Genomic DNA, 112914 nt, shown 5'->3' with positions numbered 1-112914 from the left:
CCCCACGGGCCGGGTGCTGAGCAAGGAGGAGCTGACGCGGACGGTCGCCTGGGCCCGCGAGCACGGCGTGCTGATCTTCTCCGACGAGTGCTACATCGAGCTGGGCTGGGAGGCCGACCCGGTCTCCGTACTCCACCCGGACGTGTGCGGCGGCTCGTACGAGGGGATCGTGTCCGTCCACTCCCTCTCCAAGCGCTCCAACCTCGCCGGCTACCGTGCCGCCTTCCTCGCCGGTGACCCGGCGGTCCTCGGCCCGCTCCTGCAGATCCGCAAGCACGGCGGCATGATGACCTCGGCGCCCACCCAGGCGGCGGTCGTGGCCGCGCTGGGCGACGACACGCATGTCCGCGAGCAGCGCGAACGGTACGTGGCCCGTCGTACGGCCCTGCGCGAGGCCCTGGTGCGGCACGGCTTCCGGATCGAGCACAGCGAGGCCAGTCTCTACCTGTGGGCCACCCGGGACGAGTCCTGCTGGGACACCGTCGCCCACCTCGCCGGGCTGGGCATCCTGGTGGCGCCGGGCGACTTCTACGGCACGGCGGGCGAGTCGTTCGTCCGCGTGGCCCTGACGGCGACCGACGAGCGGGTGGCGGCGGCGGTCGCCCGCCTGTAGCCGACCCGCACACCGACAGCCGTACGACGGAGGGGCCCGGGGAAGATCCCCGGGCCCCTCCGCCATCACCTGGTCACCGCTGCTCGGGTCAGCCCAGCGGCAGGCCCTGCAGGGGCAGCTGACCGGCGCCCGGCAGGCCCTTCGTGGGCAGCGCGTCCGTCGGCAGGCCGCCCTTCGTGGCCGTCTGCGCGGTGTCGCCGAGGATGGCACCGGCGTCGCCCGCCGCTCCACCGGCCGTCTTCTGCGCGGCGGGCGTGGCCTTCTTGGCGACCTGGCCGCCGGTCGCGCCGGCCGTCGGCACGGACTTCTTGACCGCGTCGCCGCCGGTCTGGCCCGCCAGCCCGGAGACGTTCTGAGCCGCGCCGTCGACGGTGTTGCCGACGTTCGCCCCGTCCAGGGCGGTCAGACCGCCGAGGTTCGGGGTGGCGGGCAGCCCGGCGGGCGCCGCGCTGGCGGCGCCGGCCGCACCGACCCCGGCTGCCGCTCCCGCTGCGACGAGCAGCGCTGCACGGGCGATCCGGCGGGTCAGGGGGAGGGACATGATGCTCCTGAGTGTCGGTTGACTGTTGATCGTCCGGACTCGGACGCAGTGACTACCGCTCGAAGGCCCCTGAAGTTGCGGCGCCCCAATGTAAAGAGTTGGCAATGCGTCGCATTATCGCCTGCGGACAAAAACGGGCAAAGGTCACCCGGTCCGAAAGTCGGGTGAATCCTTGTGACGGGTTGCAGCCCTTTGTTCGCAAGGGTTTTGACGGACGGTGCGCGGATGGGGGAGTGACTCGGCGAAAAGCCGCCCGGACTTCGGTCGGGACCCGCCAGGAGTAACCCTCCCGAGTGACGTCCCGTACTCCTGCCCGTACTACTCGGCGGTGACGATCCGGACCGCGTCCGTGCCCTGCTTCGTGGCCTTCGCCGTCCCGACCGGGCGCCACTCGCTGTCGGTGTTGCCGGCCGTCCAGCGGCGCCCCGCGTAGGTGACGTTCTCGATGTGCAGCGCGGAGGAGTTGGCCACCGCCCAGTGCGCCAGCTGCCAGCCGCGCTGACGGACCGTCGTCCCGGCGGCCGTGTCGGTGTCCGCGGGCACGGGAAGCGTCACGGTCCGGCGGGTGGCGGACGTCGTGGGGGAGGGCGAGGGGGTGGCGGGGGCCTTGAGGGCCACTGTGGCGCCGGCCGCGGTGAGCACCTCACGGCCGAAGTCCCGTACGAGCGCTGCCCGTACGGCGTCCGGGCCGCCGGTCGGGGTGGTGGCCGGGCGGCCCTCGCAGGTCAGGGTGGCCGCCGCGCGCCCGGTCAGGGCCGCCGCCAGCAGCGTGGCGTCCTGCTCGTGCTTCGCGTACGCCTGCGGATAGCCGCTGCGCTGCACGCGCTGCGCGGCCTCGGTGAGGGGGAGGTGCGCATAGCCGGAGACCTTGACGAGGTGGTCGTAGAACTCGCCCGCCGCATAGGCCGGGTCCTGGATCTCCTTCGCCGTGCCCCAGCCCTGCGAGGGCCGTTGCTGGAACAGGCCCAGTGAATCCCGGTCGCCATGGGTGATGTTGCGCAGCCCCGACTCCTGGAGGGCGGTCGCCAGCGCGATGGCCACGGCCCGTTCGGGCAGCCCGCGCGCGGTACCGACCGCGGTGATCGTCGCCGCGTTGACCGCCTGCTCGGGCGTGAACTCGTACGAGGCTCCGGCGCCGCCCGCCGAGACGACCTCGCAGGCCGGGTCCCCGGTGCCGCCGGTGACGTACTGCACCGCGAGATAACCCGCGACGGCGAGCAGGACCAGGAAGGACGCCCCGCGACGGAGGAGGCGGCCACGACGCGTCTTGGTGGGGGACGACTCCGGCATCCGTACAAGGTACTGGAGAGTAGGGAGTGCGGCCTGCGTGTCGGGTGAGGAGAGGGGTCGGAAGAGGGTGAGGGGACGGTGTGCGGTGGCCTGGCCGGGCGGCGCGTTAGGGTCGTCGGCATGGCCGATACCCCGCTTGACCTCACGCTGGACGCCGCTCGCCTGACCGCGTGGCTCGTCGACTTCCCCTCGGAGAGCGGCAGCGAGAAACCGCTCGCGGACGCGATCGAGGCGGCTCTGCGTGGACTGCCGCACCTCACGGTCGAGCGGTACGGCAACAACGTCGTCGCCCGGACGAATCTGGGCCGTGCGCAGCGCGTGATCCTGGCCGGTCACATCGACACGGTCCCGATCGCCGACAACGTGCCGTCGCGGCTGGACGACGACGGGGTCCTGTGGGGCTGCGGCACCTGCGACATGAAGTCGGGGGTCGCGGTGCAGCTGCGGATCGCGGCCACGGTGCCGGAACCGAACAGGGACCTGACCTTCGTCTTCTACGACCAGGAAGAGGTCGCGTCCGACCTGAACGGCCTCAAGCACGTGGCCGAGGCGCACCCGGAGTGGCTGGAGGGCGACTTCGCGGTGCTGCTGGAGCCGTCCGACGGGCAGGTGGAGGGCGGCTGCCAGGGCACGCTGAGGGTCCTGCTGAGGACGACGGGCGAGCGGGCCCACTCGGCGCGCAGCTGGATGGGCTCCAACGCGATCCACGCGGCGGCCCCGATCCTCGCCAAACTGGCCTCGTACGAGCCGCGTTACCCGGTGATCGACGGCCTGGAGTACCGGGAGGGCCTCAACGCGGTCCGTATCGGGGGCGGAGTGGCGGGCAACGTCATCCCCGACGAGTGCGTGGTGACGGTCAACTTCCGCTACGCGCCCGACCGTTCGGAGGCCGAGGCCCTCGCGCACGTACGGGAGGTGTTCGCGGACTGCGGAGTGACCGAGTTCGTCGTCGACGACCACAGCGGCGCCGCCCTCCCCGGCCTCTCCCACCCCGCGGCGGCGGCCTTCATCGAGGCGGTGGGCGGCACCCCGCAGCCCAAGTACGGCTGGACGGACGTGTCGCGCTTCAGCGCGCTCGGCATCCCAGCGGTCAACTACGGCCCGGGAAACCCGCACTTGGCGCACAAGCGGGACGAACGGGTGGAAACCGGGAAGATTCTCTCGGGCGAGGAACGGCTGCGGGTCTGGCTGACGTCATGACCCGGCAGGGGGACGCGGCGCCGCTCCAGAGCGGACATGCTCACGTCCCCCGTCCGTAACCGGCGGAGATCTACGCTGAGGTGGAACGACAGTAGGTGGAGAAAGGGAGCGGCCATGAGCAACGGCAACCCCGAGGACAGGAAGCAGCCACCGGAGGAGCAGCGGCTCGGACCGGTGCTGCGCCGGCGCGAGCAGGTCCAGGCGAGCACCACCGACCAGCGTCTCCTCGACGCGGGCGGCCCCTCCGACTGGGTCCACACGGACCCCTGGCGGGTGCTGCGCATCCAGTCGGAGTTCATCGAGGGCTTCGGCACACTGGCCGAACTCCCGGCCGCGATCAGTGTGTTCGGCTCGGCGCGGACGAAGGCGGACTCACCGGAGTACGAGGCGGGCGTCCGCCTCGGCCGGGGGCTGGTGGAAGCAGGGTTCGCGGTGATCACGGGTGGCGGCCCGGGCGCGATGGAGGCGGCGAACAAGGGGGCGTGCGAGGCGAAGGGCGTCTCGGTGGGGCTGGGCATCGAGCTGCCCTTCGAACAGGGGCTCAACCCCTACGTCGACATCGGCCTGAACTTCCGCTACTTCTTCGTCCGCAAGATGATGTTCGTGAAGTACGCGCAGGGCTTCGTGGTCCTGCCCGGCGGGCTCGGAACCCTGGACGAACTCTTCGAGGCGCTCACCCTCGTCCAGACGCAGAAGGTCACGCGCTTCCCGATCGTCCTCTTCGGCAGCGAGTACTGGGGCGGCCTGATCGACTGGCTGAGGAACACACTGATCGCCCAGGGCAAGGCGTCGGAGAAGGACCTGATGCTGTTCCACGTCACGGACGACGTGGACGAGGCGGTGGCGTTGGTGTCGAAGGAGGCGGGACGCTGAACGCTGGGCTTGAGCGGACGGGTCCTCGCCGTTCCTGGGGGCCTGCCGCCCCCAGACCCCCGCTTCGGCCCTGAAGGGGCCTCGTCCTCAAACGCCGGACGGGCTGGGTATTTCAGCCTCTCCGGCGTTTGAGGAGCGGGGGTTCGGGGGCAGCGCCCCCGAGGACGGGACGGGAAAGGGCGGCGGGGGCGAAGAACTCCTACGCCAGTCCTCGCCGCGCCACCGCCGGGGGACGGTGACCCGCGATCGACGTCACCATGTCCAGGACCTGCCGCGTCTCCGCGACCTCGTGGACGCGGTACACCCGCGCCCCCAGCCACATCGACACCGCCGTCGTCGCCAGCGTCCCCACCAGCCGTTCCTTCACCGGCCGATCAAGCGTCTCGCCCACGAAGTCCTTGTTGGACAGCGACACCAGTACCGGCCACCCCGTCTCCACCATTTCCCCCAGCCGCCGCGTCGCCTCCAGGCTGTGCCGCGTGTTCTTCCCGAAGTCGTGCCCGGGATCGATCAGCACCGACTCCCTCGGCACCCCCAGCGCGACCGCCCGCTCGGCCAGCCCGACGGTCACCCGCAGGATGTCGGCCATGACGTCCTCGTACGCCACCCGGTGCGGACGCGTCCGGGGCTCCGCACCGCCCGCGTGCGTGCACACCAGCCCCACTCCGTACCGCCCCGCGACCTCCGCGAGCCGCGGATCGACGCCGCCCCACGCGTCGTTCAGCAGATCCGCGCCGGCCTCGCAGACGGCCTCGCCCACATCGGCCCGCCAGGTGTCCACGCTGATGATCACGTCGGGGAAACGGCGCCGCACCTCCGCCACGAAGCCGACCGTCCGCCGCGCCTCCTCCGCCGCCGTCACCTCTTCGCCCGGACCCGCCTTCACCCCGCCGACGTCGATGATGGCGGCACCCTCCGACACCGCCTGCTCCACGCGTGCGAGCGCCGGCTCGTCGCGGAAGGTGGCTCCCTGGTCGTAGAAGGAGTCCGGGGTCCGGTTCACGATCGCCATGATCACCGGCTCGTGCGTGTCGAACTCACGCCTGCCCAGCCTGAGCATCCGCTGTGACCTCACCGTGTGCGTCTCCCAGTACGTTCCTGTGCCCGGCCCGGCAATCAGCCCTGTATTCGGCCGCCTGCGACCATAACTGCCAGACTCGCATGGCACGATCGGACCCTGCCGCAATCGGCACAGGCACTTCCCGATCAACCAGATCAACCCGATCAACCAGATCAACCTGATCAACCCGATCCGTCCGAATCCCGTGGGGACCCAGCGATGTTGATGTTCTTGTTCCTGGTCGTCGCGCTCGCCGTCGTGGTCACCGCGGTGACGCTGGCCGTGGTGGGCGGCGGCGAGAGCGCCGTTCTGCCGGAGGTCGCGCCCGAGCGGCTCCAGGACCTGCTGCCGCCCGACCGCCCGGTGGGCCGCGACGACGTCGAGTCCCTCCGGTTCCCGGTCGCGGCCCGCGGCTACCGCATGTCGGACGTCGACGACGCGCTCACCCGCCTCGGCGCCGAACTCGCCGAGCGGGACGCCCGTATCACCGACCTGGAGTCCGCGCTGGCCGGCGCCCAGGCCGCGCCGCGGGTCAGCATGGACAAGCCGGTCGAGGGGCACGAGCAGTGAGCGACGACGTCGGCGTGGCCCTGGCCGGCCCCGACGGCGCGCTGCGCTGCCCCTGGGCGCTGTCCACGGAGGACTACGTGGCGTACCACGACGAGGAGTGGGGGCGCCCGGTCCACGGCGACGACGCGCTCTTCGAGCGACTCTCTCTGGAAGCCTTCCAGTCCGGCCTCTCCTGGATCACCATCCTGCGCCGCCGGGCGGGCTTCCGTACCGCCTTCGCCGACTTCAAGATCTCGTCCGTCGCGGTGTTCACGGACGCCGACCGCGAACGGCTTCTCGCCGACGCCGGCATCATCCGCAACCGCGCGAAGGTCGACGCGACGATCGCCAACGCGCGCGTGCTGGCCGAGTGGGCCCCGGGAGAACTGGACGAGCTGATCTGGTCCCACGCCCCGGACGCGGCCTCCCGGCCGGTCCCGCGGACCCTGGCCGACGTACCCGCGGTCACCGATGCGTCGACCGCCCTGTCCAAGGCCCTGAAGAGGCGCGGGCTGCGTTTCGTGGGCCCCACGACCGCGTACGCGCTGATGCAGGCGTGCGGACTGGTGGACGACCACTTGGAGACGTGCGTGGCGAGAAGCGCCCCGTGAGGGACGCTTCCGACGGCGCTCCCGCCCCGGACTAACGGCCCAGGTACTTCGGCTTCTCCTTGTTGACGAACGCCTGTACCGCGATCGCGTGGTCCTCCGACGCGCCCGCGCGTGCCTGGAGTTCGTCCTCCTTCTCCAGGGTCTGGGCCAGGGAGTGGGTGAACCCGTAGGCCACGGCCTCCTTGAGGGCCGCGTACGCCACCGTGGGGCCGTCCGCCAGGGCCCGTGCCGTCTTCTCGGCCTCGGCCCGCAGCTCCGCCGAAGGGACGACCCGGTTGGCGATGCCCAGCTCGTACGCCTCCTGCGCCTTGATGCTGCGCGGGAACAGGAGGAGGTCGGCGGCGCGGCCGGGACCCACCACGCGCGGGAGCGTCCAGGAGACGCCCGAGTCGGCGGTCAGCGCCACACCGGCGAACGAGGTGTTGAACGCCGCCGTGTCCGCGACGACCCGGTAGTCCGCGGCGAGCGCGAAGCCGAAGCCGGCCCCGGCGGCGACGCCGTTCACGCCCGCCACCACCGGCTTGGGCATGCCCGTCAGCGCCCGCACGATGGGGTTGTAGTGGTCGCGGACCGTCGTCATGGTGTGGCCCGTGCCGGCCTCGCGGTCGGCGGCCAGGAGCCCGATGTGCTCCTTGAGGTCCTGGCCCACGCAGAACGCCCGGTCACCGGCGGCGGTCAGCAGTACGGCCCGTACGGCGTCGTCGGTGGCCGCCTCCTGGACCGCGTCGCGGAGCGCGACCTTGGTCGCGATGCTCAGCGCGTTCATCGCCTCCGGGCGGTTCAGCGTGATCGTCGCCAGCCCGTCGTGCACCTCGTAGAGCACGGTGTCCGCCATGGGGGTCCCCTCCGGTGTCGCGGCTGCGTCGTCCTGCGTACTGATCGGTACGTAGTCGTCCCATGACAGCATGGCGGAGATCACGCCCGGAGGAGGGGGCCGGTCATGTGACCTGCGTCAAAGAATTCCGGTTCGGCCGTGGTCGGCCGAGAGTGCGCGCGGCGGCGAAGTATCGCAGTCACATCGCCGAATTGAGTGGTTTTGATCGCGCGCGTTGCCCAAGCGATGCCGACTGATGTTGGTCATAGGGTCCTGAGATGCGGGATAATGGCTGGGAAGCAATGTGTTCGATGCCGGTGACGTGCCTCTCATGAGGGGAAGCGCGTGCCCTCCTAAGGGGCCGTCGGCGACGATGAGCTGGTTTCAGGAAGGGGAACGAGCATGGCGGCCATGAAGCCGCGGACGGGCGATGGCCCGCTCGAGGTGACAAAGGAGGGGCGGGGCATTGTCATGCGCGTTCCGCTCGAAGGCGGCGGTCGACTCGTCGTCGAGCTGACCCCTGACGAGGCCGACGCGCTGGGCGATGCCCTCAAGAAGGTCGTCGGCTGACGCGCGGACGCGTCCATACCCTTTCAGCTGCCCCGGCACCGTGAACATACGGTGCCGGGGCACTGTTTTGCTTCCGTTGTGCCGTCGGATCTGCCGCCTGTACGCCGCGGGCCGCAGGGCTCAGCGCTTGACCGCGCACAGCAGGCCGTCGCCCACGGGCAGCAGGGACGGCACCAGTTCCTGGCTCTCGCGCACCGCGCGCAGCAGCTCCCGCAGCCGTATGACCTCGGTGGGCTGGGGGCCCGAATCGACGGTCCTGCCGTTGGCGAAGACGCCCTCGAAAACCACCACGCCACCCGTACGGAGCAGACGCAACGATTCAGCTAGGTAGTCCAGGCACTCCAGCCGGTCGCCGTCGCAGAAGACGAGGTCGTAGCCCGCGTCCGCGAGGCGGGGCAGCACGTCCAGGGCGCGGCCGGGGATGAAACGGGCGCGGTTGCTGGCGAAGCCGGACGCCCGGAAGGCCTGGCGGGCGAACTGCTGGTGGTCCGGCTCGGGGTCGACCGTCGTCAGGACCCCGTCCGGGCGCATGCCGTGCAGGAGATACATCCCCGAGACGCCCGTCCCGGTCCCGATCTCCGCAACCGACTTCGCGTCCACCGAGGCGGCCAGCAGCCGTAGCGCGGCGCCCGTGCTGGGCGCCACTGAGCGCAGCCCTGCCTCGCGTGCCCGGTCACGGGCCCAGCGCAGTGCTTCGTCCTCGGCGACAAAGGCGTCGGCGAACGCCCAGCTCGTCTGCCGGTTGCCGGTAATGACCCTCTCCTGTCCCCGCGGTTGCCTGGGCGTGACTGTATCCGCTGCGCCCGGGAACCCGCAGATGGGACCAGTCGTTTAGAGGGGTGCGGGACGAGGTGGTGCAGGCAGGGCGGACTACATGGGGGATCAGTGGATCAGCGGATGATGCGCTACACAGAGCAGACAGCGCGCACGGTGGGCGTGGAGAACTCGGTACAGGTGCTGGAGCGGCCGTGGGAGCCGGAACAGCGCACATCAATTTCTCAGAAAACCGCTTATCCGGAGCTAACGGGCGACGTGGCTATGGTAGGGGCTCCACTGGACACCACCAGAGCCGACAGGGGAGGTGCGGCTGCGCCTGTGGATCGGGGAGGAGCGCTCCGGCGCCTTCTCGGATCAGCGGGTAGGCCGAGATCCGTGAACAACACTGCTGCTGACCCCAGCCACGCCGCTGACCGGACCCAGACCGCGACCTTCTCCACCGACGCGGACGGGCAGGCGTGGACTCCGCCCTCGTGGGAGGAGATCGTCAGCACGCACAGCGGCCGCGTCTACCGCCTGGCATACCGCCTGACGGGCAACCAGCACGACGCCGAGGACCTCACACAGGAGGTCTTCGTCCGCGTCTTCCGCTCGCTGTCGACGTACACGCCCGGCACCTTCGAGGGCTGGCTGCACCGCATCACCACCAACCTCTTCCTGGACATGGTCCGCCGCAAGCAGCGCATCCGCTTCGACGCCCTCGGCGACGACGCGGCCGAGCGCCTGCCCAGCCGCGAGCCGTCCCCGCAACAGGTCTTCAACGACGCGCACTTCGACGCGGACGTGCAGCAGGCGCTGGACACGCTGGCGCCGGAGTTCCGCGCCGCCGTCGTCCTGTGCGACATCGAGGGACTGTCGTACGAGGAGATCGCCGCGACTCTCGGCGTGAAGCTCGGCACCGTCCGCTCCCGTATCCACCGAGGCCGCTCCCAGCTCCGCAAGGCCCTCGCGCACCGCTCTCCGGAGGCCCGTGCCGAGCGCCGTTTCGCGGTGCCACGGGTGGCCGCGCTGGGAGGAGGGGGCGCGACCGCGTGAGTGCATCACGGCCGTACTCTGCCGAGCGTCGTCTCGCCGAGCAGCATCTGGGAGACCGGCTCTCCGCCCTCGTGGACGGAGAACTCGGTCATGAGACGCGTGAGCGCGTCCTGGCGCACCTGGCCACCTGCGCGAAGTGCAGGGCCGAGGCCGACGCACAGCGCCGTCTGAAGAACGTCTTCGCGGAGGTGGCCCCGCCACCTCCCTCCGAGAGCTTTCTGGCCCGCCTCCAGGGCCTGCCCGGAGGAGGTGATGCCGACTCCGGCGGCTCCCCGCTGGGCGGGGGAGGATTTACCGACGGGCTCTCCGGATTCCCCGGAAGCCCGGGAATCGGCTCAGGAGTCTTCGGGGTGAAGGGGGAGGGGTTCGGATACGTTCCCGCCCGGCCGCACACCTCCGTACTCCCGTCCGCTCCCGGCCGGGGATTCCGTATCCACGACGTCGGACGTCACTATGCCGACCGGTCGTCCTCGCGCAGCCTGCGGTTCGCGTTCGTCGCCGCCGGTGCGGTGTCGCTGGCCGCGATCGCGCTGGGCGGGGTGTCGACGGGTGTTCCCGGTGACACGACGGACGCCCGGGGCACCTCCGGGGGCAGCAATGTGACGCCGATGCGCCCGCAGGGCGGTGGGACCTCGACGGCTCCGGACAGCCAGCGGCGCCGGTCGGTCGGTCCGCTGTTCTCGCAGGGGCTGGGACAGGGCACGTTCGGGCGGTCGCCGGTGGCGCCGACGGAGACGTCCGCGCCACTGCTGCCCGGCATCCCGGCTCCGTCCTCCGCGGGCCGGGAGCGGGAGGCCATGCATCAGCTGACCACGCCGGTCGTGGCCGCCGCGGCGGTGCTGTCCCCGCTCATACGCCCGTTGGCCGCCCCGGAGGTCGCCCTGACCTCCTGGTCGACGGCGCCCGAGACGGCGGTCCGGGGCCTGCTCACGGCACCGGCGTCCGACGCGTCTCCCACACCGTCCCCGTCCACGTCGGACACCGTCCGCTGACCCCACGAACCTGGTTGAATCCGAGGTGCGGACCGCGCATCGGCGGTCCGCACAACAGCGGTCGGCGGAGCGGTGGTTCGCGGCGACAGCGGCCCTCGGTCACCGCCGACGAGCCGTCGGTCGGGCCAGGTGTGGGGAGATCATGGACGAGGGGAAACCCGCGAAGGCCAACTGGTGGAGCCGGCCGAGCGGGGAATCGGCGCCCGGCCAGGAGGCTCCGGCCTCCGCCCCGGTTCCCGGTGAGGGAGCGTCCGGGGCGGGCTCGGCCGGAACTGACGCCGGGGGCGACTTCGAGTTGGAGCAGCCCCGGGTGGTGCCCGGCCGGGCAGAGGGCGGTGTCGCAGGGGACCCCGGCGACGGCGGGGACTTCGAGCTGGCGCTACCCGTAGCGGTTCCCGAGCCCGTGCCCGCCGTCGAGGCGGATCCCGAACCCCCGCACGACCCCGATCCCCACAGCACCCCGCCGTACGGCCATCCCGGCCCCTGGGCGCCCGCTCCGCCGGTCCAGCACCCCGCGGTGACCTCCGCGCACGGCACGGCCGTACCGGAGCCCCTGACGCCCACCGACGACCCCTGGCACCGCTACGACCCCTGGGCCCCCGTAGCCCCCTCCCCCCTCCAGCAGAACGGAGCCGTCCCCGTCGACGGCCGACCGGGCCCGCGCAGGCGCGGGCTGATCGTCGGGGCCGTACTGCTCGCGCTGCTCTCCGGCGGCATCGGTGGAGCCGCCGGGTCCTATCTGGAACGCCATGACGGGGACGGCGACCGCGTTCAGCTGTCGCAGGCCGGGAGGGACGAGTCCGTCGGGCGGGCCCCGGACAGTGTGGCCGGGATCGCCGCGCGGGCGCTGCCCAGCGTGGTGACGCTCCATGTGCGCGGCGGCGGCGCGGAGGGCACCGGAACCGGGTTCGTGCTCGACGGCCGGGGACACATCCTCACCAACAACCACGTCGTCGAGGCCGCCGGTGCCGACGGCAGGGTGACGGTGACGTTCAGCGGCGGCGAGAGTGCCGAGGCCGAGGTCGTCGGACGGGACAGCGGATACGACCTCGCCGTCGTCAGGGTGAGCGGGGTCGACGGGCTCCGGCCCATAGTCCTCGGGAACTCCGACAACGTGGCGGTCGGCGATCCCGTCGTCGCCATCGGGGCCCCCTTCGACCTCGCCAACACCGTCACCTCCGGCATCATCAGCGCAAAGGAACGACCCATCACCGCCGGAGGCGAGAGCGGGGACGGGAGCGACGTGTCGTACGTCGACGCGCTCCAGACCGACGCGTCCATCAACCCGGGCAACTCCGGCGGGCCGCTGCTCGACGCCGGGGCCAGGGTCGTCGGGATCAACTCCGCGATCCGCTCCGCCGACGGCGGCCCGGGGCTGGACGGCACGCAGGCCGGTTCGATCGGGCTCGGGTTCGCCATCCCCATCAACCAGGGCAAGCGCGTCGCCGAGGAACTGATCAACACCGGCAGGGCGACCCACCCCGTCATCGGCGTCGTCCTCGACATGGACTACACCGGCGACGGCGCCCGGGTGGGCACGCGGGGCAACGACGGCGGGCCCCCGGTGACCAAGGACGGCCCCGGTGACCGGGCGGGCCTGCGGGCCGGCGACATCATCACCGGGGTCGACGGACGGCGCGTCCACTCCGGCGAGGAACTGATCGTCAGGATCCGCGCCCACCGCCCCGGCGACCGACTGGAACTGTCCCTGCTGCGCGGCGGCGGGCAGCGGACGATCTCCCTCGTGCTCGGCTCCTCCGGCGGCAACTGACAGAAACGTCACAGGTGGCGGGCCCCTACGGGCTTCCACTAGGCAAACATCGCGGAAAACCGGTCGCGTACACCCACTCTTGGTCCCCCGGACGGTACCGGTGGGACGGGATCGCCGGGTACCGTGGATCCGGCCCGGACCACGGAAGACCGCGAAGACCGCACGGACCACCGAGGGCCGAGGACCGAGGACATCGCAAGGAGCTTCAGGTGTTCAATGACGTAGGACCGCTCGAACTGGTGACGCTCGTGCTCCTCGCCGTGCTCGTCTTCGGTCCGGAGAAGCTTCCGAAGATGATCCAGGACGTCACGCGCACCATCCGCAAGATCCGGGAGTTCTCGGAGGGCGCGAAGGAAGACATCCGCTCGGAGCTGGGTCCCGAGTTCAAGGACTTCGAGTTCGAGGACCTGAACCCCAAGACGTTCATCCGCAAGCACCTGGACAGCGACGAACTGGGGCTCAAGGAGATCCGCAACGGCTTCGACCTGAAGAAGGAGATGGCCGAGGTCACGGACGCGGTTCACGGCCGCGAGTCGGACACGTCGTCCTCGTCGTCGTCTTCCTCCTCGTCCGGCACGTCGGGTTCCGCCGGTGGCACCGTCGACATGACGAAGAAGCCCGAGCCGGACGAGCGCCCGCCCTTCGACGCGGACGCCACCTGACCGTCATAGGCCCGCGCGTGACGTGATTCATACTCCGACCGGGCCCCGGACGGCCCGATCCGGACGTCCGGGCGGCCTACGCGCCGGGCGCTTTCCCTGCTGCTCGGAGCGGTGTGGCTATGCTGCCGAGTTGTTGTGGGACTGGACGAGTACGCCCGAAGGGGGGCGGGCCGCTCCGGGCCGACGAGAACGAGGAGGCGTCCGGGTACATGGAGACGACAAGTCGGGTGGGCGCGCAGGCGCCGGCCGCGGAGGGCGGACAACAGGTCCCCTCCGCCCGGCGCACGGTCGACGGCTATCTGCTGGCGCCCTTCCCCTGGTACGGCCTCGACGAGGCCTTCACGGGAGCGCGCTGGCTGATGCAGGTGGGTACGGCGGCCGACGGCGCCGTCGAGCACGGTTCGATCGGGCACGGCGACGAACCCTCCGTACGGCACGAGGCCATGGGGGAGGACAAGGAGCGGTTCGCGGTGGTCGTCACCGTGGCCGCCAACCCCGTACGGCGCAGTGCGGACGGCACGGGGCTGCTGGAGGCCACCTCGGTCTCGTCGGCGGCCTGGCTGGCCGGGGTGGGGCTGCTGTCCTTCACCTGGCCCGGCCAGATGGACCACACCCTCCGCGACGACTGGCTCGACCAGCAGACGGAGACGGCGTGGGTCCTCGCGGACGATCTCGGCGGCGACGAATGGTCCACCCTCTCCCTCCCGGTCGACGGGGTGCCTACGCCCTTCCACTACCGGGAGTCCGAGTTCGGGTGGGTCCTCGCCGGGTCGACCCAGGAGGGCGTCCACGTGGGCGCCTACGGGCGCGGGATGAGCGCGTACGGGCTGGGCTTCGCCGTGATCAAGGATATTGGCGTGTACGCGTAGTCGGCGGTACGTGGCTGGGGGCGCCCTCTCGGAAGAGGGCGCCCCCAGCCACGTGCACGGAGTGCACGGAAGAGATCAGGACCCGGGGAGGATCAGAACTTGTTCCTCGGGGTGATTCCCAGCGACATGCCCGAGAGGCCGCGCTGCCTGCCGCCCAGTTTGCCCGCGATCGCGCGCAGTGCCGAACCCGCCGGGGAGTCCGGGTCCGTCAGGACGACCGGCCTGCCGTCGTCGCCGCCCTCGCGCAGGCGGACGTCGATCGGGATGGAGCCGAGGACCGCCACCGTCGCGCCGGTCGTCCTCGTGAGGCCGTCCGCGACGCTCTGGCCGCCGCCCGTGCCGAAGACGTCGACCATCTCCCCGCAGTGCGGGCAGGGCAGGCCGGCCATGTTCTCGACCACGCCGACGATCTTCTGGTGGGTCTGCACGGCGATGGCGCCCGCCCGCTCGGCCACTTCCGCCGCCGCCTGCTGAGGCGTCGTCACGACCAGGATCTCCGCGTTCGGGACCAGCTGGGCCACCGAGATCGCGATGTCGCCCGTGCCCGGCGGGAGGTCCAGCAGGAGGACGTCCAGGTCGCCCCAGAAGACGTCCGCCAGGAACTGCTGGAGGGCCCTGTGGAGCATCGGGCCGCGCCAGACGACCGGGGCGTTGCCCGGGGTGAACATGCCGATGGAGATGACCTTCACACCGTGCGCGGACGGCGGCATGATCATGTTCTCGACCTGGGTCGGACGGCCCTCGACGCCCAGCATGCGCGGCACGCTGTGGCCGTAGATGTCGGCGTCGACCACGCCCACCTTGAGGCCGTCGGCCGCCATCGCCGCCGCCAGGTTGACGGTCACCGACGACTTGCCGACACCGCCCTTGCCGGACGCGACCGCGTACACGCGCGTGAGGGAGCCCGGTTTGGCGAAGGGGACCTCGCGGTCGGCCTGGCCGCCGCGCAGGGCGGACGCCAGCTCCTTGCGCTGGTTGTCGCTCATGACGTCCAGCTCCACGTCGACGCGGGTGACGCCCTCGACCCGCGAGACCGCCTCCGTCACGTTCTTCGTGATCGTGTCGCGCATCGGGCAGCCGGAGACCGTCAGGTACACGGCGACCGCGACCACCCCGTCCGCGCCGATCTCCACCGACTTCACCATCCCCAGTTCGGTGATGGGTCGCTGGATCTCGGGGTCGTTCACCGTCGCCAGTGCTTCACGCACCGCGTCTTCCGTAGCCATGACCCCGATGGTACGGGGCCGCACACGACCACCGGAAAGCCCGTCACCGGTCTTCTGCGTCACGCACCCGCGGCCGTTCTGCCGGGAATCTGGCAGGTTTGTCGGAGTGGTGCCCGTCCTCGTACCGCTCCGCGCGCCGCTCCTCCAGCTCCTTGACCAGGTCCTGGAGCTCGGAGCGGATCCAGTCCCGGGTCGCGACCTCGCCGAGTCCGGCGCGCAGCGAGGCGACCTCGCGGGTCAGGTACTCGGTGTCGGCGATCGACCGCTCGTTCTGTTTGCGGTCCTGTTCGAGGTTGACCTTGTCGCGGTCGTCCTGCCGGTTCTGCGCGAGCAGGATCAGCGGGGCCGCGTAGGAGGCCTGGAGCGACAGCATGAACGTCAGGAAGATGAACGGGTAGTGGTCGAAGCGCAGGTCCTGCGGCGCGCTCACGTTCCACACCACCCACACGACGATGACGACCGTCATCCAGACGATGAACCGCCCGGTGCCGAGGAACCGCGCGATCCGTTCGGACAGCCGTCCGAACGCCTCCGGGTCGTACTCGGGCAGCAGCCGACGCCTGGGAGCGCGCGGCTGATCGAGGCGCACCCGGGGACGGGAGGCCGCCGTGGAGCCACCGGCCGCGCGCTCGCGGGTGCCGGGCTCACGCTCAGGAGTCATGGTCACCCGCTCTCTCGGACTCGCTCTCGTCATCGATGTCGCCGTCGCCGTCGGTTGCGTTCTCGGCGAGGTGGAACTCCGTCTCCCGCCAGTCCTCGGGCAGCATGTGGTCGAGCACGTCGTCCACGGTCACCGCGCCGAGCAGCGACCCGCTCTCGTCGACCACGGGCGCCGCCACCATGTCGTACGTCGCGAAGAAACCGGCGACGACCGGCAGTTCGGCGTCCGGGCGGAGCGGCTGCAGGTCGTCGTCGACGAGCGAGCCGACCAGCGTGTACGGCGGGTCGCGCAGCAGCCGCTGGAAGTGGACGGCGCCCAGGTACTTGCCCGTCGGCGTCTCGTCCGGCGGCCGGCACACGTACACCTGGGCGGCGAGCGCGGGGGAGAGGTCGGGGTTGCGGACCCGGGCCAGCGCGTCGGCGACGGTCGCGTCGGGGCGCAGCACGATCGGCTCGGTCGTCATCAGACCGCCGGCCGTGTCCTCCCGGTACGCCATCAGCCGGCGCATGTCGGCCGCGTCGGAGGGCTGCATCAGGCTCAGCAGCCGCTCCTTGTCGTCCTCGGGCAGCTCACCGAGCAGGTCGGCGGCGTCGTCCGGGTCCATCGCCTCCAGGACGTCGGCGGCGCGCTCCTCCTTGAGCTTGCCGAGGATCTCGATCTGGTCGTCCTCCGGCAACTCCTCGAGCACGTCGGCCAGCCGGTCGTCGTCCAGGGCGGCGGCGACCTCCGCGCGCCGCTTGGGGGAGAGATGGTGCAGGACGTTCGCGAGGTCGGCGGGGCGCAGCTGTTCGAAGGTGGCGAGAAGGCTCTCGGCGCCCTGTCCGTCCTCCTCCAGGGAGAAGCCGGTGACGGCGGACCAGTCGACGGTCAGCGTCTCGCCGGTGTTGCGCCGGAAGGCACCGCCGCGGCCCTTCTTCCGTACGAAGACCCGCTCGATCTCCCAGTCGCGGCGGGCCGGCAGCTGTCGTACCGCCACATCCAGGACGGTGACCTCCTCGCCGGTCTCGCCGAGGGTGACGCGCCGGTCGAGGAGTTCGCCGAGGACGAGCCGCTCGGTGGGGCGCTGCTCGAAGCGCCGGACGTTCAGCACGCCCGTCGTGATGACCTGGCCGGACTCGATGCCGGTGACGCGGGTCATGGGCATGAAGACGCGGCGCCGGGTGGTGAGTTCGACGACGAGGCCGAGCAGCCGGGGCGGACGGTTGCCGACACGCAGCATCGCGATGAGGTCGCGCACGCGGCCCACCTGGTCGCCGTTCGGGTCGAAGACGGCCATACCGGCGAGGTGCGAGACGAAGACACGGGATGAGCCTGCCGCCATGCCACGCCTCCTGGTTCGGTGTGCGCTGCGAGAAGCGCGTCGGATTGCTTCCGGGGGTTCCGAATTGCCTGCTCGGGTGCGCTTCAGGCTAGCCCGTCCGGTTCGGCCGCGCCTTGGTGGGGGGTCCGGACGGACTGGCTCCACCGGGGGCCGACGGCACCGGTACGCTGCCGTCCACACCCCTCAGGACACACTCGTACGAGAGGCAGCCCCACCTGTGTCTGCGATTCCCCGTGGCCGTACCCGCAGCGCCGGACTGGTGAGCGCGATGTGCGCACTGCTCGTGACGGGGACAGGGCTGACGGGATGCGGCGCCGACCCGGACGAGGGCACCAACGGGGTCGGCAAGCTGCCCGCCGACACCATCCAGACGAAGACCCGTACGGCGGCCGGGTCCGCCGACGCCGTACGTCTCTCCGGGACCGTGGTGACCAGCGGGACCACGTACACCCTCGACATGAGCCTCAAGGACGACGGCGGCACCGGTTCGGTCACCGCGAAGGGGTCGACGTTCCGGCTGCTGCGGGTCGGGGAGCACCTGTTCCTGAAGGCCGACGCCGGGTTCTGGAGCCACGAGGACGGCGGCAAGGGCAAGGGCGGCGAGTCGGACACGGCAGCCGCAGCGAAGCTCGGGGGCCTCTTCGTGAAGGTGCCGACGGGTGACCCCTCGTACAAGAAGTTCAGCGGCTTCACCGACAAGGACGTGCTCCTCGACGGCCTGCTCACCCTGCACGGCAGCCTCGCCAGGGACGGCCACCACAAGCAGTCGGGCGTCCGCACGATCCGCATCACCGGCGACAAGGGTGCCGGCGGCACCCTGGACGTGTCCCTGGAGGGAGCCCCGTACCCCCTGCGTCTGGTCCGCGCGGGCGGCGCGGGCACGCTGCTGCTGAGCGACTGGGGCAAGGACTTCCCCCTGAAGGAGCCGGCGAAGAACGAGACGGTCGACTACGGCCAGCAACTACCGACCTCCTGAGGGGGCGGAGCCCCTCTCAGGGGCGCGGGGCTGTGCCGGATCTGCGGCTCCGCCGCGGGGCGCGACCAGCCCCCACCGGCCCGCAGCAAACCAACTACCTACCCCGTGGAGTGCTTCCGCTTTCTGAACAGCAGCCGAGGCAACCCCGCCGGGATCGGCTCCCTGGTAGTCGCTGACGTAGGCAACGGCGGCGCGGCCAACGACCCCTCCGGCAGAGGGCGCGAGCCCCCCGCGCGCGGCACCAACCGCACAACCCGGCATTCACGTGCCCACCGTTCCGGCATCGCCTCACCGTCCGGCGCGTTCAACCGCTTCCCCTTCAGCTCGGCGACCGCGGCCTCCCACTCCGGGGAGTGCGGGGCCAGCTCCACGACCGTCGCCGGCCAGGTGACGAGCCGCCCGCCCTTGTCCTTGCTGCGGACGGTGACCTCCGCGTCGGCCCCCTCGGTCAGGCCGGGCAACGGCTGCTCACCGGGCCCGTCGCCGACCAGGACGGCCGCTCCCTCGTGCCAGACGTGCCACATCGCCCGGGCCGGGACGCCATGGCCCGCCACGTGCTGCGCGGGCACGCCGTTGCCCTTGACCCAGATGAGCCCGGACTTCTTGGTGGCCTCCTCGACGAGGGCCCGGTCGAGCAGCGTGTCAGTCATGGGCAGAAGGGTAGCGATGCCGTCCGCCGCCCGGCGCCGTCAGAGCCAGCCGTTGCGCTTCAGTGTGCGGTGGATGCCCACGCACATGCCCACCATGGCCGTCATGACCACGGGGTAGCCGAACTTCCAGTGCAGCTCCGGCATGTAGTCGAAGTTCATGCCGTAGACGCCGCACACCATCGTCGGTACGGCGATGATCGCCGCCCAGGACGTGATCTTCCGCATGTCCTCGTTCTGCGCGACGGACGCCTGGGCGAGGTTGGCCTGGAGGATCGAGTTGAGCAGCTCGTCGAAGCCGATCACCTGCTCCTGGACCCGGGCGAGGTGGTCGGCGACGTCGCGGAAGTACTTCTGGATGTCGGGGTCGATCAGCCGCATCGGGCGCTCGCTCAGCAGCTGCATGGGCCGCAGGAGCGGCGACACGGCCCGCTTGAACTCCAGGACCTCGCGCTTGAGCTGGTAGATCCGGCCGGCGTCCGTACCGCGCGGGGTGCCCTTGCGGCCCGGCGAGAACACCTCCGTCTCGACCTCGTCGATGTCGTCCTGCATGGCGTCCGCGACCGCGACATAGCCGTCGACGACGTGGTCGGCGATGGCGTGCAGCACGGCGGAGGGGCCCTTGGCGAGCAGCTCGGGGTCGTCCTGGAGGCGGTGGCGCAGCGCCCGCAGGGAGCCCTGGCCGCCGTGCCGGACGGTGATGAAGAAGTCCCGCCCGGTGAAGCACATCACCTCGCCGGTCTCCACGACCTCGCTGTTCGCGGTGAGTTCGGTGTGGTCGACGTAGTGGATGGTCTTGAAGACGGTGAAGAGCGTGTCGTCGTACCGCTCCAGCTTGGGCCGCTGGTGGGCCTGGATGGCGTCCTCCACGGCGAGCGGGTGGAGCCCGAACTCGCTGGCGATACCGGAGAACTCACCCTCCGTCGGCTCGTGCAGCCCGATCCACACGAAGCCGCCGTCGCGGCGCACCTTGCGCATCGCCTCGTGCGGGGTCAGGGCCTTCGGCGTCTCGACCCGGGCGCCGTCACGGTAGACGGCGCAGTCGACGACGGCGGAGGGCGTCGAGGGGTCGCGGGTGGTGTCGTAGCTGCTGCCGTCCTTGCGCAGGGAGGGACGGGACGGGCGGACGGCGGCACGCAGGTTGTTGATCATCGACATTGGCAGGTTCCTTCGCTACAGGCAACGAAAGACCGCCGACAACGGTTGGAACTACCCGGAATGGGGACGTCCTGACTGAGGATGTTTGGCACGTCCACAAAGCGGGGAGCACCGCACCGTCGCGGTGGTGAGCTTCGCTACTGATTCAGAACTGACGCAGATCACATGGATCAGGCAAAACGAAACCAAGTGCTCTTCCGCGATGACGCGAATGCGAGAGGTGACAGCCAGCCGGAGAAGCCGGAAGCGACTACATCAGCGGGCGGAAGAGCGGGTGCTACTGCACGGATGACTTCGATCCATTGCAGCCCCACCTCCTCCGGCCGGTCCCTCGTGAGGGACGATCCATTCCCCTTCAAGGGGAGCCCCCTAGGGGGAACTTCAGCGGTGCGGGGACTCGATCGCTACGCTTCTGACGCTCTCTGCGCGCTGCCCCGAACCCGGCCTAGAGTAACAGCCGACCGAACTGTCAAGGTGCGCGTTTGCCCGCAACTGACGAGTTCTATGCTCGGCGCATGTCTGATGTTCTTCCTCTGGTCGAGGCCCGGCTGCGTACGACGCTGGGCGAACCGGACGCGCGCGCCGCGGTCACCTTCCTCGGCACGGACCGCGTCGAGGTGCTGCGCTTCCCCGGCCGGGACCAGGACGGGGAGATCGTCCGCTACGCCACCCTCGGCATGTCCGCGCTGCCGATGGCGGACCCGACCGCGGTGCTCGCCGACCCGGTGAAGGGCCCGCGCGCCGAGCTGGTCATCTCGGTCCGGGCCAGCCTCGCCGACACCGACAAGGTACTGCGCCCGCTCGCGGTCCTCGCCGCGTCCCCGCAGGTCGAGGGTGTGATCGTGGCCCCCGGTGCCTCGCTCGACGTCGGTGAGCCGCTGTGGCCCGGTGCGCCCTTCACCTCGGTCCTGGTCGCGGAGCCGGGTGGCCTGGTCGAGGACCTGGAGCTCGACGAGCCCCTGGACCCGGTGCGCTTCCTGCCCCTGCTCCCGATGACCGCGAACGAGGCCGCCTGGAAGCGCGTCCACGGCGCCCAGGCCCTCCAGGAACGCTGGCTCACGAACGGGACGGACCTACGGGACCCCGCCCGCAGATCCGTCCCGCTGGACTGACCCCCGTACCCGACACCGGAGTGACCGATGTCACCAACGGGCGCCTGTCGAGCGCCAGTTGGACAGTCCCCGGTCTCTAGCTCGCGAAGACAGCGACGCTGTCCTCGGTCGCGTGCCGGGTCTCCAGCTCCTCGGCCATGGGGGTCCCCCCGCTCGAGCGAAGCCGAGAGTGGGGGAGGGTGAGGGACTTCCGCCGTACGACCACCACCACCGCGCCGAGCACAGCCGTGACCGCCGCGACCACGAACGGCATGTGGATGTCGCTCCACTCCTCGATCTTCGGCGCGAAGTACGGGGCCGCGGCTGCCGCGAACCAGCGCACGAAGTTGTAGCCGGCGCTCGCCACCGGGCGCGGCGCGTCCGAGACGCCCAGTGCCAGCTCGGTGTAGACCGTGTTGTTCACGCCGATGAACGCGCCGGACAGGATCGTGCAGACGACGGCGGTGGTGTGGCTGCCGTAGCCGAGGACCAGGACGTCGACCGCGAGCAGCACCAGCGAGCCGCCGAGCACGGTCAGCGAGCCGAACCGCCGCTGAAGGCGCGGTGCCACCAGCACCGAGGAGACGGCCAGCAGCAGACCCCATGCGAAGAACACGGCCCCGGACTTGTAGGGCGTCATGTCGAGCACGAACGGGGTGAAGGCCAGCACGGTGAAGAACGTGTAGTTGTAGAAGAAGGACGAGACCGCGGCGGAGGCCAGGCCACCATGGCCGAGCGCCTTGATCGGGTCGAGCAGCGAGGTCTTCCGGGCCGGCTTCGGCTGGTCCTTCAGGAACACCGTGATGCAGAGGAAACCGACGGCCATCAGGAACGCGGTGCCGAAGAAGGGGTAGCGCCAGCTGGCGTTGCCGAGCAGCGCGCCCAGCAGGGGACCGCACGCCATGCCCAGGCCCAGGGCGGACTCGTACAGCAGGATCGCCGCCGCGCTGCCGCCGGCCGCCGCCCCGACGATGACCGCGAGGGCCGTCGAGACGAAGAGCGCGTTGCCGAGGCCCCAGCCGGCCCGGAAGCCGACCAGTTCGGCGACCGAGCCCGAGGTGCCGGCCAGGCCCGCGAAGACCACGACGAACGCGAGGCCGAGCAGCAGGGTCTTCTTGCCGCCGATGCGGCTGGAGACGAAGCCGGTCACCAGCATCGCCACGGCGGTGATCAGGAAGTACGACGTGAAGAGCAGGGAGACCTGGCCGGCCGTGGCGTCCAGGCCCTTGGCGATGGACGGGAGGATCGGGTCGACGAGTCCGATGCCCATGAAGGCGACGACGGACGCGCCGGCGGTCGCCCAGACGGCCTTCGGCTGCCGCAGGAGTCCGCCGGCTCCCGCGTCGAAGGGATCCGCTTCGGCGGGGCCTCCCGTGCTTCCCGCCGCTGTGGTCGTTGCGCTGCTGTGCATGCCTGCTCCTTCACGACTCGCGGGCCCGACCCGCGGAGAGGTCGTTGGTGTATGAACATAGTAAGTTAGCTCGGCTAATTAATGCAAGCTACATCTAATTCGGCTGGTGGAAAGGGTGGAAACCTGTCACTCCGGACGGGTGATCGTCCTTGACGGGAGGGAGGACGGGGAGGACCGTGGGGCTTTATGAGGGGCGAACCCAGTTGCCCGAAGTGTGGTGGCCGGGTCAGGGCTCCCGGACTCTTTGCCGACTCCTGGCAGTGTGATCTGCACGGGACGGTGCATCCGCTGCAGCCCGTGATCCCGCCCAGCGTCGAGGCCCTCGATGTCGTGGTGCACCGCACGCAGGTACCGGTGTGGATGCCGTGGCCGCTGCCTGTCGGCTGGCTGTTCACGGGCGTGGGCTGCGCGGGCGACGACCGTAGCGGCGGCCGTGCGACGGCGGTCGCCTGTACGGGGCCCGGTCCGCTCGGGGGCATGGGTGAGCTGATCCTGGTCGCCGAGGAACTCGGCGTCGGCCTCGGTGCGCGGTACGCGGGCATCGACGGGCCCGACCCGGGGCCCTATATGAACGTCGAGAAGCCCGCCGAGGCGAAGGTGCTGGCGGCGGGGCGGCCCACTCCGTTGTGGCATGTCGCGGGTGGGCCCGACGACCGTGCGGTGTTCGCGGGTGAGGCGCTCGGGCTGTGGTTGTGGGCGGTGGTGTGGCCCGAGCAGTCCGGGTTGCTGATGTACGACGAGCTGGTGCTCACGGATCTGCGGGATGCGGGGGCCGAGCTGGAGTTGGTGCCGTGCGGGGCGTTGTCGCCCCGGTTGCTCCAGCCGTAGCGCTCTGCCGGGTTGCGGGTGCGTGGTGCGTTGTCGTGTGCGGGTCGGTGGAGGGCTGGTGGTGCAGGTCACTACGCCCCTTTTGGGGGCGCGGCGGTAAGGGGCGTTTAGAAGGTTCGGGTGTGACGGGCGTACCTGGAGGCCCGTTATGCTGGGCGCGTCTCGTTCGTCCCCGTCGTCGCCTGGAGTCCGTACCGTGCGCATCGATCTGCACTGCCACTCCACCGCCTCCGACGGCACGGACACACCCGCCGAGCTGGTGCGCAACGCCGCTGCGGCCGGGCTCGACGTCGTCGCGCTGACCGATCACGACACGACCCGTGGGTACGCCGAGGCGATCGCCGCGTTGCCCGCCGGGCTCACGCTGGTCACCGGGGCCGAGCTGTCCTGCCGGCTCGACGGGATCAGCATGCACATGTTGGCCTACCTGTTCGACCCCGAGGAGCCTGAGCTGTTCGCCGAGCGCGAGCTGGTGCGGGACGACCGGGTGCCGCGGGCCCAGGCGATGGTGGTCAAGCTCCAGGGGCTGGGGGTGCCGATCACCTGGGAGCAGGTCGCGCGGATCGCCGGTGACGGATCCGTGGGCCGGCCCCATGTCGCCACCGCGCTGGTCGAGCTGGGCGTCGTACCGACCGTGAACGACGCCTTCACCGGCGACTGGCTGGCCGACGGCGCCCGCGCCTACGTACCGAAGCACGAGACCGACCCCTTCGAGGCGCTGCGGCTGATCAAGGGGGCCGGCGGGGTGGCCGTGTTCGCGCACCCGGCCGCGAGCAAGCGGGGGAGGACGGTTCCCGAGTCCGCGATCGCGGAGCTGGCCGCCGCCGGCCTCGACGGCATCGAGGTCGACCACATGGACCACGAACCGGCGACCCGGGCGCGTCTGCGCGGCCTCGCGGCGGAGCTGGGGCTGCTGGGCACCGGCTCCTCCGACTACCACGGCAGCCGCAAGACCTGTGTGCTCGGGGAGTACACGACGGATCCCGAGGTGTACGGCGAGATCACGCGCCGGGCCACCGGGGCGTTCCCGGTGCCGGGGACCGGCGGAGTCTGAGGCCGCACGCAGGCCCCTCCCCGCTCACCCTCCTCCGTATCTACGCAAGGCTCGCTCACCCATGTTCGACGTCGCCGTGTTCGGTTCGCTCTTTCTCACCCTCTTCGTGATCATGGATCCCCCCGGGATCACCCCGATCTTCCTCGCGCTCACCGCCGGTCGCCCCGCTCGCGTCCAGAAGCGGATGGCGTTCCAGGCTGTCTGTGTGGCCGGTGGCGTGATCACCGTGTTCGGGCTGCTCGGACACCAGATCCTGGACTATCTGCACGTCTCCGTGCCCGCCCTGATGATCGCCGGCGGGCTGCTGCTCCTGCTGATCGCCCTCGACCTGCTCACCGGCAAGACGGACGAGCCCAAGCAGACCAAGGACGTGAACGTCGCCCTCGTACCGCTCGGCATGCCCCTGCTCGCCGGGCCCGGTGCGATCGTGTCGGTCATCCTGGCCGTGCAGAAGGCGGACGGCGTGGCCATGCAGGTGTCGGTGTGGGCGGCGATCCTGGCCGTCCACGTCGTGCTGTGGGTGGTCATGCGGTACTCGCTGCTGATCATCCGCGTCATCAAGGACGGCGGCGTGGTCCTGGTGACCCGGCTCGCGGGGATGATGCTGTCCGCCATCGCCGTGCAGCAGATCATCAACGGCGTCACCCAGGTGATCCAGCAGAGCTGACGGCCGTGGCCCATAAGCAGAACCCCCGTACGGCGTCGATGCCGTACGGGGGTTCCGAAGTCTGCTCGTCGTGGGCGAGCGTCGTCCGCGCGTTATGAGGCCGAGGTGTCGGCCGGGCGGATCCAGAGACGCTGCCCTATCGAGGCTGCTTGCTGCACGATCCGGTTGACGGAGGCGGCGTCCACGACCGTACTGTCCACGGGGGTCCCGTCGACGTCGTCAAGACGCATGATTTCGAAGCGCATCGGCTTCTCCCTTCGTCTGGTCATCCTCCTGAGGAGAACTACTTGGTTACGTACCAGTCAACTACCCGCGTGTTACGAACATTCCCTACGCTAAGGAAATTTTTCGAACGTCTAACTACCGCCCGGTAAACGTCGACGTGCGGAAGGGGGCGCAGGAGACTGACCGGGACCGGTTGTGTTCGAAGCGTGACCGCCGAGACAATGGAGGTATATGAACAACGACGACCACGCGGAGCTGAGCGCCCGCCTCGACCGCACGAACGAACTGCTCCACCGCATGCTCACCGAGGTGGCGAAGACACCCTCGACACATGCGATCTTCGTCGACGCGGGATATCTGTACGCGGCGGCGGGACGGCTCGTCGCCGGAACCGAAGACCGCCGCTCCTACGAGCTGGACGCGGAAGGTCTCATCGAAGCGCTCATCGACAAGGCGCGCACCATCTTCGCGGACAGCCGGCTGCTACGGGTCTACTGGTACGACGGTGCCCGGCGCCGCATCCACACCATCGAGCAGCAGTCGATCGCGGAACTCCCCGATGTGAAGGTTCGCCTGGGCAATCTCAACGCCAACAACCAGCAGAAGGGCGTCGACTCCCTGATCCGTACCGACCTGGAGTCGCTTGCCCGGCATCGCGCGATCAGTGACGCCGCGCTCATCGGCGGCGACGAGGACCTGGTGTCGGCGGTCGAGGCCGCGCAGGGGTACGGGGCACGCGTCCATCTGTGGGGCATCGAGGCGCCCGAGGGCCGCAACCAGGCCGAGCCCCTGCTCTGGGAGGTCGACAGCCAGCGCACGTTCGACCTCGACTTCTTCAAGCCGTACGTCGCCCGGCGCACGGCCACGTCCTACGAGTCGTCGTCGGGGACGCGCCCCACGCGCGAGGCCGTGCGGTTCGTGGGCGCGCAGGTCGCGGCGAAGTGGCTGGCCGCGCGGGGGCGCGAGGCGCTGGTCGAGCTGCTGCCCGGGCATCCGTATCTGCCCGGGTCCGTCGACCAGGACCTGCTGGTGGAGGCGGAGGGGCTGCTCCAGTACTCGCTGCGCGGCCAGGCCGAGCTGCGGCGGGCGCTGCGGGACGGCTTCTGGGAGCACCTGCAGACACAGTACTGAACAGATCGGTGCGCGAGTCAGTACGCGAGGGTGTCCCAGAAGTCGGCCAGGGCGCGGGCGGTCTCCAGCGGGCGGTCCGTGTTGGGGGAGTGCTCGGCTCCCGCGATGAGGGTCCGGTGCGCGTGCAGTCGTACGGCCATGTCGTCGAGGAGCGGGATGGCCCAGGTGCCGTCCTCCACGCCGGACAGTACGTGGAAGGGCAGCGGTGCGGCGGCGAGTTCCGCGACGCGGTCCGGCTCGGAGCACAACTGCCGCCCAGTGGCGACGAGTTGGGCCGGGCTGGTGCCCATCCAGCGGCGGCGCAGATCCTCGCGGTCGTCGAGTCCGGTGTCCAGGGCGTCCACCGGGTCGAGGTCGCCGCCGCCGGCCTGGGGGTCGTCCATGGCCTGGATGGCCTCCCAGACGCGGGCCATGCTCATCACGGCGAGCGCGTCCCGCAGCAGTTTCGCGCGCTGCTGCTGCGCCTCGGAGATCTGGGCGGGGCCCGAGGAGATGAGGGTCAGCGACAGGAACGGGGAGTGGTTCAGGAGGACGGCGGCCCGGGCGATCTGCCCGCCGAGCGAGTGCCCGACGAGGTGCACGGGGGCGCCGACGGCTGCCGCCTGGGCGAGCACGTCCTGCGCCAACTCGGCCTGTGCGTAAGCTGATTCGTCGTCGCGGGGGCCGGGCGACTCGAACTGCCCGCGTCCGTCGACGGCGACGGTACGGTACCCGCGCGCGGCGAGTGGTTCGTGCGTCGAGATGAAGTCCTCCTTGCTGCCGGTGAACCCGGGCAGCAGCAGAACGGTCCCCTTCGGCTCGACGCCGGCCGCCACGGAGGCATCGATGACGGCGAACTCACCACGCGCGGTACGCAGCGCGTACGCACGGGCACCGGGGGGCGGGGCGAAGGTCGAAGGCCTGCTCATGTGCCGAGGTTATCCGGCGCGTCTGAGGAGGAGGGCGTCGGCTCGGGCGGGAGAAGGGTGCGGGGGCGTCCCCGCCGGTGAGGGCGTGCCGCCACGCCCGACGTCTCCGGCCTGATCCGCCGGTCGGTCCGGGGGCTGGCCGTCTGGCGTGGGGTGCGGGGTGTGCGGTCGCAAGCTGGGGGGAGTGGTCAACCTCAACCGCTGTTGCGGCGGGTGACGGGTGTTGGGGTGCCCGTGCCCAGGGTTTCAGGCACGATCCCCTGGACAGGCCCGGGGGGAATGCCGGTGGCCCGGCCATCTGGTGCGGGGTGTGCGGTCGCGGGCTGGGGGAGTCGTCGACGTCGACCGTTGCTGTGGCGGGTGACGGGTGTTGGGGTGCCCGTGCCCAGGGTTTCCGGCGTGATCCGCCGGACGGTCCGGGAGAACGCCGGACGGCCCGGCCCACCTGGTGAGGTGGGCCGGGCCGTCCGGGTGTGGCCGTGGTGCTGAGGGCCGGGGCCCTCGTGGTCAGGCCTCCACGGAGTCCGTGGTCGGCGCGCTGACCGTGGCCTTGCGGGTGGCACGGCGCCTGGGCTTCGCCTCGGCGGCCTCCGGTGCCGTCTCCACGACGACCGCCGGTTCGGCGGCCTTGCGTGCCGTACGGCGGCGCGGCTTGGCCTCCGCCTCGTCCGCCGCCTGGGCGGGGATGTCCGCGACGACCTCGACCGCCTTGCGTGCGGTGCGGCGGCGGGGCTTGGCCTCGGTCGCCTCGGCGGTGTCGACGGCGGCTTCCGCGGCCGGTGCGGCTGTGGTCGCCTTGCGAGTCGCGGTCCGGCGCGCCGGCTTTGCCTCGACGGTGTCGACAACGGCCTCCGCGGCCGTCGACGTGGTCTTGCGGGCCGTACGACGCTTCGGCTCCGTGGCCTCCGACTCGACGACCACCGGGGCCTCCGCGGCCTTACGGGTCACCCGGCGGCGGGGCTTGGCCTCGACGCCTTCGGCGGTGTCCACGGCGGTCTCCGCGGCCGGTGCCGTCGCCTTGCGCGTCGCACGGCGCTTCGGCTCCGGGGTCTCGGCCGAGGTCGGCTGGGCCGGGATGCCGGCCGTCTCCGTCACGACCGCCGGCTCGGCGGCCTTGCGGGCCGTACGGCGACGCGGCTTCGCCTCGACCGCCTCGACGGTGTCGAGGGCTGCCTCGGCGGCCGGTGGCGTCGCCGCCGTGGCCTTGCGCGTCGCGCGGCGCGGCTTGATCTCCGTCGCCTCGGCTGTTTCCACGGCGGCCACCGCCGCCTTACGCGTCCGGCGGGGCTTCGTGGCCTCGGCCTCCGGAGCCTCCGGGGCGGCCTCGACCACGGCCACGACGGGCTCGGCGGCCTTGCGTGCGGTGCGGCGGCGGGGCTTGGCCTCGGTCGCCTCGGCGGTGTCGACGGCGGCTTCCGCGGCCGGTGCGGCTGTGGTCGCCTCGCGGGTAGCGGTCCGGCGTGTCGGCTCGGCTTCGACGCCTTCCGCCGTGTCCACGACGGCTTCGGCAGTCACCGGCGCGGCCGTTGCCGTGGCCTTGCGGGGGGCGCGGCGCGGCTTGGTCTCCGCGACGACCGGGGCCTCGACGACGTCGACGACCGGTTCCGCCGTCCTGCGGGTACGGCGACGACGCGGCTGCTCCTCCGGCGCCTCGGCCTCGGGGACGGCCGGTGCCTCGACCGGGACGACCTCGACCGGGGTGACCAGTGCGGGCTCAGCCGTCCTGCGGGTGCGGCGGCGGCGCGACCTGTCCGTGGCCTCGGGGGCCGGGGCCGTGCCCTCCGCCGTAGCGACGGCGGCCTCGGCCGACGGCTCGACGAACGTCGTCGTGGGGGCCGCCACCGCTTCCGGGGCCGCACCGCGCGTACGGCGGCGACGGCGCGGCGTACGGCGCTCGGTGGGCTGCTCGGAGGAGGCGAGAGCCTCGTTGACCGGGGTGGCCGACGTGACCGGAGTCGTCGGCGCTTCCGAGTCGGCACCGCCACGGGTACGGCGGCGACTGCGCGGCGTACGCGCCGGGCGCTCACGCTCCACCGGCGGAGCGGCGGCAGCCGCCGGGCCGGAGGAGTGGCCGCTGCGGCCACCGCGACCGCGCGGGCCACCGCGCCCGCCCGTCTCACCGAGGTCTTCGACCTCCTCGGCGCCCAGGCCGGCCCGCGTACGCTCCGAGCGCGGCAGGACACCCTTGGTGCCGACCGGGATGCTCAGTTCCTCGAAGAGGTGCGGGGACGTGGAGTACGTCTCCGGCGGGTCGTTGAACTTCAGCTCCAGCGCCTTGTTGATCAGCTGCCAGCGCGGGATGTCGTCCCAGTCGACCAGCGTGATCGCGATGCCCTTGGCGCCCGCGCGGCCCGTACGGCCGATGCGGTGCAGGTACGTCTTCTCCTCTTCGGGAGACTGGTAGTTGATGACGTGCGTGACACCCTCGACGTCGATACCGCGCGCGGCCACGTCCGTGCAGACGAGGACGTCGACCTTGCCGTTGCGGAAGGCGCGCAGCGCCTGCTCGCGGGCGCCCTGGCCGAGGTCGCCGTGGACGGCGCCGGAGGCGAAACCGCGCTGCGCGAGCTGGTCGGCGAGGTCCGCCGCCGTGCGCTTCGTACGGCAGAAGACCATGGCCAGTCCCCGGCCGTCGGCCTGCAGTATCCGCGCCACCAGCTCGGGCTTGTCCATGTTGTGCGCGCGGTAGACGTACTGCGCGGTGTTCGCGACCGTCTTGCCCACGTCGTCCGGCTCGGACGCGCGGATGTGCGTGGGCTGCGACATGTAGCGCCGCGCCAGACCGATGACCGCGCCCGGCATGGTCGCCGAGAACAGCATCGTCTGACGGCGGGGCGGCAGCATGTTCATGATCTTCTCGACGTCGGGCAGGAAGCCCAGGTCGAGCATCTCGTCGGCCTCGTCGAGGACGAGCGCGCGGATGTGCTTGAGGTCGAGCTTCTTCTGACCCGCGAGGTCGAGGAGACGGCCCGGGGTGCCGACGATGACGTCGACGCCCTTCTTGAGGGCCTCGACCTGCGGCTCGTACGCCCGGCCGCCGTAGATGGCGAGAACGCGCACGTTACGGACCTTGCCGGCCGTCAGCAGGTCGTTCGTGACCTGCTGGCACAGCTCGCGCGTCGGGACGACGACGAGGGCCTGCGGGGCGTCGGTGAGCTGCTCGGGCTTGGCGCGGCCGGCCTCGACGTCGGCGGGGACGGTCACGCGCTCGAGAAGCGGGAGACCGAAGCCGAGTGTCTTGCCGGTTCCGGTCTTGGCCTGGCCGATGACGTCCGAGCCGCTGAGGGCGACGGGGAGGGTCATCTCCTGGATGGGGAAGGGGGTGATGATGCCGACGGCTTCGAGCGCCTCGGCGGTCTCGGGAAGAATTCCGAGATCCCGGAAAGTCGTAGTCAGGGCAATGCCTCTTCTGTGTACGCGGTGCGAGGCGAGCGTGGGGGTCGTGTCGGGACCGGGCCGAAAACTTCGGCCGCCTCACGGGCAGGCCGAATGGCACGGGACCACTGCCGACGCTCGAGCGCTCGTACCGCTGAGGGTCCCTCCGAACTCCGTACGCATCGTGCCGTACGGGTGAGGAGAGCTGTCGGGTCGGAGCCGATCGGGCCACCGACCGGGCATCCTCATTCATGTGGCCCGCCGAGCTACGTCTTTCAACTCAGCGAGCGCAATACCACCATACCCCGGAATCGCGCACATGCGATGGCCGATTCGGTCACGTAGTGGTCGTCACACTGATTGAGCAGGGCCTTCCGCCTTGTGGCCAGCGGGCTATTGTGCGCTTCATGACGACGCCTGACAATGCCTCCGGTACCTCCTCGACCCCCGACGAAAGCACGACAGGGACCGCGGCCGACGCCGCTCCCGCACTCACCGGAATCGCCGCCCAGGACTGGGCACAGGCCGCCACCGACCCGCAGTACCGTGCCGCGGTCGTGGACCTGCTCGGCGCGCTCGCGTACGGCGAACTGGCCGCGTTCGAGCGGCTCGCCGAGGACGCCAAGCTGGCGCCGACACTGGTGGACAAGTCGGAACTGGCCAAGATGGCGTCGGCGGAGTTCCACCACTTCGAGCAGATCAGGAACCGGCTCACGGAGATCGGCGCCGACGCGGGACAGGCGATGGAGCCGTTCGTCGCCGCGCTCGACGGCTTCCACAAGCAGACGGCTCCCTCCGACTGGCTGGAGGGACTCGTCAAGGCGTACGTCGGTGACTCGATCGCCAGTGACTTCTACCGCGAGGTCGCGGCCCGCCTCGACTCGGACACCCGGCAGCTGGTGCTCGCTGTCCTCGACGACACCGGGCACGCGAGCTTCGCCATCGAGAAGGTGCGCGCGGCGATCGACGCCGAGCCGCGCCTGGGCGGGCGGCTCGCGCTGTGGGCGCGACGGCTGATGGGCGAGGCGCTCTCACAGTCGCAGCGGGTCGTGGCAGACCGGGACGCGCTGTCCACGATGCTCGTCGGCGGCGTCGCGGACGGGTTCGACCTCGCGGAGGTCGGCCGGATGTTCTCCAGGATCACCGAGGCGCACACGAAGCGGATGGCGGCGCTGGGGCTGGCCGCCTAGTTTCCGTGTCTCCGTGCGGGTGGTTACGCCGTCGCCGATGACCGGTGGAGTCTGCCCTTAGGGCGGAGCAGCAGGGAGAGGGAGGCGGCCGACACGGCCGCCGCGCCCAGCAGGATCAGCACGAAGTGGCCGGAACTCAACGCGCTGTGCGTGATCAGGGCGCCGAAAAGGGCTCCGGCCGCACCGGTCGACAGGACCAGGGGGCGTGCGGGGAGGCGGTCGGGCAGACGGCGGGCCGCCGCCCATGCCAGCGCGAGGCCGAGGATCGCGGAGCCGAGTGCTTCCAAGAACATGTCGGGGTCCCTCCCACAGCCGGTATGCGCGTGACGTTCTCAGCCCGTCATACCCGTGACCTGCGCAGGGCAACCCACTTGTAAGGGTGACGTGTGGTCAACCTGTGCATACGGACCACGGGGGGCACGACGGGTGGCACGGACGCGGACGGGGCTGTGAATGGGGCTGTGGACATGGGTGGGGCCCGGCGGTCGAACCGCCGGGCCCCACCCACATGCGCGTCCTACGTGTCCTACAGCGCGCTGAAGCCCACCTTGCGGACCGTCGGCTCGCCCAGCTCGACGTACGCGAGACGGTCGGCCGGCACCAGGACCTTGCGGCCGTGGTCGTCCACGAGGCTCAGGAGCGCCGACTTGCCGGCCAGCGCATCCGCCACGGCCTGCTCGACCTCCTCGGCGCTCTGACCGCTCTCCAGAACGATCTCGCGGGGCGCGTGCTGCACGCCGATCTTGACCTCCACGGCTATGTCCCTCCGACGGTCAGTGAAGTGCGCGGGCGTCCGCGCCGTACCCAGCACACATTAGCCCGGTGAGGGGACGTACATGTTCCGCCCGGGAACGCCAGGAGCGAACAGCCGACGGGAACAAACGGGCGGTCAGTGGTGCTCGGTGCCGTGCAGCGGGAAACCGGCGATGCCGCGCCAGGCCAGCGAGGCCAGCAACTGGACCGCCTGATCGCGCGGGACACTGCGGTCGCTGTGCAGCCAGGACCGCGCCACCACCTGGGACAGGCCACCCAGACCTGAGGCCAGCAGCATCGACTCGGAGGGCGAGAGGCCGGTGTCCTCGGCGATGACCTCGGAGATCGCCTCCGCGCACTCGTGCGTGACCTTGTCGACGCGCTCGCGCACGGCCGGCTCGTTGGTCAGGTCGGACTCGAAGACCAGGCGGAACGCGCCGCCGTCGTCCTCCACGTACGCGAAGTACGCGTCCATGGTCGCCCGGACGCGCTGCTTGTTGTCGGAGGTCGAGGCCAGGGCCGCGCGGACCGACTCGATCAGGGACTCGCAGTGCTGGTCCAGCAGGGCCAGGTAAAGGTCGAGCTTGCCCGGGAAGTGCTGGTAGAGCACCGGCTTGCTGACACCGGCCCGTTCGGCGATGTCGTCCATCGCGGCGGAGTGGTAGCCCTGCGCCACGAACACTTCCTGGGCGGCGCCCAGCAGCTGGTTCCGGCGGGCGCGACGCGGCAACCGCGTGCCCCGCGGGCGTGCCGCCTCAGTTTGCTCGATGGCTGTCACGCCGCCTCCCAATTTCTTCCACATGCGGTGTGCGCCGCGCCGCCATCGTACTTTTCGGTAACCCTCGTGTGCGCGGTGCGGGCACAGAAATTCCTCGACCGAGCGACTGTATGTTCCGGGCTATTTGCTCAAATGGCAACAAATCCTGCGCTCGGTACGGAGTGCGCTGACGGCTATCGGTAGTCGTCCTCGTCCAGTTTCACGACACGGGCCTGTTCCGCGAGGTCGGCCTCGTTGGCGCGGTCGGTGTTCTCGCCGGTCAGTGGGGCGTCGTGCTGCGGAGTGACGTCGGTGCGCTGCTCGACGGCGTCGGCCTCGGGGGCTTCGACGTCGAACTCGGCGCTGTCCTCGCCCTCGTAGTCCTCGGGCTCGGTGGGGTCGACGGCCATGCTGGGCTCCCTTCCGGGGGTGCGGTTCTCCTGCGGGTGCCCTGTTACGAGCGTAGGAGACACGGGATCGGGATGCCAGGTGATCGGGGCGTCAGGAAATCCGGATTGTGGCCCTGTGATGCCGAACACACGAACCACTGCGTGATCGTCTCGTAACATTGCCGCATGTCTTCGACCGAGCTGCCGTACGTGCCGGCCACCAATGTGCTTCCGAAGGTGGCGCCCGTCAGGGTCGCTGAGGGTGAGCGGCTGCGCTCGGTCGGTCTGCCGGGGATCACCCTGACCGTGCGGTCGAGGCCCCCCGCGCGCGAAGGGCTGCCGCCCGCGCTGTACGTCCACGGCCTGGGCGGTTCCTCGCAGAACTGGTCGGCGCTCATGCAACTGCACGACGAGCTCGTCGACAGCGAGGCGCTCGACCTGCCGGGCTTCGGCGACTCCCCGCCGCCGGACGACGGCGACTACTCGGTCACCGGGCACGCGCGTGCCGTCATCCGCTACCTCGACGCCTCCGGGCGCGGTCCCGTGCACCTGTTCGGCAACTCGCTGGGCGGCGCGGTCTCGACCCGGGTCGCCGCGGTGCGGCCCGACCTCGTCAGGACGCTGACGCTCGTCTCGCCCGCGCTGCCGGAGATCCGCGTGCAGCGCAACGCGGTGCCGACCGGCCTGCTCGCCCTGCCCGGCGTGGCCCGTCTGTTCACCCGGTTGACCGAGGGCTGGAGCGCAGAACAGCGCGTCCGCGGGGTCACGGCGCTCTGTTACGGGGATCCTGGGCAGGTGACGCCCGAGGGATTCCGCAACGCGGTCGAGGAGATGGAGAGACGGCTGCAACTGCCGTACTTCTGGGACGCGATGGCACGTTCCGCGCGCGGGATCGTGAACGCGTACACGCTCGGCGGACAGCACGGGCTGTGGCGCCAGGCCGAGCGCGTGCTCGCACCGACGCTCCTCGTCTACGGCGGCCGGGACCAGCTCGTCTCCTACCGCATGGCCCAGCGCGCGGCGCGCACCTTCCGCGACTCGCGGCTGCTCTCGCTGCCCGACGCCGGGCATGTGGCGATGATGGAGTACCCGGAGACGGTCGCGTCGGCGTTCCGTGAACTACTCCAGGACACAGGTTTGTTGAAGGCGGATACCGGTACTGTGACAGCGAGGACGGTCGGCACCAGGGCTGACGCCGCGAACGCGGGGAGCTGAGACGCGAGGTGGGACGTCACAGCCGCCGCGGACGAACCGGCGGCAGCGCGAGTACGGGCGACTCGGCGAACATCCCCGTGGTTCCCCAGGGGAAGCAACCCCGACAAGAGCAAGGCGCACCCCGTTTCACGGTTCCTGACGGCACCCCGGCTCACGGGTTCCCGCGCCTCCCGGAAGGCACGCCCGCGCACGGCTTTCCGCGTGTCCGGGGCGGCGGGCATCCCGAGCAGCGTGAATCCGGCGGTGGCTGGGGCGAGTTGGGCGGGCGGGCCGGAGCCGGTCCCGCCATACCGCGTCAGCGTCCCGCGCCTCCGAACCCTTCCGGGCCCCGGCAGGCGTACGTCGATGCCTTCGACGGAGCCGGCCTCGTCGTCGAGGACGCCGACCGCTTCGCGCCCCGCGCCCGGACATCGCACCCCGCCGACCCGGCCGACTCCTACGCCCTGCCCGCCGAGGTGGCGGTCAAGGCCAAGGGCGGCAAGGGGCGGGCGTTCACCGGGATCGCGGCTGCCGCCGTCACCACCGTGCTGGCGGTCGTCGTGGCCGGGCAGGTCACCCAGGGCCAGGACGACGGCGGCGGTGTGCGGACGCAGACCGCGATCGGCTCGGGCCAGGACGTCCAGGGCTCCGGGGACTCCGCGGCGCGCGTTGGCGGCCTTCCCGCCGCGTCCGACGCGCCGGGCGCGGCGACAACACTGACGTACGAGCAGAAGATGGCCAGGACGTACGCGCTCGGGGCGGCCCTCAAGGGCTCGGGGCGGTTCGACGCGATCCGCGGGTTCGCCAAGGCGCCGGGTGCGGGGCGGAAGTACACGTACCGGGTGGACGTCGAGCAGGGGCTCGGGCTCGACGGAGGGCTGTTCGCGCAGGCCGTGCAGAAGACGCTCAACGACAAACGGAGCTGGGCCCACAACGGCGGCCGTACCTTCGAGCGGATCTCCTCCGGCAAGCCCGACTTCGTGATCACGCTGGCGAGCCCCGGCACCACCGCCTTCTGGTGTGCCAAGTCCGGTCTCGACACCACCGAGGACAACGTGTCCTGCGACTCGGCCGCCACCGACCGCGTGATGATCAACGCCTATCGATGGGCGCAGGGGTCCAAAACCTACGGCGACAAGATCTACGCGTACCGGCAGATGCTGATCAACCACGAGGTCGGTCACCGCCTCGGCTATGGGCACGTGACCTGCGACAAGGACGGCGACCTCGCCCCGGTCATGCAGCAGCAGACCAAGTTCCTCGACCACGACGGGATCCACTGCCGGGCCAACCCCTGGCCGTATCCGGGAAGTTGACACGCGGCTCAGGGGCCACGTTGACATGGGTCGAAAGTTCGTTCATATTTTTGCGCATGTGGTCTAGTCATGCTGTCTGTCGCGCCGCCATCGAGCTGGCGCTGATCGGCGTGACCCCGCTCTGTGTAGCCGACATTCTCTGTCGCTGACACCTGCCCCCGGGCGTGTGTGTCGCGACGTTCGTCTTTGCCGTCACCAACTGACCTCCGCCATCGGCGGCGGTTCTCGACGGCCTGATGCGACCTGACGCCCGGGCAGACGTGTGTTCACTCCCGTCTCATTCCCCGTCATTCCGTCTCATCATTCGAGAGGTCGTCTTCCTGATGCGCCAACCGTCCGTCAGAGCGCGCCGTGTCGCAGCGGTGTCCGTCAGCCTTGTCCTGGCCGCGGGCGCCGCCGCGTGCGGTCCGAAGGACAACGATGCCAAGGGCGCGGGGAGCGGCGGCTCCAAGCCGCGGAAGGGCGGCACGCTCACCGTCCTGAACTCCAACCCGCAGGACGACTTCGACCCCGCCCGGCTGTACACCTCCGGCGGCGGCAACGTCCCCTCGCTGGTCTTCCGCACGCTCACCACGCGCAACCGCGAGAGCGGGGCCGCGGGCGCGAAGGTCGTCCCCGACCTGGCCACCGACACCGGGCGCCCGAGCGAGAACGCGACCGTGTGGACGTACACCCTGAAGGAGGGGCTCAAGTACGAGGACGGCACGGCGATCACCAGCGCCGACATCAAGTACGGCATCGAGCGTTCCTTCGCCCCCGAACTCTCCGGCGGCGCGCCCTATCTGAGGGACTGGCTGATCGGCGCCGCCGACTACCAGGGGCCCTACAAGGACAAGGGCAAGGGCCTCGACGCGATCGAGACGCCGGACGCCCGCACGATCGTCTTCCGTCTGGACAAGCCCGAGGGGGAGTTCCCCTACCTGGCCACGCAGACGCAGTTCACGCCGGTCCCGAAGGCCAAGGACACCGGCACGAAGTACGAGGAGCACCCGATCTCGTCGGGCCCGTACAAGGTCGTCAGCAACGAGGGCGACGGCGAGCGGCTGATCCTGGAGCGCAACACCTACTGGTCGGCGGCCACGGACGCGGAGCGCAAGGCGTACCCGGACAAGATCGACGTACGGTCCGGGCTGGACTCCTCGGTGATCAACCAGCGGCTGTCGGCGTCCCAAGGGGCGGACGCCGCGTCCGTCACCACGGACACCAACCTCGGCCCGGCCGAGCTCGCCAAGGTCTCCGGCGACAAGGAACTGGCCGCGCGCGTCGGCACCGGGCACTTCGGCTACATCAACTACATAGCGTTCAACCCGAAGACCAAGCCGTTCGACAACGTCAAGGTGCGTGAGGCGATCTCGTACGCCATCGACCGTACGAGCGTCATCAACGCGGCCGGCGGTTCGTCGCTCGCCGAGCCCGCCACCACCTATCTGCCGAACCAGAAGTCCTTCGGGTACACGCCGTACGACCACTTCCCGGCGGGTGCCTCCGGGAACCCGGCCAAGGCCAAGGAGGTACTGAAGGAGGCCGGTTACCCGAACGGGCTGACCGTCACCCTGACCCACTCCAACGCCAAGGACTTCGAGACCAGCCCGGAGATCGCGACCGCCGTCCAGGACGCGCTCAAGAAGGCCGGCATCACGGTGAAGCTTGACGGGCTGGAGGACAACGACTACTCCGACACCATCCACGACGTGAACAAGGAGCCCGGGTTCTTCCTCGCCCACTGGGGTGCCGACTGGCCCTCCGGCGGGCCGTTCCTCGCCCCGATCTTCGACGGCCGGCAGATCGTCAAGGACGGCGCGAACTTCAACACCGGCTTCCTCGATGACAAGTCGGTCAATGCCGAGATTGACGCGATCAACAAGTTGACCGATCTTGACGCTGCCGCCAAGAGGTGGGGTGCGCTGGACAGCAGGATCGGCGAGCAGGCGCTGACCGTGCCGCTGTTCTACCCGGTCTACAAGCGGCTGTACGGCAAGGGCGTCAAGAACATCGTGATCAGCGACTGGACGGGTGTCCTGGACATCTCCCAGATCTCGGTGAAGTGACCACATCGTGAGCGAGGTCCTTCTCGCCTCCCGGGCCGTCGGGACGGGTGCGACACCCGTCCCGACGGCCTCGGGGGCCCGTCAGTTCTGGCGGCGGCTGCGTGCGCAGCGTGCCGCCCTCGTCGCGGCGGCCGTCGTCGCGCTGCTCGTCCTGGTCGCGCTCGCCGCGCCGCTGCTCACCGCGCTCGCCGGCCAGGACCCGACCACCTACCACCCCGCCCTCGTCGACTCCGCGCGCGGAGGCGTCCCGACCGGCTCGTTCGGCGGGATCAGCGGCGACCACTGGCTCGGTGTCGAACCGCAGACGGGGCGCGATCTGTTCGCCCGGCTCGTCTACGGGGCCCGGGTCTCGCTGGGCGTCGCGCTCGCGGCAACCCTCGTCCAGGTGTCGATCGGCGTCGTGGTCGGCATCGCGTCCGCTCTCGGCAGTCAATGGGTTGATCAACTGTTGAGCCGTCTCACCGATGTCATCATCGCCCTGCCTCTCATGATCATGTCGTTGGCCCTGCTGGCGATCGTGCCCAGCAGCTTCCCGCGGCCCGTTCTCGTCGCCCTCGTCATCGGACTGATCGCCTGGGGCGGGATCGCGAAGATCGTGCGCGCCCAGACGCTCACCCTCAAACAACTCGACCACGTGGCCGCGGCCCGGCTCAGCGGCTGGGGTTCCTGGCGGATCGCCCGCCGCGAACTGCTGCCCGGCCTCGCCGCACCCGTCATCACGTACGCCGCGCTCCTCGTCCCGTCGAACATCACGGTCGAGGCAGCCCTGTCCTTCCTCGGCGTGGGCGTGAAGCCGCCGACGCCGTCCTGGGGGCAGATGATCACCGCCGCCGACGTCTGGTACCAGGCGGCACCGCAGTACCTGCTACTGCCCGCGGGAGCCCTCTTCGTGACCGTCCTCGCCCTCACCGTCCTCGGCGACGGCATACGCACCGCCCTCGACCCGCGCGCGGCCTCGCGCCTGCGCATCGGCACGGGCCGCAGGCGCGAGGCCAAGATCGGGACCATCGAGGCGGTCGCGACGGTCGCGACGGAGAAGAAGACCGAGGTCACGGCGGAGCCGAAGGGAACCGGCGCATGAACATCTCCGGTTTCGGCGGGTTCGTCGCCCGCCGGGTCGTCGGCGCGATCGTCACCCTCCTCGCCATCTCGGTGATCATCTACGTCGTCTTCTACGTCGCCCCCGGCAACGTCGCCCAGATCACCTGCGGCCCGCGATGTTCCCCCGCCCAGGTGCACCAGGTCGCCGAGCAACTGCGCCTCGACGACCCGCTGTACCTGCGCTATTGGCACTTCCTCCAGGGCATCTTCGCCGGCCAGGACTACTCGACCGGTACGTCCGTCCAGCACTGCTCGGCGCCCTGCCTCGGCCTCTCGTACCAGAGCGACCAGCAGGTCACCGAGCTGATCCTGGCGAAGCTGCCGGTCACCGGCTCGCTCGCGCTCGGTGCGATGATCCTTTGGCTGTTCATCGGCGTGGGCACCGGAGTGCTCTCCGCCTGGCGGCGAGGCCGGCCCACCGAGCGCATCCTGACCGGCCTCACACTGGCCGGCACGGCCACGCCCGTCTTCGTCATCGGCCTGATCCTGATGATCGTCGTCTGCGGCCAGCTGGAACTGCTGCCCTTCCCGCAGTACGTGCCCTTCGCCGACGACCCCGAGCAGTGGGCCTGGAACCTGCTGCTGCCCTGGCTGTCGCTGGCCCTCATCGAGTCCGCCAAGTACGCCCGCCTGACCAGGGCGTCGATGCTGGAGACGCTCGCCGAGGACCACGTACGCACCTTCCGCGCGTACGGCGTGGGGGAGCCGTCCATCATCGGGCGGCACGCGCTGCGCGGCGCGGTGGCGCCCCTGATCGCCCTGACGGCCACGGACTTCGGGTCGATGTTCGGCGGCGCGGTGCTCACCGAGACGCTCTTCGGACTGCCCGGAATCGGACACGAACTCGTCGAGGCGGTCAAGGTCGTCGACCTGCCGGTGGTCGTCGGCATGGTCCTGGTCACCGGTTTCTTCGTGGTCATCGCCAACGCCGTCGCGGATGTGCTGTACGCGGTGGCCGATCGACGGGTGGTGCTCGTATGAGCTTGGGAAAGGCCTCAAGTGAGGTCCCGGTGGAGAGCGCGGAGAGCGCGGCTCTCGTGGAGGTCGACGGCCTGACTGTCGCCTTCGGCTCCCTGCGGGCGGTGGACGGGCTGTCGTTCCGGCTCGCGAAGGGCGCCGCGCTGGGCCTGGTCGGCGAGTCCGGCTCCGGCAAGTCCACGGTCGCGTCCGCCCTGCTGGGGCTGCACCGCGGTACCGGAGCGGAGGTCGGCGGCACGATCCGGGTCGCCGGAACCGACGTACAGCGGGCGTCCGAGGCCGGACTGCGGCGACTGCGTGGGGCGAAGGCGGCGATGGTCTTCCAGGACCCGCTCTCCTCCCTCGACCCGTACTACGCGGTGGGCGACCAGATCGCCGAGGTGTACCGGGTGCACACGAAGGCGTCCCGGCGGGCCGCACGCGCGCGTGCCGTCGACGTACTGGACCGGGTCGGAATTCCGGACGCGGAACGGCGGTCGCGGTCCCGGCCGCACGAGTTCAGCGGCGGGATGCGCCAGCGCGCGCTGATCGCCATGGCGCTCGCCTGCGAGCCCGACCTGCTGATCGCCGACGAGCCGACGACCGCGCTGGACGTGACCGTCCAGGCCCAGATCCTCGACCTGCTGCACACGCTCCGCGAGGAGACCGGCATGGGTCTGCTGCTCGTCACGCACGACGTGGGCGTCGCGGCGGAGAGCGTCGACGACGTGCTGGTGATGCGGCACGGGCGCGCCGTCGAGCACGGCCCGGTCGCCGCCGTACTGGGGGCGCCCGCCCAGGCGTACACCCGCGAACTGCTCGCCGCGGTCCCGCGCGTGGACGCGAGGCGGGTCCCCGGGGATGCTTCCGGCTCCGAGGAGATCGTGCTGGAGGCCGTCGGCCTGCGGCGCGAGTTCGGGCGCGGGAAGCGCGCGTTCGCGGCCGTGGACGACGTGTCGCTGACCGTGCGCCGGGGCGACACCCTCGGGATCGTCGGCGAGAGCGGCAGCGGCAAGACGACGCTCGGGCGGATGCTGGTCGGGCTGCTGGAGCCGACGGCCGGCGAGGTGCGTTACGAGGGGCGCGCGCGGTCCGGAGTGGGCCCGGCCGTGCAGATGGTCTTCCAGGACCCGGTCTCCTCCCTCAACCCCCGCCGCAGCGTGGGCGAGTCGATCGCCGACCCGCTGCGGGCGCGCGGCGAGAGGGACGAGGGGCGAGTCCGGGGACGCGTGGGGGAGCTGCTGGAGCGCGTGGGGCTCGACCCGGTGCACTTCGACCGCTATCCGCACGAGTTCAGCGGCGGCCAACGCCAACGCGTGGGCATCGCACGGGCGCTGGCCGCCGAGCCGCGCGTCATCGTCTGCGACGAGCCGGTCTCGGCGCTCGACGTCACGACCCAGGCCCAGGTGGTCGCCCTGCTCGGCGAGTTGCAGCGCGAACTCGGCCTCGCGCTGGTGTTCGTCGCCCACGACCTCGCCGTCGTACGCCAGGTCAGCGACCGCGTCGCGGTGATGCGGCGGGGACGGATCGTCGAATCGGGCCCTGCCGACGAGGTGTACGACAACCCGCAGAACCCGTACACCCGGCAGCTGCTGGCCGCCGTACCCGCTCTCGACCCGGAGGTCGCGGCCCGGCGCCGCACCGCCCGACGGGAGTTGGCCCCGGCGTGATCGCGCAGGCGTTCGTAATGATGGGTGCGCGAATGATCTCTTAGCGCGACAGAACGCGAACCGCACGGGAAAGTTACGACCGTTCACCCCTTTTGGTGGTGCGACGGACAACCGTCCGTCGCACCACCGTCATGTCCGCATACGTTCGTCCCGCTGCGAGCCGCCGGGTCAACGGCGGCTCCCCATACGGGAGATCGGGGGTGTGCTCGTGCGCATCGGACTGCTGACGGAGGGTGGCTATCCGTATGTGAGCGGTGACGCCAGACTCTGGTGCGACCGGCTCGTGCGCGGGCTCGGCGGACACGAGTTCGACATCTATGCGCTCAGCCGCAGTGAGCGGCAGGAGGACGAGGGCTGGATCGAGCTGCCGCCGCAGGTCAGCCGGGTCCGGACCGCCCCACTGTGGACGGCCGAGGACGACGGGGTGGTCTACGGCCGCCGTGCCCGGCGGCGCTTCGCCGAGGCCTACGGCGAGTTGGCCTCGGCCCTGTGCGGCGGGCCCGGCGCCGGAAACGCCTCGGACGGACCGGCCCCGTCCACCGCTGAGGCGGACCGTTTCGGCAACGCGCTGTACGGGCTCGCCGAACTCGCCCGGGACGAGGGCGGCCTGGTGGGGGCTCTCCGTTCCGAAGCCGCTGTACGCGCTCTGGAGCGCGCCTGTCGTGCGCCCGGCGCACAGGGAACGGCGCGCGAGGCGCGTGTCCCGGACCTGCTCGCCGTCGCCGCGCACCTGGAACGCGCCCTGCGCCCCCTCTCGCTCGACTGGTACGAGGACGACGGGCTCGGCTCGGTCGACCTCTGCCATGCCGCGGCCGGCGGCCCGGCGGCGCTCCCCGGACTGCTCGCCCACCACTTCTCCGACGTACCCCTGCTGGTCACCGAGTACGGAGTCCAGCTGCGGGCGCACTACCTGGCCTCGGGCGCCGACGACAGCGCCCCTGCCGTACGGTCCCTGCTCGCGGCCTTCCACGGCGGGCTGGCCTCGGAGATCTACCGGCGGGCCGCGCTCGTCACCCCCGGCAACACGCACACCCGTCGCTGGCAGGAGAGATGCGGGGCCGACCGGGAGAAGCTGCGGACCGTGTACCCGGGCATGGACGCGTCCCACTTCGCGGAAGTGGGCGAGTCGCCGGAGACCGCGGACCCCGACACGCTGATCTGGGTCGGCCGCATCGAGCCCGCCAAGGACCTGATCTCCCTCCTGCACGCCTTCGCGGAGGTCCGCAAGGAGGAACCGAAGACCCGCCTGCGCATCATCGGCGCGGCCACGGGAGCCGAGAGCCACGCGTATCTCGGCCACTGCCGGGCGCTCGCCGCGCAGCTCTTCCCCGACGAGGCCGAGGGTATTCACGCGGTCGGCGACAACCCCGTGTCGTTCGAGGAGATCGGCGGCCCGGAGGCACCGACGCTCGCGGAGGCGTACGCGGTCGGCGCGGTCGTCGTCCTGTCGAGCGTGGTCGAGGGCTTCCCGATCAGCCTGGTCGAGGCCATGTTCTGCGGCCGGGCGACCGTGTCGACGGACGTGGGCGCGGTGGTCGAGATCATCGGCGGTACGGGGCTGGTGGTGCCCCCGCGCAACCCGCGGGCGCTCGCGGAGGCGTGCGTGGCGCTGTTGCGCGACCCGGCGCGCCGCGAACGCCTGGGCGCCGCCGCACGCGCCCGTGCCCTCGAACTGTTCACCGTCGAGCAGAACGTCGAGGCATTTCGCGGCATTTACCTGGAGGTCGTCTCGCGCTGCCCCGTCCACAAGGTGGTCCTCGACCACGCCGGCGAACCGCTCCCGTTCGCCGTCCCGGCTGAGGCACACGTCCCCGGCCACTGGACGCATGCCGACATACGCGTGGTGGCCCGGGGCGGGCCCGGCTGGGCGACAGGACGCGCTTCCGCACCCGTACAGGCGACCCCGGTACCCGCAGGGGAGGGCGCGCGATGAGCGAGCTGGGAGAACTGGACCGCCCGGGGACACCGAACAGCTCCGGAGCCTGGGACGAACACGCGGAGGAGTGGCTCACGGGCGCCGCGGAGACGAACGTACGGGACACGGACACGGACACGGACACGGACACCGACACGGAGACGGCGACGACGCGGACATGGTCACAGACCACCACGCCCTCCACCCGTACCGCGCGCCGAGGGACCGGAGACCCCGTGAAGGCGCTCATGCACAGACACCGTGAACTGTGCGAGCGGGCGGTGGACCCGCTGGAGATCGCCGCCGGCCTGGAGGCCCACGGTGTGACGGACCGGACGGCCGCCCGCTTCCGCCACCGGGACGTGTTCTCCCTGGCCGAGGAGATGTACGTCCGGGTCTCCAGGGACACGGAAACGGCACCGCGGCCCACCCCGCCGCCCGTACCCCGCGTACGGGCCGACTGGGTCCTGCTGTCCCTGCTCCCGGGCGCCCTGTGCGCGGCGACGGTGACCGGCCTGCACCTCACCGAGGGCCGGATCCGGCTGGCCGTGGCGACGCTGGGTGTCCTGACCGTGGCGCTGGCCGTACGCGCGGCACTGGGTCGGGGACCACTGGGCCCCAGGTCCCACCCGGCACCCCCCGGCACGTACCCGAGCCCCACCCCGGGCTCCACGCGCGCGTGGACCTACTGGCTCCTCGCGTACGCGCTGCTGGGCGACGACCTGCTCACCGCCGCGCTGACGGGCGGCCCCGACGGATTCCCGGCCGCCGTCCGCGACCTGTCCACCGCCCCCGTCATGGCCCTCACCCTGGCCTGCGCGCCGGCCGCCTGGTGCGCCCACCTCTTCGCGGCGGGAGCCCGTCGCAAGCTGGCCGCCAGCCGTGGCCTGGCGGACTTCACGGCAGCCGTGAAACCCCTCCTCCTTGGCGCGTTCGCCCTGTTCCTCTGCACCTCGGCGGCGCTCGTGGCGATCTCCGCGACGGTCCTGCGTGAACCGGCGGCCTACACCACGACGGTCACCCTGGGCGCCCTGCTCCTCCTGGCCCGCCTCCTCACGGCCCACGGCTTCACCCACGCCCCGGCGGTGGTCCTCGGCGCGGCAGCCGCGACGGAGGCGGCGGCACTGGCCACCGCCTTCGCGTCCCACCTCCCCGGCTGCGCCTTCCTGGCCGTCCCGGTGGACACGGTCGTGGCCGCCGGCAGCCCGGCGGGCATCCCCGCCGCGGCCTGCTCGGTGGCCGCCCTGATCCTCCTGTTCCACGCCACCCGCACGCTGACCAGGGCGTCGGCGCACGCGATGCCGAGTGAGCCCGGATGACGCCCCGGACCGACGACCACGGCAGGCGACCGATTCCGCGGCGCCCGGCCCTCCATCACGAACGCACCCGCACCCCCCGAAGGAGTACAGCGATGATCACCTCCCGACCCGGAGCCGGAGAATCCGCCAAGGGAGCCGTCCGATGAGGGTTCTGCTGATCGGAGCCAACGGCTATCTCGGCCGCTTCGTCGCCGACCGACTGCTCGCCGACCCGGCCGTGCAGCTCACCGTCCTCGGCCGCGGCGACGACGCCGACGTCCGGTTCGACCTCGCGTCCGGCAGCCCCGGCGCACTCACCCGCTTCCTCGACGCCGTCCACCCCGGAGTCGTCGTCAACTGCGCGGGCGCCACCCGCGGCGGGGCCCGCGAACTCACCCGCCACAACACGGTCGCCGTCGCCACCGTCTGCGAGGCCCTGCGGCGCAGCGGCTGCGGCGCCCGTCTGGTCCAGCTCGGCTGCGGCGCCGAGTACGGTCCCAGCCAGCCCGGTTCCTCCACGGCCGAGGACGCCGTCCCCCGCCCCGGCGGTCCGTACGGTGTCAGCAAACTCGCCGCCACCGAACTGGTCCTCGGCTCCGGCCTCGACGCCGTCGTCCTGCGCGTCTTCTCGCCGGCCGGGCCCGGTACGCCCGCCGGGTCCCCGCTCGGCCGTCTCGCCGAGGCGATGCGCCGCGCGATGCAGTCCGGCGACGGCGAGCTCAAGCTCGGTGGCCTGGGCGCGCAGCGTGACTTCATCGACGTACGGGACGTGGCACGGGCCGTCCACGCCGCCTCCCTCTCGGCCGCGCAGGGCGTCATCAACATCGGCTCCGGCCGGGCCGTGCGCCTGCGCGACGCCGCCTCCGTCCTCGCCCGCGTGGCCGGATACGGCGGCGCGCTGCACGAACTCGACGGCCCGCCCGGCCCTCTGAGGGCGTCCATCGGCCATCCCCGCACCGACCCGGACCACGCGCCTCCGGCCGCGTACCCGTACCCGGACGGCTGCGGCAGCTGGCAGCAGGCCGACGTGCGCACCGCACGCGACCGGCTCGGCTGGCGGCCCCGGATCAACCTGGAGGAGTCCCTGGCCGACATCTGGATGGAGGCGGCATGCCGCATCTGACCAGTGCCAGGGCGGGCACCGCGAGCACCGGCGTACGCACCGGCTTCGGCATCCCGGGCTTCGCGCACCCCCTCGTCGCCCCGGCCGAGTGGGGCGAACTCACCCGCCCGGGCACGCCTCTGCACTGGGTCGTCCTGAACGTCGCCGACGGCCCGGGCAGCCGCCCCGATCCGCACTGTTCGGAGGCCGTCGGCCGCCTGCGCAACGCGGGTGTCCGCGTCGTCGGCCATCTCGACACGGCCCACGGGGCCCGCACACACGGTGAGTTGATCACCGAGGCGCAGCGGTACCGCGACTGGTACAAGGCAGACGGCTTCCTCCTGGACCGCTGCCCGGCCGACCGCACCGCCCTTCCGGAGATCCGCCGCACGGTCGGCACACTCCGCGCGGCGGACGGCGACACGCACATCGTCCTGGGCCACGGCACCCATCCGCATCCGGACTATGCCGAGGTCGCCGACCAGCTCGTCACGTTCTCCGGGCACTGGAGCGACTACCGCTGGTCGCAGGTGGCCGAGTGGACCGCCGACCATCCGCCCGAGCGTTTCTGCCACTTCGTGCACGGACTGCCGCTCGGCCATCTCGACGAGGCGCTGCGCGTCGCCCGCTGGCAGGGCGCCGCCACGATCTACTTCACCGACCGTACGGATCGCGGTGGCCGCACCGATCCTTGGGAGACGATGCCCGGCTACTGGGACGACATCGTCTCGCGCCTCGGAACGGGTGTCTCGGAATGAAGAAGGGCGTGGCAGTGTTACGGGGAGAACAACTGTAGTGATTGACCGACCAACGGAGTCCCCGTGTCGCTGCCACCCCTGGTCGAGCCCGCTGGCGAGCTCACCGTAGACGAGGTCCGCAGGTACTCCCGCCACCTGATCATCCCCGATGTCGGGATGGACGGGCAGAAGCGGCTGAAGAACGCCAAGGTGCTCTGTGTGGGCGCCGGCGGCCTGGGCTCGCCGGCGCTGATGTACCTGGCCGCCGCGGGCGTGGGCACGCTCGGCATCGTGGAGTTCGACGAGGTCGACGAGTCGAACCTGCAGCGCCAGATCATCCACAGCCAGGCGGACATCGGCCGCTCCAAGGCCCAGTCCGCCCGCGACTCGGTGCTGGGCATCAACCCGTACGTCAACGTGGTCCTTCACGAAGAGCGGCTCGAGGCCGAGAACGTGATGGAGATCTTCAGCCAGTACGACCTGATCGTCGACGGCACGGACAACTTCGCGACCCGCTACCTGGTCAACGACGCGGCCGTCCTGCTGAACAAGCCGTACGTGTGGGGTTCGATCTACCGCTTCGACGGTCAGGCCTCCGTCTTCTGGTCCGAGCACGGCCCCTGCTACCGCTGCCTCTACCCGGAGCCCCCGCCGCCGGGCATGGTTCCCTCCTGCGCCGAGGGCGGCGTCCTGGGCGTGCTGTGCGCGTCCATCGGCTCCATCCAGGTCAACGAGGCCATCAAGCTCCTCGCGGGCATCGGCGAGCCTCTCGTCGGCCGGCTGATGATCTACGACGCCCTGGAGATGCAGTACCGCCAGGTCAAGGTCCGCAAGGACCCGAACTGCGCGGTCTGCGGCGAGAACCCGACCGTCACCGAACTCATCGACTACGAGGCCTTCTGCGGCGTCGTGTCTGAGGAGGCCCAGGAGGCGGCGGCCGGCTCGACGATCACTCCCAAGCAGCTCAAGGAGTGGATCGACGAGGGCGAGAACATCGAGATCATCGACGTCCGCGAGATCAACGAGTACGAGATCGTCTCGATCCCCGGCGCCAAGCTGATCCCGAAGAACGAGTTCCTCATGGGCACCGCCCTGGCGACCCTCCCGCAGGACAAGAAGATCGTCCTGCACTGCAAGACGGGTGTCCGCAGCGCCGAGGTCCTCGCGGTCCTGAAGTCCGCCGGTTTCGCGGACGCGGTCCACGTCGGCGGCGGTGTGATCGGCTGGGTCCACCAGATCGAGCCGCACAAGCCGGTGTACTGACCCGCAGATCACCACACCGTCCGTCCCGTTCCTCCTGTTCGGCCGGCGGGGGTCTCGCGCACCACAGGTGCCCGGGGCCCCCGCCGCCGTCATGAACAGACCTTGCCGTCCTTCGGTACCGTCCCGTCCAGCAGATACGCGTTCACCGTGGAGTCGACACAACTGCTCCCACTGCCGTACGCGCCGTGCCCCTCGCCCTTCCAGGTCAGCATGACGCCGACGCCCTTGCCCAGCTCGTCCGCCATCTCGCGCGCGCCCTCGTACGGCGTCGCCGGGTCCCCGGTGTTGCCGACCACCAGGACGGGCGCCGCGCCGGGCGCGCCGGCCTCCGGTGTGTCGTACTGGCCGGCCACCGGCCAGTCGTGGCACCAGCCGGCCGTGTCCCAGCCCATGAACTCCCCGAACACGGGCGAGATCTTCCGGAATTCGGGCAGCAGCTTCCTGGTCTGCGCCGCGGTCGGCCGCTGCTTGTCGTCCAAGCACGATATGACCCGTTGGGCATGTGTCGTCGTGCCGTAGTGGCCCGACGCGTCGCGGTCGTTGTAGCTGTCGGAGAGCGCCAGCAGGTCCGATCCGTCGCCCTGCTCGGCCGCGTCCAGTGCGCTGGTCAGCGCCGGCCAGCTCTGCTTGCTGTACAGCGGCAGGACGACGCCGGTGACCGCCATGCCCTGGGTCAGTTTCCGCCCGGAGGACGTGGGCAGCGGCTCTGCGTCGATCCGCTTCAGCAGCGCCGCGATCTTCCGCGAACCCTGGTCCGGGTCCTGGCCCGTCGACCTCAGGTAGTCGTCGAGGGCGCGCTGGAATCCCCGGGCCTGGTTCTTCGCGTGTCCCACCATGTCGGCGCTCGGGTCGACGACGGCGTCGAGGATCAGCCGCCCCACGTGCTTCGGGAACAGGTGGGCGTACACACCGCCGAGTTCGGTGCCGTAGGAAATGCCGAAGTAGTGCGTCTTCGCGTCGCCGAGGACCTGGCGCATCAGGTCCATGTCGCGGGCGGAGTCGGTCGTCGAGACATGCGCGAGGAGCTTTCCGGCGGCCTGCTCACACCCTTTCCCGAAGCTCGCCGCGTCCTGGAAGTACGCCTTCTCCTCGGCCGCGTCGTCCGGCGTCGGGTCCACCGACTCGGCGGCCTGGATCTCCTTGTCGCTGCGGCAGCGCACGCCCTCGCTGGCCCCGACCCCGCGCGGGTCCCAGCTCACCAGGTCGTAGCGTTCGCGGAGTGCGGAGACCGTGCCGGCGTAGGAGGGCATCACGGAGATGCCCGACTGGCCCGGTCCGCCGAAGTTGAACAGGAGGGACCCGATGCGGTTGCCTCCGGTGGTCTTGGCGCGGATGAGCGCCAGGCCGATGGTCTCGCCGCCCGGCTTCGCGTAGTCCAGCGGCACCTTGAGCGTCGCGCACTGCCAGTCACTGCCCGGTGTGGGGGAGTCCGACGTGCCCTCGCAGCGGCCCCAGCCGAGCTTCTGCGAGGTGAGCGAGGCTGGCAGCTCCGGTGAGGCCCGGGACGAGGAAGCCGCCGTCGAGGGCGTGGCGGTGCCGGACCCCTTGCCGTCACCGCTGTCGGACGTGCTGTCGCTACAGCCGGCCACCAGCAACACGGCGGCGACAGCGGCCGTCCAGTGTACGAAACGAGACATGTGCACTTCCCCCCTGCGAGCCGTCCGCTCGGATCAGCGGATGGCGGTCCGGCCATATTAGGCGGATCACGCCGAGGCCGTATCGGCCTGTGGATAACGTTCTGACCTGCACTTTTCTAGGAACATACGGTCCCCGGCGCCGGTACCTTCCCGCTCAGCAGATAGCCGTTCACCGCCGTGCGCACACAACGGTTCCCGCTGTCGTACGCGCCGTGCCCCTGCCCCTTGTACGTCAGCTCGACGCCTACACCCTCACCCAGCGCACCCACCATCTTCCGCGCGCCCTCGTACGGCGTGGCCGGGTCGCCGGTGTTGCCGATGACGAGGATCGGTGCCGATCCGGTCGCGCCGACGTCGGGGTGATCGGCGTCGCCCCGCACGGCCCAGTCGGTGCAGCTGACCGCGGACCAGGCGAGGAAGTCGCCGAACAGGGGGGATGCGGCGCGGAACCCGGGCAGCCTCGCCTCGACGTCCGCGACGGTGTAACGCGGCTTCTGGTCGGAGCAGTTGATGGCGGTGTTCGCCGCGGTGATGTTGCTGTACTCGCCGTTCTGGTCACGCCCGTTCATCGAGTCGGACAGCTGCATCAGCAACCTGCCGTCACCGTCGTACGCCCGCTCAAGGCCCTCGGTGAGGTAGGGCCAGAAGTCCTGCGAGTACAGCGCCTGCGCGATGCCGTTGACCGCCGCGCTCTGGGTCAGCTCGCGCGGGAAGACGCCCGGGATCGGCTTGGCGTCGAGGTCCTTGAGGAGCTTGGCGATCCGGTCCTCGACGTCCTGCGCGGTATCGCCGACCGGGCAGTCCGCGGTTTTGGAGGTGCAGTCCTCGGCGAAGTTGCCGAGCGCGAGCTGGAAGCCCCTGGCCTGTCCGAGCGATCCCTGTTCGGGTGTCTGGGTGGGGTCGACGACCGCGTCGAAGACGGCTCGGCCCACCTTCTTGGGGAACAGGTGTGCGTAGACGCCGCCGAGTTCGGTGCCGTACGAGATGCCGAAGTAGTACAGCTTGTCGTCGCCGAGGACCTGGCGCATCAGATCCATGTCCCGGGCCGCGTCGGTGGTGCGCACATGCGGGAGCACCCTTTTGGAGTTCTTCTCGCAGGCCGCGTTGAACTTCCGGGTGTTGTCCAGCAGTTCGGAGCGTTCGGCGGCGTTGTCGGGCGTCGCGTCCTGCTGGAAGTACGCGTCGAGCTGTTCGTCGTCCTCGCACCGCACACCGGCGCTGCGGCCGACCCCGCGCGGGTCGAAACTCACCAGGTCGTAGCGCGTGCGCAGGGTCGTGTAGTCCGTGCCGAACGCGGGAAGGGCGGCGACTCCCGAGCCGCCCGGCCCACCGAAGTTGAAGATCAGGGATCCGATGCGCTTGCTCGCGTCGCCGCTCGCCTTCGCGCGGACAAGTGCGAGTCCGATCGTCTCGCCCTTCGGCTCGGCCCAGTCCAGCGGCGCCTTCATGGTGGCGCACTGCCAGGTATCGCCACCCGGCAGCGGGGACGGCGCCTCGCCACCGCCCTCCGACTCCGACGGCGCGGGACAGTCCTGCCAACTCAGCTTCTGGGCCGACGGATCCGCTTCCGCGGTGCCGGAATCGTCGCTGCACCCCGCCATCAGGGACGAGAGCAGGAGTGCGGTGGCCGTCAGAGCAGCGGCACGCGGCCGGAAGGGGTTGGGCATGCCCCCATCCTGCGGTCCTACCCGGTGGGGCGCTCGGGGCGCGAGCCGTACGAGGTACCGCGCCCGCCCCGGGAAGCACCGGCGCGAGACCGTGCTCCCTAGAGGGAGCCCTTCCGCGTCAGGTGGTTGAAGACCAGCCAGCCCGGCAGCACCGGGATCCAGAGGGTCAGCAGCCGGTAGAGCAGCACGGCGGGGGCGGCGACCTCCTTGGGGAGACCGACGGCGATCAGACCGACCGTCAGGGTCGCCTCGACCGCGCCCACACCACCGGGGGTCGGTGCCGCGGAGCCCAGCGCGTTGCCGGCGAGGAAGACGACGGCGACGCTGGCGAGGCTGAGCGAGGTCGACTCGTCGCCGAACGCCCGGATCGACGCGTCCAGACACATCACGAAGCACGCGGTCAGCAGCAGCATGCCCCCGATACCCGTGACCAGCTTCTGGGGCCGCTGGAGAACGTCCAGCATGCGCGGTACGACACCGGCGAACAGCGACCTCACGCGCGTGACGACGAATTTCCGCAGGAACGGCACCGAGGTCACCACGAGGACGAGCACCGCGACGGTCAGCAGCCCCGCGATGACCGTCCGGGACGGCGACAGGGACGGCGTCTTCTCGGTGCCCGTCAGATAGCCGAACGACAGCAACATCAGGATGTGGCAGCCCAGCCCGAACAGCTGCGACGCGCCGACACTGGCCACCGCGAGCCCCGGTCGTACGCCCGCGCGTTGCAGGAAACGGGTGTTGAGGGCCACACCGCCCACCGCCGCAGGCGCCACGATCTTCACGAACGACCCGGCTACCTGCGCGGCCACGGTCCGCATGAACGGCACCCGCTCCGGGACGAAACCGAGCAGACTCATCGCCGCGGCGAAGTAACTCAGCGCGGAGAACAGCACGGCCGCGAGGACCCAGCCCCACTCGGCGCTGTCGAACAGGGTGGCGAACTCGATGTGGGTCAGCTGGGAGAGCAGGAAGTACGCGCCGAACGCGCCCGCGATGAAACTGAGCAGGGTGCGCGGTCTCACCCGTTCCAGCCGGGCCGGTTCGACCGGTGCCTGGGGTCTGATCAGCAGCACCTGGTGGCGGATCTGGGCGAGCAGATCCTCCTCGCGGGCTCCCTCCAGAGCCTCGTCCATGGCCCGCTTCTCGGCCCGCTGCTCCGCCCGTACGGCTTTTTTGCCGGACTTTTCCAGTACGACAGGCCCGGTGTCGGGCTGGGCCGCCTCCAGCCGGGCCTGCTTGGCCTGCTGGGACGCCTCCAGGACCGCCTCGCGCTGGCGCTGGGCGCGCTCGCGGGCGAGTCTGCGCAGCGTCGCGCGCGTGGAGCGCGACAGGGCGATGGGCTGGAGCATCGGCAGGCAGTCCGCCACCGCGTCCGGGCCGAGCACACCGACCGCGGACGTCACCGCGCGTTCGGCGCCCACGCGCAGACCCAGCGTCGACACCAGCTGGGCGATGTCCATGCGCAGCAGCAGGTCCCCGGCCGCGATCTCGCCGACCCGGAGGTCGGTGAGGATCACCTTGCCGGAACGATCCACCAGAATCGCCTCGCCGACGAGCCTGCGATGCGCGATGCGCCGCGACTGCAGGGCCCTCACCTGATCCCAGGTGTTGCGCAGCAGATCGTCGGTGATCTCCTCGCCCTCCAGCGAGTCGAGAGTGCGGCCTCCGGTGTGCTCGTAGACGAGCATCACGGCATCAGGGCCGAGCTCCGAGGTCGCGATCAGCTTGGGCGCGTTCGCCCCGGCGGCGATCGCCGCGTACGCGAGCAGAGCCTCCTGCTCGAGTGCCTGGCGCAGCGACTGGAGGCTGCTGCGGGTGGCCAGGCCGCGCAGCGTGATGTTGCGCCACATGCGGTAGAAGAACCCCTGCGCCTGCTGCTCGCGGTCGACCACGGTGACGTCCAGCGGTGGACCGTCCTCCAGGGTGACGAAGTACCGTCGGCCGCGGTCACCGCTGTCCGTGGCCTCCGGCACCTCCTCACGGGCCGCGCTCACCGGGCGGAAACCGACGTGCCGCAGGCCCGCCATCAGGTTGCGCCCCGTGGGACGCACGTTCGGCGAGCCGACCGCGTACAGCGTCCCGTACGCCACCGACCAGCCGATCAGCACCGTCAGGATGATCGAGAACGGTGTCGTGTAGCCGGTGACCAGCATCGAGAAGGCGTCGAGCATCAGCACCACCCACAGCACGGCACGCCAGCGCGGCCGACGGGACATGCCGACGGCCGTCATGTACGCGATGACCGGGGCGAGATAACCGTGCACCGGGTCGGTGAGGGCGTGGATGTCGCCGGGGGAGGGCTGGGTCAGCGCCTCCTGGATGGAGCCCGGGGCGGCCTTGGCGACCCACAGGTCGGTGGCGAGGGTCACCCCGTGCGCGAGGACCGCCGCGAGCACACCGTCGGCGATACGCAGGCCGTCCCGCTTGATCAGCCGCTCGATCGCGAAGGCGACCGGCACCAGGAGGATCGCGATGCTCGACGCCAGCCCCGCGATCTTGATCAGCAGGTCGGGCGCCTGGCCGGTGCCCTTGTTGATGTCCTGTTCGAGCCCCGAGGTGGTGCCGTGCGCGAACGCGGCGATCGCGAGCAGGACGACGATCGCGACGACGCCCGCCAGGAGCCGCATGAGATCGGAGGGACGGTGCACGCGCGCGGGGAGCAGTGGTTCGTCGCCCTCGACCTCCTCTGCGTGCGCCTCGTCGTCGACGCGGTCGGTGGCCGGTCCGGACGGTGTCCGCTCGTGCTCGTGGCCGGTGCCGTCCGCACCGGGACGCGACGAGACCTCAGAGGTGTCCTCCGTGCCTTCGGGGTGCACGCCCTGCTGCTTCATGGTCTCTTCTTGGTCTCGTATCACCGGTCACCGCCCGCACGATGGTGGCATGCCCCACTGACACACAGGGGCATCAGGGTGCATTGCGGGGGCGCACAGTCTGCCGCAAGCGCCGCTCCGGGGCGAGCGATACCCACGGTCGCCGTCTCGTCACGTTGTCGGTGGGGTGGGGCAGGATGGTTCGGATGAGCGACGAGAGCCGTCCGGCGGATGCCCTGCCGGAGTACGCCGAGCGGGCCCTGGAGGCCGCCGAACTGATCCCGCCCGGGCGTGTCATGACGTACGGCGATGTGGCCGAGTGGCTGGAGGAGGGCGGACCGCGCCAGGTCGGGCGCGTGATGGCCCTCTACGGAGGGGCCGTTCCGTGGTGGCGGGTGGTCCGCGCGGACGGCGTCCTGCTCCCGGGCCACGAACTGGAGGCCCTCGCCCACTACCGCGCGGAGGGCACTCCCCTGAAGGAGGCGAGCCGGGCCGCCGAGGGGCATCGGCCGCGCCTCGACATGAGACGGGCGCGGTGGGACGGCGGCGAGCGGGCGGAGGGTCACACCTGACAGCTTCCGCCATCGGACGGGCATCTGGGGGACCAGTGGCCCGTACGGGGTATACCGGGCACGCCCGTGCCATGGCGTACGTTCGTGGGGCGAGGGGCCCGGGTGACGACCGGGGCGGGAGGGAACAAACGGAAGCCCTGCTTCCGAACCGCCCGTCGGCGTACCGTCTGCTGCACCTGCCCCCCTCACCTCCCGGCCACCGTCCTCCACGCGGTCAGCCAACCAGCACACCCACCAGGACCGGCGAACCACGTGAGCTCCTCTTCCTCCACCAGGCGTCTGTCGCACCCCCAGGGGCGACAGGGGAACCGTGGCGCTTACCGACTGGTGCGCACTCCGCCCACGCGGCAGGATCCCCCTCTTCTGGACGCCGCACAGCGTGCGGTGGTTGACCACGCGCGGGGCCCACTCCTCGTCCTCGCAGGCCCGGGTACGGGGAAGACCACCACCCTCGTCGAATCAGTGGCGGCCCGGATCGCCCGGGGCGGGGATCCCGAACGGATCCTCGTGCTGACGTTCAGCCGTAAGGCGGCCGTCGAACTGCGCGACCGCATGGCACTGCGCATCGGAGCCGCCCACGCTCCCCGCGCGACCACCTTCCACTCCTTCTGCTACGCCCTGGTCCGCGCCCACCAGGACAGCGACCTGTTCGCGGAACCCCTGCGGCTGCTCTCCGGCCCGGAACAGGACGTGGCCGTACGCGGACTGCTCGCCGGCCAGCCCGACCTGGAGCGGCTCGGCCTCGCCCATGTGCGCTGGCCGGACGAACTGCGCGCCTGCCTCACCACCCGTGGCTTCGCCGACGAGGTCCGCGCGGTCCTCGCCCGCAGCCGCGAACTGGGCCTCGGCCCGGACGCCCTGGAAGCCTTCGCCCGGCGCATCGGCCGCCCGGACTGGCGAGCCGCCGCCGCCTTCCTCGCCGAGTACCTCGACGTACTCGACCTGCAGGGAGTGCTCGACTACGCGGAACTCGTGCACCGCGCCGTACTCCTCGCGAGCCGCCCCGACACCGCCGGGCAGCTCGCCGCCCGCTACGACGCCGTCTACGTGGACGAGTACCAGGACACCGACCCGGCCCAGGTACGGCTGCTGCACGCGCTCGCCGGAGGTGGCCGGACACTCGTCGCCCTCGGTGACCCCGACCAGTCGATCTACGCGTTCCGCGGCGCGGACGTCAACGGCATCCTGGACTTCCCGGAAGCCTTCCCGCGCGCGGACGGCCGCCCTGCCCCGGTCGAGGTCCTCAGGACGTCCCGCCGCTCCGCCGCCACCCTGCTGACCGCCACCCGCCTCCTCACCCAGCGCATGCCCCTGAGCCGCCTGCCGGCCGAGAAGGTCCGCGCCCACCGGGGTCTGGCCTCGCTCCGTGACGGAGGCCGCGTCGAGGTCTGCACGTACCCGACGTCCGGTACGGAGCTGGACAACATCGCCGACATCCTCCGTCGCGCACACCTGGAGGACGGTGTCCCCTGGGGCGAGATGGCCGTCCTGGTGCGCGCCGGCGGCCGTACGATCCCGACGGTCCGGCGCGCCCTCACGTCCGCCGGGGTCCCCCTGGACATCGACGGCGACGACCTGCCCCTGCGGCACGAACCGGCGGTGGCACCTCTCCTGACGGCGCTCAGAGCGGTGGCGACCGCGGCGGCGTCCGGCGCGGCTGAGGACAGGGACGCCGAAGGGGCAGGGGACGGCGAAGACGCCGACGCCGCCCTGCCGGGAGCCACCGCCTGGCTCGGTACCGAAACCGCCCTGACCCTCCTCACCTCCCCCCTCGCCGGCATGGACGCCGCCGATCTGCGCCGTCTCGGCCGCGCCCTGCGCGAGGAGGAGCGGACCGCGGGCAACCCCGTACCGCCCCCCTCGGACGAACTCCTGGCCCGCGCGCTGGCCGAACCGGAACGCCTGGTCGTCCACGACCCGACGTACGCGCGCGGTGCCCAGCGCCTCGGTGCGCTGCTCGGAAAGGCACGGGAGCGCCTCGCGGGCGGCGGTACGGCCGAGGAAGCCCTCTGGGACCTGTGGAACGGCACACCCTGGCCAGGACGGCTGGAGCGGGCCGCCCGGCGCGGCGGCGCGGCCGGACGCAACGCCGACCGCGACCTCGACGCCGTCTGCGCGCTGTTCGCGACCGCCACGCGCGCGGAGGAGCGCACCGGCGGCCGTGGCGCCCTCAACTTCCTGGAGGAGATCGACGCCGAGGACATCGCCGCCGACACCCTCACCCGCCGTGCCGTGCGCCCCGACGCCGTCCGCCTGATGACCGCCCACCGCTCCAAGGGCCTCCAGTGGCGCCTCGTGGTCGTCGCAGGCGTCCAGGAGGGTCTGTGGCCCGACCTGCGCCGCCGCGGCTCCCTCCTGGAGGCCGACCGCATCGGCCGCGACGGCCTCGCCGAACCGCTCACCCCGGGAGCACTGCTCGCCGAGGAGCGGCGGCTGTTCTACGTGGCCGCCACGCGCGCGCGTGAACGCCTGGTCGTCACCGCGGTGAAGGCTCCCGCCGACGACGGCGACCAGCCCTCCCGCTTCGTCACCGAACTCGGCGTCGAACCCAAGGACGTGACGGGCCGCCCGCGCCGCCCGCTCTCCGTCGCCGCCCTCGTCGCCGAACTGCGCGCCACAACGGTCGACCCACGCGTGTCCGCCCCCCTCAGAGAGGCCGCCGCCCGCCGCCTGGCCCGGCTCGCCGCGCTCACCGACGAGGAGAGCCGCCCACTCGTACCGTCGGCCCACCCCTACCGCTGGTGGGGCATGTACGAGCCGACCGAGAGCAAGGTCCCGCTGCGCGACCGCGACCAGCCCGTCGTGCTCTCCGGCAGCGCCCTCGACCAACTCGCCAACACCTGCTCCCTGCAGTGGTTCCTGGGCCGCGAGGTGAAGGCCGACGCCCCCTCGACCGCCGCCCAGGGCTTCGGCAACGTGGTGCACGTCCTCGCAGACGAGGTCGCCTCCGGACACACCCCCGCCGACCTCGCCGTCCTCATGGAACGCCTCGACTCCGTGTGGAACGCGCTCGCCTTCGACGCGCCCTGGAAGTCCACACAGGAGAAGGAGCACGCGCGCGTGGCGCTCGAACGCTTCCTGACGTGGCACGTGGACTCCAGTCGCACCGGCCGCACCCCGGTGGCCAGCGAGCACGACTTCGACGTGACCCTCGGAGCCGGCGACTACGAAGTGCGCATCCGCGGTTCCATGGACCGCGTCGAGGCCGACGGCGAGGGCCGCGCCTACGTGGTCGACTTCAAGACCGGCAAACAGACGCCCACCGCCGCCGAGGTGGCACGACACCCCCAGCTCGCCGTCTACCAGCTCGCCGTCCGCGAAGGTGCCGTCGACGACGCCTTCGACGGCGTGCGTCCCGAACCGGGTGGCGCGGAACTCGTCCAGTTGCGCCAGGGCGCGGCAAAGAGGGACGGCGGCGAGACGCTGCCCAAGGTGCAGGCGCAGGCCCCCCTTGAGGGAGGCGCAGGGGCGGAGGGGGAGTGGGTCGGAGACCTGCTGGCCACCGCCGCCGGCAAGGTGCTCGACGAACGGTTCACCCCGACCGCCGGCCAGCACTGCGCGCACTGCTCCTTCCGGGCATCGTGCAGCGCCCGCCCGGAAGGCCGGCACGTCGTCGAGTGACACCGGTCGGCCCTGCACGAGGGTGACTCCCGCACGGGAGTGATGTACGGCACCACCTGCGCCGACCTGCGCATGTGCCGCCCCGGACGGCGAACCTGGCCTCCACTGTCAGTGGCCGCCGCTAGCCTCTCTGACGTGCCAGCCAGTATCAGCGACCCCGAGCAGCTCAAAGAGCTCCTCGGTATCCCGTTCACCCCGGAGCAGACGGCCTGCATCATCGCGCCGCCCGCCCCGCAGGTGATCGTGGCCGGAGCCGGGTCGGGCAAGACGACGGTGATGGCGGCACGCGTGGTGTGGCTCGTCGGCACCGGCCAGGTCGCGCCCGAACAGGTGCTCGGCCTCACCTTCACCAACAAGGCCGCCGGTGAACTCGCCGAACGCGTCCGCAAGGCGCTCGTCAGGGCGGGCGTCACCGACCCGGACGTCATCGATCCCGACAACCCGCCCGGCGAACCGGTCATCTCGACCTACCACTCCTTCGCCGGCCGCCTCCTGACCGACCACGGCCTGCGCATCGGCCTCGAACCCACCGCCCGTCTCCTCGCCGACGCGACCCGCTACCAGCTCGCCGCGCGCGTACTGCGCGAAGCCCCCGGCCCCTACCCCGCGCTCACGCGGTCCTTCCCGGACCTCGTCAGCGACCTCCTGACCCTCGACGCCGAACTCGCCGAACACCTCGTCCGCCCCGAGGAACTCCGCGCGTACGACGCCGAACTGCTGCGCGCCCTGGAGAGCGCCAAACTCACCAACGCGGACCTGCGCAAGGTCCCCGAGACAGCTGCGGCCCGCCGTGAACTCACCGAACTGGTGACCCGCTACCGGGCCGCCAAGCGCGAGCGCGACCTCCTCGACTTCGGCGACCAGATCGCCCTCTCCGCGACGCTCGCAGACATCCCCGGAGTGGGCCGTGTCCTGCGCGACGAGTTCCGGGTGGTGCTCCTCGACGAGTACCAGGACACCTCGGTGGCCCAACGCGTCCTGCTGGCAGGCCTGTTCGGCGGCGGCACCGGCCATCCGGTGACCGCGGTCGGCGATCCCTGCCAGGCGATCTACGGCTGGCGCGGCGCCTCCGTCGCCAACCTCGACGACTTCCCCGAGCACTTCGCCCACACCGACGGCGGCTCGGCGGCCCGGCAGTCGCTCAGCGAGAACCGCCGCAGCGGAGGCCGCCTCCTCGACCTCGCCAACGGCCTCGCCGAGCCCCTGCGCGCCATGCACGCGGGCGTGGAGGCCCTCCGCCCCGCACCCGGCGCCGAGCGCGACGGCCAGGTGCGCTGCGCGCTGCTGCACACCCACGCCGAGGAGATCGGCTGGCTCGCCGACTCCATCGCCCACCTCGTACGCACCGGCAAGGCACCCGGCGAGATCGCCGTCCTGTGCCGCACCGCCACCGACTTCGCCGAGATCCAGGGCGCGCTCGTCGCCAGGGACATCCCCGTCGAGGTGGTCGGGCTCTCCGGGCTGCTGCACCTGCCCGAGGTCGCCGACCTGGTGTCCGTCTGCGAGGTGCTCCAGGACCCCGGGGCCAACGCCTCCCTGGTCCGGCTGCTGACCGGCCCGCGCTGGCGCATCGGGCCCCGAGACCTCGCGCTCCTTGGCCGCCGGGCCCGCCTGCTCGTGTCCCACGCGCGCGTGGGCGACGCCGACGACCCGGACCGTCGGCTCGCCGAGGCCGTCGAGGGGGTCGATCCCGCCGAGGTGATATCGCTCGCGGACGCCCTCGACACCTTCCTGGAGACACCGCTGAGAGGCCAGGGCGACGACGGGCTGCCCTTCTCGCCGGACGCGCGCGTGCGCTTCGCCCGGCTCGCCACCGAACTGCGCGACCTGCGCCGCTCACTCGCCGACCCGCTGATGGACGTACTGCACCGCGTGCTCGCCGTCACCGGTCTGGAGGTGGAGCTGTCGGCGTCCCCGCACGCCCTGGCCGCCCGCCGCCGCGAGACCCTCTCCAACTTCCTGGACGTCGCCGCCTCGTTCGCCGCCCACGAGAGCGAGGCGAGCCTGCTCGCCTTCCTCGGCTTCCTGCGCACGGCCGCGCAGTACGAGAAGGGCCTCGACAACGCCCTGCCCGGCGGCGAGAACACCGTCAAGGTGCTCACCGCCCACAAGTCCAAGGGACTGGAGTGGGATGTCGTGGCCGTTCCCGGCCTGGTCACCGGCACCTTCCCCAGCGACCGGGGCCGCGAGAAATGGACCTCACAGGCCAAGGTCCTGCCGCACGGACTGCGCGGCGACACCGACACGCTGCCCGACATCGAGGCCTGGGACTCCCGGGGCATGAAGGCCTTCCAGGAGGCGATGAAGGACCACCAGCACACCGAGGAACTCCGCCTGGGCTACGTCACCTTCACCCGCCCCCGCTCCCTCCTGCTCGGCTCCGGCCACTGGTGGGGCCCCTCCCAGAAGAAGCCCCGCGGCCCCTCCGACTTCCTGCGGGCCCTCCACGACCACTGCACGGCCGGGCACGGCGAGATCGAGGCCTGGGCGGACGAACCGGCGGAGGACGAGGAGAATCCCGCCCTGGGCACGACGACCGCCGACCAACTGTGGCCCCTGCCCCTGGACGACGCCGCGTTCCGCCGCCGTCGGGCCGCCGCCGAGACCGTCCTCGCCCACCTGGAGACCTTCGCCTCCCACGAGGACAACCACCCAGCGACCGCACACGACTCCGACGCGTACGACGACCCGGACTGGCCCCCGCCGGAGGACGAGCCTCCGTACGAGGACGATGAACCCTTTGCCGACGGCCCCCTCGACGAAGACACCGCTTTCCCCGCCGAGGACGACGGCGACTGGGACACCTGGACCACGGCCCGTCCCGAACCGCCCGCACAGACCCCACCCCACGCGCGCGTGCCCCACACCGGGCCCGACCACGACCGCCCGCCCGCGGTGCCCCACGCCCGCAGACATCCCGCCGAGGCGGATCTCACACCCGAGGAGGCCCGCGCCGTCGCCTCCTGGGACCGCGACCTCGACGCGCTCACCGGGGAACTGCTGCGCGCGCGGGAGAGCATCACCGACGTTCCGCTGCCCCCTACGCTGACCGCGTCCCAGCTGATGCTCCTGGCCGCCGACCCGGACGCCCTCGCGCAGGAGCTGGCCCGCCCCATGCCACGTCCACCGCAGCCCGCCGCCCGCCGGGGCACCCGCTTCCACGCCTGGGTCGAGGCCCGCTTCGAGGAACTGCGGCTCCCCATGCTGGAGCCCGAGGACCTGCCCGGCAGCGACGCGGAGATCGCCGACGAACGCGACCTGCAGGCTCTCAAGGACGCCTTCGAGCACACCGTGTACGCCCACCGCACGCCCTACCGGGTCGAGGCCCCCTTCCAGCTCGACATCGCCGGACGTGTCGTACGGGGCCGGATCGACGCCGTCTACAAGGAAGGCGACGGCGCGGAAGCGACATACGAGATCATCGACTGGAAGACCCACCGCGCCCACACCGCCGACCCCCTCCAGCTCGCGGTCTACCGCCTGGCCTGGGCCGAGCAGCAGGGCGTTGCCTCGGAGGCCGTCGGGGCCGCCTTCCTGTACGTGCGCAGCGGCGAGATCGTCCGGCCGGACGATCTACCGGACCGGGCCGCGCTGGAGCGGCTGCTCCTGGACGAGCCCGCAGCGTTCGAAGTACCGGACGAGGATGTCAGCGCGGGCCGATAAACTCATGACCATGAGCCAGGCCCCGGACAGCGCCGTCCGTACGTACATCGAGCAGCACCGTGTCGCCTTCCTCGACGACCTCACCGAGTGGCTGCGCATCCCGTCCGTGTCGGCCCAGCCCGACCACGCCGCCGACGTACGCCGCAGCGCCGACTGGCTTGCCGCCAAACTCCGGGAAACCGGCTTTCCCACCGTCGAGGTCTGGGCGACACCGGGCGCCCCGGCGGTCTTCGCCGAGTGGCCCGCCGACGACCCCGCAGCCCCCACCGTCCTCGTCTACGGCCACCACGACGTGCAGCCCGCGGCCCGCGAGGACGGCTGGGACAGCGACCCCTTCGAACCGGTCGTCCGGGGAAACCGCCTCCACGCGCGCGGGGCCGCCGACGACAAGGGCCAGGTGTTCTTCCACACACTCGGCGTCCGCGCCCACCTCGCCGTCACGGGCCGCACCGCACCCGCCGTCCACCTGAAGATGCTCGTCGAGGGCGAGGAGGAGTCGGGCTCCGTCCACTTCCGTTCTCTCGTCGAGGAGCACGCCGACCGGCTCGCCGCAGACGCCGTGATCGTCTCCGACACCGGCATGTGGGCCGAGGACACCCCCACGGTGTGCACCGGCATGCGTGGCCTCGCCGAGTGCGAGATCCAGCTCCAGGGACCCGACCAGGACATCCACTCCGGCTCCTTCGGCGGCGCCGTGCCCAACCCGGCGACCGCCGTCGCCCGCCTCGTCGCCGCACTGCACGACGAGCACGCGCGAGTGACGATCCCGGGTTTCTACGACGGCGTCACCGAACCCACCGACCGCGAGCGCGAACTCTTCGCCGAACTCCCCTTCGACGAGAAGCAGTGGCTGCGCACCGCCAAGTCGTACGCCACCCACGGTGAAGCCGGACACACCACCCTGGAGCGCGTCTGGACGCGTCCCACCGCCGAGGTCAACGGCATCGGCGGCGGCTACCAGGGGCCCGGCAGCAAGACGATCGTCCCGGCCTCCGCCATGGTGAAGCTCTCCTTCCGGCTGGTCGCCGGCCAGGACCCCGACCACATCGAGAAGATCGTCCGGGACTGGACCGCGGCCCGCGTTCCCGCCGGGATCCGATACGAGATCACCTTCGCGGCGGCCACGCGCCCGTGCCTGACCCCGCTGGACCACCCCGCCCTGCAGTCCGTCGTACGCGCCATGAGCCGCGCCTTCGGCAAACCGGTCCGCTACACGCGGGAGGGCGGCAGCGGCCCGGCCGCCGACCTCCAGGACGTCCTCGGTGCCCCCGTGCTCTTCCTGGGTATCTCCGTCCCGTCGGACGGCTGGCACGCCCCCAACGAGAAGGTGGAGATCGACCTGCTCCTCAAGGGCGTCGAGACCACCGCCCACCTGTGGGGCGACCTGGCAGAGAACTGGCGCCATGAATCCTGACGACCCTGTGCGGTCCGGACCGGCAGCCGCCCCGGGGCACACTGGCAGCACCGCCCCGCACCTGCCGGAACCCGCCCGAAAACCGTTGCCCCCCACGCGTCCCCACCCGCATCCCGCTGAACCGACCGCCGAAATATCCGTTCCACCGGGGGAGTTGGAAGCACCTGTGACCACCTGGACCGACCACACCGCCGACCGTCCCATCTCGCTCACCGCCCCCAGCGGTATCGACCGGGCCGCGCACCACCGGCTCGACGAGGCCTGGCTCGCCGCGGCGTGGAGCCACCCCACAACCCGTTGCTTCGTGGTCTCCGGTGGCCAGGTCCTCATCGACGAGACCTCCGAGGGGCGTACCGAGCTCGTCATGACGCCCTCCTTCGAAGCCCCTCTCACCGAAGCGCACCGCTACTTCCTCGGCAGTGACGACGACGGCACCAGCTACTTCGCCCTCCAGAAGGACGCCCTGCCCGGCCGTATGGACCAGTCCGCGCGCCCCGCGGGCCTGCGCGAGGCCGGCCTGCTCCTCTCGCCCCGCGACGCGGGTCTGATGGTGCACGCCGTCGCCCTGGAGAACTGGCAGCGCCTGCACCGCTTCTGCTCCCGCTGCGGCGAGCGCACCGTCATCGCCGGCGCCGGCCACATCCGCCGCTGCCAGGCCTGCGGCGCCGAGCACTACCCCCGCACCGACCCGGCCGTGATCATGGCCGTCACCGACGAGGAGGACCGCATCCTCCTCGGCCGCCAGGTCCACTGGCCCGAGGGCCGCTTCTCGACGCTCGCCGGTTTCGTCGAGCCCGGCGAGTCCATCGAACAGTCGGTGCGCCGCGAGGTGTTCGAGGAGGCCGGCATCCTCGTCGGCCAGGTCGAGTACGTCGCCAGCCAGCCCTGGCCGTTCCCGTCCAGCCTCATGCTCGGCTTCATGGCCCGCGCCGTCTCCACCGACATCGAGGTCGACGGCGACGAGATCCACGAGGCCCGCTGGTTCTCCCGCGAGGACCTGCGCGCCGGCTTCGAGTCCGGCGAGGTCCTGCCGCCGTACGGCATCTCGATCGCGGCCCGCCTGATCGAACTCTGGTACGGCAAGCCGCTACCGAAGCCGGGCAGCTCAATCTGACGCACGAGGGACCGGCCCCTGAGCCGGTCCCGCCGCCGTGCCGGGCACGCCAAGACCCCCGCATGGCCGTCGGGGCCGGTCGGGGGTCCGGGACACACGGGGTCAGGCGCCGAGGGCCTGCTTCACCTGCGCGAGGCTCGGGTTCGTCATCACGACCTGCGGGCCGTCGTTGGAGGGAACCACCAGCACCGTCGGAACCGTCTGGTTGCCGCCGTTCGCCTTCTCCACGAACGCTGCGGAGTCCGGGTCCTGCTCGATGTTGATCTCGTTGTACGCGATGCCCTCGCGGTCCATCTGGCTCTTCAGCCGACGGCAGTATCCGCACCACGTGGTGCTGTACATCGTCACAGTGCCCGGCATGTCTCTCGCGCTCCTCAGCAGTTCGGGGGACGGGTGCTCGCTGTGGTGGAACGTACAAGGCCCGGCCACCATTCCCGCGGGGTGGTCCGAGGAGGACGCCTGCCGCATTAGTACGACTGCAAGGGGCTGCCTGTGGACAACCGGCTCACCTGTCTCCGGCGACCTGGCAGCATGGCCGTGTGACAGCAGCAACGCACTCCACCCTCTTCCCGCAGGTTCCGGACTCGGCCGACGCGGTGCTCGACGGACTCGATCCCGAGCAGCGCGAGGTGGCCACCGCCCTGCACGGGCCGGTGTGCGTGCTGGCAGGCGCCGGCACGGGAAAGACCCGGGCCATCACCCACCGCATCGCCTACGGCGTACGCGCCGGAATGCTCCAGCCCTCCAGCGTGCTCGCCGTCACCTTCACCAACCGTGCCGCCGGTGAGATGCGCGGGCGACTGCGCCAGCTCGGTGCCGGCGGAGTCCAGGCGCGCACCTTCCACTCGGCGGCGTTGCGCCAGCTCCAGTACTTCTGGCCGAAGGCCGTCGGCGGCTCCATGCCTTGCCTCGTCGACCGCAAGATCCAGCTCGTCGCCGACGCCGCCGCCGCCTGCCGCATCCGCCTCGACAGGGGCGAACTGCGGGACGTCACCGCCGAGATCGAATGGTCCAAGGTCACCCAGACCGTCCCCGCCGACTACGTGCCCGCCGTAGCCAAGTCCGGCCGCGTCGCGCCCCGCGACCCGGCCGAGATCGCCCAGCTCTACGCCACCTACGAGGACCTGAAGCGGGACCGCTCCGTCATCGACTTCGAGGACGTCCTGCTGCTCACGGTCGCTGTCCTCCAGGACCGGCACGACATCGCCGAGCAGGTCCGCTCCCAGTACCAGCACTTCGTGGTCGACGAGTACCAGGACGTCAGTCCGCTCCAGCAGCGGCTGCTGGAGCTGTGGCTCGGGGAGAGGGACAGCCTGTGCGTGGTCGGCGACGCCAGCCAGACGATCTATTCGTTCACAGGAGCAACTCCTGACCATCTCCTCGACTTCCGCACCCGCCACCCCGGTGCCACCGTCGTCAAGCTGGTCCGCGACTACCGCTCCACCCCTCAGGTCGTCCATCTCGCCAATGGTTTGCTCGCCCAGGCGCGGGGCCGCGCCGCGGAACACCGCCTGGAACTGATCTCCCAGCGAAACCCCGGACCAGAACCCGTCTACTCCGAGTACGCCGACGAACCCGCCGAGGCCGAGGGTGCCGCCCGCCGCATCCGGGACCTCGTCGCCGGCGGCGTGCCGGCCGGCGAGATCGCCATCCTGGTTCGGACGAACGCCCAGTCCGAGACGTACGAACAGGCACTCGCCGACGCCGGCGTCCCCTACCAGCTGCGCGGCGCCGAACGGTTCTTCGACCGGCCCGAGGTGCGCAAGGCCATCAGCGCGCTGCGTGCCGCCGCCCGCTTCGGAGCCAACGACTCGCTCCTGGACGACGTCGTCGACCTCGCCTCCCAGGTGCGTGCCGTGCTGTCGGGGGAAGGCTGGACCAATCAGCCGCCCGCGGGCTCCGGGGCCGTCAGGGAGCGCTGGGAGTCGCTGGCCGCACTGGTGAACCTCGCGCAGGACCTCACTTCGGCGAAAGCGAGTGCCACGCTCGCCGACCTCGTCGCCGAACTCGACGAGCGGGCGAACGCCCAGCACGCCCCGACCGTGCAGGGTGTCACCCTCGCCTCCCTCCACTCGGCCAAGGGCCTGGAATGGGACGTCGTCTTCCTGGTCGGCGTCGCCGAGGGCATGATGCCGATCACCTACGCGAAGACCGATGAACAGATCGAGGAGGAACGCCGCCTTCTGTACGTCGGAGTGACCCGCGCGCGAGAACGCCTTCACGTCTCCTGGGCCCTCTCCCGCGCTCCCGGGGGCCGGCCGAACCGCCGCCCCAGCCGTTTCCTCGACGGCCTGCGCCCCGGCTCCGTCACCACCGCCGTCCGGGCGGGCACGGCCGGTCCCGGTGGCATCGAGCGCGGCTTCGGAGGCAGCCCCGGGGTCGCCCCGCGCCGGACCCAGAGAACCCCGGCCCGCTGCCGGGTCTGCGGGCGCACGCTGACCGACGCGGGCGAGATGAAGCTGATGCGTTGCGACGAGTGCCCCTCCGACATGGACGAGGGCCTCTACGAGCGGCTGCGCGAATGGCGGGCGGTCCAGGCGGCGCGCAGCGGGCAGCCGGCCTTCTGTGTCTTCACCGACAGGACCCTGATGGCGATCGCGGAGACCGTCCCGGACGAAGCGGGGGAACTGGCCCGTATCCCCGGCGTCGGAGTGCGCAAGCTCAACCGTTACGGATCCGATGTTCTGGCCATCTGTGCAGGTCAGGGAGTGGAGGGCGAGGTCGGCGGTGACTGATTCAAACTCGTCGGAAAAATAGTTTGCGCATGCCCCGGGAATCCCCATAGGTTCTTAGCCACGGGAACAGAGTCTTCTCAGAAGCCCTGGCCCTGTGCTGTACTTCATAGTCGTATATCCGTTGGACTGGTTCACCCCAGTCCCCTCAAGACGCCGAGAGGAGGCGAGTCCAGTGATCAGCATCAACACCAGCTCTGTCAGCACGGTCAAAATGACCGATCTCTCGGCCGTCTCCCTGTGCATGCTCGGCGTCTCGAACCTGGGCACCGGTCTGTCCGGCATTCCTGCCGTCCGGCCGGCGTCCTCCGTGTCTCTCGTGGGTCTCCCTGTCCGAGAGCGCAATGAGCGACCGAGCAAGGCACTGGAAGCAGGAGCAGTAGATGCAGCGGCCCCGGCCTATGCCTTTGCGGCCGGTGCCGGATCCCTCAAGCAGACGACGCAGCACCACACGATGTGGGCCTTCCGTGGGCCAGAACCCTGGAGTGATCCAGCCTGATTGATCAGGCCGGCGCCTTCAGGGCCGCGGAACCCCATCCGGGATCCGCGGCCCTTCTGTTTTCCCCGAACGGGGACGACGGAGTGAAGGGGCCTCGGGACAAGAGAAAACCCGCCGGTACCAGCCGCACCCGGCCCAACAGGGCCGGAACGACCAGACGAGGAAAACAACCCGTGCAACTCGAAGCGCACGCCCCGTCAGTACCGCCTTCCGAAACGATCCCCCCGCCCGGCCTCACGGAGGACTGCACCTTGATCCCGCTCACTGCGCTCACCGCGCTCGACGACGCCATCGAGAACCTCGGCGTACCCGTTCCCTGCCGTTCCTACGACCCGGAGGTCTTCTTCGCCGAGTCGCCGGCCGACGTCGAGTACGCCAAGTCCCTCTGCCGCACCTGCCCGCTGATGGAGGCCTGCCTCGCCGGCGCCAAGGAGCGGCGTGAGCCCTGGGGCGTCTGGGGCGGCGAACTGTTCGTCCAGGGTGTCGTTGTGGCCCGCAAGCGGCCCCGTGGCCGTCCGCGCAAGAACCCGGTCACAGCATGAACATCACAGGAACGATCGATCGCCCCTTCACGCACGACCCCAAGAAGCAGGCTCCGATGACGCCGACCACCAGCGAGCCCGTCGGCTCCGCGACCCCGGACTTCACCACCACCGGTGCGAACGACTCGCGCCAGAACAGGACCCGAGAGATGCAACTCATCCCAGAAGCCCTGGCTCGTGCGCATATGCACGACCGCCTGCAGGAGGCCGAGCGGGAACGCCGCGCGCACCGCGTGGTGACCGCCCGTCGGCTCCAGCGCCGAGCCGAGCGCGCCTCGCTGCGTGCCCGTCGTGCGCTTGCCATGGCGGTCATGCAGTAACGACCACGGCAGCTCCGCAGTAACAGCAGCCACTTCCCGCGGGGGTCGGTCCGTCAGAACGGACCGGCCCCCGCGGTGCGTTGTGCCCTCCTGGCCGCCGGTCACGGCGATATCGTCGCTGGATGACAGGTTTTCCCGGCAGCAGTGGTGACGAGGACGCCGGTGCCTCGACGGACCCCCGACCCGTCGTGTGCGCCCGCTGCGGCGCGCGGGCCGAGGGCTCGCAGCTGACCTGGACCTGCTCGGTGGAGAACGGAACGCGTCACTACCTCTGCGACACGTGTGCTCGGGAAAACCTCAGGGCGATCGAGGGGCGGCTGGACTCGGCCTGGTGGTGAAGTCGGCTCACGCCTCGGCAGCCGCGGGCTCCTCCTCGGCCTCCGGCAGGAATCCCGGCAGCCACTCCTCCAGTTCCGCGCGCATGCGGACCGTCGCTCCCAGTTGGCACAGGACCCCGATGGTGCTCAGGGTCACCCGGTGTATCAGCAGGTACGACGGGGGCAGGTTGAGGCGCTTGCCCAGTTGGTGCGCGGGGGAGCGCGGGTCGGCTATGCGGGTCGCCTGGCTGCGCATCCAGCCTCGGCTGAAGGTGAACTCGTCAGCCTGGGCAGGTTCGATGATCGGCAGGAGATAGTCGAGCACCGCGTCGGGATCCAGGTCGATCGAGTCCTTGACGAAGCCTTCCGCGCGGAGGGCTTCGTAGATCGCCTCGGCCTGGCCGTCCAGGGTCAGGCGCAGTGAGTGGCCGATCGTCGGAGGCAGACCGCCCGGGAGGCGGTCGACCGTACCGAAGTCGAGTACGCCCAGACGCCAGTCGTCCTTGCCGCCCGGGCCGCCGGGCAGCAGGCGGAAGTTGCCGGGGTGGGGGTCGGCGTGCAGGAGGCCGGTGCGGGCGGGGCCCGAGAAGAGGAACCGTGCCAGCAACTGGCCCGCGCGGTCGCGCTGCTCCTGCGTACCGTCGGTGATCACCTCCGACATCGGTATGCCGTCGATCCACTCCGTCACCAGGACCTGCTCGCACTGGTGGACGACGGCCGGTACCACGACGTCCGGATCGTCCTTGAACTCCTCCGCATGGGTCCGCTGGGCCTGGGCCTCCAGGCCGTAGTCGAGTTCCTCCGAGACGCGGTCCCGGAGTTCGGTGATGAGCGGCTTGATGTCCATCCCGGGGATGAGGGGCCCCAACAGGCGGGCGAAGCGGCTCAGCTGGTTCAGGTCGGAGAGCAGTGCCTCGCCGGCGCCCGGATACTGCACCTTGACCGCGACCTCGCGTCCGTCGTGCCACAGCGCCCGGTGCACCTGGCCGATCGAGGCCGCGGCGGACGGCTTGTCCTGGAACTCCAGGAACAGGTCCTGCCAGTCCGCGCCGAGCCGTGCCTCCAGTACCGAGTGCACCGTGCGTGTCGGCATCGGCGGGGCCGCTTCCTGGAGTTTCGTCAGCGCCGCGCGGTAGGGGCCCGCTACCTCCTCGGGCAGGGCCGACTCGAAGACGGACAGGGCCTGCCCGAACTTCATCGCACCGCCCTTGAGCTCGCCGAGCACCTTGAACAACTGCTCCGCCGTGCGCTCCTGCAGTTCGCGGCCGACGATGTCCGCCGACTCGCCGACGATCCGTTTGCCGAGTCCCCAGGTCGCCCGCCCGGCGATGCCGAGCGGGAGCGCGGCGAGCTTGGCGGTACGGGTGACCGCCTTCCGGGGAAGATCAGACATGAGCCCTCCAATTTCCGGACAGCCGCGCCGCGTGTGCCTTACGGCGTAACTCCGTCGACGGCCGTTGCTCAGCCATTGTCTCGTGCGACTCCCCGTCCTCGGAGGTGTGTTCCTCCTTCTTACTCTTCTCCTCGGCACCGCAGGGGCATGCGGGGTGTGCCCAGACCGGGCGGGCGTGCCAGTCGAGCCCGGGTACGGAGACCTCCCAGCGGGCGCCCGCGGTGGACGGCGTCCTACCGTCCAGGAAGGCGAGCGCGTGGCTCGCGGTCAGGCCTGCGACCGTCGTCGCCAGGGCCAGGTCGCAGGCCCTGACCTGGCGCGGACGTGCGGAACGCCACTGCGCCACCAGGCGTGGCCAGACAGGGTCCCGGTCGACGCGCCACCGGTCCAGGCACCCGGCGCAGGCAGTCTCGCCCGGCAGGACCAGCGGGCCCACGATGCCGGTTCCTTCCACGACGCCTGCGTACAGATGTGGTGTGCCCGAGGTCACGAGTGGTTCTGCGGCGACCGGGTCGGGGGCGTGCACGGCGAGGTCGTCGCGTGGGGCGAGGATCACCAGGGAGAGACCGGGGTCGTGCTCGCCGGAAGGCGACTGGACGGCCGTACGCCGTGGTGGACGGTCCGGGGCCGCCCGGCGGGCAGCGCGTCGCGCGGACTCGTCCCGCCGTTCGCCGACGGAATCCACGGTCAGGCCACCTGGTGCGACGTCCCATGGCTCGACCACGCCGCCGTCACGCACATCGACATGACCCACGCCCGCGCCCGCCAGCAGCGAGGCCACCACCGCGCCCACCCGGCCCGCGCCTCGGACCTGCACGCGCAGTGACCGGCGAGCGGCCAGCCGCGCCATCGCCTCGCCCGGTTCCCGTGCGATCAGAGACAGGGAGGCCAGATCGGGACCCAGCCGCTCCAGAACCTTCTTCTTGCCGCGCAGCGTTTCGACGGCCGGGCCGCCGCCTGTCGCGTCGTCGAGGAGGCCGGCCTCGCTCAGCCGCTCCACCAGTCCGTCGACATGGGCGGCCGGCAGGTCCATGCGGTGCCCTTCGTCATGGAGACGCGGCAGTCCGCGAGTGCCGTCGAGCAGGCTCAGGAAGCTGCCCGTCGCCGTGTCCATCGGGCCGAGAGTCATCGCATGGGCGGGCGTCATCCCGAACTGCACCGTGTTCAGATCCCGCCAGCCGCTGCGCAGCGCGCCCTTCATCATCGGGTGAGTGACACGCGGGCGGGTCTCACCCGAGTGGCTTGTGGCCGGCAGCGCGACCGCTGTGTCCGAAGCAGGCGCAGGTGTGGTGGTTGATCGCATGGCAGGCCCCCGTAGCCAGAGAGATTCCCCGTGGAAAGTCCTTGTTTGTCGGTGGATGTCAGTGCTCGTCCGCCGACGAATGTCAGCATGACCGGTTCGCTCGTCGGGCGTCGAAAGTTGTCCACAGGCGGTGAGTATTCGTCGTACAAATCAAACGCATGGTGGGGATCGCCGCCGAACCGCGCCGGAGTCAAGACTTCCCCCATGCACAGCGGGTAACGTCGTGCCGTGCCCGCCGACCCACTGCACCGCGCCGGAAACCCACAGCGCAGCACGACGAGCCAGCCGCCGAGCGGCTCGGGGGCGAGCGCGATCGAGGTTCGCAGGAGTACCCGGCGACGCCGGACGGTCTCCGCGTACCGCGAGGGCGATCGCACCGTCGTGCTCATCCCCGCCCGGATGTCCGCGGCCGAGGAACAGCGCTGGGTGACCGTCATGCTCGACAAACTGGCCGCCCAGGAGAGCAAGAACAAACGGGTGCCCGGCGACAGCGAGCTGGCCGAGCGCGCCGAGCAGCTGTCGGCCCAGTACTTCGACGGCCGCGCCCGGCCCGCATCGGTGCGCTGGGTCACCAACCAGAACACGCGCTGGGGCTCGTGCACCCCGGCCGAGGGCAGCATCCGCCTGTCGCACCGGCTGCAGGGCATGCCCGAGTACGTCGTCGACTACGTCCTCCTCCATGAGCTGGCGCATCTGCTGGTGCCCGGCCACGGGCCCCGCTTCTGGCGGCTCCTGGACGCGTATCCACGGACCGAGCGGGCCCGTGGCTATCTGGAGGGAGTGGTCGCCGCCGACCGGCTGCCGCATCCGCCCTCCGCGCGCGGGGACTGATCTCCGGACCACGAGCGCGCGGTGGTGACAGGGCGTTGTGTACCGGGTTTGTACCGGCTCGGGCCACGTCCGGAGTTTGCCGTTAGCCTGACCCGACGCATTCGGCATTCGGGATGGGGGACGGTCGGTACGCATGGCCAGGGAATTCCAACGCGGCCACAAGGCCAGGATCAGTGATCTCACAGCGGGCACGGATCTGTACGTGGGTGTGCAGATCTCCGGACCGGGGCTGACCTTCGACATCAGCTGCTTCGGCCTCGACGCCGACGAGCAGCTCTCGGACGACCGGTACTTCGTCTTCTTCAACCAGCCGAAGTCCCCCGAGGAGTCCATCCAGATCCTGGGCGCTCAAGCGGGCGACACGGAGTCCTTCCGCGTCACGCTCGACCGGATCCCGCCGCAGATCCAGAAACTGTCGTTCACGGCCACGCTCGACGGCGCCGGGCAGATGTCGCAGATCGCCCCCGGATACGTCCGCATCGTCGCCGGCGGCGAAGAGGTGGCCCGTTACTCCTTCAACGGCTCGGAGTTCTCCACCGAGCGGGCCGTGATGCTGGGCGACTTCTACCTGAAGGACGTGTGGCGGTTCGCCGCGGTCGGACAGGGTTTCGACGGCGGCCTCGACGCGCTGCTGAAGAACTTCGGTGGGGAGGTCGCCGAGGAGGAGAAGCCAGCTCCGCAGCAGCCCCAGACCGGTGCCGCTCCCAGCTTCGCGCCGCCCGCCTTCGGCGCTCCGGCACCGGCTCCCGCGGCTCCGCAGCCCGCCGCCCAGGGTTTCGCGCCCCCTCCGGGAGCCACCGCGCCCCCGGCTCCGGCCCCCGCACCGTCGGTGCACGCTGCCCCCACCATCATCGCGCCCCTGACACCGCCCGGCGGCGCCCAGGTGCCGCCCCCGGCTCCGGCGCCCGCGCCCTATGGACAGCCGGGGCACCCGCAGCCCCCGTACGGCCAGGCGCCCGGCCAGGCCGGGTCACTGCCCCCCGGCTACGGCCAGCCGCAGGCGCCCCAGACCCCGCCCGGCCCTCCCGGCTACGGGCAGCCGACCCAGCCCCCGGGCTACGGTCAGCAGCCCCCGTTCGGGCAGGTCCCCGGTCAGCAGGCCACCTACGGCGTGCCCCAGGGCGTACCGCAGGGTGCCGGGCAGGGCGCCGGCGTCACAGCCGCGCTGCAGCAGTTCAAGGAGACGCCGACCGGGCAGCGCTGGACGCAGCAGAACAAGAAGCTGATCCGCGTCGACCTGGGCATGGGAGGTCAGCCAGTGCTGGCCCGGCAGGGCAGCATGGTGCTCTACCAGGGCAAGGTCGACTTCAGCTACAAGGGCGCCGGATTCGCCGGCCGCATCGTGGGCGGCGCGACCGGCCAGGAGATGCAGCTGATGCGCTGTACCGGCCAGGGCCAGGTGTTCCTCGCCGACAACTCCACCCATCTGCACCCCGTGGAGCTCCAGGGAGACGCGATCTGCGTCTCCGCCGAGAACGTCCTCGCCTTCGACGAGAGCCTCCAGTACGAGGTCCGTCGCGTCGAGGGACACGGCATCCCCGGTGGCGCCCTGTTCACGATGCAGTTCCAGGGCACCGGCACGATCGTCGTGAAGACGCACGGCACGCCCGTGGTGCTGCCCGTCACGCCCACCACGTTCGCCGACTGCAACGCCGTGGTCGCCTGGTCCGCCGCCTCCCAGGTGGTCGTCTCCAGCCAGGTACGAATGCGCCGCAACGCCTATCCCGGCGACACCGGAGAGAGCGTCAACCTCCAGTTCCGAGGCGCGCCCGGCAACTTCATCGTCGTCCAGCCGTACGAGGTCTGAGGGAGCCCGTCATGAACCAGCCACTCGCGGGCTACGCTCCCGCACCCGTCACCGCCCGCATGGAGAACCACGGCAATCACATGCTGAAGGTCGCCATGCAGACCGGAAACGACCTCCTCGCGCGCGTGGGGTCGATGGTCGCCTACGAAGGGTTCGTCCAGTACGAGCCCAACCCGCCGGCCGTGCGCCAGATCGCCAAGGACTGGATGACCGGCGAGGGCGCGCCCCTGATGAAGTGCTCGGGGGACGGCCTGCTCTATCTCGCCGACTACGGCGCGAACGTGGTCGTGATCAACCTCAACGGCGACGGCATCTCCGTCAACGCCACCAACCTGCTCGCCTTCGACGCACACCTCACCTGGGGTGTCGAGCGGGTCAAGGGGCTGGCGAAGTTCGCCGGGCAGGGCCTGTGGAACACCAGGATCTCCGGGCAGGGCTGGGTCGCGCTGACCTCCCGGGGCAAGCCGATCGTCGTCGACTGTGGTGGTGGCGACGACGAGACGTATGTCGACCCGGACGCGCTCGTCGCCTGGTCCCCGAACCTCAAGGTGAAGGGCAAGCGCAGCTTCAAGGCGCAGTCGCTCATCGGCCGGGGCAGTGGCGAGGCCTTCCAGATGGCCTTCTCCGGCCAGGGCATCGTCGTCGTCCAGCCCAGCGAGGACAGCACAGACCGCCTCCGGGTCCGGGGCTGAGGGGGAGCCAGAACGTCATGCAGAGCCCACTTTTCGCGCACAACGACTCGCAGACCCAGGAACGCTGGAGTCTGCAGAGCAAGCAGATGCTCCGGGTCACCCTGGAGGGCCACGACGACATTCTCGCCCGCAAGGGCACGATGGTCGCCTACCAGGGTCTGATGGAGTTCGACGCCGAGTACCAGAGCCGCAACCAGGGCCGCTCGCGCGCACAGACGGGCGAGGGCCTGGACCTGATGCGGTGCCACGGGCAGGGCACGGTCTATCTCGCCAACCTCGCCCAGCACATCCATGTGGTGGACGTGGAACAGGACGGGCTGACGGTCGACAGCAGTTACGTGCTGGCGATGGACTCGGGGCTGCACCACGAGGTCATCGCCGTGGACAGCCTGTACGGCATCTCCGGTTCCGGGAAGTACCAGCTCAATATCACCGGCCGCGGCAGGGTCGCCCTGATGACCTCGGGCGCGCCGCTGATGATGCAGGTGACGCCGGACAAGTACGTCAACTGTGACGCCGACGCGATCGTGGCCTGGTCGACCGGCCTGCGCGTGCAGATGCAGGCCCAGACGCACACCTCCGGAGTGTGGCGGCGCCGCGGCAACACCGGCGAGGGCTGGGAGCTCAGCTTCATGGGCAGCGGCTACGCACTGGTCCAGCCCAGCGAGTTGCTGCCGCCGCAGAACGCCCAGATCGGCCAGGGCGCCGCCGCCCAGTTCGGTATGGGGCAGCACGGGGCGCGGGCGCAGAACCAGGGCAACGTCTGGAGCTAGCCGCGCCAGCCAGGTGGCAGGTGACGTGTAAGGGGCGACCGCCATGGGTGGTCGCCCCTTACATGTTCACAGTCTGGCGCGGGTTGCTTCGAGCAGCCGTACGACCGAGTCGTCCGCTACGTCCGCCACCTCGGCGTAGGCGAACCAGCGCAGGTCCAGGGACTCGTCGCTGATCGCCTCCACGGCTCCTCGCGGGGCCAGGGCGGCGTACTGCACGTCCAGGTGCCAGGCACAGGGCGTGTGGTGCCGGTCCAGACGGACCGGAGTGCTCTGGAGCAGACGCAGCGAGGGGATGCCGGACTCCTCCGTGGCCTCGCGGAGCGCGGCATCGGCGAGCGTGTTGTCGCTCGGCTCGCAGTGGCCGCCCATCTGGAGCCACATCCGCATTTTCCTGTGGAGCGTGAGCAGGACCCGCTCACGCTCCGGGTCGATCACCAGAGCGCTCGCTGTGATGTGGCCGTCCCCGCAGTCTTTCCACATCCCGTCGGGGTGGCCGTCCAGATGGTCCAGGTAGACCTGACGGAGATCTTTCTGATCCTCGTACTCCTCCAGTACCCGGATCGCGTCGCCGTGGAGAGTCACTCGGAGTCGTCGTCCTTCTCCAGGTTCGGCTTCTCGGCGGAGCCGCCCGCCGCCTCGCCGAGCATCTTGTCCAGCTCGGAGAAGTCGAGCTGCTCGCGGTGCACGAAGCCGTCCGGGTCGTCCAGGTCGGAGGCCGTCGGCAGCATGTCCGGGTGGGCCCACAGGCCGTCCCGGCCGTCGACACCGCGCGCGTCCGTCAGCGACGCCCACAGCCGCGAGGCGTCGCGCAGTCGACGCGGGCGCAGCTCCAGGCCGATCAGGGTGGCGAACGTCTGCTCGGCCGGGCCGCCCGAGGCACGCCGGCGGCGCAGCGTCTCGCGCAGCGCGTCCGCGGACGTCAGACGGGGCTTCGCCGCCGCGTGCACCACCGCGTCCACCCAGCCCTCCACGAGGGCCAGCGCCGTCTCCAGACGGGCCAGGGCGACCTTCTGCTCCGGGGTGTCCTCCGGCTGGAACATGCCCTGCTGAAGCGCGTCCTGCAGCTGCTCCGGGTTCTGCGGGTCGAACTGGCCGACCACGTCCTCCAGCTTGGCGGTGTCCACCTTGATCCCGCGCGCGTAGCCGTCGACCGCGCCGAACAGGTGCGAGCGCAGCCACGGCACATGGGCGAACAGGCGCTGGTGGGCGGCCTCGCGCAGGGCGAGATACAGCCGCACCTCCTCCTGCGGTACACCCAGGTCCTTGCCGAACGCCTCGATGTTCGCCGGCAGCAGCGCGGCCCGGCCCGTCGGGCCAAGCGGCAGACCGATGTCCGTCGAACCGACGACCTCGCCCGCGAGCACCCCGACGGCCTGTCCGATCTGCGTGCCGAACATGGCGCCGCCCATGGAGCGCATCATGCCGATCAGCGGGCCCGCCATGGCCTGCATCTCCTCGGGCAGGACATCGCCCATGGCCGCGCCGACGCGCTCGGCGACCGGGTCGACCAGTTCCTTCCAGGCGGGCAGGGTCGCCTCGACCCACTCCGCGCGGCTCCACGCCACGGCGGAGCCGGCACCGGACGGCAGTGATGTCGCGTCGTCCAGCCACAGGTCCGCCAGGCGGACGGCCTCCTCGACCGCGGTGCGCTCCGAGGGACCGATGCTGGAGTCCTTGACGCCGTCGGACGTCCCCTGGGAGACCGTCTGGCGGGCGATCTGCTTGGCCATGTCCCAGTTCACCGGACCGCCCTCGTACGAGAGCATCTGGCCCAGCTGCTGGAACGCGGCACCCAGGTCGTTGGGGTTCATGGAACCGAACATGGCTGCGAGCGGATTGTCGCCTCCGGGACCACCGAAGCCGGGCAGTCCGAAACCGAACGGTCCCTGACCACCACCGCCCTGCTGGTCCTCCTGCTTGCCCTCGTCGCCGTTCTCCGGCTCCTCCGGCGGAAGGCCGAAACCGAATGGGGTGTCACTCACGGGATTCCTCGGCTGGTAAGGCCGTCGGCTCTTTCGACGGCGGCTGCCCGACAACACCACCCAGCCTAGACACCACAGCCGGTTGGGGGCTCGGTGCTTCGCCGACTCCTGGCCTGCGGCAGGATGGATGTCACCTGGTACGTACGCGTCACGCGCGTCCTTACTGAAGACAACCGCTGGAGACGCCGGTGAGTTCCCCAGATCCGCAGGTTCGCGCAGCGCGAAACCGCTCAACCAACCCAGGCGTACGCGGGCCGGTGGTCGCGGTCACCGGCGCCGCGACCGGCATCGGAGCGCTGCTCACCGAGCGGCTCGCCGCGTCCGAGGAGATCAAGCAGGTCGTCGCCATCGACGAGCGCCGCGGCGAGTGCGCGGCGGCGCAGTGGCACATCCTCGATGTACGGGATCCGGCCATCGCGGAGAAGCTGCGGGGCGCCGACGTCGTGGTCCATCTGGCCCTCGATCTGGACCTGGAGACGGACGGGGCCGCCCGTACGGCGTACAACGTGCGTGGGACACAGACCGTGTTGACGGCGGCCGCCGCGGCCGGGGTGCACCGGGTCGTGCTGTGCACGTCCGCGATGGTCTACGGGGCGCTGCCGGACAACGAACTGCCGCTCGCGGAGGACGCCGAACTGCGGGCGACCGCCGAGGCGACCGGGGTCGGTGATCTGCTGGAGATCGAGCGGCTCGCCCGGCGCGCACCGCGGGCGCATCCCGGGCTCAATGTGACGGTGGTGCGGCCCGCGGTGTTGATCGGCGGTACGGACACTGCCCTGACCAGGTATTTCGAGTCGCCTCGGCTGCTGGTCGTGGCCGGGTCGCGGCCCGCCTGGCAGTTCTGTCACGTCGAGGATCTGTGCAGTGCTCTGGAGTACGCGGTGCTGGAGAAGGTCGAGGGGGAGCTGGCCGTCGGGTGCGACGGGTGGCTGGAGCAGGAGCAGGTCGAGGAGATCAGCGGGATCCGGCGCATGGAGCTGCCGTCCGCCGTCGCTCTGGGCGCGGCTGCCCGGCTGCACCGGATCGGGCTCACGCCGTCTCCGGCCGGGGATCTGGCGTACACGATGTATCCCTGGGTGGTGAGCGGGAGCCGGCTGCATGATGCCGGGTGGCGGCCTCAGTGGAGCAACGAGGAGGTGCTCGCGGAGCTGCTCGAGGAGGTTGCCGGGCGGCATACGGTGGCTGGGCGGCGGCTTGGGCGGAAGGACGCGACTGCGGCGGGGGCCGCGGGGGCGACGGTGGCGTTGTTGGGTACGGCCGCGTTGGTGCGGCGGGCTCGGAAGGCGCGGCGGCGGATTTGAGGGGTGGGGTGCGGGTGGAGTTTTCTCGCCCCCGCCGCCCCTACCCGTCCCATCCTGAACCTGGGGGCTGCGCCCCCAGACCCCCTTCGCGCTGAACGCGCTCGTCCTCAAACGCCGGACGGGCTGGATGTGCTGGGCGTGGCACGATGAGGGGTATGGCATCCCTCAGTGATCATCCCGGTGAGCAGGCGGCTCTGGAGCCCATCAAGCTGGTTGCCGTTCGGGAGGCGCCGCTCTCCCTGGATGAGGTTTTCCGGGCTGTGGGAGACGACTCCGCCGGGGGGACCGCCCTGTTCGTGGGGACCGTGCGGAATCACGACGGTGGTGCCGACGTCGAGGCGCTCGGCTATTCGTGTCACCCCAGCGCCGAGGCCGAGATGCGGCGGGTCGCCGAGAAGGTCGTCGCCGAGTTTCCGGTGCGGGCGCTCGCCGCTGTACATCGGGTCGGGGATCTGGCCGTGGGGGACCTCGCTGTCGTGGTCGCCGTGTCCTGCCCGCACCGGGGGGAGGCCTTCGCGGCCTGCCGGAAGCTGATCGACGACCTCAAGCACGAGGTGCCCATCTGGAAGCACCAGACCTTCTCCGACGGGACCGAGGGATGGGTCGGCGCGTAGCGCCGTCGATGAGGGGTGGTGGTCGGGCGACGGGAGGGCGGGTCGGCGCCTGCTGAGCCGGGTGAGTGACCCTGCGGGTGGGCGTCTCCGGTTGCGTAACCGCCCCCCGGGCGTGAGCGTTGACACGGCGGAGGTTAATCTGCTGATCAGTCAGTTGCGGTGGCTCTTTGGGGTTGGGAGGTCGGCATGGCGGCACTCGCCTGGTTGCTGATTCCGCTTGTGGCTGCGATCGGCGCCGGTCTGTGGGGCAGTTGGGCCAACCGGACGCGCAGGACGCGCGGTGACGGTCCCGAGCTCGACGGTTACGAGCGGTTCCGCGAGGCCATGGAGAAGTCCCGTACCTGAGTCATCGGACGGGCGGCCCTGACGGTGCGCCGACAGGACCGTCCCGTACTGTCGTGCCATGCCACGCCGCACCGCGACGCTGCTCGCCTCCACCCTGATGCTGATCGCGCTCCTGTGCGCCGGAGTGTTCATCAACGTGCCGTATTCGGAGCTGTCGCCGGGGCCGACCGTGAACACTCTCGGGGACCACGGCGGCGACCCGGTGCTGCAGATCTCCGGGCGCAAGACCTACGCGACCACCGGGCATCTGAACATGACCACCGTTCGGGTCACCAGCGCCGACTACAAGATGAACCTCGTAGAGGCCGTGTTCGGGTGGCTCACGCACGACAGCAAGATCGTGCCGCACGACACGCTCTATCCGGACGGCAAGACCGAGGAGCAGTCGACCCAGGAGAACGCCGAGGAGTTCAGCCAGTCCCAGGAGAGCGCCAAGGTCGCGGCCCTGGAGCAGCTCGACGTCCCGGTGCAGTCCTGGGTGATCGTCTCCACCGTCAAGAAGGGGTCCCCGGCCGAGGGCGCGCTGCACGCCGGTGATGTCATCAAGGCTGTCGACGGTACGACGGTCAAGGAGACCACCGACGTCGCCAAGCTGGTGACCAAGCACAAGGTCGGCGAGAAGGTGGTCTTCACCATCGTGCCCGCCGCGGAGCAGGCCGCCGCCGAGAAGGCGAAGCGGACGGCCACGAAGACACAGGACGTCACCATCACGACCACCAGGTCCGACGACGCCGACGCCGAGCGCGCCATCGTCGGGATCTCCGCCGGGACCGACCACACCTTCCCCTTCACCATCGACATCAAGCTCGCCGATGTCGGAGGGCCCAGCGCGGGGCTCATGTTCGCCCTCGGCATCTACGACAAGCTGACGCCCGGGAGCCTCACCGGCGGCAAGTTCGTGGCCGGCACCGGCACCATCGACGACGACGGCAAGGTCGGCCCCATCGGGGGGATCGAGCTGAAGACCGTCGGCGCGCGGGACAAGGGGGCTCAGTACTTCCTGACGCCGGCCGACAACTGCGAGGCCGCCGCCAAGGACACCCCCGAGGGGCTCACGCTCGTCAAGGTGGGCACCATCGGCGATGCGTTGAACGCCCTCAAGGACATCCGTTCCGGCGACACCGGTGCGCTGCCGAAGTGCAGCAGCAAGTAGTAGTTGGACAGGAATGTGGGTGAGCGGTCCGTAGGGCCGCTCACCCACACCTCGTTCCTCCGCTAGTCCGCGAACGTCGCCGAGAGCGCCTCCGCCAGGCCCGGTACCAGGCCTGAGCCCGTCAGTACCTCTGTCGCCGCGTCCTTCTCTCGCAGGCGCACCGCCGAGTCGCGTGTGCCGTCGCGCAGGACCGCGACCGTCATCCGGACCTCCTGACGGTCCGGGTGCGCGGCGACCCAGGCCGCCAGCCTCTTCTCGCTCAGTCCCGCCGGAACCGACGCCTCCGCGGACGGCGGGAGCATCAGGCGCTCGACGGTGAGGGCGCAGCCGACCACCGAGTCCGGCCAGGCGATGGTGGCGAGGAACTCGTCAAGGGGTTTGCCCGCCGGGATCTCGTCCTGCTCGATCGGAGTGAGACCGGCGGTCGCCTGCTCGTCCGCCAGGCCGAGCTGGGCTGCGAGAGCGGGTTCCTGGACCCGCAGCCGGGCGGTGTCTACGAGGGCGAAGAGGCGAGCCGGCTGGTCCCAGCCGAGGCCGGAGACGTACTCGTCGATCTCGAGTACGGCCCGGGTGAGCGGGTTCGCCGCCATGGGAGTGTTGGACATGGTCACAATCCTGCCTCGTTCATGGCCCGAAGTGGGAACCGAGTAAAGCGTGAGTAAGTTGCATAGGTGAGGCCCCTACGATCAAGGGCCCTGACGGATGGTCCACGATCACGGGGGCCTGACGGACCGACAGCGACTTTTGAGGTGCCGACCTTGGCTTTCCAGATGCCGGACCGCGGCGGAGGCCCGCAGGGGCCACGGATCAGAGTGGGCCGCCCGTCCCGGCGCGTCCGGACCCTGCTCATGACGCTGGGCGTCCTTGCCGTATTCGGCATGGCGTTCATCATGTTCGCGGGCTTCTGGACGGACTGGCTCTGGTACCGCTCGGTCAACTACTCATCGGTCTTCACGACCACACTGTGGACCAAGATCGGTCTTTTCTTCTTCTTCGGTCTGCTGATGGCGACCGCGGTAGGGGTGAACATCTGGCTGGCGCACCGGCTGCGCCCGCCGCTGAGTGCCATGTCGATGGAGCAGCAGAGCCTCGACCGGTACCGCATGGGCATCGCGCCGTACAAGAAGTGGCTGCTGCTCGGTATCACCGCCCTGGTCGGCCTCATCGCGGGCGCGTCCGCGTCCGGGCAGTGGCGGACCTGGCTGATGTGGGTCAACGGCGTGTCCTTCGGACAGAAGGACCCCCAGTTCGGTCTGGACGTGTCCTTCTACGCCTTCGACCTGCCCTGGTACCGCTTCCTGATGGGCTTCGGCTTCGCGGCCACGATCCTCTCCCTGATCGCCGCCGCCCTCACCCACTATCTGTACGGCGGGCTGCGCGTCACCAGCCCGGGGGCTCGCGCCACGGCCGCGGCGACCGGCCATCTGTCCGTGCTGCTGGGTATCTTCGTCGCCCTCAAGGCGGTCGCGTACTGGCTCGACCGGTACGGCCTCGCGGTGAAGTCGAGCGACTTCAAGGCGACCGGCAACTGGACGGGTCTGCGGTACGTCGACGCCAACGCCTACCTGCCGGCCAAGACGATCCTGTTCTGCATCGCCATCATCTGCTCGCTGCTGTTCTTCGCGACCCTGTGGCGGCGCACCTGGCAACTGCCCGTCATCGGCTTCGGACTGATGGTCCTCTCGGCCATCCTCATCGGCGGGCTGTATCCGGCGATCGTGCAGAAGTTCCAGGTCCAGCCGAACGAGCAGGCGAAGGAAGCCCCGTACGTCGAGAAGAACCTGAAGGCGACGCGCGAGGCGTACGGCATCGACGGCGCCAAGGTCAGCGAGTACGCCGGCCGCAGTGACACCGAGGACAAGACCAAGCTGCGCGACGACGTCGACGCCACGGCGAGCATCCGCATCGTGGACCCGAACATCGTGTCGCCGACATTCCAGCAGCTCCAGCAGATCAGGAACTACTACGCGTTCCCGACCAACCTGGACGTCGACCGGTACAGCAAGGACGGCAAGGACCAGGACACCGTCATCGGTCTGCGAGAGCTGAACCTCAGCGGCATTCCGAAGAACAACTGGATCAACGACCACTTCCGCTACACGCACGGATTCGGCGTGGTCGCCGCCAAGGGCACCACGGGGGACGCCCAGGGCCGCCCGGTGTTCACCGAGTCCGACCTGCCGTCCACGGGTGACCTCGGGACGTACCAGCAGCGGATCTACTACGGCGAGAAGACCAGCCAGTACTCGATCGTCGGCGGTCCCCAGAAGGAGATCGACTACTCCGACGACACCGGTGAGAAGACCACCAGCTACCGGGGGAAGAGCGGAGTCAGCCTCTCCAACCCGATAAACCGTGCCGCGTACGCCGTCGCGTTCGGAGAGCCGCAGATCCTCTACTCCGGTGCCATCGGTGAGGGTTCGCGGGTGCTGTACAACCGCACGCCCAAGGAGCGCGTCGAGGCGGTGGCGCCCTGGCTGACCATCGACGGTGACGCCTACCCGGCCGTCATCGACGGTGAGATCCAGTGGATCGTCGACGCCTACACGACGACGAACGGCTATCCGTACGCCTCTCGCACCACTCTGGGGGACACGACGGCCGACTCGCTCACCGCGGGCAACAACCAGCGCGCGGTGGTGGCCCAGCAGAACCAGGTCAACTACATCCGCAACTCGGTGAAGGCGACCGTCGACGCGTACACCGGTGAGGTCAAGCTCTACCAGTGGGACACGAAGGACCCGGTCCTGAAGACCTGGATGAAGGCCTTCCCGAACACGGTCGAGCCGAAGAGCGACATCTCGGCCTCGCTGATGGCCCATCTCCGGTACCCGCAGGACCTGTTCAAGGTCCAGCGCGAGCTGCTGACCCGCTACCACGTGGCGGACGCCGAGACGTTCCTCAGCGGTTCCGAGGTGTGGCAGGTGCCGGACGACCCGAGCAACAAGTCGGGCGACGCGGTGCCGCCGTACTACCTGAGCATGAAGATGCCCGACCAGCAGGCGCAGGCGTTCTCCCTGACGACGACGTTCACGCCGAACGGCCGGGACAACCTGAGTGCCTTCATGTCCGTCAACGCCGAGGCGGGGACGAGTGATTACGGCAAAATCAGAATCCTGAAACTGCCGACGAGCGGAACCGTCAGCGGACCCAAACAGGTCCAGAGCCAGTTCAACTCCGAACAGAACATCGCCGAGACCATCAGGCTGCTGAGAGGCGGGGACTCGGAGATCGAGTACGGCAACCTGCTGACGGTGCCGCTCGACGGCGGGTTGCTGTACGTGGAGCCCGTCTACGTACGAGGCAGCGGACTCAAGTACCCGCTGTTGCGCAAGGTGTTGGTGACCTACGACGGCCAGACCGCCTTCGAGGACACGCTCGACGCCGCGCTCGACAAGGTCTTCGGGGCGGAGGGCACGACCACCGAGCCGCCGGGCGACGGCGATGGTACGACGACGCCGCCACCGTCGTCCGACAACCCGACGGTCCAAGAGGCCCTCAACGATGCCCAGAAGGCCTTCGACGACGGTCAGGCCGCTCTCAAGAAGGGCGACTGGGAGGCGTACGGCAAGGCGCAGACGGAGCTCGAAAGCGCGCTCAAGCGGGCTGAGGCGGCGCAGACCGCGGCCGACAAGAAGGCCGGCAGCGGGAGTGGTTCCTCCGGTAGTGCGAGCCCCAGCCCCAGCGGTAGTCCAAGCAGCAGTCCCAGTGGTACTTCCGCCAGTAGTTAGTGCTGGTCGGAAGCCCTGCTGAGGCTGTGTCTACTGCCCCTCCCGCGCCGTGGTACGGTTGCAACACAACGGCGCGGGGTGGAGCAGCTCGGTAGCTCGCTGGGCTCATAACCCAGAGGTCGCAGGTTCAAATCCTGTCCCCGCTACTGATCGCGAAGGCCCGGATCCTCCAAGGATCCGGGCCTTTGTGGTGTGCGAACGCATGTGCCGACCTGGTGAAGGGCCGCGCCTACCCGGGGCAGTTGAGGGTATTTGTGTTTCACTTGTCTCTCTGTGGGCAAGTCGACAAAACGCTGTAGAGACCTCACTGGCTGCGGTATACCAGGTGTACCCAGGTTGCAGGTGGTGCGACGATGGACGTTATGGGGGACAAGGCAACTCTGTTGGAGACAGGGCGATTTGTGCAGCCTTCCGACCGGGACGAAACCGGCGAGGCGGTAGAAGAGGCGCGCAGGCGGCTCGCGGCCGAGGCCGGCGACGTCGAGGCGATGAGTGTCCTCGGAGCCATGCTGCTGCGCCGTGGTGATCTCGACGGAGCCGAGCCTCTGCTGCGTGCCGCCACCGCCGCGGGTGACCGTGCCGCGGCCAACAACCTCGGCGTCCTCCTGCACCAGCGCGGGTACGCCGACGATGCCGCCGGATGGTGGCGGGTCGCGGCTGTCGCCGGCTCAGCCCCCGCCGCGCACGCACTCGGCCGCCACCACCGCGAGCGCGGCGACGAGCCGGCCGCCGAGTACTGGCTGCGCCAGTCCGCCGAGCAGGGGCACGTGCTGGGCGCGTACGCCCTCGCCGATCTGCTGGAGCACCGCGGGGAAGCGGCCACGGAGCGGTGGATGCGGGTCGCCGCCGAGCGGGGGCACCGGGAGGCCGCGTACCGGCTGGCCCGGGCGCTCGACCGCAAGGCCGCGGAGGACGTGGAGAGCGCGGGCGCCGAGGACGGTGCGGGTGACGGTGGTTGCGGGGAGGCCGAGCAGTGGTACCGGCAGGCGGCAGCTCGGGGGCATCAGCGCGCCGCGCTGCATCTCGGGGCCATTCTGGAGCGGCGCGGTGAGCTCAAGGAGGCCGGGCGCTGGTATCTGACGTCCGCCAAGGACGGCGAGGCGCGGGCCGCGTGTGCGCTCGGGTTCCTGCTGCGCGACGCGGGGGACGCCGAGAGCGCCGCCGTGTGGTGGCTGCGGGCTGCCCAGGACGGGGACGGCAACGCCGCCAACGCGCTGGGCGCGCTGCACGCCGAGCGCGGTGAGACCCAGACCGCCGAGCGCTGGTACCGGGCGGCCATGGACGCCGGGGACGTGAACGGCGCGTACAACCTCGGTCTGCTCTGCGCCGAGCAGTCGCGTACCGCGCAGGCCGAGCAGTGGTACCGCCGGGCCGCGTACGCCGGGCATCGCGAGGCCGCGAACGCGCTCGCCATTCTGCTGTTGCAGGGTGGGGACGCGGCGGGGGCCGAGCCGTGGTTCTCCAAGGCCGCCGAGGCGGGCAGTGTCGATGCCGCCTTCAACCTCGGGATCCTGTACGCCGGGCGAGGCAAGGACGTGGCCGCGCTGCGGTGGTACGAGCGGGCCGCCGGCGCCGGGCACACCGAGGCGGCGCTTCAGGTCGGGATCGCCCGGCTGCGGGAGGGCGACGAGCGGGAGGCCGAGCGGTATCTGCGGTGCGCGGCGGGCGGGGGGAGCCCCGAGGCCGCGTACCGGCTGGCCTCGGTGCTCGACGCGCGGCGTCCGCAGGCGCCCGCGCATGAACTCGGTGAGATCGCGCACGAGAAGACGGAGTGTGAGGAGTGGTACGAGCGGGCGGCTTCCCAGGGGCATCGGCGGGCGCAGGTGCGGGTGGGGATGCTGGCGTCGGCTCGTGGGGACGTGGTGGAGGCGGCCCGGTGGTACCGGGCTGCCGCTGAGGCCGGGTCCCGCAACGGGGCGTTCAATCTTGGGCTGTTGCTGGCTCGGGAGGGGAGTGAGCCCGAGGCCGCGGTGTGGTGGGCCCGGGCGGCTGAGGCCGGGCATGGGCGGGCCGCGTTGCGGTTGGCGCTGGTGTACGCGCGGCGGGGGGAGTTGGCGGAGGGGCAGCGGTGGGCCGATCTGGCGGTTTCGTTGGGGCCGGGGGAGGTCGCTGAGCGGGCGGCTCGGTTGCGGGATGCGTTGCGGGAGGAGCTTTCTGCCTGACGGGGCGGTGGGTGGGGGTGGGCGTGGCTTGGTTCGCCCCCGCCGCCCCTACCGTCCCGTCCCGTTCCCGGGGGCTGCGCCCCCAGGTCCCCGCTTCGGCCCTGAAGGGGCCTCGTCCTCAAACGCCGGACGGGCTGAAATGCGATTTGCCTTCGTGGGTGGGGCTGACGTAACGTTGTGTTTACCGACGCGGGGTGGAGCAGCTCGGTAGCTCGCTGGGCTCATAACCCAGAGGTCGCAGGTTCAAATCCTGTCCCCGCTACTTGAGGCCGAGGGCCGGAGTCCGATTCAGGACTTCGGCCCTCGGTGCGTGCTGTCGTGCCGGGGCCCAGCAGCGGATGATGTCGCGGACCGAGACGATGCCCGCAGGCTCGCCGCCGTCCAGGACGATGAGGTGGCGGAAGCCGCCGTGGGCCATCGCGTGTGCGGCCTCCTCCAGGGTCCAGGAGGGCGTGGCGAAGACGACGTCGTTGGTGGTGTGGGCGTGGGCGCGTTCCGCGTCGGGGCTCTGGCCGCGGCCGACGGAGTTGAGGATGTCGCGTTCGGTGAGGATGCCGATGCCGCCGGCGTCCGGGTCGAGGACCACCGCCGCTCCGATACGCCGCGCGGCCATCAGCGCGGCGGCCTGACGGAGTGTGTGATCGGGGCCGATGGTGAGGACCACGGTGCTCATGGCGTCACGTACGAGCATGGGGTGGAGCCACCTCCTAGAGAGTTCCCGCCCCTGTGCAGTGTCCTGTCAGCGCCGGCTTGTTCAGCGTTTCACAAGTTCACAAGTGGGGGAGAGCTTCAGAGTGGCAGGTAAAGCGACGGTCAACAAGGGGGCGTGTGCGGCTGATTCGGGGCGTGCGGGAGATCAGTAGCGCTGGTTCAGGTATCCCAGCATCTCGTCGTGCAGGTGACCGTTCGACGCCGCCGCGTCTCCGCTGTGCGGGCCCGGGCGGCCGTCGAGGCCGGTGAACGTGCCGCCCGCCTCCGTGACGATGATCGCGTTGGCCGCCATGTCCCACAGGGACAGCTCCGGCTCCGCGCAGATGTCGATCGCACCCTCGGCGACCAGCATGTACGGCCAGAAGTCGCCGTACGCGCGCGTGCGCCACACCTCGCGGGTCAGGTCGAGGAAGCCGCCCAGCACACCGCGGTCCTCCCAGCCGGTGAGCGACGAGTACGCGAACGACGCGTCCGTCATCTTCGAGACGTTCGACACGCGCAGCCGGGACGAAGAGGAGAGGCTGCGGCCGGTGAACGCGCCGTGGCCCTTCGCCGCCCACCAGCGGCGGCCCAGCGCGGGAGCGGAGACCAGGCCGACCACCGGCTGGAAGCCGCCCTCGCCCGCCTCCATCAGGGAGATCAGCGTGGCCCAGACGGGCACCCCGCGGACGTAGTTCTTGGTGCCGTCGATCGGGTCGATCACCCAGCGGCGGGGACCGGTGCCCTCGGTGCCGTACTCCTCGCCGATGATCGCGTCGCGCGGGCGGGCCCGCTGCAACTGGCCCCGCATCAAGTCCTCGGCCGATTTGTCCGCCTCGCTGACCGGCGTCATGTCCGGCTTGGTCTCGACCTTGAGGTCGAGTGCCTTGAACCGGCCCATCGTCGTGGCATCGGCAGCGTCCGCGAGGACGTGGGCAAGGCGCAGGTCATCGAGATAGTCGGGCATAGGCGAACCGTATCTTTCACGGCTGCCGCCGGGCTACAGGGGGCAACGGCCGGGATGACCCGCGGTTGTCCGGGTCCGTCGGCTTCGCTGACGCCTGTCGGCTCCGGACGGGTGCGAATGTCGATACGCGCCCCCTGGCGCTGTCGCGAACCCTTGACAGTGACCCCGTGCGCGTCAAACCTGGGGCCCAGAGCCGCTCGCCCCTGGGAGGCGAATGATGCCTGCAGCGCGGGATTCCTTGCTGGATGCCGCTTACACGGCGCTCGCGCGTCGTCCGTGGTCCACGGTGCGCATGGTCGACGTCGCGGCGACGGCCGGAGTGTCCCGGCAGACGCTGTACAACGAGTTCGGCAGCAAGGAGGGGCTCGCCCGGGCCCTGGTGCGCAGAGAGGCCGACGCCTACCTCGCGGGCGTGGAAAGGGCGTTGACCGGGCCCGCCGACCCCGGTGCCGGTGCGCGGGAGCGGCTCACCGGGGCCGCCGAGTGGACCGCGTCGGCCGCCCGCGACAACATCCTCGTACGGGCTCTGCTGACCGGCTGCTGGAGCGAGCGGCTGCCCTCGCCGACACTGTCCGCCGTGCCGTCCTCCGCCGCGGTGCCCGCGCAGCGACGGGCCGACGGGCCGCTGCCCTCGCCCGGCGACTTCGTGGCGCTCGTCCGGGACCGTGCCGTGACCGTGCTGTCCGGCGCCGGCGCTGCCAAGTCGGACGTGGCCGAGATGTCCCGTACCTGCGAACTGGCCGTCCGGCTCGCCCTGTCCTGCGTCGCCGCGCCCCCGGGGGAGGGGGGCGTCGCCGACCTCGTGCGGAGTGTGTTGCAGAGGCCGGACGGCGCTGCGGTGGGGAACTGAGCGGGTGGGGTGTCCTGTCCCGTGGGGTCAGTGCGACGAGCCCGACAGCTGTAGGCCGATCACACCGATGATCACCAGGCTGATCGAGATGATCTTCAGGACGGACACCAGGTCGTCCAGGAAGATCATTCCGTAGATCGCGGTGCCCGCCGCGCCGATGCCGGTCCACACCGCGTACGCCGGGCCAACGTCCAGCTTCTTCAGGGAGAGGGTCAGCAGGCCGAAGCTGCCGAGGGCGAAGACGCAGAACGCGACCGTCGGCCAGAGGCGGGTGAAGCCGTGGGACAGCTTCAGGCAGACGGCGAAGCCGACTTCCAGGAGTCCCGCCACAACGACCAGCAGCCACGCCATGTCCTGTCCTCCCGTGTGCCACGTCGACTGCTTCGTCTGCTGCGTCTGTTTCGTCATGCTCGGATCCGGCTCGGTGCGATTATGCACTTACCGGCCGTCGCCCCTGCCAAACAACGCGGAGGTCAGTCGCCGTCCGTCCGCTCCCTTGTCGACAGCAGCCGGCGCAGGGAGTAGAGCCGTGCCGGATCGGCGTGCCCCTTCTCCACCCACTCGTCCAGCGCGCAGTCGGGCTCGTCGTGGCTGCACGCGCGCGGGCAGCCCTCCGTACCCGGTTCCAGATCGGGGAAGGCGTGGATCACGAGGGACGGGTCGACATGGTGCAGTCCGAACGAACGTACGCCCGGGGTGTCGACCACCCAGCCCGCGTCGCCCGAGAGGGGGAGGGCCAGGGCGGAGGTGGTGGTGTGGCGGCCGCGGCCCGTCACCGCGTTGACGATTCCCGTCGAACGCCGTTGGTCGTTCGACACCAGGGCGTTGACCAGGGTCGTCTTGCCGACGCCCGAGTGACCGACGAACGCCGTGATCTTGCCGTCCAGTTGCTCGCGTACGCGGGCCACGGCGGCCCCGCTCTCCAGCTCCTGGCGGCTGGTGACGACGTACGGGATGTCCAGGGCGCCGTACAGCTCCAGGAGCTGGTCGGGCGGGGCCAGGTCCGACTTGGTCAGGACCAGGAGCGGGGTCAGGCCGCCGGCGTACGCCGCCACCAGGCAGCGGTCGATGAGGCGGGGGCGGGGTTCGGGGTCCGCCAGGGCCGTCACGATGGCCAGCTGGTCGGCGTTGGCCACGACCACCCGCTCGTAGGGGTCGTCGTCGTCCGCCGTGCGGCGCAGGAGCGAGGTGCGCGCCGCGATGCGGACGATGCGGGCCAGCGTGTCCTTCTTGCCGGAGAGGTCACCGATGACGGCCACGTGGTCGCCGACCACCGCGGCCTTGCGGCCCAGTTCGCGGGCCTTCATCGCCATGACGATCCGGCCGTCGACCAGGACGGTCAGCCGCCCCCGGTCGACGGTGAGGACCATGCCGTCGGCCGCGTCCTCGTGCTTCGGGCGGATGTTCGTACGGGGTCGGTTGCCCTTGGGGTTCGGGCGGGAACGGATGTCGTCCTCGTCGGTGTTCTTGCCGTAGCGGCGCATGATCCTGGTCCGCCCGTCAGTTCCCGAGCATTCCGGCCCACAGATCGGGAAAGTCCGGGAGGGTCTTCGCCGTCGTCGCCACGTTCTCGATCCGTACGCCCTCCACCGCCAGACCGATGATCGCGCCGGCCGTCGCCATACGGTGGTCCTCGTACGTGTGGAAGGTGCCGCCGTGCAGGGGGCGCGGGCGGATGTGCAGGCCGTCGGCCGTCTCGGTCACGTCGCCGCCGAGTTCGTTGATCTCCTTGGTCAGGGCCGCCAGGCGGTCCGTCTCGTGGAGGCGCAGATGGGCCACCCCGGTGAGGGTGGAGGGGGAGTCCGCGAGGGCCGCGACCGCCGCGATGCCCGGGGTCAGCTCGCCGACCTCGCTCAGGTCCACGTCGATGCCGTGGATCGCCCCGGAGCCGGTGAACTCCAGCCCGTACTCGGTGAGTTCGCAGGAGCCGCCCATCTCCGTGAAGATCTCGCGGAGCCGGTCGCCGGGCTGGGTGGTGCGGGCCGGCCAGTCGGGGATCGTCACCTTGCCGCCGGTCACCAGGGCCGCCGCCAGGAAGGGCTGGGCGTTGGAGAGATCCGGCTCGACGGTGAGGTCGCGGCCGAGCAGGGCGCCCGGTGTGACCCGCCAGACGTTCGGCTCGCCGCCCGACTCCGGGGTGTCCACCTGGGCGCCGACCGCGCGCAGCATGTCGACCGTCATCCGGATGTGGGGGAGCGAGGGCAGGGTCGCGCCGGTGTGGCGGACCTCGACACCCTGGTTGAAGCGCGGGGCGGAGAGGAGCAGGGCGCTCACGAACTGCGACGAGGAGGACGCGTCGATCGACACCGGGCCGCCGTCCAGGGCGCCGCCGCCGTGCACCGTCAGGGGGAGCGCGCCGCGACCGTCGTCGTCGATACGGGCGCCGAGGGCGCGCAGGCCGTCGATCACGCCGTGGAGCGGACGCTCGTACGAACGCGGGTCGCCGTCGAAGCGGATGGGGCCGTCGGCGAGGGCGGCGACCGGGGGCAGGAAGCGCATCACCGTGCCGGCGTTGCCGACGTCGACCGTGGCGGGCCCGTGCAGGCCGGAGGGGATCACACGCCAGGCCTCGCCGGAACCGTCGGGGGCCCCCGCGACGGACGAGCTCGATGACACCGTCTCCTCGATGCCGACGCCCATCGTCCGCAGGGCGCCGGCCATCAGCAGGGTGTCCCGGGACCGGAGGGGGCGGCGCAGCCAGCCGGGCTCCGAGGCGAGGGCGGCGAGGATGAGGGCGCGGTTGGTGACGGACTTGGACCCGGGCACGTGGACCGTCGCGTCGACGGCTCCGCTCGCGTGCGGGGCGGGCCAGAGGGCGGGGTCTGCGGGGTTGGGGGCCATAGGTTTACTTTAGTGGGCGGTCGTTCTTCGGGGGCTCCGCCGTTGCCGCCGGCCGCTCCCCCACTCCCGGAATCGCTCGGGCGTCATACCTCCAGCAGCCAGCGCCCCCCGCCGATCAGCGAGCACAGGCTCACCGCGTGGAACAGGAACAGCCACAGCCCCGCCGGTACGTGCGTGAGCCGCGACAACTGGTCCGCGTCCGAGTCGCCCGCTCCGCCCCTGCGGCGCTTGGCCTGGAGTTCGAAGGCCGGGCGGACCCCGCCCAGAAGCAGGAACCACACCACCGCGTACGCGAACGCCGCCTGGATCTGGGGGCCGGCGAGCCAGGACACCGCCACGAAGGTCCCGCCGGAGACGAACACCGTGAGGGCGCCGTACGCGTTGCGGATCATCACCAGCATCGCCAGCAGCAGCGCCGTGGCCAGCCACAGGAGGGCCGTGATGTGTCCGGCGGCGAGGAGCGCGGCGCCGCCGAGGCCGAGCAGCGGGGGAGCGGTGTAGCCGAAGGCGGCCGTCAGGATCATGCCCAGGCCGTGCGGCTTGCCCCGGCTGACGGTGAGGCCGCTGGTGTCGGAGTGCAGGCGGATGCCGGTGAGGGTGCGGCCGGTCAGCAGTGCCACCAGACCGTGGCCGCCCTCGTGCGCGATGGTGATCGCGTTGCGGGAGAGGCGCCACAGCGGATGCGGGACGATCACGGCGAGCGCGGCCACCATGGTCGCGATCACCACCCACAGGTCGGGGTCGGGCTGGCTGCCGAATATCTCGTCCCAGAGGCCGGCCAGCGAGGTGGATGCGGTGCTGTCCATTGTGGGCGGAGGCTCCTAGCGTCGCTTCGAATCTGGCAGTGTGGCACGTATGTGCGGTAGGTATGCAGCGAGTCGTGCGCCCGAGGATCTCGCAGGAATCTTTGAGGTCGAGAAGTGGGAGCCCGAGGAGACACTCGCCCCCGACTACAACGTGGCCCCGACCAAAGAGGTCTACGCGGTCCTCGACCGTCCTCTCAAGGACGCCGACGATCCGGATCCGGTTCGGCAGCTGCGGAAGCTGAAATGGGGGCTGGTCCCCTCCTGGGCCAAGACGCCCGAGGGCAGCGCCCGGTTGATCAACGCGCGCGCGGAGACGGTCCACGAGAAGCCCTCGTACCGTCGTGCCTTCACCACCCGGCGCTGCATCCTGCCGGCCGACGGTTACTACGAGTGGGTCACCGGGACCGGCGAGCGGGAGCTGGAGGTCGAGGGGAAGAAGAAGCGGCCGCGGAAGCAGCCGTACTTCGTGACGCCCGCCGACGGGTCGGTCTTCGCGATGGCGGGCCTGTACGAGTTCTGGCGGGACCGGACCCTGCCCGACGACCACCCGCTGGCCTGGTGGGTGACCTGCTCGGTCATCACCACCGAGGCCGAGACCACCCCGCTCGCCGGCGCCCCCGCCGAGGGGCCGGGCGCCCTGGCCGACATCCATCCCCGGATGCCCCTGATGCTCACCCCGGACCACTGGGACGCCTGGCTCGACCCGGCCCGCACCGACGTGGACGACCTGCGCGGGCTGCTCGCGCCGCCGCCCACCGGGATGCTGCGCGCCTACCCCGTCTCCACGGCCGTCAGCAACGTCCGCAACAACGGACCGGAGCTGCTGACCGAGCTGGAGGGGCCCGAGGAGGGCACACTCTTCTGACGTGAGCACCCAGAACACCACCGTGACCGTCGAGACGGTCGAGACCGACGCGGGCACCGCCCGCATCACCTGGCGTCCGGCCGCGAAGGCCGGGCTCGTCCTCGCCGTCGGTCATGGCGCCGGCGGGGGCATCGAGGCGCGGGATCTCCAGGCGCTCGCCGGGGAGCTGCCCGCGCACGGCGTCACCGTGGCGCTCGTCGAGCAGCCCTGGCGGGTGGCCGGGAAGAAGGTGGCGCCCGCGCCGAAGACGCTGGACGTGGGGTGGCGGGGGATCTGGCCCGCACTCGCCAGGCCCGGGCTGCCGGTGATCGCGGGCGGGCGCAGCGCCGGGGCCCGCGTGGCCTGTCGTACGGCCGGGGAACTGGGCGCCGTGGCCGTGCTCGCGCTCTCCTTCCCGCTGCATCCGCCCGGCAGGCCCGAGAAGTCGCGGGCCGCCGAACTGCTCGGGGCCGGGGTGCCCGTCCTCGTTGTCCAGGGAGGCAACGATCCGTTCGGGAAGCCGGCCGAGTTCCCGCCGGGCGAGCACGCGTTGGTGGAGGTTCCCTACGGCGATCATGGTTTCGCCGTGCCCAAACGGGCACCCATGGGGCAGGAGGAGGCGCTGGCGGTGATCACCGGGCGGGTCGTGGAGTGGATCGCGTCACTCGGGTGAGGGCCGGGAATGCCGGGCGGCGGACCACTGTTGTGCGGATCAGACACCACGAGCGTGGGGTGACCGTTCGTACGAGAGGAAGTCCGCCGCATGGGTTCGACCATCTGCCCGAATCGCCGCAGCAGCGCTGACCTGGACTGGACGGTGCTGCACGCGACGAAGACCGCCCCTATTCGGGCGGCGGGCGGACACGATGTTCGTCTATCCTCCGATTCGAGTGGGATCGGTTTCGGTCTCACCACGGCACTGGAGGAGGTGGGTCCGGTCACTGGGACCGACGCAGGGACCGAACACGGCCAGGCGGAGCAGCCCGAGGGTCCGGGCAGGAGTGAGTCGACCGCCGAGCGCAGCGCGCGCTTCGAGCGGGACGCACTCGAATTCCTCGACCAGATGTACTCCGCCGCGCTGCGCATGACACGCAACCCGGCCGACGCCGAGGACCTGGTGCAGGAGACGTACGCGAAGGCGTACGCGTCCTTCCACCAGTTCCGTGAGGGCACCAACCTCAAGGCGTGGCTGTACCGGATTCTCACGAACACCTTCATCAACTCGTACCGCAAGAAGCAGCGCGAACCCCAGCGCAGCGCCGCCGAGGAGATCGAGGACTGGCAGCTCGCGCGTGCCGAGTCGCACATGTCGACCGGTCTGCGCTCCGCCGAGTCGCAGGCGCTCGACCACCTGCCCGACTCGGACGTGAAGGAAGCGCTGCAGGCGATCCCGGAGGAATTCCGGATCGCGGTGTATCTCGCGGACGTAGAGGGCTTTGCGTACAAGGAGATCGCGGACATCATGGGGACACCCATCGGTACGGTGATGTCCCGGCTGCACCGCGGTCGCCGTCAGCTGCGCGGCATGCTGGAGGACTACGCCCGTGACCGTGGCCTGGTCCCGGCCGGTGCCGGAGAGTCGAACGAAGCGAAAGGCTCGGGCTCATGAGCTGCGGAGAGCCGCACGAGACGGACTGCAGTGAAGTACTCGATCATCTCTACGAGTTCCTCGACCGGGAGATGCCGGACTCGGACTGCACCAAGTTCGAGGTCCACTTCGAGGAGTGCTCTCCGTGCCTGGAGAAGTACGGGCTCGAACAGGCCGTGAAGAAGCTCGTCAAGCGCTGCTGCGGTCAGGACGACGTGCCGACCGACCTGCGCGCCAAGGTCATGGGACGGCTCGACATGATCCGCTCCGGGCAGGCCGTGCCCGATCACGACGTGACTGCCGAGAGCTGACAGCTGACACCGCCGGACGTCGTCGGCCCCGCCAAGGCGGGGCCGATCTCGTTTTTCCAGCCTGTTCCCGTACCTGGGACCTCAGACGTCCAGGCCGTTCTCGATCCTCTTCAGACTGTGGCGGGCCAGCGCCAGGTTGCTGCGCGACCGGTCGAGCGCGATGTACAGGAAGAGCGCGCCCTTGCTGCTGGCCAGCGGGCGGATCAGGTGGTACTGCCTGCCCAGCGTGATGAGGATGTCCTCGATGCTGTCGTTCATGTCCAGCGAGGCCAGCGTACGCATCTTCGCCCGTACGACCTCGGTGTTGCCCGCCGCCGCGAGCTCCAGGTCCAGGCCCGGGCCGCCGCCGAGCGTGCCGAGCGACATACCGCTGTCGTAGTCGACGAGCGCCACTCCGAGCGCCCCGTCCACGGTCATGGCTTCCTTGAGCGCTGTCTCGATGTTCATTCTGGTGCCCCAATTCCTCAGTGATGCTGACCGGTCGCAGTCCGTGCAACTACGATCGAACTCAAACGACCTGCGGGTCGTAAAACATCAACTTTGGTGTGCGTTACGAAAGTTGCGCTCAAAGTACTGTGCAGCGGTCGTACGCGAAGGGGGAATGGCGAAATGTCGACGGCAATTGAGGCTTCGCTGGCCCGGTTCCTCGACTCCCCCGGCGTCACCGGTGTCGCCCTCGTCGACGCCGTCACCGGTCTCACCTACGGAGTGGCGGGAGACACCGCCGAGGCCGGGGACGGCCCGGAGAGCTCCGAGTTCGCCGCCCTCGTCGCCGAACGGCTGGGCCGGGCGGGTGCCGAGGGCGAGCTGGAGAGCGTCGTCACGACCAGCGTGCGACGTCACCAGGTGCTGGTCATGGTGGGCCGCCCGGCCGGCGATCCGCTGCTGCTGACGGCCGGACTCGACCGGGAGCGGTCCAACCTCGCACTCGCCGCGCGCAGCATGGGCGACCTGGCCGGCGAGGTGCTGGCATGACGGGCCCGACCGGTACAGCAGCCGCCCCCACCCGTACGACCCGTACGAGAGTGCGGGTGAGCGCATGAACGCGTCCGCCGCCCGCAATCTGCCCGCGCTGCTCCTGGCGCTGCGCGAGGAGGGGTTCAGCGGCACGGTACGCGTCGCGGGCACCCCGGGCGGCACGCTCCACCTGCGCGCCGGCCTGTTGGGCGCGATCGAGACACCGGGCGCGCCGACCACCACCTCGGCGCTGCTGACCTCGGGCCGGATCGGCGACGAGGACTGGCTCGCCGCGTGCGCCGCACAGCGCGATGCGGACCTGCTCGGTGAACGCCTGGTCGCCGACGGGCTGGTCGGCGCCGCCGAGCTCGAAGTCGTCTGTACGGCCGCCGTGTTCGACGCGGCCTTCGCCCTGTCGCTCGGCGCGCCGGGCAAGTGGGAGCTGAGCGACCCGGAGCCGGCACTCCTCGCCCGACCGGGCGTGGAGCCACGGCAGCTCACCGACGAGACGACGCGGCGCATCGCACTGCTCGTCCGCCTCTGGGGACCCCCGGGCGAACTGGCCCGGGTGCGTCCCGTACCCGGTGTGGGGGTTGTGGAGGGGCCGCTGTCCAGTCGGCACGAGGACATCCTGAACCAGGTCAACGGGCGCCGTACGGCCCGGGACATCGCCTTCGCGCTGGGGCGGGGGCTGTACGCCGTGATGCTGGACCTGATCCGCATGCAGACGCTCGGGTTCCTCCGGTGGGAGACCCCGACCGTCCCCGGCGACCGGCCCAGCACGGCGCCGCGTGTCACCCCTGGCCGTACGCCGGCCGCCGGCCCGCCGCCGGTGCCGTCGAGAACCGAGCCGCTGCCGAGGCGTATGCCCCGTGGCGGAGAGAAAGGGGGGAAGTGAGTGCGGACGATGGAAGAGATGGCCCAAGCACCGACCGAAGTGCTGACAGAGGCACCGACCGAAGCGCTGACGGAAACAACGAGGGACGCGACGAGGGCAACGCGGACCACGACGACCCGGGTGTGAGCGAGCCCCCGCTGCCCGTACGGAAGCCGCTTCCCGTACGGGGTGCGGCGAACCCTGCCCTGCTGGGCCCCTCGGCCGAAGAACTGGCCGCCGACCAACCCTCTGTCGAGACGCTGCGGCAGGTCCGCCGTGCGTTGCGTGCTCTTCCTGAGCCCGACTGACCGCAAGGAGTACGTCCCATGGGTCCCCAGAGCCCTCCGAGCCCTCTCAGCGACAATCCCCAGCCTCCCCGATCTCCCCAGTCCTCGCAGCTGACCGACATCCTGATCTCGTTGCGGGACCGGGTGATGGGAGTCTCCGAGAGCGTTCTGTCCACGGTGGACGGCCTGCTCGTCGTGGCCGACGCGGACACCGTGCATCCCGAGTCGGTGGCGGCGCTCGCCGCCGCGACGCTCGGGGTGAGCCGTCGTATCGCCGAGCAGGCGAAGATCGGCGCCCTGCGCGAGGTGGTCGCCCGGTGCGGCTCCGGGCATGTCATCGTGCTGGCGGTCGGCGAACGCGCGCTGCTGACCGTCATGGGCGACGACGGGCTCGACATCGCCGCGTTCCAGCGCGAGTCCCCGGCCACGATCGAGGAGTTGACCAAGGTGCTGGCGGCGGATGTGGCGTACTGAACCGATGTGCTGAGCCAATGTATTGAGCCGATTTGTCGGCGGCTCACTCGAACGGGCTAATCTGCGGCTCCTGGGCCTGAGATTGGGCCAATGCCTCCGTACGGTCGCCCCCCGTCGCCCTATCCTCCATGTCCCGGAGCCTGATCGGGCTTGTGCCGAACGTCAGCCCGGCCGGTGCCGGTCCGGGACACGGGGGAGGGAGCGCCATGCGGTCGATCACGCCGTGGGCGCGTGTCTACGTCATCGCCGTCGCCGTGGGGGCCGTTCTCTGCGCGGCGCCCGTCCGGTTCGCGCATGCCCCCTGGGGCGCCGTGGCGCTGTTCACCGCGCTGTGCGCCGCGTGCGAGCAGCTGGCGGTCGGCCGGTTCGGCGGGGGCCGGGGGTACGAGGGTCCGGGCGCCGCCGGTCCCGGGGGCGCCGGCGGCGGGCCGCCCCGGTGGCACACGCCCGTCCTGCTCGCCGCTGCCTTCCTGCTGCCGCCCGCCGCTGCCGCCCTGGTGCCGCTGCCGGGCGCGCTGCTGGTGCGGGGCGGTGAACGGACGCCCTGGCCGCGCCGGCTCTGGCGGGCCGGACAGCTCGGGATCGGCGCCTGGACGGCTTCGCGGGTGCACTGGTCGCTCGGCGGACCGGACGCGGTCGTCTCCTCCTGCTTTCCCTACGCGCTGGTCTCCGCCGGGGTGGCCGTGGTCGCGTTCTGCCTGATCCTGGCCCTGCTCGACGGAGGCATCCTGGCGCTCGCCGAGCGGGTGCCGGTGCGGCTGGCCTGGCGGGGGCTGTTCGTACGGTCCCTGGTGCCGGTCGGGGTGCACGGGCTCGCCGGGCTGATGATGGCCGTCCTGTGGCGCGGCCCGTACGGGCCCGTCGCCGCGCTGCTCGTGCTGCTGCCGATGTGGGTGTCGTGGTGGGTGTTCGCGCAGTACCACCGGGAGCGGGCGGCGCACCAGGCGACGATCAGGGCGCTCGTGCAGGCCGTCGACATCAAGGACGGGTACACGCGCGGGCACAGCGAGCGGGTCGGACAGGCGTCGATGATGATCGCGCGGGAACTGGGCATGGACGACGAGCGGGTGGAAGTCCTGCGGTTCGCCGGGATCCTGCACGACGTGGGCAAGCTGGGCGTTCCCACCCGGCTGCTGCGGAAGGACGGGCCGCTGACTCCGGAGGAGCGGCGTGTGATCGAGCTGCACCCGGAGTACGGGCACGAGATGGTCCGGGGGATCGGCTTCCTCGGGGAGGCCCGGTCGGCGATCCTGCACCATCACGAGCGGCTGGACGGGAGCGGGTACCCCTACGGGCTTGTCGGCAGCCAGATCCCGGAGTTCGCGCGTGTGGTCGCCGTCGCGGACGCGTTCGACGCGATGACGTCGACCCGGTCGTACAGCCGGGCCCGGCCTGTGCGGGTTGCTTTGGCGGAGCTGGAGAGGTGCGCGGGGACGCAGTTCGATCCGGTGATGGTGGGGGCGTTGGCGCGGGCGCTTGGGCGGCGGGGTGGGTGGCATCCGGCGGTCACAGCTGACGGGGTCCAGTCCCGTCGTGATTACCCACCCACTCCACCCGTTTCCAGTCGGACACCAACGTGCCCCGACCTCGATCCCGACCCCGGCTCCATTTCTGACCCCGGCTCCGGATCCGTGCCTGTTCCCGTTCCCGGCTTCGATCCTCGTTCCGGCTCCGACTCCGTTCCTGTTCCCGGCATCGGTCCTCGTTCCGGCTCCGACTCCGTTCCTGTTCCCGTTCCCGGCATCGGTCCTCGCTCCGGTTCCGGTCCTCGCTCCGGTTCCGGTCCCCGCTCCGGTTCCGGTCCCCGCCCCGGTTCCGGTCCCTTTCCCCGCTCTCGCTCCGGATCCGTTCCCGGTTCCGGCCCCGTTCCCGGCTCCGATCCCCGCCCCGGTCCCGGGCAGGTTCGTGGTGAGGGTGGGGTGACATGAGAAGCCTGGTTCATCTCACCGGCGCTCTCCTCGCCTTTCTCTCCCTCGCCCACACCCTCTGGTCCGGTCTCGACGGGCGGGCTGTCGCGGTCTCCTTCGGGTTGCTTGTCGCGCTCGGGGAGCTGACCCGGTGGAGTGGGCCCGAGGCGCGGGAGGCGGCGCCGCTCGCCGCCGCCGGGGCGCTGTCGTACGCGCTGCTCGGTGAGGACGCGGGGCGGGCCACGCACCACGGCGCCCTCCAGGTCGTCGCCGTCGTCGTCGCGGCCACTCTCGTCGGCTGCGTACCGCACGTCGCGCGCGGACAGGGGCCGACCGCCGATCATCTCGCCCGCCGGGTGCTCACCGCCGGGTTCGCCGCCGTCTGCTTCCAACCCCTCTACAACCAGGGCGTGTTCGAGGCCTGGGGCGGCCCCGCGTACGTCCTGCTGCTTGTCGCGCTGCTGGTGCTCACCGCGCTCTGCGACGCCGTACTCGCCGCCGCGCTCGCCCACTCGCGCACCGGCTGGCCCTTCGGTCCGCTGCTGCGGGACGAGCTGCGGGCCACGCTGGGGATCGGGACCGCCGTGTGCGCCACCGGGGTGGTCATGGCGCTCGCCGTCGCCGTCGTCGGGCTCTGGGCGCTGCCCGTCTTCTCGCTGCCGCTGCTCCTCACGCAGCTCGCCTTCCGGCGGTACGCGGCCGTGCGGGCCACCTATCGGCAGACGATCGCCTCGCTGGCCCGCGCCACCGAGATCGCCGGGTACACGCCGGCCGGGCACGCCCGTCGCGTCGCGGCGCTCAGCCGGGCGGTGGGGCGGGAGCTGGGGCTGTCCGAGCCGGAGCTGACCGTGCTGGAGTACGCGGCCCTCATGCACGACATCGGGCAGCTCAGCCTCGTCGACCCGGTACCGGCCGGGGCCACGGCCGGACTCCCCCTGGCCGAACAGCGCCGGATCGCGCTGCTCGGCGGGGCCGTCGTACGGCAGACGGGGGTGGCCGCGGCGGTCGCCGTGGTCGTGGAGCGGCAGGCCGATCCGTACCGGGAACAGCCCGTCTCCGCGCGCATCGTGCGGGCCGTCAACGCGTACGAGGAGAAGGTGCGCGACGCGGGAGCGGGCGGGCCGCTGCGGGCGCTGGAGGAGCTGCGGCTCGGCACCGGCCGGGACTTTCAGCCCGAGGTGGTGGAGTCCCTCGCCCGGGTACTCGCCAGGAATGGCGGAGTCGTCCGGGAGCGCATCGGTTGAAGATGGTGGTGGGAGAGGGGCGGACGGTCTTACGCTGCCCTCGGTTGGGTAACCCATGGGTAATGAGCGCCCCTCCAGCGGTCCGTGGTTGGATGCGAGGGAGAGGCTGTACGGGGGCAGAAGCCGGCCCACTCCACGGCACTGGCAGGCGGGAATCGTGAGGATCTTCGGCAAGGGACGGCACCGGCCCTCCGCCTCATGGCGGCAGGCCACCGACCGCGCGTTCACGCTGATCGGCGACGGGCGGTACGAGGACGCGGGCGCGCTGCTGACACGTGCCGCCGATCTGGAACCCTGGCTGTCCGAGTCCTGGTTCAACCTCGCGCTGCTGCACAAGTTCCGGCACGACTGGGAGCAGGCGAGGGCGGCCGGTCTCCGCGCCGTCGCGCTGCTCGACCGGGAGACCGGGGCTCCCGACTGGTGGAACGTGGGCATCGCGGCCACCGCCCTCCAGGACTGGCCGCTGGCCCGGCGGGCCTGGCAGGCGTATGGGCTGCGGGTGCCCGGGGGTGCCACGGCCGCCGGTGAGCCCACCGGAATGGACCTGGGCAGCGCGGCCGTACGGCTGTCGCCGGAGGGCGAGGCCGAGGTCGTGTGGGGGCGGCGGCTCGACCCCGCCCGGATCGAGGTGCTGTCGATTCCGCTGCCGTCCTCCGGGCGGCGCTGGGGCGAGGTCGTGCTGCACGACGGGGTGCCACACGGGGAGCGGACCACCGTGGCCGGGCACTCCTACCCGGTGTTCGACGAGATCGAGCTGTGGGCGCCCTCGCCCGTGCCCACCTGGGTGGTCCTGCTGGAGGCCGCCGCGGAGGAGGACCGGGACGCCCTGGAGCGGCTGGCGTCCGACGCGGGCTTCGCCGCGGAGGACTGGTCGTCGTCGGTGCGGTTGCTGTGCCGAATGTGCTCGGAGTCCCAAATGCCGTCCGACGAGGGTGACGGGGAGCATCTCGATCCGCACGATCACAGTGAGCCGGGACATCCCGGGCCGCTGGGGCATCGTACGGACGGGCAGCTGTGGGCGCCCGAGCGGGAGTGTGGGATCGCGGCGCCGGCAACCCTCGTACGAGGGTTGCTGGACGGGTGGGTCGCTGACAGTCCTGAGACCCGGGACTGGCGGGATCTGGAAGAGGTCTGTTAGGTCCGTGGTTCCCTGCGGCTCCGTCGTGGCTTGTCGTGCAGTTCCCCGCGCCCCTGTCGGGGCGCGCTTCCCCGTACCCTGTATCAGCAACTTCACCCCCTGATTGTTTGAGAGGCATCGTCGGTCATGGCGCAGCAGGACACCGATCAGCAGCACGCGGGCGTGCTTCCCGTGGACGACGAGGGCTTCGTCATCGACACCGAGGACGGCGAGGAGCGCGAGGCCGCCTGGCGTGAGCGCGGGACCTCGCGGCCCATCACGGTCGTCGGCAACCCGGTGCTGCACAAGGAGTGCCAGGACGTCACCGAGTTCGGCGCGGAGCTGGACCAACTGGTCGCGGACATGTTCGCCAGCCAGCGCACCGCCGAGGGAGTGGGCCTGGCCGCCAACCAGGTGGGCGTCGACCTGAAGGTCTTCATCTACGACTGCCCCGACGACGACGGCGTCCGGCACACCGGTGTCATCTGCAACCCGAAGCTCGTAGAGCTGCCCGCCGACCGGCGCCGGCTGGACGACAGCAACGAGGGCTGCCTCTCGGTGCCCACCGCGTACGCGCCGCTCGCCCGGCCCGACTACGCCGAGGTGACCGGGCAGGACGAGAAGGGCAACCCGATCAAGGTGCGCGGCACCGGCTACTTCGCGCGCTGTCTGCAGCACGAGACCGATCATCTGTACGGATACCTTTACATCGACCGGCTCTCCAAGCGCGAGCGCAAGGACGCACTGCGGCAGATGGCCGAGAACGAGCCCCGGTACCCCGTGGTCGCGAACGACTGACACCTTCTGACAACGTCTGAGGCGTACGGACACGCGAACGGCTCCTGGTCGGGATGAGGCCCCGAACAGGAGCCGTTCGCGTGTCCGTCGTACGTTCGATCGAAACTTGGACTCAAGTGCGCCTGCAGTGATCCAGAACCAGTCAGGCGAGAGGTGAATCTCGGCAGCTTGGGGTAGTGAAGGAAGCAAATCCGTTCCCAGAACGGTCAGTTGTAGTGCTGAATGGAACTGCGGGGATACGCAACGGCGCACGCCCGGCACAGCGGGAGGGGTGTTGCGCCAACTCGCGGCTGAGAGGGGTTTGTTCGTGCCTGCTTTCCCACACAGCACCTCACCGGCGACACCAGCGGTAGCGATCCCACCATCACTGGCCTTACCGATGATCGAGGTGGCGTTTCCCCGGCAACTGCATCCGTATTGGCCCCAACTGCAGGAGAAGACCAGGGGCTGGCTGCTGGAAAAACGCCTCATGTCGGCGGACAAGGTCGCAGAATATGCCGACGGCCTTTGCTACACCGACCTCATGGCCGGGTACTACCTCGGCGCCCCGGACGACGTACTCCAGGCGATAGCGGACTTCAGTGCCTGGTTCTTCGTCTGGGACGACCGCCACGACCGTGACATCGTGCACGGCCGGCCCGCCGCCTGGCGGCATCTCAGGGGCCGGCTCCATGCCGCGCTGGACGCACCCGGGATGTATCTGTACCACCGGGACCCGCTGGTCGCGGGGTTCGCGGACAGTGTGCTGCGCCTGTACTCGTTCCTGGGCAGGAGGTGGAACGCCCGCTTCGCGCGGCACTTCCACGAGGTGATCGAGGCGTACGACCGCGAATTCAGAAACCGAACAAACGGAACCGTGCCGAAAGTCGAGGAATACCTCGAACTCCGGCGGCTCACCTTCGCGCACTGGATCTGGACCGATCTCCTGGAACCGAGCGCGGGATGTGAACTCCCGAGCGTGGTGCGGAAACACCCAGCATTCCATCGGGCGGCGCTGCTGAGCCAGGAATTCGCCGCCTGGTACAACGACCTCTGCTCGCTCCCCAAGGAAATCGCGGGGGACGAGGTGCACAATCTCGGGATCAGTCTCATCCGGCATGACGGGCTGACACTCGAAGAGGCCGTCACGGAAGTCAGAGGGCGGGTCGAGAGGGCCGTTCTGGAATTCCTTTCGGCGGAACGCGAAGTGCGCAGGTTCGCCGAATCACTCGACGACGGCAGCGCGCGGGGAAAGCAGATCAGCACCGCCGTGAGTGTCTGCCTCGGCAATATGCGGAACTGGTTCAGTTCCGTCTACTGGTTCCACCACGAGTCCGGCCGCTACATGGTCGACAACTGGGACGACCGCTCCACACCCCCGTACGTCAACAACGAAGCGGCAGGTGAGAAATGACCGTCGAATCAGTACGTCCCGTGTCCCCCCATGCCAGGGAGCTGCCCGATCCGCCCTTCGCGGGCGGCGGTGTCCCGCTTCTCGGCCACGGCTGGCAGCTGGTCCGCGACCCGCTGGGCTACTTCGCCCGGCTCCGCGACCACGGCGACGTCGTACGGCTGAAACTCGGCCCCAAGACGGTGTACGCCGCCACCTCGCCGGAACTGGTCGGGGCGCTCGCGCTGAACCCCGACTACGTCATCGGCGGCCCGCTGTGGGAGTCCCTCGAGGGGCTGCTCGGCAAGGAGGGCGTGGCCACCGCCAACGGACCCACCCACCGGCGCCAACGGCGCACCATCCAGCCCGCGTTCAGGCTGGACGTCCTCCCCCAGTACGGGCCGATCATGGCGGAGGAGGCGCAGGCGTTCGCCCGGCGCCGGCAGCCCGGTGAGATCATCGACTGCACCGCGGAGTCCTTCCGGATCGCCGTGCGCATCGCGGCCCGCTGTCTGCTGCGCGGCGACTACATGGACGAGCGGGCCGAACGCCTGTGCGCCGCGCTGGCCACCGTGTTCCTGGGGATGTACCGGCGCATGGTGATCCCGGCGGGGCCGCTCTACCGGCTTCCGCTGCCGGGCAACCTCAAATTCAACCGGGCCCTGGCCGATATGCATCTCGTCGTCGACGAGATCGTGGCCGAGCGCCGGGCATCCGGTCAGAATCCGGACGATTTGCTGACAGCGTTGCTGACGGCGACGGACGGGAATGGCGACCCCATAGGTGAACAGGAGATCCATGACCAGGTCGTCGCCATAGTCACCGCGGGTGCCGAAACCGTCGCCTCCACGATCATGTCCCTGCTCCAGGTCCTCGCCGAACAGCCGGAACACGCCGACAAGGTGGCCCAGGAGGCGGAATCGGTCGGGGGCGACCGCGCGGTCGCATTCGCGGACGTCCGTAAGCTGGCGCACACGAACAATGTCATCGTCGAGACGATGCGTTTGCAGCCGCCCGTCTGGATATTGACACGGCGGGCGGTGGCCGAGACCGAGCTGGGCGGCTATCGGATTCCGGCCGGTGCCGATCTCGTGTACAGCCCGTACGCGATACAGCGCGATCCGCGTTCGTACGAGCGGAACACCGAGTTCGACCCCGACCGATGGCTTCCGGAACGTGTCAAGGACCTGCCCAAGTACGCGATGACCCCGTTCGGCGTGGGCAACCGCAAGTGTCCGAGTGACCATTTCTCGATGGCCATGCTGACCATTCTCACGGCCGAGGTGGCCAGGAAGTGGCGCTTCGAACGGGTGCCCGGATCGCGCGACGCGGTCCGCGTGGGCATCACCCTGCACCCGGACCGGATGCTGCTGCGGGCGATACCCCGCTGAACGGGCCCGGGTGATGGATCAGGCGTACGGTCAGGCGGCCTCCGGGCCCTTGAACGTACGCCGGTACGCCTGCGGGGTGGTTCCCAGCGACCGTACGAACTGGTGGCGCAGTGCCGCCGCGTTGCCGAACCCGGTACGCCAGGCGATCGCGTCCATCGTCTCGTCCGTCGCCTCCAGCAACTGCTGGGCCAGCAGCACGCGTTGCCGCAGAATCCAGCGGTAGGGCGTGGTGCCGGTCTCCTGCTGGAAGCGGCGGGCGAAGGTGCGGGGCGACATGTGGGCGCGCTCGGCGAGCTGCTCGACGGTGACCTCCTCGTCGAGGTTGCGCTCCATCCACACCAGCACCTCCCCGACGGTGTCGCACCGCGACCGGGGCAGGGGCCGCTCGATGTACTGGGCCTGCCCGCCGTCCCGGTGCGGCGGTACGACCATCCGGCGGGCGATGGCGTTGGCGACCTCGGGCCCGTGCTCCTGCCGTACGAGGTGCAGACAGGCGTCGATCCCGGCGGCCGTGCCGGCGGAGGTGATCACCGGCCCCGCGTCGACGTACAGCACGTCCGGCTCGACCCGGACCCGCGGATAGCGCCGGGCCAGCTCGTCGGCGTGCCGCCAGTGCACCGCGCACCGCCGGCCGTCGAGCAGGCCCGCGGCGGCGAGCACGAACACCCCGGAACAGACGCTGAGCACCCGGGCTCCGCGCTCCACGGCTCGCCGCAGCGCGTCCAGCAGCTCCGGCGGATACTCCCGGTCCGCATAGGTCTGCCCGGCCGGTACGGCGATCAGGTCGGCCGTCTCAAGACGCTCCAGCCCGTGTTCCGTACTCACCGAGAAGCCCGCGTGGGTGCTCAGCGTCGGGCCCTCGGCCGAGGCGACGGCGAAGTCGTACACGGGTAGGCCCTCGTCGCCGCGGTCGAGGCCGAAGACCTCGCAGACGACCCCGAGTTCGAAGGGATGCACTCCGTTGAGCAGAACCACGGCCACGTTTTCGAGCATGTCTCCAGTGTGCCTCGGCATTGGCAGGAAATCGAGGGTGTGCGGCAGTCCTGCCACTGACGGTCAGGAGCATTCGGCGCGAGACTCATGTCCATGAACACAGCAACGGACAACATCGTCGGAATCCTCGTCGTCGTCGCGGTCTTCGCGGTCCTCGCCCTCCCGGCCCTGATCGGCCTGGCGCACGACCGGCGCATCGACCGCCAGCTCCGTGAGGCCCAGCGGTCCCGTCGGGAAACCGAGGGAGTCGGCCTCACGCAGCGCCCCGCACGGCGGCAGCGCTACTTCACCACCACGGTGACCCACCACTCCTGAATCCCCAGGCAGGAGACCTGGCCGGGCCGGGCGGCGCACAGTGGCCTGGTGGACTCCAGCCGGGTCCTGCCCGTCGACACGGCCTTGAAGGCGGCGCTCGCGTCACCGGGTCGCAGGACGAACCCGCTGTTGACGGCCTCCAGGCCAGGGCCGCTCGTGGTGACCGGCTTCCAGGGCCGCTCGGAGGTTCCGTCCAGGCTGATACGGACCGTGTCGCCCACCGCCAGGCACACCGTAAGGCCGCTGTCGCGGGCCCCGAGCGTCGTCACCGCCGTACAGCCCGCGGGACTCGGCGTCGGACTAGCCGGGTTTGTCGTCGCGGTGGGGGAGGGCGACACGCTGTCGCCGCGGTTCTTGGCGCTGTCGGTCCCGTCGGCGCAGCCCGCGACGGTGAGGGTGAGTGCCACGAGGGCGAGGGTCGTGCGGCGGCGGATCGTTCGGCGCATGGAAGGCCTCCTCTTCCCTTCGACGTGTAACCCGCACGCCCGGATCCCACACCGGAGCCCCGGCCGCGAAGGCGGCGGCCGGGGCTCCGGTGTGGAGCGGCGGTCAGCTGGTCGTGACGGCGGTGTCGTCGAGGACGAAGCTGGTCTGGAGCGAGGAGTCCTCGACACCGCTGAACTTCAGGGTGACGGTGGTGCCCGCGTACGAGGACAGGTCGAAGGACTTCTGGGCGTAGCCCGAGGCCGCGTTGAGGTTCGAGTACGTCGCCAGGGTGGTCGATCCGGCGGTGACCGTCAGCTTGTCGTAGGCGGTGCTCGTGGAGGTCTCCTTGGTGTCGACGTGCAGGTAGAAGGTGAAGGTGGCCTTGCAGCCGCTGGGCACGGTCACCGACTGGGACAGCGTGTCGGTGTGCGCGGAGCCGTAACCGTCCAGCCAGGCGTAGTACGAGCCGGCGTGCGCCGACTCACTGGTGGAGTTGCTGATGACGCTGGTGGAGGCGGTCCAGGTGGTGTTGCCCGATTCGAATCCGGGGTTGCCGAGCAGCTGGGACGAGGTGCAGGTGCTGCTGCTCGACCCGACGGTCCAGCTGAAGGACGCGGAGCCGGAGGCGCCGGTGCTGTCGCTCGCGGTCACGGTGACCTGGTACGTGCCCGCGGTGGACGCCGTACCGGAGATCAGGCCGGTCGAGCTGCTGATCGACAGCCCGGTCGGCAGACCGCTCGCGCTGTAGGTGAGGGTCGCCGACGCACTGTCGGTCGCGCTGATCTGCAGGCTGACCGCACTGCCGGTCGTGGTCGACCTACTGCCCGGGTTGGTGACGGTCACCGTGTTGCCGGTGCTGGTGCCCGAGGTGAAGGCGGTGGTGCCGTTGGGGGTGCCCCAGCCGGTCGGGCCGTCGTAGCCGGTGGCCGCGGTGCAGAAGTACGAGGTGGTGCAGGAGCCGTTGTTGCCGCTGGTGACGTCGTACAGGTTGCTCGTGTGGGTGTAGGGGTACTTCGCCGGGTAGTCACTGGAACCCGGGGTGCCGGCCAGCGCGTACACGCCCGCGATGATCGGCGCCGAGGCGCTCGTGCCACCGTAGACGGCCCAGCCGGAGCCGCCGTAGGTGTCGTAGACGGCCACACCGGTGGCGGGGTCGGCGACGGCGGAGACGTCCGCCTCCATGCGCTTGGTGCACCCGGTGTCGGTCTGCCAGCTCGGCTTGGCGTCGTACGCCGAGCAGCCGGAGCCGGTCCCCTCCGTGCTGCTGGTCTTCCACACGGACTCGGTCCAGCCGCGGGAGTTGGAGGACGTGGAGAGGGCGGTGCCGCCGACGGCGGTCACGTACTGGGAGGTCGCCGGGTACTCGGCGCCGTACGCGCTGTCACCCGAGCTGACCGTGATCGCGACACCGGGGTGCTTGAAGTACGAGGTGTCCTCGGTCGTCTGGGAGGACGCCTCGGCGCCGCCCCAGCTGTTGGACACGAACTTCGCGCCGAGCGCCACGGCCTCGTTCTCGGCGGTGCCGAGGTCGGAGTCGGTGGCGGAGCTTGCCTCGACGAGGATGATGCTGCAGTTGGGGCAGACGGCGCTGACCATGTCGAGGTCGAGCGCCTCCTCGCCGGCCCAGCCGGTGTCGTTGGTCGGCAGCGAGGTCGTCGAACCGGTCTGACTGACCTGCTTGAAGCAGCCACTGGCCTTGGTGCAGGCGGACAGGCCGTACTGCGAACGGTAAGTGGCCAGGTCCGCCTCGGCGTTGGGGTCGTTGTACGCGTCGACGATGGCAACGGTCAGGCCGGAGCCGCCCGTTGACGGGAGGTTGTAGGCGCTGTGCAGGTTGGCCGGGCTGAGCCCGGAAGGCGCGGCGGCGGCAGCGGCGGCCAGCCGCTGCTTGATGTCGGTCCGGCGCTGGGCGAAACAGGACACATGACCGGGCTCGGCGGTGGCGCAGAGATGCGTGGTCGGCACCTTCTGGCCGGCCTTGCCGGTCGAGTGGAACGTCTGCCGGTCCGGGGAGGTGAGGGCCTTGGAGTTCTGGGTGACCCGGGAGGTGCTCGCGGCTGCGTGCGCCGCGGGCGCCGCGTGCGCCGCGTGCGCCGGCGCCGCGACGAGTCCGGCGAGGCTGAGGGCGAGGGCCGGGGTGGCCGCGACCAGCAGTCTTCGCAGGCTCCGTCTGGGCTTACCGGTGGGTGACTTACGCATGGGGTACTGCCTCCGTCGCTGGAGTGGGGTTCTCGACGCTGATGGCAGGCCTGTGACGCGCGTAGCGGCAGCAGTGCGCGTTATCGTCAGGGGCATGACACTTTGAACGTTCCGTGATGCCGTTGTGCGCATGACAGGATGGCCAGAAAGTAGCCGGGGCCGACAAGACCGGAACAGATGCGTCGGAAGAACTTTGCCGCTCCATAGGAGGTCCATGGACGGTGGATGGACGATCCATGGACGAGGGCCCGCGCTTGATGGTGCCGGGCTTACCGAACGGTAAGCCCGGCACCATCAGTGACGTAGCGTCAGAAATCCTCGTCGAGGTCGACCGTGCCCTCCACGGCCACCTGGTACGCCGACGGGCGGCGCTCGAAGAAGTTGGTCAGCTCCTGGACCCCTTGCAGCTCCATGAAGGAGAAGGGGTTCTCGGAGCCGTACACCGGGGCGAAGCCCAGACGGGCCAGCCGCTGGTCGGCGACGCACTCCAGGTACTGCCGCATCGACTCGGTGTTCATGCCCGGCAGGCCCTCACCGCACAGGTCCCGGCCGAACTGCAGCTCCGCCGCGACCGCCTCCCGCATCATGTCGGTCACCTGCCGCTGAAGCTGATCGTCGAACAGCTCCGGCTCCTCCTTGCGGACGGTGTCGACCACCTCGAACGCGAAGCTCATGTGCATGGTCTCGTCCCGGAAGACCCAGTTCGTGCCGGTGGCCAGGCCGTGCAGGAGACCCCGGCTGCGGAACCAGTAGACGTACGCGAAGGCCCCGTAGAAGAACAGGCCCTCGATGCACGCGGCGAAGCAGATCAGGTTGAGGAGGAAGCGGCGGCGGTCGGCCTTGGTCTCCAGCCGGTCGAGCTTCTCGACCTCGTTGATCCACCGGAAGCAGAACTCGGCCTTCTCGCGGATGGACGGGATGTTCTCCACCGCGTCGAAGGCCGCGGCCCGGTCCGCCGGGTCGGGGAGGTAGGTGTCGAGGAGCGTCAGATAGAACTGGACGTGCACGGCCTCCTCGAACAGCTGGCGGCTCAGGTACAGCCGCGCCTCGGGGGAGTTGATGTGCTTGTAGAGGGTGAGCACCAGGTTGTTCGAGACGATCGAGTCGCCCGTCGCGAAGAACGCGACCAGCCGGCCGATCATGTGCTGCTCGCCCTCGGACAGTTTCGCCAGGTCGGAGACGTCCGAGTGGAGGTCGACCTCCTCGACGGTCCAGGTGTTCTTGATGGCGTCCCGGTAGCGCTCGTAGAAGTCCGGGTAGCGCATGGGGCGGAGAGTCAGCTCGAAGCCCGGGTCGAGCAGGTTCTTGAATGTGGAGGTGCCGGCACGCAGTGCCGCCGTTGAGGGGCGGTGGTCGGGCGACGGGTGGGCGGAGCTCATTACTGGCAGGCCTCGCAGGACTCGGGGTTTTCCAGGGAGCAGGCGACGGCGTCGGGGTCGGCGGCCTGCTGGACGGGGACAGTCGCTTGTGCGGCGCGGGCGATACGGGTCGCCGGGCGCGAGCGCAGGTAGTACGTCGTCTTCAGGCCCGACTTCCAGGCGTACGCGTACATCGAGGAGAGCTTGCCGATGGTCGGCGTCTCCAGGAACAGGTTCAGGGACTGCGACTGGTCCAGGAACGGGGTCCGGGCGGCGGCCATGTCGATGAGCCCGCGCTGCGGGATCTCCCATGCCGTGCGGTACAGGGCGCGTACGTCGGCCGGGATCCAGGCGAACTCCTGCACCGAGCCGTTCGACTCGCGCAGCGCCTCCCGGGTGCGGGCGTCCCACACGCCGAGGTCCTTCAGCTCCTTCACCAGATACGAGTTGACCTGGAGGAACTCGCCGGACAGTGTCTCGCGCTTGAACAGGTTGGAGACCTGCGGCTCGATGCACTCGTACACGCCGGCGACCGAGGCGATGGTGGCCGTGGGCGCGATCGCCAGGAGCAGGGAGTTGCGCATCCCGGTCGCGGCGATCCGGTCCCGCAGCGCCGACCAGCGCTCGGGCCAGTTCAGCTCCACGTCGTAGTGGTCGGGGTGCAGCACACCGCGTGCCGTACGGGTCCTCTCCCAGGCCGGCAGCGGGCCG

General features: G+C 70.7%; 104 protein-coding genes, 2 tRNA genes and 2 pseudogenes (2 of these 108 cut by a window edge). 69 read left to right on the top strand and 39 right to left on the bottom strand.

Translation table 11 applies throughout. The annotated features are described in order from the left end of the window. On the top strand, nucleotides 1-613 hold the 3' portion of the coding sequence (locus tag ACW4TU_RS14480; RefSeq protein WP_457428224.1) for a bifunctional succinyldiaminopimelate transaminase/glutamate-prephenate aminotransferase. The gene continues 482 nt to the left of window position 1, outside the view; 613 of the gene's 1095 nt are visible here — the last part of the coding sequence; the start codon falls outside the window, past its left edge; its stop codon occupies nucleotides 611-613. A gap of 88 nt (nucleotides 614-701) precedes the next feature. On the opposite strand, the gene ACW4TU_RS14475 is transcribed toward ACW4TU_RS14480, so the two are convergent. Beyond that, a complete protein-coding gene (locus ACW4TU_RS14475; RefSeq protein WP_457428223.1) occupies nucleotides 702-1154 on the bottom strand; it encodes an ATP-binding protein in 453 nt (150 codons plus the stop codon). 318 nt (nucleotides 1155-1472) lie between these two features. Beyond that, entirely contained in the window at nucleotides 1473-2444 is a 972-nt protein-coding gene (locus tag ACW4TU_RS14470; RefSeq protein WP_457428222.1) for a VldE C-terminal domain-containing protein, read from the bottom strand. Between the two features lie 120 nt (nucleotides 2445-2564). On the opposite strand from ACW4TU_RS14470, the gene dapE reads away from it, so the two are divergent. Both dapE and ACW4TU_RS14460 read left to right on the top strand, forming a co-directional pair. Then, nucleotides 2565-3644 carry a succinyl-diaminopimelate desuccinylase gene (gene dapE, locus ACW4TU_RS14465; protein WP_457428221.1) on the top strand — a complete coding sequence of 360 codons (1080 nt, stop codon included), beginning with the start codon at nucleotides 2565-2567 and terminating at the stop codon, nucleotides 3642-3644. Between the two features lie 114 nt (nucleotides 3645-3758). Continuing rightward, entirely contained in the window at nucleotides 3759-4517 is a 759-nt protein-coding gene (locus ACW4TU_RS14460) for an LOG family protein (protein ID WP_457428220.1), read from the top strand. Nucleotides 4518-4716: 199 nt separating this feature from the next. Here ACW4TU_RS14460 and folP read toward each other — a convergent pair whose 3' ends face one another. Continuing rightward, entirely contained in the window at nucleotides 4717-5577 is an 861-nt protein-coding gene (gene folP / locus ACW4TU_RS14455; protein ID WP_457428219.1) for a dihydropteroate synthase, read from the bottom strand. A gap of 219 nt (nucleotides 5578-5796) precedes the next feature. Here folP and ACW4TU_RS14450 point away from each other — a divergent pair, with 219 nt between their 5' ends. Together ACW4TU_RS14450 and ACW4TU_RS14445 are read left to right on the top strand one after the other, a co-directional pair. Continuing rightward, complete coding sequence (locus tag ACW4TU_RS14450) at nucleotides 5797-6147, top strand: DivIVA domain-containing protein (protein ID WP_457428218.1); 351 nt, start codon at nucleotides 5797-5799, stop codon at nucleotides 6145-6147. Next, nucleotides 6144-6737: a DNA-3-methyladenine glycosylase I gene (locus ACW4TU_RS14445; RefSeq protein WP_457428217.1), complete on the top strand. Its 594-nt coding sequence runs from the start codon at nucleotides 6144-6146 to the stop codon at nucleotides 6735-6737. Before ACW4TU_RS14450 ends, ACW4TU_RS14445 begins: the two co-directional genes overlap by 4 nt. Nucleotides 6738-6768: 31 nt before the next feature. Here ACW4TU_RS14445 and chcB read toward each other — a convergent pair whose 3' ends face one another. Then, nucleotides 6769-7572, bottom strand: coding sequence for a 2-cyclohexenylcarbonyl CoA isomerase (chcB, locus tag ACW4TU_RS14440; protein ID WP_457430098.1), 804 nt, complete (start codon nucleotides 7570-7572; stop codon nucleotides 6769-6771). Between the two features lie 381 nt (nucleotides 7573-7953). Here chcB and ACW4TU_RS14435 point away from each other — a divergent pair, with 381 nt between their 5' ends. Further along, complete coding sequence (locus ACW4TU_RS14435; RefSeq protein WP_003966491.1) at nucleotides 7954-8121, top strand: DUF3117 domain-containing protein; 168 nt, start codon at nucleotides 7954-7956, stop codon at nucleotides 8119-8121. A 120-nt stretch (nucleotides 8122-8241) separates the two neighbouring features. Here the strand turns inward: ACW4TU_RS14435 and ACW4TU_RS14430 are convergent, their stop codons facing one another. Next, a complete protein-coding gene (locus ACW4TU_RS14430) occupies nucleotides 8242-8940 on the bottom strand; it encodes an O-methyltransferase (protein ID WP_457430096.1) in 699 nt (232 codons plus the stop codon). Nucleotides 8941-9159: 219 nt separating this feature from the next. Between ACW4TU_RS14430 and sigE the strand changes: the two genes are divergently transcribed. From sigE to ACW4TU_RS14405, 5 genes are all read left to right on the top strand, one after another. Beyond that, entirely contained in the window at nucleotides 9160-9933 is a 774-nt protein-coding gene (sigE, locus tag ACW4TU_RS14425; protein ID WP_457430095.1) for an RNA polymerase sigma factor SigE, read from the top strand. Next, on the top strand, nucleotides 9930-10925 hold the full coding sequence (locus ACW4TU_RS14420; protein ID WP_457428216.1) for an anti-sigma factor family protein: 996 nt from the start codon (nucleotides 9930-9932) through the stop codon (nucleotides 10923-10925). Before sigE ends, ACW4TU_RS14420 begins: the two co-directional genes overlap by 4 nt. Nucleotides 10926-11067: 142 nt before the next feature. Then, nucleotides 11068-12696, top strand: a complete 1629-nt coding sequence (locus tag ACW4TU_RS14415; protein WP_457428215.1) for a S1C family serine protease — start codon at nucleotides 11068-11070, stop codon at nucleotides 12694-12696. Nucleotides 12697-12905: 209 nt separating this feature from the next. Then, complete coding sequence (locus tag ACW4TU_RS14410) at nucleotides 12906-13358, top strand: sec-independent translocase (protein ID WP_457428214.1); 453 nt, start codon at nucleotides 12906-12908, stop codon at nucleotides 13356-13358. 209 nt (nucleotides 13359-13567) lie between these two features. Beyond that, nucleotides 13568-14227, top strand: coding sequence for a hypothetical protein (locus ACW4TU_RS14405; RefSeq protein WP_457428212.1), 660 nt, complete (start codon nucleotides 13568-13570; stop codon nucleotides 14225-14227). A gap of 92 nt (nucleotides 14228-14319) precedes the next feature. Here ACW4TU_RS14405 and ACW4TU_RS14400 read toward each other — a convergent pair whose 3' ends face one another. Genes ACW4TU_RS14400 through ACW4TU_RS14390 form a run of 3 tightly spaced genes read right to left on the bottom strand, consistent with a single transcriptional unit; the run spans nucleotide 14320 to nucleotide 17435 of the window. After that, entirely contained in the window at nucleotides 14320-15453 is a 1134-nt protein-coding gene (locus tag ACW4TU_RS14400) for an Mrp/NBP35 family ATP-binding protein (protein ID WP_457428210.1), read from the bottom strand. A gap of 43 nt (nucleotides 15454-15496) precedes the next feature. Beyond that, the gene (locus tag ACW4TU_RS14395) at nucleotides 15497-16114 is read right to left on the bottom strand and encodes a DUF1003 domain-containing protein (protein WP_457428208.1); all 618 of its coding nucleotides are present in this window, start codon (nucleotides 16112-16114) and stop codon (nucleotides 15497-15499) included. Continuing rightward, complete coding sequence (locus ACW4TU_RS14390; RefSeq protein ID WP_457428207.1) at nucleotides 16104-17435, bottom strand: magnesium transporter MgtE N-terminal domain-containing protein; 1332 nt, start codon at nucleotides 17433-17435, stop codon at nucleotides 16104-16106. The genes ACW4TU_RS14395 and ACW4TU_RS14390 overlap by 11 nt, the downstream gene beginning before the upstream one ends. 268 nt (nucleotides 17436-17703) lie before the next feature. On the opposite strand from ACW4TU_RS14390, the gene ACW4TU_RS14385 reads away from it, so the two are divergent. Then, the gene (locus tag ACW4TU_RS14385) at nucleotides 17704-18411 is read left to right on the top strand and encodes a hypothetical protein (protein ID WP_457430093.1); all 708 of its coding nucleotides are present in this window, start codon (nucleotides 17704-17706) and stop codon (nucleotides 18409-18411) included. Between the two features lie 98 nt (nucleotides 18412-18509). On the opposite strand, the gene ACW4TU_RS14380 is transcribed toward ACW4TU_RS14385, so the two are convergent. Next, complete coding sequence (locus ACW4TU_RS14380; protein ID WP_457428205.1) at nucleotides 18510-19061, bottom strand: hypothetical protein; 552 nt, start codon at nucleotides 19059-19061, stop codon at nucleotides 18510-18512. 39 nt (nucleotides 19062-19100) lie between these two features. Continuing rightward, nucleotides 19101-20216, bottom strand: coding sequence for a magnesium and cobalt transport protein CorA (locus ACW4TU_RS14375; protein ID WP_457428203.1), 1116 nt, complete (start codon nucleotides 20214-20216; stop codon nucleotides 19101-19103). 515 nt (nucleotides 20217-20731) lie between these two features. On the opposite strand from ACW4TU_RS14375, the gene ACW4TU_RS14370 reads away from it, so the two are divergent. Continuing rightward, entirely contained in the window at nucleotides 20732-21328 is a 597-nt protein-coding gene (locus ACW4TU_RS14370) for a suppressor of fused domain protein (RefSeq protein WP_457428201.1), read from the top strand. Between the two features lie 76 nt (nucleotides 21329-21404). Here the strand turns inward: ACW4TU_RS14370 and ACW4TU_RS14365 are convergent, their stop codons facing one another. Further along, entirely contained in the window at nucleotides 21405-22718 is a 1314-nt protein-coding gene (locus ACW4TU_RS14365) for an MFS transporter (protein WP_457428199.1), read from the bottom strand. Between the two features lie 186 nt (nucleotides 22719-22904). Between ACW4TU_RS14365 and ACW4TU_RS14360 the strand changes: the two genes are divergently transcribed. The 3 genes from ACW4TU_RS14360 (at nucleotide 22905) to ACW4TU_RS14350 (ending at nucleotide 25267) form a co-directional block, all read left to right on the top strand. Beyond that, nucleotides 22905-23546, top strand: a complete 642-nt coding sequence (locus tag ACW4TU_RS14360) for a DUF6758 family protein (RefSeq protein WP_457428197.1) — start codon at nucleotides 22905-22907, stop codon at nucleotides 23544-23546. A 196-nt stretch (nucleotides 23547-23742) separates the two neighbouring features. Then, nucleotides 23743-24600: a PHP domain-containing protein gene (locus tag ACW4TU_RS14355; RefSeq protein WP_457428195.1), complete on the top strand. Its 858-nt coding sequence runs from the start codon at nucleotides 23743-23745 to the stop codon at nucleotides 24598-24600. A gap of 61 nt (nucleotides 24601-24661) precedes the next feature. After that, nucleotides 24662-25267, top strand: coding sequence for a MarC family protein (locus ACW4TU_RS14350; protein WP_164324508.1), 606 nt, complete (start codon nucleotides 24662-24664; stop codon nucleotides 25265-25267). Nucleotides 25268-25359: 92 nt separating this feature from the next. Here the strand turns inward: ACW4TU_RS14350 and ACW4TU_RS14345 are convergent, their stop codons facing one another. After that, nucleotides 25360-25512 carry a hypothetical protein gene (locus tag ACW4TU_RS14345; protein ID WP_006374340.1) on the bottom strand — a complete coding sequence of 51 codons (153 nt, stop codon included), beginning with the start codon at nucleotides 25510-25512 and terminating at the stop codon, nucleotides 25360-25362. A 211-nt stretch (nucleotides 25513-25723) separates the two neighbouring features. Here ACW4TU_RS14345 and ACW4TU_RS14340 point away from each other — a divergent pair, with 211 nt between their 5' ends. Continuing rightward, complete coding sequence (locus ACW4TU_RS14340) at nucleotides 25724-26623, top strand: NYN domain-containing protein (RefSeq protein ID WP_457428193.1); 900 nt, start codon at nucleotides 25724-25726, stop codon at nucleotides 26621-26623. Between the two features lie 17 nt (nucleotides 26624-26640). Here the strand turns inward: ACW4TU_RS14340 and ACW4TU_RS14335 are convergent, their stop codons facing one another. Both ACW4TU_RS14335 and ACW4TU_RS14330 read right to left on the bottom strand, forming a co-directional pair. Continuing rightward, on the bottom strand, nucleotides 26641-27531 hold the full coding sequence (locus ACW4TU_RS14335; protein WP_457428191.1) for an alpha/beta fold hydrolase: 891 nt from the start codon (nucleotides 27529-27531) through the stop codon (nucleotides 26641-26643). A gap of 507 nt (nucleotides 27532-28038) precedes the next feature. Further along, the gene (locus ACW4TU_RS14330) at nucleotides 28039-30834 is read right to left on the bottom strand and encodes a DEAD/DEAH box helicase (protein ID WP_457428189.1); all 2796 of its coding nucleotides are present in this window, start codon (nucleotides 30832-30834) and stop codon (nucleotides 28039-28041) included. A gap of 470 nt (nucleotides 30835-31304) precedes the next feature. On the opposite strand from ACW4TU_RS14330, the gene ACW4TU_RS14325 reads away from it, so the two are divergent. Then, on the top strand, nucleotides 31305-32096 hold the full coding sequence (locus ACW4TU_RS14325; RefSeq protein WP_457428187.1) for a ferritin-like fold-containing protein: 792 nt from the start codon (nucleotides 31305-31307) through the stop codon (nucleotides 32094-32096). Nucleotides 32097-32119: 23 nt separating this feature from the next. On the opposite strand, the gene ACW4TU_RS14320 is transcribed toward ACW4TU_RS14325, so the two are convergent. From ACW4TU_RS14320 to ACW4TU_RS14305, 4 genes are all read right to left on the bottom strand, one after another. Continuing rightward, nucleotides 32120-32389 carry a hypothetical protein gene (locus tag ACW4TU_RS14320; RefSeq protein WP_164409181.1) on the bottom strand — a complete coding sequence of 90 codons (270 nt, stop codon included), beginning with the start codon at nucleotides 32387-32389 and terminating at the stop codon, nucleotides 32120-32122. A 233-nt stretch (nucleotides 32390-32622) separates the two neighbouring features. Then, complete coding sequence (locus ACW4TU_RS14315; RefSeq protein WP_319210739.1) at nucleotides 32623-32850, bottom strand: DUF3107 domain-containing protein; 228 nt, start codon at nucleotides 32848-32850, stop codon at nucleotides 32623-32625. Between the two features lie 135 nt (nucleotides 32851-32985). Next, complete coding sequence (locus tag ACW4TU_RS14310) at nucleotides 32986-33627, bottom strand: TetR/AcrR family transcriptional regulator (protein ID WP_457428185.1); 642 nt, start codon at nucleotides 33625-33627, stop codon at nucleotides 32986-32988. A gap of 173 nt (nucleotides 33628-33800) precedes the next feature. Further along, on the bottom strand, nucleotides 33801-34016 hold the full coding sequence (locus tag ACW4TU_RS14305) for a hypothetical protein (RefSeq protein WP_457428183.1): 216 nt from the start codon (nucleotides 34014-34016) through the stop codon (nucleotides 33801-33803). Between the two features lie 165 nt (nucleotides 34017-34181). Here ACW4TU_RS14305 and ACW4TU_RS14300 point away from each other — a divergent pair, with 165 nt between their 5' ends. The 12 genes from ACW4TU_RS14300 to moeZ all read left to right on the top strand — a co-directional run bounded on the left by ACW4TU_RS14300 (nucleotide 34182) and on the right by moeZ (nucleotide 48596). Next, complete coding sequence (locus ACW4TU_RS14300; RefSeq protein WP_457428181.1) at nucleotides 34182-35210, top strand: alpha/beta fold hydrolase; 1029 nt, start codon at nucleotides 34182-34184, stop codon at nucleotides 35208-35210. Nucleotides 35211-35218: 8 nt separating this feature from the next. After that, nucleotides 35219-36505 (top strand): DUF3152 domain-containing protein, encoded by a 1287-nt coding sequence (locus ACW4TU_RS14295; RefSeq protein ID WP_457428179.1) that lies wholly within the window; start codon nucleotides 35219-35221, stop codon nucleotides 36503-36505. Between the two features lie 56 nt (nucleotides 36506-36561). Further along, nucleotides 36562-36654 (top strand): Ms4533A family Cys-rich leader peptide, encoded by a 93-nt coding sequence (locus tag ACW4TU_RS14290; RefSeq protein WP_457428177.1) that lies wholly within the window; start codon nucleotides 36562-36564, stop codon nucleotides 36652-36654. A gap of 174 nt (nucleotides 36655-36828) precedes the next feature. Beyond that, nucleotides 36829-38553, top strand: coding sequence for an ABC transporter substrate-binding protein (locus ACW4TU_RS14285; protein WP_457428175.1), 1725 nt, complete (start codon nucleotides 36829-36831; stop codon nucleotides 38551-38553). Nucleotides 38554-38560: 7 nt separating this feature from the next. Then, the gene (locus tag ACW4TU_RS14280; RefSeq protein ID WP_457428173.1) at nucleotides 38561-39634 is read left to right on the top strand and encodes an ABC transporter permease; all 1074 of its coding nucleotides are present in this window, start codon (nucleotides 38561-38563) and stop codon (nucleotides 39632-39634) included. Between the two features lie 2 nt (nucleotides 39635-39636). Then, nucleotides 39637-40635: an ABC transporter permease gene (locus ACW4TU_RS14275; protein WP_457430092.1), complete on the top strand. Its 999-nt coding sequence runs from the start codon at nucleotides 39637-39639 to the stop codon at nucleotides 40633-40635. After that, nucleotides 40632-42281, top strand: a complete 1650-nt coding sequence (locus ACW4TU_RS14270) for a dipeptide ABC transporter ATP-binding protein (RefSeq protein ID WP_457428171.1) — start codon at nucleotides 40632-40634, stop codon at nucleotides 42279-42281. The genes ACW4TU_RS14275 and ACW4TU_RS14270 overlap by 4 nt, the downstream gene beginning before the upstream one ends. A gap of 208 nt (nucleotides 42282-42489) precedes the next feature. Further along, on the top strand, nucleotides 42490-44214 hold the full coding sequence (locus tag ACW4TU_RS14265) for a DUF3492 domain-containing protein (RefSeq protein ID WP_457430090.1): 1725 nt from the start codon (nucleotides 42490-42492) through the stop codon (nucleotides 44212-44214). Then, nucleotides 44211-45515 (top strand): hypothetical protein, encoded by a 1305-nt coding sequence (locus tag ACW4TU_RS14260; protein WP_457428169.1) that lies wholly within the window; start codon nucleotides 44211-44213, stop codon nucleotides 45513-45515. The genes ACW4TU_RS14265 and ACW4TU_RS14260 overlap by 4 nt, the downstream gene beginning before the upstream one ends. 142 nt (nucleotides 45516-45657) lie before the next feature. After that, nucleotides 45658-46617 (top strand): NAD-dependent epimerase/dehydratase family protein, encoded by a 960-nt coding sequence (locus ACW4TU_RS14255; RefSeq protein ID WP_457428167.1) that lies wholly within the window; start codon nucleotides 45658-45660, stop codon nucleotides 46615-46617. After that, complete coding sequence (locus tag ACW4TU_RS14250) at nucleotides 46605-47354, top strand: spherulation-specific family 4 protein (RefSeq protein ID WP_457428165.1); 750 nt, start codon at nucleotides 46605-46607, stop codon at nucleotides 47352-47354. The genes ACW4TU_RS14255 and ACW4TU_RS14250 overlap by 13 nt, the downstream gene beginning before the upstream one ends. A 63-nt stretch (nucleotides 47355-47417) precedes the next feature. After that, nucleotides 47418-48596: an adenylyltransferase/sulfurtransferase MoeZ gene (gene moeZ, locus ACW4TU_RS14245; RefSeq protein ID WP_457428163.1), complete on the top strand. Its 1179-nt coding sequence runs from the start codon at nucleotides 47418-47420 to the stop codon at nucleotides 48594-48596. An 89-nt stretch (nucleotides 48597-48685) separates the two neighbouring features. Here the strand turns inward: moeZ and ACW4TU_RS14240 are convergent, their stop codons facing one another. The 3 genes from ACW4TU_RS14240 to ACW4TU_RS14230 all read right to left on the bottom strand — a co-directional run bounded on the left by ACW4TU_RS14240 (nucleotide 48686) and on the right by ACW4TU_RS14230 (nucleotide 54734). Then, entirely contained in the window at nucleotides 48686-50233 is a 1548-nt protein-coding gene (locus ACW4TU_RS14240) for an alpha/beta hydrolase (RefSeq protein ID WP_457428161.1), read from the bottom strand. A gap of 116 nt (nucleotides 50234-50349) precedes the next feature. Then, entirely contained in the window at nucleotides 50350-51900 is a 1551-nt protein-coding gene (locus ACW4TU_RS14235; protein ID WP_457428159.1) for an alpha/beta hydrolase, read from the bottom strand. 98 nt (nucleotides 51901-51998) lie between these two features. After that, nucleotides 51999-54734: a lysylphosphatidylglycerol synthase transmembrane domain-containing protein gene (locus ACW4TU_RS14230; protein ID WP_457428157.1), complete on the bottom strand. Its 2736-nt coding sequence runs from the start codon at nucleotides 54732-54734 to the stop codon at nucleotides 51999-52001. Nucleotides 54735-54910: 176 nt separating this feature from the next. On the opposite strand from ACW4TU_RS14230, the gene ACW4TU_RS14225 reads away from it, so the two are divergent. From ACW4TU_RS14225 to nudC, 5 genes are all read left to right on the top strand, one after another. Next, nucleotides 54911-55285, top strand: a complete 375-nt coding sequence (locus tag ACW4TU_RS14225) for an MGMT family protein (protein WP_457428155.1) — start codon at nucleotides 54911-54913, stop codon at nucleotides 55283-55285. Nucleotides 55286-55537: 252 nt separating this feature from the next. After that, entirely contained in the window at nucleotides 55538-58906 is a 3369-nt protein-coding gene (locus ACW4TU_RS14220) for an ATP-dependent helicase (RefSeq protein WP_457428153.1), read from the top strand. Between the two features lie 135 nt (nucleotides 58907-59041). Next, complete coding sequence (locus ACW4TU_RS14215; protein ID WP_457428151.1) at nucleotides 59042-62569, top strand: UvrD-helicase domain-containing protein; 3528 nt, start codon at nucleotides 59042-59044, stop codon at nucleotides 62567-62569. A 4-nt stretch (nucleotides 62570-62573) separates the two neighbouring features. Beyond that, on the top strand, nucleotides 62574-63983 hold the full coding sequence (locus tag ACW4TU_RS14210) for a dipeptidase (RefSeq protein WP_457428149.1): 1410 nt from the start codon (nucleotides 62574-62576) through the stop codon (nucleotides 63981-63983). Between the two features lie 166 nt (nucleotides 63984-64149). Then, complete coding sequence (nudC, locus tag ACW4TU_RS14205) at nucleotides 64150-65097, top strand: NAD(+) diphosphatase (RefSeq protein WP_457428147.1); 948 nt, start codon at nucleotides 64150-64152, stop codon at nucleotides 65095-65097. A 102-nt stretch (nucleotides 65098-65199) separates the two neighbouring features. On the opposite strand, the gene ACW4TU_RS14200 is transcribed toward nudC, so the two are convergent. Further along, nucleotides 65200-65457 carry a glutaredoxin domain-containing protein gene (locus ACW4TU_RS14200; RefSeq protein WP_055527060.1) on the bottom strand — a complete coding sequence of 86 codons (258 nt, stop codon included), beginning with the start codon at nucleotides 65455-65457 and terminating at the stop codon, nucleotides 65200-65202. Nucleotides 65458-65636: 179 nt separating this feature from the next. Between ACW4TU_RS14200 and ACW4TU_RS14195 the strand changes: the two genes are divergently transcribed. The 5 genes from ACW4TU_RS14195 to ACW4TU_RS14175 all read left to right on the top strand — a co-directional run bounded on the left by ACW4TU_RS14195 (nucleotide 65637) and on the right by ACW4TU_RS14175 (nucleotide 69528). Beyond that, entirely contained in the window at nucleotides 65637-67832 is a 2196-nt protein-coding gene (locus ACW4TU_RS14195; protein WP_457428144.1) for an ATP-dependent DNA helicase UvrD2, read from the top strand. Between the two features lie 172 nt (nucleotides 67833-68004). Continuing rightward, nucleotides 68005-68328 carry a hypothetical protein gene (locus ACW4TU_RS14190; RefSeq protein WP_457428142.1) on the top strand — a complete coding sequence of 108 codons (324 nt, stop codon included), beginning with the start codon at nucleotides 68005-68007 and terminating at the stop codon, nucleotides 68326-68328. Nucleotides 68329-68501: 173 nt separating this feature from the next. After that, nucleotides 68502-68870, top strand: a complete 369-nt coding sequence (locus tag ACW4TU_RS14185; RefSeq protein WP_189147026.1) for a WhiB family transcriptional regulator — start codon at nucleotides 68502-68504, stop codon at nucleotides 68868-68870. Then, nucleotides 68867-69190: a hypothetical protein gene (locus ACW4TU_RS14180; RefSeq protein WP_164409200.1), complete on the top strand. Its 324-nt coding sequence runs from the start codon at nucleotides 68867-68869 to the stop codon at nucleotides 69188-69190. The genes ACW4TU_RS14185 and ACW4TU_RS14180 overlap by 4 nt, the downstream gene beginning before the upstream one ends. A gap of 122 nt (nucleotides 69191-69312) precedes the next feature. After that, nucleotides 69313-69528, top strand: a complete 216-nt coding sequence (locus ACW4TU_RS14175; RefSeq protein ID WP_457428140.1) for a hypothetical protein — start codon at nucleotides 69313-69315, stop codon at nucleotides 69526-69528. Nucleotides 69529-69535: 7 nt separating this feature from the next. On the opposite strand, the gene ACW4TU_RS14170 is transcribed toward ACW4TU_RS14175, so the two are convergent. Both ACW4TU_RS14170 and ACW4TU_RS14165 read right to left on the bottom strand, forming a co-directional pair. Next, nucleotides 69536-70900 carry an ABC1 kinase family protein gene (locus ACW4TU_RS14170; RefSeq protein WP_457428138.1) on the bottom strand — a complete coding sequence of 455 codons (1365 nt, stop codon included), beginning with the start codon at nucleotides 70898-70900 and terminating at the stop codon, nucleotides 69536-69538. Continuing rightward, the gene (locus tag ACW4TU_RS14165; RefSeq protein WP_457428136.1) at nucleotides 70893-72104 is read right to left on the bottom strand and encodes a TOMM precursor leader peptide-binding protein; all 1212 of its coding nucleotides are present in this window, start codon (nucleotides 72102-72104) and stop codon (nucleotides 70893-70895) included. Before ACW4TU_RS14165 ends, ACW4TU_RS14170 begins: the two co-directional genes overlap by 8 nt. 327 nt (nucleotides 72105-72431) lie before the next feature. Between ACW4TU_RS14165 and ACW4TU_RS14160 the strand changes: the two genes are divergently transcribed. The 4 genes from ACW4TU_RS14160 to ACW4TU_RS14145 all read left to right on the top strand — a co-directional run bounded on the left by ACW4TU_RS14160 (nucleotide 72432) and on the right by ACW4TU_RS14145 (nucleotide 76306). Further along, entirely contained in the window at nucleotides 72432-73034 is a 603-nt protein-coding gene (locus ACW4TU_RS14160) for a M48 metallopeptidase family protein (protein ID WP_457428134.1), read from the top strand. A gap of 133 nt (nucleotides 73035-73167) precedes the next feature. After that, nucleotides 73168-74841, top strand: a complete 1674-nt coding sequence (locus ACW4TU_RS14155; RefSeq protein WP_457428132.1) for a TerD family protein — start codon at nucleotides 73168-73170, stop codon at nucleotides 74839-74841. Between the two features lie 11 nt (nucleotides 74842-74852). Further along, a complete protein-coding gene (locus tag ACW4TU_RS14150) occupies nucleotides 74853-75533 on the top strand; it encodes an AIM24 family protein (RefSeq protein ID WP_457428130.1) in 681 nt (226 codons plus the stop codon). A 17-nt stretch (nucleotides 75534-75550) separates the two neighbouring features. Continuing rightward, nucleotides 75551-76306 (top strand): AIM24 family protein, encoded by a 756-nt coding sequence (locus tag ACW4TU_RS14145; RefSeq protein ID WP_457428128.1) that lies wholly within the window; start codon nucleotides 75551-75553, stop codon nucleotides 76304-76306. A gap of 66 nt (nucleotides 76307-76372) precedes the next feature. Here the strand turns inward: ACW4TU_RS14145 and ACW4TU_RS14140 are convergent, their stop codons facing one another. Together ACW4TU_RS14140 and ACW4TU_RS14135 are read right to left on the bottom strand one after the other, a co-directional pair. Further along, entirely contained in the window at nucleotides 76373-76888 is a 516-nt protein-coding gene (locus ACW4TU_RS14140; protein ID WP_457428126.1) for an NUDIX hydrolase, read from the bottom strand. After that, on the bottom strand, nucleotides 76885-78288 hold the full coding sequence (locus ACW4TU_RS14135; RefSeq protein ID WP_457428124.1) for a zinc-dependent metalloprotease: 1404 nt from the start codon (nucleotides 78286-78288) through the stop codon (nucleotides 76885-76887). The genes ACW4TU_RS14140 and ACW4TU_RS14135 overlap by 4 nt, the downstream gene beginning before the upstream one ends. A 188-nt stretch (nucleotides 78289-78476) precedes the next feature. Between ACW4TU_RS14135 and ACW4TU_RS14130 the strand changes: the two genes are divergently transcribed. The 5 genes and pseudogenes from ACW4TU_RS14130 (at nucleotide 78477) to ACW4TU_RS14110 (ending at nucleotide 81701) form a co-directional block, all read left to right on the top strand. Continuing rightward, the gene (locus tag ACW4TU_RS14130) at nucleotides 78477-79589 is read left to right on the top strand and encodes an SDR family oxidoreductase (RefSeq protein WP_457428122.1); all 1113 of its coding nucleotides are present in this window, start codon (nucleotides 78477-78479) and stop codon (nucleotides 79587-79589) included. After that, a pseudogene (locus ACW4TU_RS14125) lies at nucleotides 79561-79715 on the top strand (cobyrinate a,c-diamide synthase); the annotation flags it as partial. The gene ACW4TU_RS14130 and the pseudogene ACW4TU_RS14125, both read left to right, overlap by 29 nt. A gap of 29 nt (nucleotides 79716-79744) precedes the next feature. Further along, a complete protein-coding gene (locus ACW4TU_RS14120) occupies nucleotides 79745-80203 on the top strand; it encodes a molybdenum cofactor biosynthesis protein MoaE (protein WP_457428120.1) in 459 nt (152 codons plus the stop codon). Nucleotides 80204-80389: 186 nt separating this feature from the next. After that, nucleotides 80390-80548: a hypothetical protein gene (locus tag ACW4TU_RS14115; RefSeq protein WP_006379628.1), complete on the top strand. Its 159-nt coding sequence runs from the start codon at nucleotides 80390-80392 to the stop codon at nucleotides 80546-80548. A 58-nt stretch (nucleotides 80549-80606) separates the two neighbouring features. Then, nucleotides 80607-81701 carry a YlbL family protein gene (locus tag ACW4TU_RS14110; RefSeq protein WP_457428118.1) on the top strand — a complete coding sequence of 365 codons (1095 nt, stop codon included), beginning with the start codon at nucleotides 80607-80609 and terminating at the stop codon, nucleotides 81699-81701. 62 nt (nucleotides 81702-81763) lie between these two features. Here the strand turns inward: ACW4TU_RS14110 and ACW4TU_RS14105 are convergent, their stop codons facing one another. Further along, entirely contained in the window at nucleotides 81764-82306 is a 543-nt protein-coding gene (locus ACW4TU_RS14105) for a PPA1309 family protein (RefSeq protein ID WP_457428116.1), read from the bottom strand. 165 nt (nucleotides 82307-82471) lie between these two features. On the opposite strand from ACW4TU_RS14105, the gene ACW4TU_RS14100 reads away from it, so the two are divergent. The 4 genes from ACW4TU_RS14100 (at nucleotide 82472) to ACW4TU_RS14085 (ending at nucleotide 87856) form a co-directional block, all read left to right on the top strand. Continuing rightward, nucleotides 82472-85432 carry a UPF0182 family membrane protein gene (locus ACW4TU_RS14100; RefSeq protein WP_457430088.1) on the top strand — a complete coding sequence of 987 codons (2961 nt, stop codon included), beginning with the start codon at nucleotides 82472-82474 and terminating at the stop codon, nucleotides 85430-85432. Between the two features lie 72 nt (nucleotides 85433-85504). Then, nucleotides 85505-85578 (top strand) — tRNA-Met (locus ACW4TU_RS14095). Between the two features lie 207 nt (nucleotides 85579-85785). Further along, nucleotides 85786-87594, top strand: a complete 1809-nt coding sequence (locus ACW4TU_RS14090) for a tetratricopeptide repeat protein (protein ID WP_457428114.1) — start codon at nucleotides 85786-85788, stop codon at nucleotides 87592-87594. Between the two features lie 188 nt (nucleotides 87595-87782). Further along, nucleotides 87783-87856: transfer RNA gene (locus tag ACW4TU_RS14085), tRNA-Met, on the top strand. Here ACW4TU_RS14085 and ACW4TU_RS14080 read toward each other — a convergent pair. After that, entirely contained in the window at nucleotides 87854-88285 is a 432-nt protein-coding gene (locus ACW4TU_RS14080) for a CBS domain-containing protein (protein WP_457428112.1), read from the bottom strand. The two genes, ACW4TU_RS14085 and ACW4TU_RS14080, sit on opposite strands and share 3 nt — an antisense overlap. A gap of 165 nt (nucleotides 88286-88450) precedes the next feature. Next, nucleotides 88451-89251 carry a histidinol-phosphatase gene (gene hisN, locus ACW4TU_RS14075; RefSeq protein WP_457428110.1) on the bottom strand — a complete coding sequence of 267 codons (801 nt, stop codon included), beginning with the start codon at nucleotides 89249-89251 and terminating at the stop codon, nucleotides 88451-88453. Between the two features lie 217 nt (nucleotides 89252-89468). Between hisN and ACW4TU_RS14070 the strand changes: the two genes are divergently transcribed. Further along, nucleotides 89469-90101 (top strand): TetR/AcrR family transcriptional regulator, encoded by a 633-nt coding sequence (locus ACW4TU_RS14070; protein WP_457430087.1) that lies wholly within the window; start codon nucleotides 89469-89471, stop codon nucleotides 90099-90101. 27 nt (nucleotides 90102-90128) lie between these two features. Here ACW4TU_RS14070 and ACW4TU_RS14065 read toward each other — a convergent pair whose 3' ends face one another. The 4 genes from ACW4TU_RS14065 to ACW4TU_RS14050 form a co-directional block, all read right to left on the bottom strand. Next, nucleotides 90129-90452: a DMT family transporter gene (locus ACW4TU_RS14065; protein ID WP_457430085.1), complete on the bottom strand. Its 324-nt coding sequence runs from the start codon at nucleotides 90450-90452 to the stop codon at nucleotides 90129-90131. A 122-nt stretch (nucleotides 90453-90574) separates the two neighbouring features. Next, on the bottom strand, nucleotides 90575-91585 hold the full coding sequence (gene rsgA, locus ACW4TU_RS14060; RefSeq protein ID WP_457428108.1) for a ribosome small subunit-dependent GTPase A: 1011 nt from the start codon (nucleotides 91583-91585) through the stop codon (nucleotides 90575-90577). A gap of 16 nt (nucleotides 91586-91601) precedes the next feature. Then, entirely contained in the window at nucleotides 91602-92942 is a 1341-nt protein-coding gene (gene aroA, locus ACW4TU_RS14055) for a 3-phosphoshikimate 1-carboxyvinyltransferase (protein WP_457428107.1), read from the bottom strand. A gap of 83 nt (nucleotides 92943-93025) precedes the next feature. After that, complete coding sequence (locus ACW4TU_RS14050; RefSeq protein WP_457428105.1) at nucleotides 93026-93748, bottom strand: M50 family metallopeptidase; 723 nt, start codon at nucleotides 93746-93748, stop codon at nucleotides 93026-93028. 49 nt (nucleotides 93749-93797) lie between these two features. Between ACW4TU_RS14050 and ACW4TU_RS14045 the strand changes: the two genes are divergently transcribed. The 4 genes from ACW4TU_RS14045 (at nucleotide 93798) to rsrA (ending at nucleotide 96491) form a co-directional block, all read left to right on the top strand. Continuing rightward, the gene (locus ACW4TU_RS14045; RefSeq protein WP_457428103.1) at nucleotides 93798-94613 is read left to right on the top strand and encodes an SOS response-associated peptidase; all 816 of its coding nucleotides are present in this window, start codon (nucleotides 93798-93800) and stop codon (nucleotides 94611-94613) included. Nucleotide 94614: 1 nt separating this feature from the next. Beyond that, nucleotides 94615-95265, top strand: coding sequence for an alpha/beta hydrolase family protein (locus ACW4TU_RS14040; RefSeq protein WP_457428101.1), 651 nt, complete (start codon nucleotides 94615-94617; stop codon nucleotides 95263-95265). Nucleotides 95266-95520: 255 nt separating this feature from the next. Next, nucleotides 95521-96201, top strand: coding sequence for an RNA polymerase sigma factor SigR (gene sigR, locus ACW4TU_RS14035; RefSeq protein ID WP_055524911.1), 681 nt, complete (start codon nucleotides 95521-95523; stop codon nucleotides 96199-96201). Next, nucleotides 96198-96491 (top strand): mycothiol system anti-sigma-R factor, encoded by a 294-nt coding sequence (rsrA, locus tag ACW4TU_RS14030; protein ID WP_457428099.1) that lies wholly within the window; start codon nucleotides 96198-96200, stop codon nucleotides 96489-96491. The genes sigR and rsrA overlap by 4 nt, the downstream gene beginning before the upstream one ends. 81 nt (nucleotides 96492-96572) lie before the next feature. On the opposite strand, the gene ACW4TU_RS14025 is transcribed toward rsrA, so the two are convergent. Continuing rightward, nucleotides 96573-96938: a hypothetical protein gene (locus ACW4TU_RS14025; protein ID WP_189146998.1), complete on the bottom strand. Its 366-nt coding sequence runs from the start codon at nucleotides 96936-96938 to the stop codon at nucleotides 96573-96575. A gap of 162 nt (nucleotides 96939-97100) precedes the next feature. On the opposite strand from ACW4TU_RS14025, the gene ACW4TU_RS14020 reads away from it, so the two are divergent. From ACW4TU_RS14020 to ACW4TU_RS13975, 10 genes and pseudogenes are all read left to right on the top strand, one after another. After that, nucleotides 97101-97466: a hypothetical protein gene (locus ACW4TU_RS14020; protein WP_457428097.1), complete on the top strand. Its 366-nt coding sequence runs from the start codon at nucleotides 97101-97103 to the stop codon at nucleotides 97464-97466. 64 nt (nucleotides 97467-97530) lie between these two features. After that, nucleotides 97531-98346 carry a hypothetical protein gene (locus ACW4TU_RS14015; RefSeq protein ID WP_457428095.1) on the top strand — a complete coding sequence of 272 codons (816 nt, stop codon included), beginning with the start codon at nucleotides 97531-97533 and terminating at the stop codon, nucleotides 98344-98346. 122 nt (nucleotides 98347-98468) lie between these two features. Beyond that, the gene (locus tag ACW4TU_RS14010; protein ID WP_457428093.1) at nucleotides 98469-98633 is read left to right on the top strand and encodes a hypothetical protein; all 165 of its coding nucleotides are present in this window, start codon (nucleotides 98469-98471) and stop codon (nucleotides 98631-98633) included. An 18-nt stretch (nucleotides 98634-98651) separates the two neighbouring features. Further along, nucleotides 98652-99086 (top strand): roadblock/LC7 domain-containing protein, encoded by a 435-nt coding sequence (locus tag ACW4TU_RS14005; protein WP_457428091.1) that lies wholly within the window; start codon nucleotides 98652-98654, stop codon nucleotides 99084-99086. A gap of 206 nt (nucleotides 99087-99292) precedes the next feature. Further along, nucleotides 99293-100651, top strand: a pseudogene (locus ACW4TU_RS14000) (HD-GYP domain-containing protein); the annotation flags it as partial. A gap of 359 nt (nucleotides 100652-101010) precedes the next feature. Beyond that, complete coding sequence (locus ACW4TU_RS13995) at nucleotides 101011-102237, top strand: HD-GYP domain-containing protein (RefSeq protein ID WP_457428089.1); 1227 nt, start codon at nucleotides 101011-101013, stop codon at nucleotides 102235-102237. Between the two features lie 157 nt (nucleotides 102238-102394). Further along, a complete protein-coding gene (locus ACW4TU_RS13990; protein WP_457428087.1) occupies nucleotides 102395-103375 on the top strand; it encodes a tetratricopeptide repeat protein in 981 nt (326 codons plus the stop codon). Between the two features lie 126 nt (nucleotides 103376-103501). After that, nucleotides 103502-104152: a peptide deformylase gene (gene def, locus ACW4TU_RS13985; protein ID WP_457428085.1), complete on the top strand. Its 651-nt coding sequence runs from the start codon at nucleotides 103502-103504 to the stop codon at nucleotides 104150-104152. Between the two features lie 307 nt (nucleotides 104153-104459). Next, on the top strand, nucleotides 104460-105545 hold the full coding sequence (gene cyc1 / locus ACW4TU_RS13980) for an epi-isozizaene synthase (RefSeq protein ID WP_457428083.1): 1086 nt from the start codon (nucleotides 104460-104462) through the stop codon (nucleotides 105543-105545). Beyond that, nucleotides 105542-106912 (top strand): bifunctional albaflavenone monooxygenase/terpene synthase, encoded by a 1371-nt coding sequence (locus ACW4TU_RS13975; RefSeq protein ID WP_457428081.1) that lies wholly within the window; start codon nucleotides 105542-105544, stop codon nucleotides 106910-106912. The genes cyc1 and ACW4TU_RS13975 overlap by 4 nt, the downstream gene beginning before the upstream one ends. A gap of 30 nt (nucleotides 106913-106942) precedes the next feature. Here ACW4TU_RS13975 and ACW4TU_RS13970 read toward each other — a convergent pair whose 3' ends face one another. Then, nucleotides 106943-107905 (bottom strand): GlxA family transcriptional regulator, encoded by a 963-nt coding sequence (locus ACW4TU_RS13970; protein WP_457428079.1) that lies wholly within the window; start codon nucleotides 107903-107905, stop codon nucleotides 106943-106945. Nucleotides 107906-107998: 93 nt separating this feature from the next. On the opposite strand from ACW4TU_RS13970, the gene ACW4TU_RS13965 reads away from it, so the two are divergent. After that, nucleotides 107999-108220 carry a hypothetical protein gene (locus ACW4TU_RS13965; protein ID WP_457428077.1) on the top strand — a complete coding sequence of 74 codons (222 nt, stop codon included), beginning with the start codon at nucleotides 107999-108001 and terminating at the stop codon, nucleotides 108218-108220. On the opposite strand, the gene ACW4TU_RS13960 is transcribed toward ACW4TU_RS13965, so the two are convergent. The 4 genes from ACW4TU_RS13960 to ACW4TU_RS13945 all read right to left on the bottom strand — a co-directional run. Further along, nucleotides 108187-108666 (bottom strand): hypothetical protein, encoded by a 480-nt coding sequence (locus ACW4TU_RS13960; protein WP_457428075.1) that lies wholly within the window; start codon nucleotides 108664-108666, stop codon nucleotides 108187-108189. The genes ACW4TU_RS13965 and ACW4TU_RS13960 overlap by 34 nt on opposite strands. A 103-nt stretch (nucleotides 108667-108769) precedes the next feature. After that, nucleotides 108770-110845 carry a putative Ig domain-containing protein gene (locus ACW4TU_RS13955; RefSeq protein ID WP_457428073.1) on the bottom strand — a complete coding sequence of 692 codons (2076 nt, stop codon included), beginning with the start codon at nucleotides 110843-110845 and terminating at the stop codon, nucleotides 108770-108772. 308 nt (nucleotides 110846-111153) lie between these two features. Further along, nucleotides 111154-112224 (bottom strand): ribonucleotide-diphosphate reductase subunit beta, encoded by a 1071-nt coding sequence (locus ACW4TU_RS13950; RefSeq protein ID WP_457428071.1) that lies wholly within the window; start codon nucleotides 112222-112224, stop codon nucleotides 111154-111156. Next, nucleotides 112224-112914 carry the final stretch of a ribonucleoside-diphosphate reductase subunit alpha gene (locus ACW4TU_RS13945; protein ID WP_457428069.1) on the bottom strand. 1670 nt of this gene lie beyond the right edge of the window, so the window shows 691 of its 2361 coding nt (coding positions 1671-2361); its start codon lies beyond the right edge, outside the window; it ends in the stop codon at nucleotides 112224-112226. Before ACW4TU_RS13945 ends, ACW4TU_RS13950 begins: the two co-directional genes overlap by 1 nt.

Source organism: Streptomyces kryoterrae (genome assembly GCF_054072135.1).
The sequence above is the reverse complement of the archived record's forward strand: the minus strand, read 5'-3'. Positions and strand labels throughout refer to the sequence as shown.

Coding starts and splice junctions, on each gene's coding strand:
- ACW4TU_RS14270 (WP_457428171.1), top strand. CDS start 40,632: ATGAGCTTGGGAAAGGCCTCAAGTGAGGTCCCGGTGGAGAGCGCGGAG.
- ACW4TU_RS14155 (WP_457428132.1), top strand. CDS start 73,168: ATGGCCAGGGAATTCCAACGCGGCCACAAGGCCAGGATCAGTGATCTC.
- ACW4TU_RS13965 (WP_457428077.1), top strand. CDS start 107,999: ATGAACACAGCAACGGACAACATCGTCGGAATCCTCGTCGTCGTCGCG.
- ACW4TU_RS13950 (WP_457428071.1), bottom strand. CDS start 112,224: ATGAGCTCCGCCCACCCGTCGCCCGACCACCGCCCCTCAACGGCGGCA.
- ACW4TU_RS14240 (WP_457428161.1), bottom strand. CDS start 50,233: ATGTCTCGTTTCGTACACTGGACGGCCGCTGTCGCCGCCGTGTTGCTG.
- ACW4TU_RS14225 (WP_457428155.1), top strand. CDS start 54,911: ATGGTTCGGATGAGCGACGAGAGCCGTCCGGCGGATGCCCTGCCGGAG.
- ACW4TU_RS14070 (WP_457430087.1), top strand. CDS start 89,469: ATGCCTGCAGCGCGGGATTCCTTGCTGGATGCCGCTTACACGGCGCTC.
- ACW4TU_RS14340 (WP_457428193.1), top strand. CDS start 25,724: ATGAACAACGACGACCACGCGGAGCTGAGCGCCCGCCTCGACCGCACG.
- hisN (WP_457428110.1), bottom strand. CDS start 89,251: ATGCCCGACTATCTCGATGACCTGCGCCTTGCCCACGTCCTCGCGGAC.
- ACW4TU_RS14400 (WP_457428210.1), bottom strand. CDS start 15,453: ATGGCTACGGAAGACGCGGTGCGTGAAGCACTGGCGACGGTGAACGAC.
- ACW4TU_RS14360 (WP_457428197.1), top strand. CDS start 22,905: ATGAGGGGCGAACCCAGTTGCCCGAAGTGTGGTGGCCGGGTCAGGGCT.
- ACW4TU_RS14180 (WP_164409200.1), top strand. CDS start 68,867: ATGAACATCACAGGAACGATCGATCGCCCCTTCACGCACGACCCCAAG.
- ACW4TU_RS14015 (WP_457428095.1), top strand. CDS start 97,531: ATGAACGCGTCCGCCGCCCGCAATCTGCCCGCGCTGCTCCTGGCGCTG.
- ACW4TU_RS14350 (WP_164324508.1), top strand. CDS start 24,662: ATGTTCGACGTCGCCGTGTTCGGTTCGCTCTTTCTCACCCTCTTCGTG.
- ACW4TU_RS14200 (WP_055527060.1), bottom strand. CDS start 65,457: ATGCCGGGCACTGTGACGATGTACAGCACCACGTGGTGCGGATACTGC.
- ACW4TU_RS14100 (WP_457430088.1), top strand. CDS start 82,472: ATGCCGGACCGCGGCGGAGGCCCGCAGGGGCCACGGATCAGAGTGGGC.
- ACW4TU_RS13995 (WP_457428089.1), top strand. CDS start 101,011: ATGAGAAGCCTGGTTCATCTCACCGGCGCTCTCCTCGCCTTTCTCTCC.
- ACW4TU_RS14065 (WP_457430085.1), bottom strand. CDS start 90,452: ATGGCGTGGCTGCTGGTCGTTGTGGCGGGACTCCTGGAAGTCGGCTTC.
- ACW4TU_RS14235 (WP_457428159.1), bottom strand. CDS start 51,900: ATGCCCAACCCCTTCCGGCCGCGTGCCGCTGCTCTGACGGCCACCGCA.
- ACW4TU_RS14150 (WP_457428130.1), top strand. CDS start 74,853: ATGAACCAGCCACTCGCGGGCTACGCTCCCGCACCCGTCACCGCCCGC.
- folP (WP_457428219.1), bottom strand. CDS start 5,577: ATGCTCAGGCTGGGCAGGCGTGAGTTCGACACGCACGAGCCGGTGATC.
- ACW4TU_RS13955 (WP_457428073.1), bottom strand. CDS start 110,845: ATGCGTAAGTCACCCACCGGTAAGCCCAGACGGAGCCTGCGAAGACTG.
- ACW4TU_RS13960 (WP_457428075.1), bottom strand. CDS start 108,666: ATGCGCCGAACGATCCGCCGCCGCACGACCCTCGCCCTCGTGGCACTC.
- ACW4TU_RS14175 (WP_457428140.1), top strand. CDS start 69,313: ATGACAGGTTTTCCCGGCAGCAGTGGTGACGAGGACGCCGGTGCCTCG.
- ACW4TU_RS14305 (WP_457428183.1), bottom strand. CDS start 34,016: ATGGCCGTCGACCCCACCGAGCCCGAGGACTACGAGGGCGAGGACAGC.
- ACW4TU_RS14105 (WP_457428116.1), bottom strand. CDS start 82,306: ATGTCCAACACTCCCATGGCGGCGAACCCGCTCACCCGGGCCGTACTC.
- ACW4TU_RS14005 (WP_457428091.1), top strand. CDS start 98,652: ATGGGTCCCCAGAGCCCTCCGAGCCCTCTCAGCGACAATCCCCAGCCT.
- ACW4TU_RS14020 (WP_457428097.1), top strand. CDS start 97,101: ATGTCGACGGCAATTGAGGCTTCGCTGGCCCGGTTCCTCGACTCCCCC.
- ACW4TU_RS14110 (WP_457428118.1), top strand. CDS start 80,607: ATGCCACGCCGCACCGCGACGCTGCTCGCCTCCACCCTGATGCTGATC.
- ACW4TU_RS14415 (WP_457428215.1), top strand. CDS start 11,068: ATGGACGAGGGGAAACCCGCGAAGGCCAACTGGTGGAGCCGGCCGAGC.
- ACW4TU_RS14120 (WP_457428120.1), top strand. CDS start 79,745: ATGGCATCCCTCAGTGATCATCCCGGTGAGCAGGCGGCTCTGGAGCCC.
- ACW4TU_RS14335 (WP_457428191.1), bottom strand. CDS start 27,531: ATGAGCAGGCCTTCGACCTTCGCCCCGCCCCCCGGTGCCCGTGCGTAC.
- ACW4TU_RS14330 (WP_457428189.1), bottom strand. CDS start 30,834: ATGACCCTCCCCGTCGCCCTCAGCGGCTCGGACGTCATCGGCCAGGCC.
- ACW4TU_RS14345 (WP_006374340.1), bottom strand. CDS start 25,512: ATGCGCTTCGAAATCATGCGTCTTGACGACGTCGACGGGACCCCCGTG.
- ACW4TU_RS14475 (WP_457428223.1), bottom strand. CDS start 1,154: ATGTCCCTCCCCCTGACCCGCCGGATCGCCCGTGCAGCGCTGCTCGTC.
- ACW4TU_RS14290 (WP_457428177.1), top strand. CDS start 36,562: ATGTGGTCTAGTCATGCTGTCTGTCGCGCCGCCATCGAGCTGGCGCTG.
- ACW4TU_RS14405 (WP_457428212.1), top strand. CDS start 13,568: ATGGAGACGACAAGTCGGGTGGGCGCGCAGGCGCCGGCCGCGGAGGGC.
- ACW4TU_RS14080 (WP_457428112.1), bottom strand. CDS start 88,285: ATGCTCGTACGTGACGCCATGAGCACCGTGGTCCTCACCATCGGCCCC.
- ACW4TU_RS14320 (WP_164409181.1), bottom strand. CDS start 32,389: ATGTTCTTGGAAGCACTCGGCTCCGCGATCCTCGGCCTCGCGCTGGCA.
- ACW4TU_RS13970 (WP_457428079.1), bottom strand. CDS start 107,905: ATGCTCGAAAACGTGGCCGTGGTTCTGCTCAACGGAGTGCATCCCTTC.
- ACW4TU_RS14395 (WP_457428208.1), bottom strand. CDS start 16,114: ATGACTCCTGAGCGTGAGCCCGGCACCCGCGAGCGCGCGGCCGGTGGC.
- ACW4TU_RS14250 (WP_457428165.1), top strand. CDS start 46,605: ATGCCGCATCTGACCAGTGCCAGGGCGGGCACCGCGAGCACCGGCGTA.
- ACW4TU_RS14435 (WP_003966491.1), top strand. CDS start 7,954: ATGGCGGCCATGAAGCCGCGGACGGGCGATGGCCCGCTCGAGGTGACA.
- aroA (WP_457428107.1), bottom strand. CDS start 92,942: ATGGCCCCCAACCCCGCAGACCCCGCCCTCTGGCCCGCCCCGCACGCG.
- ACW4TU_RS14145 (WP_457428128.1), top strand. CDS start 75,551: ATGCAGAGCCCACTTTTCGCGCACAACGACTCGCAGACCCAGGAACGC.
- ACW4TU_RS14380 (WP_457428205.1), bottom strand. CDS start 19,061: ATGACTGACACGCTGCTCGACCGGGCCCTCGTCGAGGAGGCCACCAAG.
- ACW4TU_RS14470 (WP_457428222.1), bottom strand. CDS start 2,444: ATGCCGGAGTCGTCCCCCACCAAGACGCGTCGTGGCCGCCTCCTCCGT.
- ACW4TU_RS14385 (WP_457430093.1), top strand. CDS start 17,704: ATGTGCGCACTGCTCGTGACGGGGACAGGGCTGACGGGATGCGGCGCC.
- rsrA (WP_457428099.1), top strand. CDS start 96,198: ATGAGCTGCGGAGAGCCGCACGAGACGGACTGCAGTGAAGTACTCGAT.
- ACW4TU_RS14170 (WP_457428138.1), bottom strand. CDS start 70,900: ATGTCTGATCTTCCCCGGAAGGCGGTCACCCGTACCGCCAAGCTCGCC.
- sigE (WP_457430095.1), top strand. CDS start 9,160: ATGGTAGGGGCTCCACTGGACACCACCAGAGCCGACAGGGGAGGTGCG.
- ACW4TU_RS14260 (WP_457428169.1), top strand. CDS start 44,211: ATGAGCGAGCTGGGAGAACTGGACCGCCCGGGGACACCGAACAGCTCC.
- ACW4TU_RS14285 (WP_457428175.1), top strand. CDS start 36,829: ATGCGCCAACCGTCCGTCAGAGCGCGCCGTGTCGCAGCGGTGTCCGTC.
- rsgA (WP_457428108.1), bottom strand. CDS start 91,585: ATGCGCCGCTACGGCAAGAACACCGACGAGGACGACATCCGTTCCCGC.
- ACW4TU_RS14300 (WP_457428181.1), top strand. CDS start 34,182: ATGTCTTCGACCGAGCTGCCGTACGTGCCGGCCACCAATGTGCTTCCG.
- ACW4TU_RS13975 (WP_457428081.1), top strand. CDS start 105,542: ATGACCGTCGAATCAGTACGTCCCGTGTCCCCCCATGCCAGGGAGCTG.
- ACW4TU_RS14230 (WP_457428157.1), bottom strand. CDS start 54,734: ATGAAGCAGCAGGGCGTGCACCCCGAAGGCACGGAGGACACCTCTGAG.
- ACW4TU_RS14370 (WP_457428201.1), top strand. CDS start 20,732: ATGTCTGATGTTCTTCCTCTGGTCGAGGCCCGGCTGCGTACGACGCTG.
- ACW4TU_RS14050 (WP_457428105.1), bottom strand. CDS start 93,748: ATGGACAGCACCGCATCCACCTCGCTGGCCGGCCTCTGGGACGAGATA.
- ACW4TU_RS14115 (WP_006379628.1), top strand. CDS start 80,390: ATGGCGGCACTCGCCTGGTTGCTGATTCCGCTTGTGGCTGCGATCGGC.
- ACW4TU_RS14460 (WP_457428220.1), top strand. CDS start 3,759: ATGAGCAACGGCAACCCCGAGGACAGGAAGCAGCCACCGGAGGAGCAG.
- ACW4TU_RS14390 (WP_457428207.1), bottom strand. CDS start 17,435: ATGGCGGCAGGCTCATCCCGTGTCTTCGTCTCGCACCTCGCCGGTATG.
- chcB (WP_457430098.1), bottom strand. CDS start 7,572: ATGGCGGACACCGTGCTCTACGAGGTGCACGACGGGCTGGCGACGATC.
- ACW4TU_RS14210 (WP_457428149.1), top strand. CDS start 62,574: ATGACCATGAGCCAGGCCCCGGACAGCGCCGTCCGTACGTACATCGAG.
- ACW4TU_RS14450 (WP_457428218.1), top strand. CDS start 5,797: ATGTTGATGTTCTTGTTCCTGGTCGTCGCGCTCGCCGTCGTGGTCACC.
- ACW4TU_RS14090 (WP_457428114.1), top strand. CDS start 85,786: ATGGACGTTATGGGGGACAAGGCAACTCTGTTGGAGACAGGGCGATTT.
- ACW4TU_RS14255 (WP_457428167.1), top strand. CDS start 45,658: ATGAGGGTTCTGCTGATCGGAGCCAACGGCTATCTCGGCCGCTTCGTC.
- ACW4TU_RS14165 (WP_457428136.1), bottom strand. CDS start 72,104: ATGATGAAGGGCGCGCTGCGCAGCGGCTGGCGGGATCTGAACACGGTG.
- ACW4TU_RS14025 (WP_189146998.1), bottom strand. CDS start 96,938: ATGAACATCGAGACAGCGCTCAAGGAAGCCATGACCGTGGACGGGGCG.
- dapE (WP_457428221.1), top strand. CDS start 2,565: ATGGCCGATACCCCGCTTGACCTCACGCTGGACGCCGCTCGCCTGACC.
- ACW4TU_RS14365 (WP_457428199.1), bottom strand. CDS start 22,718: ATGCACAGCAGCGCAACGACCACAGCGGCGGGAAGCACGGGAGGCCCC.
- def (WP_457428085.1), top strand. CDS start 103,502: ATGGCGCAGCAGGACACCGATCAGCAGCACGCGGGCGTGCTTCCCGTG.
- ACW4TU_RS14045 (WP_457428103.1), top strand. CDS start 93,798: ATGTGCGGTAGGTATGCAGCGAGTCGTGCGCCCGAGGATCTCGCAGGA.
- ACW4TU_RS14375 (WP_457428203.1), bottom strand. CDS start 20,216: ATGTCGATGATCAACAACCTGCGTGCCGCCGTCCGCCCGTCCCGTCCC.